Raw genomic sequence first — 115,343 nt, forward strand, 5'->3', positions numbered from 1 at the left:
ACAGAGGCGGATAAAATCGGACTTCAGATTATGGCCATAGCAGGTTACAATCCATATGAAGCGGCAGAACTATGGAAGCGAATGAAAGCAAATAGTGGGGGACAGGCACCACCAGAGTTTTTGAGTACACACCCTTCAAACGATACCAGGATCAATAACCTGACCGTTTGGGCACCGGAGGCAGAGGCCGAAGCAAGAAAATTTGGAGTGACCTCGTTTCAATAGGAATATGAAGGAAACAACATTACATTTGAACTATTAAATTGATAAGCTGCTCTGACAAGGGCAGCTTTAATTTTTTATATGGGAAGCATCACATTGGACAAGGGAAGTAAAAAATTGTTGAATGCATGGGCATTTTATGACTGGGCAAATTCAGTGTACAGCCTGGTGATAGCTTCGGCCATTTTTCCCATATTCTATGGCGCCTTATTTCGCTCGGCCAATATAGAAAGGATTACCCTTTTTGGAGGGGAAATAGCTAGGGGCCCTTTGATCAGTTATGTGACTTCGGCCGCTTTTCTATTTATTGCCATCATAACCCCCCTCCTTTCGGGCGTGGCCGATTATTTGGGGAACAAAAAATTCTTTCTTAAGTTTTTCTGCTATTTGGGAGGATTGTCCTGTATGGGACTGTACTGGTTTTCCTTGGAAAATATTTATGTTGGACTGTTGTGTTATTTCTTTGGTCTGGTCGGATTTTGGGTCAGTTTTGCCTTTAATAACTCTTATCTCCCGGACATTGCATTTCCTGAGCAACAAGATGGGATCAGTGCCAAGGGGTTTTCCTTGGGATATGTGGGAAGTGTAATTTTACTGCTTTTCAATCTAACTATGGTAATGAAGCCCGATTTTTTTGGGATCACATCCAGTGGAGGGGAAATCGCAGAGATCAAGGCCATGAAATACTCTTTTCTTTCCGTTGGGATTTGGTGGATGGTCTTTAGCCAATATACATTTTATCATTTGCCCAAGGGCAACAAAAAAGAAGGCCCCAAAGAACATGTGTTTCTTAACGGTTTCAAGGAATTGAAAAGTGTTTGGCAACAATTGGGCAGGGAAGTGCGCCTAAAAAGATATTTGGGCGCCTTTTTCGTATACAGTATGGCGGTTCAGACCGTCATGCTCATAGCCACTTATTTTGGAGAGGAGGAAATTGGCTGGGGTTCGGATAATGAGCGTACCATGGGTCTTATCATCAGTATACTATTGATACAGATCGTTGCTATTTTGGGGGCTACCTTAACGGCAAGGGCATCTAGGGCCTTTGGGAATATAAAGACCTTGATCGTGGTCAATATCATGTGGATTGCCATTTGTATCTATGCCTATTTTGTGATAACGCCGACAGATTTTTACATTGCTGCCGGATGTGTGGGTATTGTCATGGGCGGAATACAGGCCCTTTCCCGATCTACCTATTCCAAGTTTATACCCCAAACAAAGGATACGACCTCCTTTTTTAGTTTTTACGATGTATCCGAAAAAATAGGAATTGTCATAGGAACCTTTATGTATGGCTTTATAGCCCAATTGACGGGCAGCATGAGAAATGCAACGATATTTCTGGGCCTTTTTTTTATCATCGGGGCATTTTTATTGACCAGAGTGCCCAGAAAATAAAAGGAGTCCCATGATCATGGGACTCCTTTTATTATTTTGAAATAACAGATTATACCTTGCTGATATCGCCTGATCCAGAGGATTTGGTGTCAATCTTCTTGGGATTGCCACGGTAAGAGATATCTCCGGAGCCAGAAACACGTGCCTTGATCATTTCGGTAGCAGTAACCTCAATATCTGCCGATCCGGAAATATTCGCGGTAACGTTTTTGGTAGCAAGGTCATAGGCCTTCACGTCACCGGATCCGGAAACCTTGACATCAAAATCGGTGGTTGCCCCTCGGAGGCTTATCTCCCCGGAACCAGAAATAATAGACGTTACGGATTTGGCATTTATCGTTAGGTTTATGTCCCCTGAACCTGAAATATCTGCACTAAAGTTTTCTGATTCTATGGTCTTTTTGCCTGCAATGTCCCCAGAGCCGGACAAGGTGACGGCGTTGATGACGTCTATAGGCACCGTAATTAAAACCCCCTGTTTCCAAGAAGACGGACTTAAGTTTAGGCCTTTTTCAACCTTTATGACCAATTTGCCATCCTTGACCTCCGTGATGATGTGTTTCAAAAGATTTTCCTCTCCTTTAAGGGTTAGTTTGCCTTCCTTGCCATCAATGAGCTCTACATCAAAGAACCCTGCTACATGAATGGCGTCGTAAGATCCTGTATCCCTATTTTCGGTAATTACGTTCCCGTTTCCTTTAATTTTTTTGCCCCATTGTGCAGAGGTGAATGTCATGCACAACATGGAAATCCCGAGAATTAAAATATTTTTCATGGTTGTAATGGGTTTATTTTAGTTTTTCTTGAAGGATATGCTACCGTATTCGGTGCTAACGGAAACCATATTTCCGCTGTTGCTCTTGCCATAATAGCCCTTGTAGTATTTTTGGTTAGACTTTTCTGTGCTCTTATTGACCTCAAAATTGTCCTTTCCACTGACTCCGGCATATTCAGCAGTAATCTCAAAATCAAAATAGTACTGGGGGTGGTAACCAATAGTTATTCCCATATAGTCCGATCTGATCTGTACATTCCCGGCATCTGCGGCCAATTCATTGATCTTGAGGGACCCGTAATCCGCAGAAATATCCACATTCCCATGGATCGTACCCAACTTCACATTGATATAGTCCCCATTTCCCTGTACATTGTTTGCCTCGGAGATATCTATGGAACCATAATCACTGGAATATTGTAGGTTGTCCATTTTTAAGACGGTAGAATTTGTATAATCTGCCTTGATGACCAAATCCCCTGCCTTGTCAATAGTAAAACCAGAATAGTCTGCGGTAATTCTACCACTGTTGATATAGTCTATGCTGCTCTTGGAAGTGTAGTCAAAATTGAGTTCGTTGTTCCTTCCTCTCAATTCCCCGATCTCCAATCTACCATAATCGCAACTGATCTTCGCATGGCCGTCAATACGGTCCAAAATAATACTGCCATAGTCATTGTTCAGGTGAACGTTGTTCTTTACCGGTACTTTGATGAAATAGTCGATCTGCATGTTCACGTTATTGCTCCCGCCCCAGTTCCAATTCCAATTGTTGTTGTTCTTGTTAAAAAGGGTCTTGGCGGAAACCATGCTCCTGTCATATTCAAAATCTACCGAGATTTCATCCAATTTCTTTTGTACTTTCTCTTCATTGTTGCCATTGGTCTTTATGCGTATCTCAATGAGGATTCTATTTTCGTTCCAAGAGGTGATGTTGAGGTTGCCGTAACTGTTGTCTATGGACATGAGTGCGTTGGCATTGACCTCAAATTCTTTTTTTATCATTTTTTCCTTGGTATACTTTCCTTTTAACTGGCCTCCATGGGCTTGTGATATCAGAGGGAGTGCTAGGAATAGGATAGTAGCGATGATTGGGATGAACTTTTTCATTTTGTTTTATTTAAATTAATGTTTGTGTTTTTTCTTTTTCATTAATGGATTTGATCTCTTCAATCTGTCTTAGGACCTCTTGTAGCAGGGATATCCTTGTTTGGAAATTGGTGACCATGGCGCTTAAAATAAACTTACTGTTACCACCATTTAAAAGGTCTTGCTCCATTTTTTTATAGTCCGTTTCCAATTTTTTTAATTGCAGCATGGTGTCTTCTACAATTTTTTTGGTCTCCGGTGAGCTCTCACTTTTCAGTACCTTTGTCTGCTCATTGATCAGGTTGGCAAAATAAAATTCCGTTTTGGATGCCTCAGGGGATATTTGTGCAATTTGCTGTTCTGTATTGGTCTGATCAATATAGAGTCCTATTCCCATGCAGATTATCAGGGCTATGGAGGCTGCCATGAGCAAGGGTTTCCAGGCCGCATGGCCCCAACCTTTTTTGGCGCGATCCTTATGGCGGTTTAATTTGTTGATAAACCTGGCCTCATGACCATTGGCCGGTTCTTCCCTGTCAAATGATCCTTTTAATTCGTTGAATATGGTATCTAAATTATCCATTGCTATTGTATTACGGGGGTTAACTTTTTTCTAAGGCTTTCCTTTGCCCTGGATATGGTAGTTCTGCAATTGGCATAACTAATTTTCATGATCTCACTTATCTCTTCATAATCATAACCTTCGATTAAAAATAAGGTCAAAGCAATTCTGTAATTGTCCTGTAATAGATTCATGGTTTGCATCACCCTTTGAGCCATCAATTCAGTGACTCCATGATCCGGATCAATGCCATCATCCTCTTTGACCTTGTACAGAATATTGTCCAACGCAACCTCATTTTTTTTCAGTTGTTTACGATAGTGGTGAATGCTATTGTTTACCACTATTCGCTTCAACCAGGATCCGAAAGTTACCTCTGCTTTAAAGGTGTGCAATTTGGTAAAGGCACTTAAAAATGATTCCTGCATGATATCCTCTGCCTCTGCACTATCTTTAACAATCCTAAGGGAGGTATTGTACATGCTTCTATAATAGCGGTTGTACACTTCCAATTGCGCGCCTTGGTTACCTTCTTTACATAACAGCAACAGATCGTTAATATGTGCTTCTTTGTGGCTCAAAAAGTGAATCGTTTGTTTAATAGATGACTCAATTTAACGATTGTTACAGTTTTTTAGAAAAATTATCAGGTTGTTGGCATAACAATTGATTTTAGTTAGATGGAAATGGTTCTAACATTGCTCTTATGATAAGGTTTTCAGGGTTTTACGGACCAATGAAATATAATTTTAAATAAGATTTCTGTTTATAAATGACAGAATGACCGAAATAACGCTATGAGTAAATCAAAATTTTTAAATATTGACAGTATGTCACTGCAGGGAATAGATGAAGATTCTGAATTAATTCCTTTAATGACGCCTGAAGATGAGGAGGAAATCAATAACGAAGCTTTGCCGGAAACGTTGCCTATTTTGCCTTTGCGAAATACGGTATTGTTTCCAGGCGTGGTAATTCCCATCACTGCAGGGAGGGATAAATCCATTAATCTGATAAAGGATGCCAACAACGGTTCCAAAGTCATCGGAGTGGTTTCCCAAAAGGATGAGGAGACAGAAAATCCAGGGATAAAAGATATCAATACCGTAGGTACGGTGGCCCGTATTTTAAGGGTGTTGCAAATGCCAGATGGTAATACCACGGTTATCATCCAAGGAAAAAAACGTTTCGAAATAGCCGAGATCCTTACAGAGAAGCCCTATATGACAGCAACTGTCAGGGAGACCAAGGAGGAAAGGCCATTGGGTGACAGCCAGGAATTTTTGGCGATCATAGATTCTATCAAAGAATTGGCGCTTAAGATCATCAAGGATAATCCGAATATACCAAGTGAGGCCTCGTTTGCCATCAAGAACATCCAGAGCAATTCGTTTTTGATCAATTTTGTTTCTTCCAATCTCAATCTAGGGGTCAAGGAAAAGCAGGAGCTTTTAGAAATTCCAAATCTCCAGGATAGGGCATTGGCTACCCTGAAGTACATGAATGTGGAACTTCAAAAATTGGAGCTGAAGAACGATATTCAGAGCAAAGTTCGAAGTGATCTGGACCAGCAGCAAAGGGAATACTTCCTGCACCAACAAATGAAGACCATCCAAGAGGAATTGGGCGGAATTTCATATGAAGAGGAAATAGATGAGATGGCCCAAAAGGCCAAGGAAAAGAAATGGGGCAAAAAAGTATCGGAGCATTTTCACAAGGAACTTGCCAAGATGCAGCGCATGAACCCCCAGGTTGCTGAATATTCCATCCAAAGAAATTACTTGGAACTGTTTTTGGAACTGCCATGGAATGAATTTTCCAAGGATAAATTTGATCTAAAAAGAGCTCAAAAAATATTGGACAGGGATCATTATGGTCTGGAGGATGTAAAAAGAAGGATTATAGAGTACCTGGCGGTGCTTAAGTTGAGAAACGATATGAAGTCTCCTATTTTATGTCTTTATGGACCTCCGGGGGTCGGTAAAACCTCTTTGGGCAAGTCCATTGCCAAAGCCATTGGGCGGGAGTATGTACGTATGTCCCTGGGTGGACTTCGGGACGAGGCGGAGATTAGGGGTCATAGAAAAACCTATATTGGTGCCATGCCCGGACGAATCATCCAAAGTCTTAAAAAAGCAGGGAAATCCAATCCTGTGTTCATCTTGGATGAGATAGATAAACTATCCAATAGCCACCAAGGAGATCCATCCTCTGCCATGTTGGAGGTTTTGGATCCAGAGCAGAACAACGATTTCCACGATAACTTTTTGGAAATGGGCTATGACCTTTCCAAGGTAATGTTTATCGCAACGGCCAATAACTTGTCGAGCATTCAGCCAGCCCTTTTGGATCGTATGGAAATTATCAATGTGACGGGATATACCATTGAGGAGAAAGTAGAGATCGCCAAAAGGCATTTGTTGCCGAAACAATTGGAAGAGCATGGACTTACCGATAAGGATTTGAAAATAGCCAAACCACAGTTGGAAAAAATAGTGGAAGGGTATACTCGCGAATCCGGAGTGCGTTCATTGGAAAAGCAAGTGGCAAAAATGGTTAGGCATGCGGCCAAATCCATAGCCATGGAGGACGAGTACAATCTTAAGGTCACCAATGAGGATATCGAAACCGTATTGGGGCCTGCCAGAATGGAAAGGGACAAATATGAAAGCAATGATGTTGCAGGGGTAGTCACCGGATTGGCATGGACCAGTGTTGGAGGGGATATCCTATTTATCGAATCTATTTTGTCCAAGGGAAAAGGGGCTATGAATATTACCGGTAATTTAGGAAAGGTGATGAAAGAATCCGCCACCATTGCCATGGAGTATATCAAGTCCAACGCTGATACTTTTGGTATAGACTCTGAAGTATTCGATAAGTATAATGTTCATATCCACGTTCCAGAAGGTGCAACACCCAAAGATGGTCCAAGTGCCGGTATTACCATGTTGACCTCTCTGGTTTCATTGTTTACCCAGAAAAAGGTAAGAAAGAGCGTGGCCATGACGGGGGAGATTACCTTAAGGGGCAAAGTGTTGCCCGTAGGTGGTATCAAGGAGAAGATTTTAGCTGCGAAAAGGGCTAGAATTAAGGATATCATTCTATGTGAGGACAATAGAAAGGATATATTGGAAATAAAGGCCGAGTATCTAAAAGGACTTCAGTTCCACTATGTCACGGATATGAGTGAAGTGATCAACTTGGCCATTACAGATGAAAAGGTAAAGAATGCCAAAAGTCTTTAAGAAAAAGCTGTATTAAAATTGGAAATTATAGGGACAATGGTTCTGGGTTACCGGAGCCATTGTCCTTTTTTTCTACATATTAGGCAAAGAAATTATTGAATTCTGAGTATTTTTGGCCAATGCAAAAAATAACCATAGCCATAGATGGCTTTTCATCAACCGGAAAGAGCACCCTAGCCAAACAGCTTGCCAAAGCGTTGGGGTATATATATGTGGATACCGGGGCCATGTATAGGGCCATTACCTTATTTGCCATGCGCAATAAATTTGTTGGGGTGGAGCAGGAAAATATCAATGCACTGATTAAATTGTTGCCCAAGGCGAAACTAAAGTTCGTTTTTAACGAGGAACTTGGTTTTGCAGAAATGTACCTGAATGGGGAAAATGTGGAAAAGGAAATCAGGAGCATTGAGGTATCCAACCAGGTAAGTAGGGTAGCTACCATTGAGGAGGTGCGCCACAAGCTGGTGGATATGCAAAAGGAAATGGGCAAAGAGAAGGGAATAGTGATGGATGGCCGTGATATTGGTACTGTTGTATTTCCGGATGCTGAATTAAAGATTTTTATGACAGCATCCCCTGAAACCAGAGCCTATAGAAGGTATAAGGAATTACTGGATAAAGGTGACAAGGTTACCTATGAAGAGGTGTTGAAAAATATACAAAACAGGGATTATGTGGATTCCCATAGGGAGTTTTCTCCTCTGAAAAGGGCGGAGGATGCCATAGAGTTCGATAACAGCGATATGGGGATGGAAGAGCAATTTGAACGTATTTATAACCACTCCTTGCGAGTTATAGAGAAGCAATAAAAAAGGGCCCGTTCAACGGCCCTTTTTCAATATGATCTATAACCATTTATTTCGGAATGACCAATACCTGATCTGGATGGATCATGTCCGGATTTTTAAGGATATTGGTATTTGCTTCAAAAATCTTTTTATATTTCATGGCGTCGCCATAGTAGTGTTTGGCAATTTTACTGAGCGATTCACCACTTTTAACAACATGTCTATGGTAAACGGAATCATCTGCCACGGTAATATTGGCTTTGATGTCCGTTGGGTTTTGCCCTCCCAATTCTTTGATCTTGTCCCAGAGAAGGTCCTTTTCAAAGGGTGTATTTGCCATTCCTTTTACTTTCAGGATACCGTTTTCTTCGGAAACCTCACCGTCTTTAATGCCCAGTTTCTCCCCTAGGGTCAGTACCCCTTGATATTTATCTTTTACACTCATGTTCTAAATTTTTAATTGTTAAAAATGTACTAGTTAAGGTACGGATTTTCAGGGATTTTGGAAAAATTCACCTCAATTTTTTCTTTGTGGGGCAACCTTCTTAAAATAAGGTTTGTAAAACCATTTTTTAGTTGTATTTTTGCACACCTTTTTTACAGAGAGTCAAGAGGAAAGGGATTTGAGAGAAAATTTATAAATAACACCTTCTGCAGTAATTGTTTAGCTCTTGGATGGCTGCGGAATACAAATTAATGATCAGCAAATGGCTGAAGACAAAACAACGGCGCAAGTAGATGAAACTACGCAAGACGCCAAAGAAACAAAAGTAGAAACCCAAGTACAGGATCCAAAAGAATTTTTGGAGAACTTCAACTGGGAAAAGTACGAACAAGGTATTGAGCGTGTTGACGATTCCAAATTACAGGAATTCGAAACATTGGTAGCTAAAAACTTTGTGGATACTGCAGATGAGGAAGTAGTTGAAGGAACTGTAGTTTACCTTACAGATCGTGAAGCTATCATCGACATCAACGCAAAATCTGAAGGAGTTATCTCCCTAAATGAATTTCGTTACAACCCTGATTTGAAGGTTGGTGACAAAGTTGAGGTGTTGATAGATATCCGTGAGGATAAAAGTGGACAATTGGTATTATCTCACAGAAAAGCCAGAACTATCATGGCTTGGGATAGAGTTAATGCTGCCCACGACAAAGAAGAAATCGTTAATGGTTTTGTAAAATGTAGAACTAAAGGTGGTATGATCGTTGATGTTTTTGGCATCGAAGCGTTCTTGCCAGGTTCTCAAATAGATGTGAAGCCTATCCGTGACTACGATCAGTACGTAGGAAAGACTATGGAGTTCAAAGTTGTGAAAATCAACCATGAGTTCAAAAACGTAGTTGTATCCCACAAAGCGTTGATCGAAGCGGATATCGAAGAGCAGAAAAAAGAGATTATCGGTCAATTGGAAAAAGGACAGGTATTGGAAGGTGTTGTTAAAAACATTACTTCTTACGGTGTCTTTATTGACCTTGGAGGTGTTGATGGTCTTATCCATATCACAGATCTTTCTTGGAGCAGAATCAACCACCCGAACGAGGTTGTTGAACTAGACCAGAAACTGAACGTGGTTATCTTGGATTTCGATGACAACAAATCTAGAATCCAACTAGGATTGAAGCAATTGGAGAAACATCCATGGGATGCCTTGAGCGATGAGATCAAAGTTGGTGATAAGGTAAAAGGTAAAGTAGTTGTTATTGCTGATTACGGTGCATTTATTGAAGTAGCTGAAGGAGTTGAAGGACTTATCCACGTTTCTGAAATGTCATGGTCTACACACTTGAGATCTGCACAGGATTTCGTTAATGTTGGAGACGAAGTAGAAGCAGTAGTATTGACTTTGGATAGAGAGGACAGAAAAATGTCCCTTGGTATCAAGCAATTGACTCCAGATCCATGGACCGATATCACAACTAAATATCCAGTAGGTTCCAAGCACAAAGGAATCGTTCGTAACTTCACAAACTTCGGTGTATTCGTTGAAATGGAAGAAGGTATCGACGGTTTGATCTACATTTCAGATCTTTCTTGGACTAAGAAAATCAAGCATCCATCAGAATTTGTTACCGTTGGTGACACTTTGGAAGTGGAAGTATTGGAATTGGATGTTGATGGACGTAAATTGAGCTTGGGTCACAAACAGACTACTGTTAACCCATGGGATAAATACGAAACCGAATTTGCATTGGATACCGTACATAAAGGTGCTATCGCAGAGATCGTTGACAAAGGAGCTACCGTTAACTTTAACGAGGACATCGTTGCATTTGTACCGACACGTCACTTGGAGAAAGAAGATGGTAAGAAACTTGCCAAAGGTGAAGAGGCAGAATTCAAGATCATTGAGTTCAACAAAGAATTCAAAAGAGTTGTCGCTAGCCATACAGCAATCTTCAGGGAAGAAGAGCAACGTAATGTAAAGGCTGCAGTTAAGAAAGCTGCTGCAAGTGCAGACGAAGCTAAACCAACCTTAGGTGATGCCAACGAAGCGTTACAAGCGTTGAAAGATAAAATGGAAGCTGCTGCCAAGAAAAAGTAAGCATCTGTTTATTCATAATTGAAAAGCCCGGACAAATTGTCCGGGCTTTTTTTTTTGTATCCGTTTTTAAAGGATTCGGATACCTCATAATTTACGTCTAGGATATTGAAGAGAAATCCCTATTTTTGTTCTTCAATAGAATCGGTCTCCCAACGTATGAGTCAAAAAGTACTACTTTCCTCAAAAGAAATACATATCATCCTTCACCGATTGGCTTGCCAGCTGCTAGAGCATCATTTGGATTTTAGCAATACGGTACTTATCGGAATACAGCCCAGAGGAACTTTTTTGGCCGAACGCCTGGCCAAAATTTTGAAAGAGGAGTACGGGATAAAAAAAATAGAACTCGGTTTTTTGGATATCACCTTTTACAGGGATGATTTTAGAAGGGGCAATAAACCCTTGGAAGCCAATGAGACCAAGATGGATTTTCTTGTTGATGATAAAAAGGTAGTGCTCATAGACGATGTATTGTACACTGGTCGCAGTATCAGGGCCGCTTTAACCGCCATTCAGTCTTTTGGTAGACCCTTGGAGATAGAATTGTTGACCTTGATTGATAGGAGGTTCAGTCGTCACTTGCCCATTCAGCCTAATTATAGAGGGCGGCAGGTAGATGCCATAAATGAGGAAAAAGTGAAGGTCATGTGGAAAGAGAATGATGGAGAAGACATCATATATTTGATCAATAAATAAAAGATATATTGCGCTATAAACCCTTGCAAAGGTGATTATGATGCAGTAGCACAAATAGAAAATTAGGAGTATGAGCGAATTAAGTGTAAAGCACTTGCTAGGGATTAAGTATCTAAATGAAAAGGATATTCAGCTCATTTTTGAAACCGCCGATCACTTTAAGGAAGTAATTAACCGTTCCATTAAAAAGGTGCCGTCTCTCCGAGATATCACCATTGCCAATATTTTTTTTGAGAACAGTACCAGAACGCGACTTTCTTTTGAATTGGCAGAAAAACGATTGTCTGCCGATGTCGTAAATTTTTCTGCGGCACAATCCTCGGTTAAAAAGGGTGAAACCCTGATAGATACCGTTAACAATATCCTTTCCATGAAAGTGGATATGGTGGTCATGAGACATCCCAATCCCGGAGCGGGAATTTTCCTTTCCAAACATGTAAAGGCCTCCATAGTAAATGCGGGAGACGGCGCGCACGAACACCCAACCCAAGCTTTGTTGGATTCCTATTCCATTAGGGAAAAATTGGGCAGTGTGGCTGGAAAGAACGTGGTCATTGTTGGGGATATTCTTCATTCAAGAGTGGCGCTGTCCAATATATTTGCACTTAAATTGCAAGGGGCAAATGTGAAGGTCTGTGGACCCAAGACCTTGATACCTAAATACATAGAATCTTTGGGGGTCACGGTGGAAACCGACCTCAGAAAGGCGCTGAATTGGTGCGATGTTGCTAATATGCTGCGCATACAGAACGAACGCATGGATATTAGTTATTTTCCGACCACAAGGGAATATACCCAACAATTTGGGGTGAACAAGAACCTCTTGGACAGCCTGGACAAAGAAATTGTAATCATGCACCCGGGTCCTATTAACAGAGGCGTGGAGATAACCAGCGATGTTGCCGATTCTAACCAGTCCATCATTTTGAACCAGGTAGAAAATGGCGTGGCAATCCGCATGGCGGTAATATATTTATTGGCTTCAAAAATTAAATAATATCCTATGATTTTCAACAGAGAAGACGCAACTACCATTGTATTACAGGAAAATACCTCTTTAAAAGTATTTTTGGAAAATTTAAAATCAGGATATCCAAAAATCAAGAACGATCATATTATCGTGAACCTATTTTCATTTTCAAAATTAACGGCCAATGATGTTCTGGAGTTTCATGAGCTATCCGTTGCCCATAGGAAATTAAAGAAATCTTTTGTGTTGGTTACCGATAAAGTAACCTACGAAGAAGTGCCGGATCATATCATTGTGGTGCCCACCATTCAGGAAGCAAGGGATGTTATTGAAATGGAGGAAATAGAGCGCGATTTGGATTTGGAGGAATAGATGATATACTGCCATAGGTCCGTAGACTGAAATTGGAGGGGAGTTTCCTTTGTGATATTGGCGGAAACCAAAATAAGTACATGAAATTACACATCTTAGGTTGTTATGCCGCAACGCCCAGAACCCTTACCAATCCCACATCACAGGTTCTGGAAATTAAAAACCATCTTTTCTTGATCGATTGTGGGGAGGGTACACAGGTGGAATTAAGGAGACACAAAATAAAATTTTCCCGTATCCAGCATATTTTTATTTCCCATTTGCACGGAGACCACTTCTTTGGATTGCCGGGATTAATATCTACTTTTCGTTTACTGGGTCGTAAAACTGCATTGCATATCTATGGACCCAAGGGAATAAAGGAGGCAGTGACCCTACTATTGAAACTAGGGGATTCATGGACCAATTATCCTTTGATATTTCATGAGCTCAATACAAAAGTACCCCAGGCCATTTTTGAGGATGAAAAGGTCAGTGTGGACACCATTCCTTTGGATCACAGAGTGTATACCAACGGATTTTTGTTTCGGGAGAAGCCAAGCGAACGAAAACTCAATATCGAGGTCGTAAAAAAATACAATATAGATATTTGTTACTATCAGAATATTAAAAATGGAAAGGATATTGTTTTGGATGATGGCACCATAGTGCCCAATCGTATCCTTACCATGGATCCTCCCAAACCCAAAAGTTATGCCTTCTGTAGTGATACAGCTTATATGCCTGCCATAGTGCCTCAGATTCACGAGGTTGATGTCCTGTACCATGAATCTACGTTCTTGGAGACAGAACAGCATATGGCCCCCAAAACAAAACACGCCACAGCCAAGGAAGCGGCAAATATTGCAAAGGCTGCCAATGTAGGTGTCCTTATCCTGGGCCATTATTCCACGCGCTATGCGTCTATTGAATTGTTCAAAGAAGAGGCTATGGAAGTTTTCGGGCGAGTAGAATTGGCAGATGATGGCAAGTCCTTTGAATTTTGATAGGCTCGGATATCCTGGAATGAAAATAGAATTTAATGTGCCTTAAGGCTCCGCTTATGTGTTTTTGTGGGCTACAGCCAAAATTTTGATAAAAAGCGTTTAGACTTTTCGTGTTTTGCGTTCTTTTCCCCATTTTTGTTAAGAAGTGCGGGGTCATAAATTATTCAATTTTAAATGCAAAAGGATTTAGGCAATTATAGGAAAAGCTACGAAAAAAGTGCCTTGGAAGAGGGTACTATCTCGGACAATCCCATAGAATTATTCCAAAAGTGGTTTTATGAGGTGGAAGCTTCTGATGGAGTGGATGAACCCAATGCCATGACCGTTTCTACAATTGGATTGGACGGTTTTCCAAAAAGCAGGGTGGTGCTCCTTAAAAAGTATACCTATGAAGGATTTATCTTTTACACCAATTATACCAGTGAAAAAGGCAAGGCCATAGCGAACAATCCGAATGTTTGCCTTTCTTTTTTTTGGCCCAATATGGAGCGACAGATCATCATTAAGGGAAGGGCAGAGAAGTTGGCCGAAAACCTTTCCGATGGATATTTCGAATCTAGGCCTGAAGGTAGTAAGCTTGGGGCGATTGTTTCTGACCAAAGCAGTGTAATCCCTTCGCGCCAAGTATTGGAAGAAAAATTGAAAGCACTTGAAAGAGAGTTCGAGGGAAAAGAAATAAAGCGACCTGATTTTTGGGGTGGATTTATGGTGAGACCAGTATCGATGGAATTTTGGCAGGGTAGGCCCAATAGATTGCACGATAGGGTGAGGTACTCCTTGCAGGATGATTACCATTGGAAAATTGAACGTTTGGCACCTTAAAATCGAAGAACATGAAAACATTGATCCTTATACGTCATGGAAAATCATCTTGGGATTATCAAGTGAACGACCAGGATAGGCCGTTGAAAGAGCGTGGAATAAATGATGGCCACCTGGTGGGCGCCGAATTAAAATCCAAGCATATTCAAATAGATGCGGTATTTTCAAGTCCCGCCAATAGGGCCTTACATACCTGTATGATCGTATTGCGAAAACTGGGATTTCCCTTAAAGAGGCTAGAGATCACCTCGGAATTATATGATTTCTCCGGTGAAGACGTATTGCGCTTTGTTAGAAATTTGGATAACAAGTATCAAACCGTACTAATTTTTGGGCATAACTACGCCTTTACCAATATAGCCAATACCCTTGGGAACAAATCCATTGACAATGTTCCTACGACGGGCATGGTACAGATAAATTTTAAAGAAGATCGTTGGGAGGCCATATCAAAAGGGATTACCGAGCGGACAATATTCCCCAAACAACTTAAAAAATGATCAAACCCAAATACCAATATATCAACCGTGAAATAAGCTGGTTGCAATTTAATGAGCGCGTTTTACAGGAAAGCGCAGACAAGAATGTCCCATTGATAGAGCGACTAAGGTTTGTTGGGATATTCTCCAATAATTTGGATGAATTTTTTAAAGTGCGCTATGCTACGGTAAAACGGATTGTTGAGGCCGGGAGATCTGGAAAAAGTGTTCTAGGGGGCGAAATAGCCAAAGATTTGTTGGAGGAAATCACGGAAATTGTTATTCGTCAACAGACCAAGAGTTTAAAAATATTGGGTGACATCGAAAAGGAATTGGAGACCAAGAATATTTTTTTGATCAATGAGACGGAGATTACCGAAGATCAGTCAGATTTTATCAAGAGTTATTTTGCCCAAAAGGTGAGTCCTGTTTTAATGACGATTATCCTGAATGATCTGGCGGAATTCCCAACCCTTAAGGACACAGCGGCATATCTGGCCGTGAAAATTATCCTGAAAAAGGACGACAAATACCCTACAGATGACGGGAAGAAGGAAAAGCGCTATGCCCTTATCGAGATCCCAAAGGGAATAGACCGTTTTGTAGTAATACCGACAGAAGGGGAGAGGAGTTATATTATCATGTTGGATGACCTCATTCGGTACTCGTTGGGGAATATTTTTAACATGTTCAATTATGAGTCCATAACCGCTCATATGATCAAGATTACGCGTGATGCAGAACTGGATATCGACAATGATCTGAGCAAGAGTTTTATAGAAAAGATATCTTCCAGTGTGGAGCACCGAAAGATCAGTGACCCTGTCCGCTTTGTCTACGACAAGAATATAGGCAGGGACACCTTGGAGTTCTTAAAGGAAAAAATGAACATAGAGGATACGGATAGTGTTATCCCTGGAGGTAGGTACCACAATAGAAGGGACTATATGGGCTTTCCAAGTTTGGGTAGGGAAGACTTGATGTATGAAAAAATAAAACCCCTACCGGTAAAAGGATTTGCTTTGGAAGGGAGTTTGTTCAATCAGATTGCGGAGAAGGACTACCTACAATATACCCCATACCATACCTTTTCATACGTGATAAGGTTCTTGAGGGAGGCCGCCTTGGATCCCAAGGTAAAAAGCATTAAGATCACGGTCTATCGTCTGGCCGACAATTCACAGGTGACCGCCTCTTTGATCAATGCTGTGAAAAATGGCAAACAGGTAACCGTTCAAATAGAACTCCAGGCTAGGTTTGATGAACAGGCCAATATCCAATACGCGGAACAGCTTCAGGCAGAAGGGGTCAAACTCATTTTTGGGGTTCCGGGATTAAAGGTCCATAGTAAAATATGTCTCATTGAAAGGGAGGAAGATGGTGTTCTTAAACGTTACGGATTCATAAGCACAGGAAACTTTAACGAAGCGACAGCTAGGATATATACAGACTACACCCTGTTTACCGCCCATGACCCTATTTTGAAGGAATTGAACATGGTTTTTGATTTTTTTGAAACCACTTATAAGATCAATAAGTACAAACATCTAATTGTTTCGCCCCACTATACCAAGAATACATTCAAAAAACTGATAGATAAGGAGATTGAAAATGCCAAAGCCGGCAAGGAAGCCTATATCAAAATAAAAATGAACAGTTTCACCTCCTACAAAATGGTCGACAAGCTCTATGAGGCCAGTAGGGCCGGGGTGAAAATTCAATTGATCATCAGAGGGATCTGTTGCTTGGTGCCAGGAGTAAAAGGTCTAAGTGAGAATATAGAAGCCATTAGTGTGGTCGATAAATTTTTGGAGCATCCCCGGGTCTTTATATTCTCCAATAATGGTGACCCCAAGATATATATATCCTCTGCAGATTGGATGACAAGGAACCTGGATTATAGGGTAGAGGTCGGATGTCCAATTTATGACACCGATCTAAAACAGGAGTTGCTGGATACCTTTGAAATTTCTTGGCGGGATAATGTCAAGGCTAGGGTCTTTTGTGCCAATCAGGATAATGCCTACAGAAAGAACAATAAGGTCAAGGTCCGTTCCCAATTTGCTATTTATGATTACTACCTCAATAAATTAAACACTTAACCCCTCGGATATTTTGAAGATAAGAAAGTTTGCAGCTATAGATATTGGTTCCAATGCAATCCGCTTGTTGATTCACAACGTGATAGAGGAGAAAGACAAGAAGACCCAATTCAGAAAAAGCTCCTTGATCAGGGTTCCCGTCCGTTTGGGGGAGGATTCTTTTACGGTTGGAGAAATTTCGGAACGCAATGAGGAACGCATGTTGAATGCCATGAAAGCGTTTAAATTGATCATGGATGTGAATGGCGTGGAGAAGTACATGGCATGTGCCACTTCCGCAATTAGAGAGGCAAATAATGGTTATGAGATCGTAGAACGGATCTATGAGGATTCTGGAGTAAAAATAGAAGTGATAGACGGGAAAAAGGAGGCGGCTATCATTGCTTCCACGGATTTAAAGCAATTGATCCAAAACGATCAATCCTACCTTTATATAGATGTTGGTGGGGGCAGCACAGAATTTACCCTATTTACCGATGGCAAAATAAAAATTTCCAAATCATTTAAAATAGGAACGGTTCGTATTCTCAATAATTTGGTAGGAGAAGGAATTTGGAAAAAAATAGAATTGTGGATCAAGGAAAACATTAATGGTCTAAGTAAAATTACCATTATAGGTTCTGGGGGAAATATCAATAAACTCCACAAAATGTCCGGTAGAAAAGAGGGGGAACCATTATCGTATATCTGGCTCAATGCCCAATACCACTTTTTGGAAAGTATGAGTTATGAAGATAGGGTGTCAGAATTGGGACTCAATCCTGATAGGGCCGATGTTATTATTCCAGCCTCCCGTATCTATTTATCGGCAGCCAAGTGGTGCGGGGCCAAGAAAATTTATGTGCCCAAAATTGGATTGTCCGATGGTATTATCAAGACGCTGTATTATTCCGAACAATAAGGGGGTAAAGGAGAAAGAAATTTTTTAGAATGGATTTCCTAGCCGTGGATAGATTCCTTGGTACCAAGATCCTTCATGATCTGCGCCTCATAGGTCAATAAATCCTGCCATTTTTGATCTACTTCCTCCCGCTCGCCATATTGGCGGGCAAACTTTAAAAACATGGTATAATGTCCGGCCTCGCTGACCATTAGTTTATGGTAGAATTCTGCCAACTCTTTGTCCTTCAGTTGTTCGGAAAGTAATCTAAAACGCTCACAACTTCTGGCTTCGATCAAAGCTGCATAGAGCAGCCTATGTACCAATTGTGTGGTGCGGCTGCCGCCTTTGGGGAAAAACTTGATCAGTTCCAGTACATACGCATCTTTCCGGTCTCTTCCAAGTACTTGTCCTCTGGCAATAATCCTATCGTGGACCATCTTAAAATGGCCCATTTCTTCCCTGGTTAGGGCTACCATTTCCTGTACAAGATCTGTATACTCCGGGAAACCTACAATAAGTGAAATTGCCGTGGCAGCGGCTTTTTGTTCACAATAGGCATGATCGGTCAAAATTTCGTCTATATTTTTTTCTACAATATTTACCCAACGTGGGTCTGTAGGTAGTTTAAGGCCTAGCATTTTATTATATTTGAAAACAAAATTAAGTAGAATTTTATAAAGTGAATTTTTCTCTGGCGATTTTTTGATTTGGGGAGAATTTAACCTTTTGAAGATACTTTTCTTTTTCGATTCCAGTTATCATTGTCAACATGTCTGGATTCGGCAAAAAGATAAACCTTGAATACTAAAATTTATATCGGAAATTAGTATTAGTATATGTCATTAGAAAATGTAAGTCAAGAACTGCGAAAGGTCCTTTATCTTAATATGGATGCTGATCTATTGCAATGGTTGGAAGAAAAGAAAGATGTTGTTATTGGTAACAGGTCCCCTAAAGACCTGTATATGACCTATAGTTTAATGGCTTCCAAAATCAACTCTGGAGGAAATGTAAAAATGCCTTCAGACCAGAATAGTGTAATGCAATATTTGGAGACCCAAAAGGCAGATCTTTTGCAGATCAGCAGGGTGTACCTTTTGATCAATGTTCTGGAAGCTGATGAGGATTTCTTTTTTGACAAGGTGGCCAACATAATTCAGGTTTCGGACACCGGAGAGTTGGAAACTTTTTTAAAGTTTCTGGTATTGATGCCCAATTCGGGCAGCTACAAGAATGTTGCTGTGGAGGCTCTTAGGACCAATATTGCGACCATTTTTGATGCCATTTCACTAAATAATCCATATCCTGCCGCCTTTTTCAATGATCAGCAATGGAACCAGATGTATTTGAAAGCGGCATTTATGGGAAGGAATCTAAGCGCTATAATGGATATTGATGCCAGGGCCAACAAGGATCTGACCAGAATAATTTCAGATTATGCCCATGAGAGATGGGCGGCTTCCCGAAGTGTAGATCCTTATTTTTGGAGACCCGTCGGCAATTTCATCAACGACTCCATATTGGATGATATGAGAAGGTTATTCCAAAGTGATAACGAAAAGGAAAATTTGGCTGCGGCCCTTTCCTGTTCCATATCAGATCATTCAGAGGCCAAAGAATTACTTAACAATTACCCTCAAATAAAGAAGAAGATAGACCAAGGTTTAATTACCTGGAATAATATAAATTGATATGAAAGATAATTTAATGTTTATAGACCCCCACGTACACATGACCTCTAGGACAACAGATGACTATGAGGCCATGGCGGCGGCGGGCATAGTAGCTATAATAGAACCTTCCTTTTGGTTGGGCCAACCTAGGACACAAGTGGGGTCTTTTCAGGATTATTACAGTAGTCTTGTGGGATGGGAACCCTTTAGGGCAAGTCAGTTTGGGATCAAACACTATTGCACCATAGGTTTGAATTCCAAGGAAGCCAACAATGAGGCATTGGCGGAACAGGTCATCGAATTATTGCCCTTGTATTTTCATAAAGAGAATGTGGTTGCCATTGGTGAAATTGGTTATGATGATCAAACTCCTGCAGAGGATAAGTATTTTAGGATGCAACTCGATATGGCAAGAGAATTGAATATGACCGTTCAGGTGCACACGCCTCATAGGGATAAAAAAGCCGGAACAATTAAAAGTATGGAAGTTTGTTTGGAGCATGGCCTGGACCCTTCCAATGTGATCATAGATCACAATAATGAGGAAACGGTAAAGGAAGTTTTGGATAGAGGTTTTATAGCAGCTTTTACGATTTATCCCAAAACCAAGATGGGGAACGAAAGAATGGTAGAGGTGGTGCGAAAGTTTGGAAGTACCAACATCATTGTGGACAGTTCAGCAGATTGGGGGGTGAGTGATCCGCTCGCCGTGCCAAAGACAGCTGCCTTAATGCTCCATAACGGTATAGCGCGCGAAGATGTCATAAAGACCTGCTATCAGAATGCTTTGGAGGCCTTTGGCAAGAATGGAAAGATGAAGGAAGAACATTGGTTGGGAAGCAATAATATAGACCAGCGGGAATTGTTCAATGACAACAGTGTATTAAGGGGGCAAGAACCAAAAATAGAAGGGAACAAAATTGTCTGATAGATATTCTTTTGCCAAGGGGTGCCTTATTTTAATGCGCCCTCCAAATTTACCGACAGCTGCGGCCGATATATTAACGGGTGGCGCTATTATTGGGGTGTTTGTACAAGACGGAATTTTGTGGTCCTATAATTTTTTGGCTCTCATACTCGCCTCCATACTGCTGTATGCTGGGGGGGTGGTGCTAAATGATGTTTTTGATGCCAAGATTGATGCTCTGGAAAGACCGGAGCGGCCAATCCCTCAAGGCGTGGTATCCTTGCGGACCGCGGCTATTTTAGGAGGTGCGTTATTGATGATAGGTGTTCTTCTATCATTTTTATGCCATAAGGAAGCAGGGATTGTGGCTGTGGTATTGGCCGGATTCATTCTTCTGTATGATGCCTTGGCCAAGAACCATTCTTTTTTTGGTCCTTTGGTCATGGGAAGTTGTAGAGGCCTTAATCTTTTGTTGGGAATGAGCCTTCTTGGATTTCCGGAGTGGTCCAAATGGTATTTTATAATGCTGCCAATTATTTATATAGGTGCAGTTACGTTAATTAGTAGGGGGGAGGTCCATGGAAACAACAAACGTAATATTGTACTATCGGGTCTCCTATATGCATTGGTGGCGTCCTCTATCTTTTTAATAATGTTACGGGATAGGTCTAGTTTTTTTACGGTCATCCCTTTTTTGATTTTATTTGTTGTGTCCATTTTTCGGCCGCTGATAAAAGCCTATAGAGTCAATACTCCGGAGCATATAAAAAAGGCCGTCAAGATGGGTGTATTGTCCCTTGTTTTGATGGATGCTGCATTGGCATCGGCCAATTCAACGTGGTGGGTAGGGGTCATGATTGTCCTCTTGTTGCCTTTATCTTTATTATTATCCAAACGTTTTTCAGTAACGTAATCTATGCATTCATGAGTATCCCAAAATCTATAGAGCAATCTTTCAAAGTAGAGTATAATTATCAATTACACTTTACGCAGCACCTGTTCCATAAAGAAAATGCCCTGTTCAATAACATATTTAAGGATTACGCCAATGAGGGAGGTGTCAAAATCTTATTTGTCATTGATGACGGGGTGGTTGCAGCACATCAGAATTTATTGGATCAGATTAAGGACTATTGCGCAAGTTTTGCACCACAAATTCAATACCGTGATACCATAGTACTGCCAGGAGGAGAACAGGTCAAGCATTCGGTGACCTCTTTGAATCAGGTGCTACAAGGTATCAATGATGCCAAAATCTGTAGACACTCCTTTGTGGTTGTCATTGGTGGGGGTGCTATAATTGATATGGTGGGCTATGCTTCGGCAATTGCACATAGAGGCGTTAAATTATTACGGATTCCAACTACCGTACTATCCCAAAACGATTCGGCTGTGGGTGTGAAGAATAGTATTAACCACTTTGGAAAGAAGAATTTCTTGGGAACTTTTGCCCCACCCTATGCCATTATTAACGACAGTGATTTTCTAAAAACCTTGGAAAAAAGGGACTGGATCTCTGGAATTGCTGAAGCAATAAAAGTAGCCTTGATCAAGGACAAAAAATTTTACGGGGAAATAGAAAAATCGGCCGAAAAGCTTGCAACCAGGGATATGGCAAGTATGGAGTACCTCATATACAAATGTGCGGAGCTTCACATGCAACACATAGCCCAAGGAGGTGATCCTTTCGAGGCAGGTTCTTCGAGACCACTGGATTTTGGCCATTGGGCTGCGCATAAGCTAGAGCACATGACCAACTATAAAATAAGGCACGGAGAGGCTGTAGCGGTTGGTATGGCTATAGACCTTACCTATGCCCAATTGATCGGTCTTATATCCAAAGAAACCTTAATAGCTATTCTTGATGTGATGGGGAAGGTTGGTTTTGATCTCAAGTTGCCCATAAAACCTGAAAGAATTGAGGAGCTTTTGTCAGGGATAGAGGAATTTAGGGAGCATCTGGGAGGAAAGCTTACCATTACTTTGATATCCGAAATTGGCAAAAAGCACGATGTCCACCAAATAGATATGCAAAAAATGAAGGAGGCCATATCCTATTTGGTTTAATTTTTTGAAAGCGATTGTATGTTGATTCAAGATAAATTTCATGTAACCTATTGTTCCAACATCCATCCCGGTGAGGATTGGGAAACTACATTTCTCAATTTAAAGCAATATATTCCAAGAATAAAAAGGGAAGTATCCAAGGGTGCCTCTTTTGGTATTGGGTTGCGACTTTCCAATGCGGCAAGTCTGCAACTTGACGAAGGACATAATTTGGAGGATTTTAAGTTTTGGCTGGCCCAAAATGATTGTTATGTCTTTACCATGAATGGTTTTCCCTATGGAGATTTCCACAACACTGAAGTCAAGGATAAAGTACACGCCCCGGATTGGACTACCAAAGAAAGGTTGGAATATACCAAACGATTATTTCGGCAGTTGGCTTTTTTGTTGCCCAAGGGCGTATCCGGAGGTATTTCTACCTCTCCCATCAGTTATAAACACTGGTATGCCAGTGAGGAAGAATTGACCTCTGCGCTACACCTAGGGTCAGAGCATCTTGCTGAAGTTGTGTTGTACCTTCAGGAATTGGAAACTATCACTGGAAAGTATTTGCATCTGGATATTGAGCCAGAACCAGACGGACTGTTGGAGAATACAGCGGAATTTGTAGATTTTTATAAAAACTATCTCATGCCCACGGCTGTTAAAGAGATAAATTCCAAAAAAGGACTTCATGAAAGGGATGCCGAGCAATTGATCAAAAGGCATATTACCCTATGTTATGATATTTGCCATTATTCACTCGCATATGAAGCTCCATCCTATACTTTTGGGGAAATGAAAATGCATGGTATCGCCATTGGCAAGATCCAAGTAAGTGCTGCTCTAAAAATCCTTTTTGAAAAAGGAAATGAAGAACAAATATGGAATTCCCTGGCACGTTTTAATGAACCTACCTATTTACACCAGGTGACCGAGCAGCAAGATGGTCATGTTAGGGTTTATAATGATCTGCCTATGGTATTAAAAAATCGAAAAGCACATAAAGAGCTTAGGGCCCATTTTCATGTTCCCATATTTTTGGAAAAGTTCGACGATCTCTATGCTACCCAAGACCAAATTTTGAGCACTTTAGCTTATCTGAAGGAATATCCGGTGACCGAGCATATGGAGGTTGAGACCTATACTTGGGATGTATTGCCGGAAACATTGAAGGTAGATTTGGGACGATCAATCATAAGGGAATTGCAATGGTTAAAGAAACAGATGGCATGAAGAAAACCGTAGTAATAAATATCGTCGGTCTGACCAAGAGATTGATTGGTGAGCACACCCCGTTTATAAAGAATTTTCTGGATGCGGGGGTTCATGCCACCATTGAGCCAGTTTTGCCTGCAGTTACCTGTACCGCACAGTCTACCTATCTCACTGGAAAATGGCCATCGGAACATGGAATTGTTGGCAATGGGTGGTATTTCAAAGAGGAGCATGAGGTTAAATTTTGGCGGCAGTCCAACAGCTTGGTGCAATCCGATAAAATATGGGATGCTTTAAAATCCGAATTTGAGGACTTCACATGTGCCAATCACTTTTGGTGGTACAATATGTATTCCAATGTGGATTACAGCCTTACGCCGCGTCCAAATTATCTTGCAGATGGGCGTAAAATCCCTGATGTATATTCTTTTCCTGCGGATCTTAGGGATAAGCTTCAAAATGAATTGGGAACTTTTCCGCTATTTAATTTTTGGGGCCCAAAGACCTCTATTAAGTCCAGTCAATGGATAGCCAATGGCGCCGTTTCCACAGATAAAATGTACGATCCTACATTGACCTTGATCTACATCCCCCATTTGGATTATAACATCCAGAGATATGGTCTCGATTTCAATAAATTTGGAAAGGATCTCAATGATGTGGATGCTTTGGTGGAAAAATTGGTTGCCTACTATCAAGAAAAGGATGCCAATATTGTATTGTTGTCAGAATATGGTATTACCAATGTGCAACGGTCCATTCATCCCAATAGAATTTTACGAATGAAGGGCTATTTAAATATAAGGGAAGAAAGAGGATTGGAACTGTTGGATGCCGGAGCCAGTAGTGCATTTGCAGTGTCGGACCATCAAATATCCCATATCTATGTTAAGGATAAAACGAACATCGATACCATAAAAAAGATGTTTGAATCTGAGCCTGGTATAGAAAAAGTCCTTGTGGGCAAAGAAATAGAACAAGCCCGCTTAAATCATGAGCGGAGTGGAGATCTGGTATTGGTAGCAGATACCGATTCGTGGTTTACCTACTACTTTTGGCTGGATGATGCCAAGGCACCTGATTTTGCCCGAATGGTGGATATCCATAAGAAACCGGGCTACGATCCTGTAGAAATGTTTACAGATCCCAAAGACCCTTTTGTGGTTCCGAAAATACTGTGGAAGTTGCTAAAGAAAAAGCTCGGTTTTAGAACGCTGATGGACGTAATCCCGTTGGATTCAACTTTGGTCAAGGGTTCACATGGCAGGATTCCTGAAAGTGCAGAGGATCATCCAATATTTATATCCAATTCAAAAAGCGGACCGCTGGAACAATCTATCAAGGCTACGGACGTTTATCATTTATTGTACAAACATGTTTCTAATACCTAAGGTCTATGAAATCATTTTTTAAAGCAATATCCATAGTTTTTACCGTGCTCTTCCTCTGGGCGGCGTATGTACAGTATAACGATCCCGATGCCCTTTTGTGGTATGCTATTTATGGGAGTGCGGCCGCAGCTTCCGTGATGTTTTTTTTGGAAAAGCTGTCCTTTAAGGTGGCATTGTTATTGTTCGCCTTGTATTTTATAGGAGTATTCATTTTTTGGCCCAATGAGTTTGAGGGAGTTGGTATTGATGACGGAGAAATTGGGAATATTGAGCATGCAAGAGAATCCTTTGGGCTTCTGATCAATGCACTGGTAATGCTGATGTACAGTTTGAGGATTAGGGCTTTGGCTAAAAAAGCCTAAAAATCAAGGTCAAACTCTTTCCGCAAAATGTCAATAGCCGGGTTCTTTTCCCGTAATTTTTCATATTTCTCCAGTGGGGTAAATGCAAATTTTTTGGCAGTTTCCTCGTTAACGGTAATGGTAAGACTGATAAAATAATTGTTCAGCTTTTGCCTTAAATATTCCATGAGGTCATATTGCTCGCGCTCCACCTCTTTTTTCATGGTACCATTGGGAAGTTCGATCCAGATGGTAGTTTGGTTTTTGAGTTTTGGGATATCGGTATTTAGATTGGAAGCCAGGATTTTTCTACCATCCTTATCGATTATCTCCACGAACGCTGCCCAGTGAGCCTGCATTTCCTCTTCTGTAAATGCATCCTTGGGCAATTTGTTCTCATCAACCGTCTCATCTTTTCTATTGAGCTCATGCTCTTTTTTAGCCTTTAGGCTGGATAAGGAAAGTCCCGATACCCTTTTTGATGGAATGTTAATGCTGGGTTTTACGGTCTCCTTGCTTTCTAAAGGTTCTTTTTTGGAAGTGCTGTTTTCAATTGGGGGTTCCGCTACCAATACCGTAGTTTCCAATTGTTCCAGGGCTTCGCTATTGGTCTTCGTTTGGGTAGTGCCATCAGTTGCCTTTAGGATTGTATTGGGGCTGTTGTCTTGTGGTGCGGCCGGCTGTTTTGCGACCGTAATGGCGTTTCCTTGCCCTTTGAAAAATGAGGCAGGTATTAAAAAGTCACTGTTTCCTAAATGTTCAGATTTTTTTTTTTGGCCATCGAAGTCGATGGAAGCCAGTTTCATGAGAGCCAATTCTACCAGAAGCCGCTGGTTTTTGCTGGACTTGTATTTGAGATCACAATCATTTGCAATATCGATCCCCTGCATTAGAAAGGCGTTGGATACCTTTTTGGACTGCTCCAAATAATTTTTCTTGGCCTCGTCTCCAACTTCCAATAACGCTATGGTATCCTGATGTTGGCATACCATAAGGTCCCTGAAGTGGGAGGCCAGACCAGATATGAAATGGTGCCCGTCAAAGCCTTTGGATAAGGTTTCGTTGAACAATACCAATAAGGCCGGGATATTATGAGCCAAGATTAGGTCTGTAGCTGAAAAGTAGGTATCGTAATCCAATACGTTCAGGTTTTCAGTGACTGCTTTTCGGGTCAATTTTTTTCCGGAAAAACTTACTACCCTATCAAATATGGAAAGGGCGTCCCTCATAGCCCCATCTGCCTTTTGGGCAATGATATGCAAGGCGTCGTCCTCAGCTTCTATTTCCTGGTTTTCTGCAATATATTTTAAGTACTCCGCAGCATCCTTAACGGTAATACGTTTAAAATCAAAAATTTGGCAACGGGACAGGATGGTGGGTATGATCTTGTGCTTTTCCGTCGTGGCCAAAATAAAGATGGCGTGCTTTGGAGGCTCTTCAAGTGTCTTTAAGAAAGCATTGAAGGCCGATTGGGACAACATGTGTACCTCATCAATGATATAGACCTTGTATTTCCCGGTTTGGGGAGGAATCCTTACCTGATCGGTAAGATTTCTAATGTCGTCTACAGAATTGTTTGAGGCCGCATCCAGTTCAAAGATGTTAAATGCAAAATCTTCATCTGTGTGTTCGGTACCGTCCTGATTTATTTTTTTTGCCAAAATTCTGGCACATGTGGTTTTTCCTACCCCTCTAGGTCCGCAAAAAAGTAGGGCCTGAGCCAAATGATTGTTTTCAATAGCATTGAGCAGGGTATTTGTAATAGCCTGTTGTCCCACAACATCCTTGAATGTCTGGGGCCTGTATTTTCTGGCTGATACTACAAATGGTTCCACGAATCTTATCTTTAGCGCAGATGGGCATCCGCCCTTTGCTGCGAGCTACAAATATAAAAATAGCATTGCATAAAGCGGTTACTTTAGCATAGTTTAAAGACTTTTTTATTAACAATTGAAGTATCTTTGCATGTAGCAGGTCGCTCTATCGCTCCCAATAACAATTGGGGGAGGAAAGTCCGGACACCATAGTGCAGTATAGCGGGTAACGCCCGTCCATCGAGAGGTGAGGACAAGTGCAACAGAAAGCAAGTACAGGTAATGCTGTAGTGAAACCAGGTAAACTCTATGCGGTGCAACGTCATGTAAATCAGTGTTTGAGGGTGCACGCCCGAGCTGAAGGGTAGGCGGTTTGAGCCTTTGGGTAACCAAGGGTCTAGATAAATGATAGAGGGTTCCTGATTATTCAGGATGAACAGAATCCGGCTTATGACCTGCTTTTTTTATTAAAATGGTAGTTTTCCTAGATCTACATTTCCTCCCGATAGGATTATCCCAATTTTTTTTCCTTTAAAGAATTCCTTTTCTCTCAATAATGCGGCAAATGGCACGGCACATGAAGGTTCAATAATAATTTTCATACGTTCCCACAACAGATGCATGGCATCGATGATTTCTTTTTCTTCCACTCTGATGATCATTTCCACATAATCCATGATGATGGGGAAGTTGATATCTCCCAGTTCTGTTCTTAGTCCGTCTGCAATGGTATCGGTAGACTCATTACGAACAATTTGACCTGTTTTCAAAGAATGGTAGGCGTCGTCAACGTTGAAAGGTTCTCCTCCTATGGTATTGCATTTGTGGCCGAAAAAATGTGCTGCCAATGACGTTCCCGCAATGAGTCCGCCTCCACCCACAGGAGTCATGATATAATTTAAATCCGGATGGTCTTCCAGCAATTCCATGGCCGCAGTTCCTTGTCCCAGAATAACATTAAAGTTGTTTGAGGGGTGCAGAAAGGTAGCGCCGTATTTCTTTACAATCTCGGCCGCAGCCTTTTCTCTGGCCCCTAGATTGGGCTCGCACTCGATAACCTCACCTCCATAACTCCGAACCGCATTTTTCTTTACCTGCGGGGCATTGTTCGGCATTACGATATATGCTTTGACGCCTATGGACCTTGCGGCCAAGGAAAGGGCCTGTGCAAAGTTCCCCGAGGAGTGTGTTACAACACCTTTTGCCTTCTGTTCTTTGGTGAGTTTGCTTATAGAATGAACGGCTCCCCTCATTTTAAATGAGCCCGAGCGCTGAAAATTTTCACATTTAAAAAACAATTCCACCCCGGAGAGTTCATTTAGTAAAGTGGAAGTCAAAACAGGGGTTCGGTGGATATGTTCCGATACAATAGCTTTGCAATCAAGTAAGAGGTTCCTGGTTATTCGTGTCATATACTTTAAGAAGATGGTTCAAAAAAACTAAAAACGCTTACGCCATACCTTCTTTGATTGGAAAAATAGGGCAGCTGTGATAGATCGGTGTATTTGGAATGTTCAATGATCAAGACCCCATTTTCCAAGAGCAGTTCATTTTTAAAAACCAATTCCGGAATTTTGGAAAACTCTTCCAAGGACATGTCATAAGGGGGGTCGGCAAAGATAATATCGGACTTTACATGGACCTTTTCCAAGTAGGTGAACACATCACTTTTAATGGTAGTAATGTTGAAGTCCAATTCTTTTGCAATTTGGTTGATGAACTTTATGCAACCAAAATCGGCATCCACACTTACAATGCGTTCCGTTCCCCGAGAGGCAAATTCATAACTGATATTTCCTGTTCCGGCGAACAAGTCAAGGACACTGATTTCGTTAAAATAATATTGATTGTTCAAGATGTTGAACAAGGCCTCTTTTGCCATATCCGTTGTAGGTCTAACGGGGAGCTTTTTAGGGGCGATGATTCTTTTGCCTTTGTAGTTTCCTGATATAATTCGCATTAAAGGGTTTTTAGTACCGTAAAATCTATGGCGTCCTCTTTTTCATTGCCTACTATATGGGCAATGTTGGAGGGTACAAAAATGGAAATGTTTTTGATGTAATTATAGCAGATACCATAATTTTCATCATCCTCGTCAATAGCTCCAAAGAGCATTAACTTTACTGTGTTCGTATCTAATTTCAGTTGTTCCAAGGTGAAGAGCAAGTAATAGATGAAATCCTCCTTGGTGGTGTAGTTAAAACTGTTGTGCAAGAGCAATTTTTTATTGGATACCACGGTGATTTCCAATTGCTTTTCCCCAACATGTACATAGCACACAGGATCGCTTCCTTGTTGTGGGTTGTTCAATAACGATTCCACCATTACCGTACTGCTATGCTTAAATTCAAACTCTCCAAAAAGCTCATAGATATAATTGTTCACATTCATGAAGGGAACGTAAACATTCATTAGGTCATTGGTTTCCAGTTCATCGTATACAATGACATCGTTGGTGAGGATTTTGGCATTGAATTTTAGGTAATTGGCCATTTCGTCCTCATCGAAAAGAGGTTTGGGAACCAAGCTGAATAGTTGGTTTTTGTGAATGGCGATCACTTCGGAAAAGGATACTTTGGCAACCTTGTACTTCTCAAAGATCTCCTTTACCTTTTTTAACAATTCCAAAGGATTTACTTCCTGCTCGAAAACGACGTTCTCGGAAGCCAGAATTGTATTGTCCACTGTGTCAAGGACACAAAAAGAAAGTCCATTCAAACTAATTTGAATGGACAACTTATGGTAATCCGATTTAGATTGCTCTAAATTATTTATTGTTTTCTTTTTTGTCATAGATTGGAGGCCAGTTACCGTTGGTGCTAACTTCCGTTAAGGAGCCAACTTTGATTTCACTGCCGTTTACTTCTTCAACACTTACCTGTACATTCTCCCTCGCTAAAAGTTCTTTTGGCTGGTCTCCCAAAATAACACTTTTCTTTACTTTAGCTTCAAAAACAGGAGCCTTGTAGCCGCTTTTTTCAATGATGTCAGCTTTCATTTCAAACTTCTCTCCGCTTGTGGCATAAGGAACATTCATCATAGTCTTGTAACGGTTGTCCTGTTTGAACAAAGAATCCTTAACAGAAACAAATCCTAATGTATCTACAATTTTGACTTCTTTAAGCATGTCAATACCGTAGGTTTTGTTGAACTCCATATAAGAAGAATCTCTCTGCTGAAGAATGGTATATTTTCCTGTATCTACAAAGCTGATAAGGGAATTGAAATCATTGGCGTATTTTCCATTGGCAGATTTGTACGCTTCTTGAGAATTCCTAATATCCTTGAGTACGGAAACTACTTTTGCAAAACGCTGCTCTTTTACTTTTTTGAATTCTATAGGACCATTTACGGATTGATAAATCAAATATCCTAAACCGATACATGCTATCCAAAGTAAAATTTGTATTATGCTCTTCATTTTCTAAGTGTTAATTTAATTTTAGTGGTTATCACAAATCTACAATTTTTTTTTAATCACAAAAGTATTTGCCCTTAAAAATCCTGATTATCTTTGAAGTCCTATGAACGCACTCACAGCCTCATCTTTCACCAAAATATTACGAGATAAATTCCCCCACGATCCAACCTTAAAACAAAACGTTGTCCTGGAAAAATTGGCAGATTTTGTTTTGTCCAAAGAAAAGGAGGTGGTTTTTATGCTCAAAGGATTTGCGGGAACTGGAAAAACTACCATGATCGGGGTTTTGGTCACCAATCTGTGGAGAACCGGTATGAAAGCCGTTCTTATGGCCCCCACGGGAAGAGCTGCCAAGGTTATGGCCAATTATGCCAATACCCAATCGTATACCATTCATAGAAAGATATATTTCCCCAAAAAGCAGAGTGGCGGCGGAGTACAGTTTGTACTGTCTCCCAATAAACACCGCAATACCATATTTATAGTGGATGAAGCTTCCATGATACCCGATACTGCGGCCGACTCCAAGTTGTTTGAAAATGGGTCCTTATTGGATGACCTTATTATGTATGTCTATTCTGGCCACAATTGTAAATTGATCTTGATTGGGGATACTGCCCAATTGCCACCGGTGCATTTGGACTTGAGTCCCGCATTGGAAGAAAACCAACTGGCCTTGAATTATAATAAGGAAGTGATTTCCTTGGAGATGGATGAAGTGGTCAGACAGGCTGAGGATTCTGGGATATTGATCAATGCCACCAATTTGAGGGAACAGCTGCAGAATGAGTTTTTTGAGGATTTTAAATTTGATGTCAATCCGTATAAGGATATTGTCCGTTTGATAGACGGCAATGAGATCCAAGAGGCTATAGATAGCTCTTATTCACAAAACGGTAAGGAGGAGACGGCCATTATTGTCCGTTCCAATAAAAGGGCCAACCTATATAATGAGAATATCAGAAATAGGATCCTATATCTGGAAAATGAAATTGCGGTTGGGGACTTTATGATGGTGGTTAAGAACAATTACTTTTGGTTGGAACCCCAATCCGAAGCCGGTTTTATTGCCAATGGGGATATCATAGAAGTTTTGGAAATCTTTGCCATTAAGGAATTATATTCCTTTAAATTCGCCGAGGTAAAGGTGAAAATGGTGGATTATCCCAACCAAAAACCTTTTGAAACCGTGTTGCTGCTGGATACCATTCAGGCCGTAACCCCATCATTGTCCTATGAAGATGGCAATAGGTTGTACCAAGAGGTGATGAAGGATTATGCCCATGAAACTTCAAAATACAAGAAGTTTCTCGGGGTAAAAAACAATAAATTCTTCAATGCACTGCAGGTCAAGTTTTCTTATGCCATTACCTGCCATAAATCGCAAGGGGGACAATGGGACACGGTATTTGTAGAGCAGCCCTATCTTCCCAATGGGATGGACAAGGAATACCTGCGTTGGCTATATACTGCCGTTACAAGGGCTAAGCGTCAATTGTACCTGATAGGCTTTAAGAACGATTTTTTTGTTGATTGAGAATAGCCTATTTTTAGTGCTAGAACACCAAAAATGACGACAGAAACTATCATAAGTATTTTTTTGGGGATTGGACTTGCTGCCTCTGTAGGGTTTAGGGTTTTTTTGCCTTTGTTCGCCTTGAGTTTGGCTTCCTTTTTAGGAGCATGGGATCTCAATGCCCATTGGGAGTGGATGTCAAGCCTTTCAGCTTTGGTTGTTTTTGGGGTTGCCACCATCCTTGAAATTTTTGCATATTTTATACCTTGGGTCGATAATCTTTTGGATAGTTTTGCCATTCCGTTGGCGGGCATTGCCGGGACCGCTGTTATGGTCTCTACCATGGCCGATTTGGAACCGTTGGTCACTTGGACCTTGGCCATTATCGCAGGTGGGGGGACGGCTACCGCCATAAAAGGGGCATCTGCCACCAGTAGATTGGCGTCTACGGCAACCACAGGTGGGTTGGCAAACCCTATTGTGTCCTTTATAGAAACGGGAACTGCAATGGTGGTGACCATACTGTCCTTGTTGGCTCCCATTGCAGCGGTGGTTTTGGTCATTGTAATATTGGGAGTCATCTTCAATATCTATAGGAAGCTGAGACCTAGGAAGTAATTTTTAATTGAAAAGTAAATGAAAATAATAGCAATGATTCCGGCCCGTTATGCCGCATCTAGATTTCCGGGCAAATTGATGCAGGATCTGGCTGGTAAACCGGTTATCTTAAGGACCTATGAAGCTGCCGTAAATACGAAGCTATTTGACGAGGTCTATATTGTAACGGATAGTGATATCATATACGATACTATTGTAAAAGCAGGTGGCAAGGCTATTATGAGCCTCAAAGAACACGAGTGTGGTAGTGATCGGATAGCCGAGGCCGTTGCTGATATGGATGTGGACATTATTGTGAATGTTCAGGGCGATGAGCCTTTTACGGAAAAAGAGAGTTTGGACAGCGTATTGGAGGTATTCCAACATGACCCCAAGAAGGAAATAGATTTGGCTTCCCTGATGACCAAAATTACCGATTGGGAAGAAATCAGTAATCCCAATACGGTGAAGGTGATAGTGGACCAAAACAATTTTGCCCTGTATTTTTCCAGATCTCCCATCCCATACCCAAGGGCAAAAGAGGTGAACGCACCCTATTTTAAACACAAGGGAATCTATGCGTTCAGAAAGAGTGCCCTAATGGATTTTCAGCGTTTGCCCATGCTGACCTTGGAGGCTACTGAAAAAATTGAAGCTATTAGATATCTGGAATATGGCAAGAAAATAAAAATGGTAGAAACCCATGTAACGGGTATAGAAATTGATACCCCTGAGGATTTGGAAAGAGCAAAGAAAGTATGGAAGTAGACTATAAGAATATTACGGTTATAGGTTTTGATGCCGATGATACCCTATGGGTAAACGAAACCTATTTTAGGGAGGCAGAAGACCAATTTTGTAATTTATTGGAGAAGTACGAGACCAAAAATAAAGTAGATCAGGAGCTCTTTAAAATGGAAATAAAGAACTTGGATCTCTATGGTTATGGTGTAAAAGGGTTTATGTTGTCCATGATAGAGTCTGCCATGGAAATTTCAAATAACAAAATTCCCCAGTCAACCATCACCGAAATCTTAAATATCGGAAAGCGCATGTTGTCACATCCAGTGGAGTTATTGGATGGGGTGGAGGAGGTCTTGCAAAAATTGGAAGACCGCTATCGTTTGATTGTCTTGACCAAGGGAGATCTTTTGGACCAGGAACGGAAACTCGAAAAATCTGGGCTGTCAAAGTATTTCCACCATGTAGAGGTACTGAGCGATAAAAAGGAAGATAACTATCAACACTTATTGGACCATTTGGAAATCCCCGTGTCCCAGTTTTTAATGATTGGCAATTCCTTGAAATCTGATGTTCTGCCCTTGATCAATATAGGGGCTCAGGCAGTTCATGTGCCCTTTCATACTACATGGGCACACGAGGAAGTACCCAAGGAACAGCAGGGTAATGGTCACTTGACCTTAAATGATATCACGGATATTTTAAAGTACCTGCCCAACGTTAGGACAGCGACTACTAAATAAATAACATTTCATCTCTAGTATGACGAAATACAGGAATTTTCCCATGGTACCCAGAGTGGTTTTTGGCCAAGGTTGTTTTGAACAACTGGGAGAGATATTGATGCCCAAAAGGAAGAACTCGGAAGCACCTTTTATTTTTCTTGTCGATGACGTTTTTGAAGGACACGAAATTACCAAAAGAATCCCCCTGATCTTTAATGATCAGATTATCTTCATTTCGGCAGATGAAGAGCCCAAAACCCATCAAGTGGATGCCTTGGTTTCCCAAATAAAAAACGGCTATACCGAACTCCCTTCAGGGATCATCGGAATAGGGGGAGGCACCTTGTTGGATCTGGCCAAGGCCTTGGCGCTCATGTTGACCAATCCTGGGAGCTCCTCGGAGTACCAAGGATGGGATTTGGTCAAAAAACCGGCCATTTACCATGTGGGGATACCTACTATTAGTGGTACTGGGGCAGAAGTTTCTAGAACAACGGTATTGTTGGGGCCAGAGAAGAAATTGGGGATCAATTCAGATTTCACCCCTTTTGACCAGGTGGTACTGGATCCTGACCTAACCCATGGAGTTCCCAAGGAACAGTGGTTCTACACCGGGATGGACTGTTATATCCATTGTGTGGAATCTCTGAATGGGACTTTTTTAAATGCTTTCAGCCAGAGTTATGGGGAAAAAGCCTTGGAGTTGTGCAAGGAGGTCTACTTGGATTCTTTGGAGGCCGCTGAATCCCGTGATAAGCTGATGATGGCCTCTTGGCATGGGGGCATGAGCATTGCCTATTCCCAGGTAGGGGTGGCACACGCCATGAGCTATGGGCTCTCCTATTTGTTGGGTGTAAGACATGGGATAGGCAATTGTTTGGTATTTCAATATCTGGAGGAGTTCTATCCCGAGGGGGTGGCCCTTTTTCACGAAATGAAAGAAAAGCATCAAATTGAGCTTCCCAAAGGGATCTGTGCAGGTCTAAGTGATCAGGATTTTGATACCATGATAACGGTTGCCCTAAGTTTGGAACCGCTATGGGAAAATGCCTTGGGCAAGGAATGGCGCAAAACCATCACCCCTCAAAAACTAAGATCCATTTACGAAAAAATATAAATTAGAAAGCTTTGAATGGACGCCATAGATTGATATGGTGGTTTATCGGGCGTTGACCAAAATACTATGCTGCAAACACTTGCGAAATTCATATACTACAAACTATTGGGGTGGAAAACCGTAGGCACCTTTCCAAATGTGGATAAATGTGTCATTATCGTAGTGCCACATACCAGTTGGGTAGATTTCTTTTTGGGCCTGTTGATACGTAAGGTTTGGAATGAAGAGGTCAATTATATTGGAAAAAAAAGCCTTTTTGATTCCCCGTTCGGATGGTTTTTTCGATGGATGGGGGGGGCGCCCATTGACCGCAGTAAAAAAAGTGATACGGTAAAGGCAACGGCCGCCATATTTAAAGAGCGGGAAAAATTTAGGTTGGCCCTAGCTCCAGAGGGAACCCGTAAAAAGGTGACGGAATGGAAGACAGGGTTCTATTTTATAGCTAAAGAAGCACAGGTGCCCATAGTAATGGTGGCTTTTGATTTTGGCAAGAAACAGATCAAGGTCTCCCAGCCCCATTATCCTACTGGGGATATGGAGCAGGACCTTAAGGAATACAAAGCCTTTTACAAAGGGGTTTTAGGGAAAGTTCCCGAGTATAGTTTCTAGGTGCTATTTTAGTTTTTATTTCCTGATAAATTCAAAAGAAACACTGGCTGGTTCTTCATTTCCATCGCCATCAAAATCCCATTCGGCAACATCGGGACCACTGTTCAAAGCAAAAGTATTTGATGTCAATGTAGCTCCAAAGTATTCATAATCATTGGGTTCGTCATCAAATCTGATGGCAAAAAACTCGTTGTTCTCAAAGAACATTTCCCCGGTGACAATAAATTCATCCATATCTACCGTATCTATGGTTAAGGTGAACCTCCCATTGGATTGGACTACCAAGCGTACCGTGCCTCCATCTGCAACTATTCGGACAGGGTCATAAGATGCTCCTGAACCGGAATATGCAAAAACCGCTGAAGTTGCTTCCCATGTCCCCTGCAATTCACTTATGGCAAAATCCGGACCAGCCTTGGTCAGTTCATCCTCATCGGAACTGGAACAGGAAATAAAGAAAAAAGAAAATAAGGTGCCCAGTAGAAGTATGTTTTTAAGTTTTTTCATGATATCATGTTTTAGTGAGCATGTAATGGACTATTATGGTCCATTCACAAGGTAAAGAACATTATACCTGTTTGAAATGATGTATATCATGACCACCCATGACTAATTCTGGTTGTCAAGAATCAATTACCGGGAAGGATAAATATTTTTATATGGAAACCTTCTAATGATGTTTGATGCAGTACGGGATCTAAATAATAAAATCACTTTTTTAAAACCCTTGAGGATTGTTTTCCGTAGGTAAGGAAAAGGAGCTACAAAGTTGGGGCTTTAACTCCTTTTGACAGGTAAACACAATTTGGTTTTATTTTAGGTTGTTTAGTTGAAAAGGGCCATTGCATTTGCAATAGCCCTTTTCTAATTTTTTATGAAGCAGACTGTTTACTCCTTCATGGAATGATAAACATTCTGTACATCGTCATCCTCTTCTATTTTTTCCAATAGTTTTTCCACATCGGCAGCTTGTTCTTCGGTGAGCTCCTTCGTGATTTGCGGGATACGCTCAAATCCTGACGATAGGATTTCTATGCCTCTAGATTCCAATTCTTTCTGGATGGAACCGAAACTCTCGAACGGTCCATAGATAAGGATACCATCCTCATCGGCGAATACTTCTTCCGCCCCAAAGTCGATCATTTCCAATTCCAGTTCTTCTGGGTCTATCCCTTCGGCAGGGATCCTAAAATTAAAGGTATGGTCAAACATAAATTCCACAGAACCCGATGTTCCCAAGCTCCCGTTACATTTATTGAAATAACTTCTGATATTGGCTACGGTCCTGGTATTGTTATCCGTGGCCGTTTCCACCAAAATGGCAATACCATGCGGGGCATAACCCTCAAACAATACTTCTTTATAATCTCCAAGGCTTTTGTCACTGGCCCTTTTAATGGCGCGTTCCACATTGTCCTTGGGCATGTTTACAGCTTTGGCGTTCTGGATGACCGCTCGCAGTCTAGAGTTGGCATCCGGATCCGGACCACCTTCCTTAACGGCCATTACAATATCCTTGCCTATTCTTGTAAATGCCTTGGACATGGCAGACCAACGCTTCATTTTACGTGCCTTTCTAAACTCAAAAGCTCTTCCCATTTCTTTAATCGATTATAATGCTGTTGGCAAATTTAATAATTTTTATATGTGCTGCAAGATGCAAGCTTATTCGCTTTCTATGATATTTTCAATGGTAGCGGCCAGTTTAAAATCTTTTTCTGTAACCCCGCCAGCATCGTGTGTACTTAATCTAATGGTCAAAGTTTTGTAAACATTGCTCCATTCCGGATGATGGTTTTGTGCTTCGCATTCAAAAGCAATTCTCGTCATAATGGAAAAGGTTTCTTTGAAATTGGCAAACTCAAAAGTGGTCTGTATCCCATTGTCAGTATAATCCCATCCGTCCAATTGGTCCAAGCGCTCTTCTATTTCCTGTGTTGTCATTTTTTTCATGATACTTTATTTTTGGTTTACTAAGTTAGGCATTACAAAGGCTAGCCAACAGTATTTGCTATACCTTTTTTGCTCAACTAAATATATGGTGGTCGATGATATCCTGATAACTAATCTGTAGGTTCTTTGGCAGCTTGTTCGTTTTTGGCAAAACGGCCAGGAACCGATCCTCATTGGTCGTATACACCCTTTTAAATATGGGGTTGTACAACCCCAATTTTTTTACCACATCTTTGATGAAATCTTCATGGTGCACTAAATCAATACTTCCCAAATGATAAATACCACTTTTGTTTTGATTGATAAGATAGTGGATCTGTTGGGTCAGTTTATCATCGTTGGTGACATTGATGATAAGGTTAGGGAAAACCTCAATAGGTTCATTGTTGGCTAAGGCATGCTTTATTTCCTTTATTCTTGGGGAATTGTTGCCAAAGACCATAGGTACCCTGATGATGCCCATCTTGTCCTTGGGCAATCGCAACAACATATTCTCAATTTTAATTTTCAATCTTCCGAAAACACTCATGGAGAGTGTTTTGTCATATTCGTAGGATGGATATTTGCTATAGGCGTCAAATACGTTGGCCGAAGAGATAAAATAAATCTTACAATCGTTCTTTTCTATGTATTCCATCATATGCTGATGGGCCTGTATTTGGGAAGCGAAGTCGCCCCGCAATGCAGAAATGATCAATTGTGGCCTTATTTTTTGCAATAGGGAAACGATATCATCCTCCTGCAAATCGTACTTGAAAAATTTCTGGTTATCCTCAAATGACCTCCTGGCGGAATTAAAAGTGGCATAGGTGTCAAAATAGGGGTGCAGTTCTTTATAAAGGGCATTGCCCAAAAAACCACTTCCACCTAATATGAGAATTTTTTTAGTGTTCAATTCTTAAAAGATTGATAGCCCGGTTTGGGTAGTAAACTGCTCCAAGGCAAGCATTCCCAATTTAGAATTCCCCTTGGCATTGAGTCCAGGGGACCATGTGGCTATACAGAATTTATTGGGCAAAAGTGCCACAATACCCCCGCCAACACCACTTTTTCCTGGGAGGCCCACTTCAAAGGCAAATTCTCCTGCTTCGTCATAAAAACCGCAGGTCAACATAATGGCATTGACCCTTTTTACCTGGTTGATATTCAAAAATGCATTCCCTCTACGGCATTTTCCACGGTTCATAAAGATGTAGAACACCTCGGTGAGCTGTCTGCAAGACATTTTAAGGGAACACTGGTGAAAATAGAAATCGAGGACATCATCCACATCATTCTTAATATTGCCGTATGATTTCAAAAGGTTTGCTGCCGCATAGTTGGTATAGCCAGTTTTACTTTCGGATGCGGCCACATCCGTATCGTAATTGATATTTTCATCATTGGCCATGTTGCGCACGTAGGCAAGAAAATCGGCCTTAGGGTTTTTCAAATGTGAAATCAATACATCGGCGATGACCAGGGCACCAGCATTGATCAATGGATTCCTGGGAATTCCATGCTCAAGTTCCAAAAGTGATAAGTGGTTGAAGGGATCGCCTGAAGGTTCCACATCCACCCGTTCCCAAAGTTTATCCCCCATTATGGCAAAGGCTTGGGAAAGGGAGAGTACCTTGGAGATACTCTGTATGGAAAAAGCTTCCTCAGAATCTCCCGTTCCATAATGCATACCGTCTGCATCGATAAGATGCATACCAAATTTACTGGGGTCCACATGGGCCAATTCTGGAATGTAGGAAGCCACAGTGCCCCGGTCTTTCACCGATTTAAAATTGAGGGCAATATGTTCCAATACTTCCTGAAAGTTGCTCATTATACTTTGTAAAAGGGCAGTTTTACCACGGTTGCAGGTACATTGTTTTTTCTAATTTGAATATGGATGGTACTTCCTATTTTGGAAAGTTCCGTTGGTACGTAACCCAAACCAATTCCTTTTCCCATGGAAGGTGACATGGTCCCTGAGGTAACAATGCCTATTTTGGTTCCATTCTCATCCACAATATCATAATCGTGCCTAGGGATTCCCCTTTCGTTCAATTCAAAAGCGATCAGCTTGCGCGTAACGCCTTCTTCCTTCTGTTTAGCCAAGGCCTCACTGTTCACAAAATCCTTGGTGAATTTGGTGATCCAGCCCAAGCCAGCTTCCAAAGGGGAAGTAGTGTCATTTATATCATTTCCGTATAGGCAATATCCCATTTCCAATCGTAAGGTATCCCTTGCTGCCAAGCCTATGGGTTTAATTCCAAAAGCTTCCCCAGCTTCAAAAACGCGGTTCCAAACTTGTTCGGCATCCTCATTTTTGCAATAAATTTCAAAACCTCCAGAGCCGGTATATCCTGTAGCCGAAATAATTACGTGTTCCACACCTGCAAACGGAGCCACTTCAAAAGTGTAAAATTTAATTTTTGCCAAATCCACATCGGTAAGGGATTGCATGGCCTCAATGGCTTTCGGCCCCTGAATGGCCAATAATGAATATCCTTCTGAGATGTTCTTCATAGTAGCGTTGATGGTCGCATTGTATTTTGAAATATGTGCCCAGTCCTTATCAATATTGGATGCATTGACCACCAATAAATACTGATCTTCTTTTATTTTATAAATGATCAAATCATCAACTATACCACCTGTTTCATTGGGCATACAGCTATACTGTGCTTTTCCAATTTCCAATTTGGAGGCATCGTTGGAACTTACTTTTTGAATTAATGCCAGGGCATTAGGTCCTTCGATCAAAAATTCACCCATATGGGAAACGTCAAAAACACCCACACCCTTACGGACAGTTTCGTGTTCAATGTTTACGCCTTCGTAGGATACGGGCATGTTATAACCTGCAAAAGGTACCATTTTGGCTCCCAATGATTCATGTATTTTAGTAAGTGCTGTATTTTTCATGCGTTTGGTTTATTCGTGCAAATTTATTGAAAATTAATCGATGGGGCAGAGGAGATCTTTAATGTTTTATATAAAGTATTGTTAATACGGGTCTTGGCTGTACCACAAGTCTATTTTATGTTCTTTGGAGATAATAAACCGAATAAAATTTTTATTTTCATGCCATCAAAAAAGTATCAAATGAAAGTAACTTCCTTCTTTTTTCTATTTTTCTCCCTTTTCCTAATCACAGCACAAGAAACACCAACCGATTTTTTATCTGCGGATTTTCATAAGGGAAGGAGGGAAGAAGTGCGCAATTTGATGCCTGACAATAGTGTGGCCGTATTTTTCGCCAATGCGGAACGTAACAGGTCCAATGACGTGGATTATATCTACCATCAAGATCCGGATTTTTATTATTTAACGGGATACAAGGAACCCAATGCGGTGCTGGTTATTTTTTCCGAAGACCAAACATCGGTGGATGGTAAAATCTATAATGAAATGATTTTTGTCCAGGAAAGGGATGCAAGAGCAGAACAGTGGAACGGAAAGCGTTTAGGGATCGAAGGAACCCAAATACAATTGGGTTTTCAAATGGCTTTCAATGGGAGCGAATTTGAAAAATCAAATATCGATTTTAAGAATTATGAACATGTTTTGTTCTTCGATTTCAAAACTGATTACCGGGATCTAGGAGGCAAAGCAGACCTCTTCGATCTGATAAAGACATTCAAGGTAAAAACGAATTATCCGTCGGACTACAATGCCACAAAGCAGCAGATCTATAATATGATTACCTCCACGGATGTTGAAAATAGCGCCAATGTGGCCCAAACCTTGGGGAGGTATTTAAACTATGAGGAAGCTCTAAAATCTGATGCATTATTAACGGGTTATGTAAATGCCCAGGACAATGGGAAGCGCAAGGAAATACAGGAAAAGGTTAAGCTGGAACTGAAATCCAATAACCTGAATTCTTATATGTTGGAAGAGATCATGAATACCCTCCGGGAGACCAAAACAAGAGAGGAAATGGTCTTGTTGAAAAAGGCCATTGAAATATCAGCGGTAGGGCAAATAGAGGTCATGAAGGCCATGCACCCCAATATGAGTGAAACCGAAATCCAGGGCATTCATGAGTATGTCTACAAAAAATATGGGGCAGAGTATGAGGGCTATCCTTCTATTGTAGGGGGTGGCAATAACGGTTGTATTTTGCATTACATAGAGAATAACAAGCAAAAAGTGGGCAATGACCTGGTATTGATGGATTTGGGAGCCGAATATCACGGGTATACGGCCGATGTTACAAGGACCATTCCAGCCAATGGAAAATTCACAAAGGAACAAAAGTTGATTTATGACATTGTCTATAACGCACAAGAGGCAGGAATAAAGGCCAGTGTTGTTGGTGCTCCGTTTCAAGCTCCAGGAGCGGCGGCTGCCAAAGTGGTTACCGAAGGGCTGATAGAACTGGGAATCATTGCGTCCCCTGGCGAGGTAAAGACCTATTTTCCTCATGGAACATCCCATTATCTCGGATTGGATGTTCATGACAAGGGTACTTATGGTGCTTTTCAGGAGAACACGGTAATCACCGTGGAGCCAGGTATCTATATCCCGGAAGGCAGTGATTGCGACAAAAAATGGTGGGGGATTGCTGTCCGAATCGAGGACGATATTTTGATCACCAAGGATGGCCCCATAAATTTATCAGAAATGGCGCCGAGGACAACAGAGGCCATAGAGAAGACCATGGCCATGCCCAGTGTTTTGGATAACTTTACCTTACCGAGTCTGGATTAAATAAGGAGGTCTTGGTTGCGGATTAATTTGACAACAAATATTTTTTAAGCTCTTCGTAGCTTGAAATGGAAGTTGCCTTTTTCTTCTTGTCCATGATTTTTGCAATCTTTTCAGGAAGATCAATATTTTCTCTTATGGTATCCTCCACGATATCCAAAAACTTTACCGGATGGGCAGTTTCCAAGAAAATGCCGTAGGTGTTAGGATGGTTTTCCTGATATTTCTTCAGTCCCAAATAACCCACTGCCCCGTGTGGATCTGCTACATATGAACAATCATTATAGATCTCCACCATGGCTTCTTTTGTCTGTTCATCGGTAAAGGAATAGGAGGAAATATTTTTGGACAAGGTCTCAAAGTCGTCTTGGTACAAGTGGCGAATCCTAATAAAATTACTTGGGTCTCCAACGTCCATGGCATTGGAAATGGTTGCTATGGACGGTTTCGGTTCGTATTTGCCCGTTTTCATGAAATTGGGGACAATATTATTGACATTCGTAGCAGCAATAAAATGATGGCATGGCATACCCAATTTTTGGGCCATGATACCTGCACAGATATTTCCAAAATTGCCACTTGGAATGGAAAATACAATTTCCTTTCCTTTAGATTTTACCTGCTTATAGGCAAAGAGGAAGTAAAACAATTGCGGAAGCCATCGTGCCACATTGATGGAATTGGCGGAGGTCAATTGCATTTTATGTAAGAGTTCCTCGTCCAAGAAAGCTGTTTTTACCATGCGTTGGCAATCATCAAAAGTGCCATCAACCTCTAGGGCACCGATATTTTTTCCCAAGGTGGTCAGTTGTTTTTCCTGTATGTCACTGACCTTGCCACTCGGATACAAGATTACTACTTTTACACCTCTCACCCCTAAAAATCCATTTGCCACGGCACCCCCGGTGTCTCCCGAAGTGGCTACCAATACGGTCACCTCATTGGTTTCCTTGGCAGAAAACTCTCCAAGACAACGGGCCATAAAGCGTGCCCCTACATCTTTGAACGCCAAGGTAGGTCCATGGAACAACTCCAAGGTTGCCACATTTTCATCCAATTCCACTACCGGAAAATCAAAGTCGAGCACCTCCGCTATAATCTCTTTTAATTTAGCTTCGGGAATCTCATCTCCGACGAACTGACGTATGGCCAAAAAGGCAATCTCGTGATTGGATAGATCTTCTATATTTTCAAAAAAGGAGGTAGGTAAAGGGGTAATGTGCTCCGGAAAATACAACCCTCTATCGGGTGCTATACCTTGGATTACCGCATCTTTAAAGGAAACAGTTGGGGCTTGTTGGTTAAGACTATAGAAGTTCATTGAATATGGCTATGTGGTTATTGGTGTTTTTTTATTGAAGTATTTTAATACCCTCGGTGTTGATCTTTGAAACATGGATGTCGTAATCAATACCAATTTTTTGATAGACAAGGCGCATGGCTTCGGCTACTTTTTTGGCAGTTTCCTCTCCTTGGCTCAATGCAAAAATAGACGGACCAGAACCTGATATGCCACATCCTAAGGCTCCGGCAGTCAGGGATTCTGATTTCACCTTGTCGAAACCTGGGATTAGAATAGATCTGATGGGTTCTACAATGTAATCTTCCAAGGACCTACCTATGAGTCCGTAATCTTCGGTATAGAGGCCGGCAATCAGGCCGCCCAGATTCCCCCATTGTTTTATGCCGTCTTCCAAAGAAATGGTGGTCTTAAGTATTTTCCTTGAATCTGAGGTCTTTATTTCAATCTGAGGATGTATGACCGTGGCATACAACTGGCTTGGACTATTGATCCTGACAATATCCAAAGGGGTGTAGCTGCGTACCAGGGTAAAGCCCCCATAAATAGCCGGGGCTACATTATCGGCGTGGGCCACCCCACTGGCCAAACGCTCCCCTTCCATGGCAAACTTCACCAATTCCAATGGGCCAAAGGGTTTACCAAGAAGTTGGTTCATGGCCCAAACGGCCCCCGTTGAGCTCGCCGCGCTGCTTCCAATACCACTGCCCGCCTTAATTTTTTTGTAGATCTCAATTTCAAATCCGCCATCATATTCACTCTCGGCCAATAAGGCCAAGCCTGCTACTCCGGCTACATTCTGATGGGTTTCCATGGGCAGGTCCTGCCCCGTTAATTTGGTAATCTTTATACCCTTTTCTGCTGATTTTCGAACAACCATTTCATCGCCTACAGCATCCAACGCCAATCCCAAAACATCAAAACCACAGGAAACATTGGCAATTGTGGCCGGGCAAAATACTTTAATAGCCTCCATAATTAAAAGTTTCCAATTCGTATAATATCTGCAAATATTCCGGAGGCAGTCACATCTGCCCCGGCCCCGGCACCTTTGATGATCATAGGTTGGTTGGGATAGCGTTCTGTAAAAAAGAGTACGATATTGTCACTGCCCTCCAAATTGTAAAAATCATGACCTTTGGGAATATGTTGGAGGCCAACGCTTGCCTTTCCATTTTCAAATTGGGCCACATATTTAAGTTTACAGTCCTTACTATTGGCTTCCTTGAATATTTTTTGAAACGATTCCTCATGCTTCACAAGGGAAGCAAAAAAGTCCTTATTGTTTGAAGTGGCCAAACTTTCTTCTGGCAGGAAGGATTGATTTTCAATATCCTCAATATCCAATTGGTATCCACTTTCCCTTGCCAAGATCAATATCTTTCGCATCACATCGATACCGCTAAGGTCAATCTTTGGATCAGGCTCTGTATATCCTTCCTTTTGTGCTTGTAGCACCACATCGTGGAAAGTAGTTTGGTCATCAAAATTATTGAAGACAAAATTTAAACTACCGGAAAGTACGGCCTGTATCTTTTTTACTTTGTCACCAGAGGCAATCAAGTTCTTAAGTGTATCTATAATAGGCAGTCCGGCACCAACATTGGTCTCAAACAAGAAGGGGGCATTGTATTTGCGTGCCATTTGTTTTAACTCCAAGTACTTGGTATAATCCGAAGAACATGCAATCTTATTACAGGTAACCACAGAAATACTGTTTCTTAGGTAGGTCGCATAACTATCGGAAACCTCGGAACTTGCTGTATTATCCACAAAAATGCTGTTGCGAAGGTTCAGGGAGTTTATGGTTTCAAAAAATTTATTTCGATCCGCCTTTTCGCCATCGGCCAAAACAGCTTCCCAATTTTTAAGGGAGATACCATTTTCATCAAAGGCCATGGTCCTTGAATTACTGATTCCAATGACCCGAATATTGAGCTTTAAGTACTCTTTGAGGTACTTTTTTTGTTGTTGTATCTGTTTTAAGAATTTGGCACCTACATTCCCTACTCCCATGACATAGAGGTTCAATTGCTTGATGTTTTCTTCGAAGAATTCTTCATGCAGTGCATTCAGTGCCTTTTTCACATCGCCCTTACTAATAACGGCAGAGATGTTTCTTTCGGAGGCGCCTTGGGCAATGACCCTGATGTTTACATTGTTTTTTCCGAGGGTGCTGAACATTTTACCGCTAAGGCCTTGGTGACTTTTCATATTATCCCCTACAAGGGCAATAATGGCAAGGTCCTCCTCCAAGATAACCGGCTTTATTTTTCCTAATGAAATTTCATATTCAAAGGCTTCATTGACGATGGCGACAGCTGTTTTTGCATCACTGGAAGCAATACCCACGCAAATGGAATGTTCAGAGGAAGCCTGGGTAATAAGTACCACGCTGATGCCTGCATTGGACAAAACCTCAAAAAAACGTTTTGAGATTCCAGGAATCCCTACCATACCAGGTCCCTCCAATGAGAGTAGCGCAATGCTTTCCACATGGCTTATTCCCCTTACCGTTTTGCCTTTATCATTTTGGCTTTTGGTGATCAGCGTTCCCGGAGCCTCTGGTTCAAAGGTGTTTTTAATGACTATGGAAATCCCCTTCGACAATACGGGCTGTATGGTCGGCGGATAAAGCACCTTGGCTCCAAAATGGGAGAGTTCCATAGCCTCTTCGTATGAAATATGGGGTATGGCCATGGCCTGTTTTACTATTTTGGGGTTCGCAGTGAACATTCCACTGACATCGGTCCATATTTCCAAAACCTCCGCATGCAGGGCACCGGCGATTATTGCGGCAGTGAAGTCGGAACCTCCACGTCCCAATGTGGTCGAATTTCCATTGACAGAAGAGGCAATAAATCCCGCACAAACGGTAATGGCATGGGGTGTTTTGTTTGCAAATGCCTGGCAATTGGCATTGGTCAGCTCAAAATTGACCGCAGCTTTCCCGTGATTATCGTTCGTTTTGATAAGTTCTCTGCTGTCCACGTGGCCCACATCCAATTTTTCAGAAGCAAAATATTCGCTGATGATGTAGGAGGATAGCAATTCTCCAAAACTTACTATTTTATCGGATAATTTGGGGGTGATTTCCCCAATCAGAAATGCTCCTTCCAATAGGGTTTCCAAGGTATTCAGTTCACTTTTCACCTTGCTGAGCACCTTGCTTTGTAATTGGACGGCAATGAGTTCTTTTATGGTCTGCAAATGCCGTTCTTCTATTTCTTTTAAGTAAGTGCGGTACTCCTTGTTTTGATCGGAAGCCAAACTGGCAGTGGTCAATAGTAAGTCGGTTACGCCGCCAAGGGCAGAAACAACAACAAATACTTTAGTGTTCGGGTTAGCAGAAACAATATTTTTTACCTGGGATATATTTTTGGCGTTGGCTACTGAAGTACCACCGAATTTTAGAACCTTCATTATGGTATTATGTTAAAATGAAACTTATTTTATAAAAAAATGGGATAGGACGGACGAATATATAAGTAGTTTACCCCAAAGGGGTGATGGTGGTTGTAGCGATAGTAATTACATTGCTATTGCGATACCATGAAAATGATGATAATATGTCCGTTTTGTATGGATACATTGTTCTATTAAAGTCCCAAATGTAGTATTTTTGAATAGGTAATCAAATGATTGGGAATATTTTTACAATATCGTCAATTTTTGTATAATTTTTTTAGTGAATGAAGATTTTTACCTCCCAACAGATATACGAAGCTGATAAAAACACAATTGCAAATCAGCGTATTACAAGTGATGAACTGATGGAGCGAGCCGCGACACAGCTGTTCAATTGGTTGCATCTAAGGCTTCAGGGTGCCCCGGTTAAGATCCATTTATTTTGTGGCATAGGCAATAATGGGGGTGACGGATTGGTATTGGCCCGGCTCTTACAGGAACACGGATATCTTATCCATGTACATGTGGTCAGCTACAGTGAGAGGCGTTCCCATGATTTTTTATTGAACTTGGACAGGTTAAAGGAACGAAAAATATGGCCCGGTTTTATGGGTCCCAAGGATGCACTTCCCCAAATAAACAAGGAGGATATCGTTGTGGACGCCATTTTTGGCATTGGGCTTAACAGAACCCCTGAACCATGGGTGATCAAAATTATTCAGCACCTGAACAGTTCTGGTGCATTTGTACTATCTGTAGATGTGCCTTCGGGTCTTTTTGTGGATAAGGCACCAGAAAACAAGAACAGCATTGTTCGGGCCAACCATGTATTGAGTTTTCAAGCTCCCAAATTGGTTTTCCTTTTACCGGAAACAGGAATCTATAGCAATCAATGGGAGGTATTGGATATTGGGTTGGACAAGGATTATTTGGATGCGGTTGACAATGAATACGAGCTCATTGGCAAGAATGAGATTTTACCTTGGTATATGCCTCGGGAAAAGTTCTCCCACAAAGGAACCTACGGGCATTCCTTGATTATAGGGGGAAGTTATGGGAAAATAGGAGCTGTAATTTTGGCTGCTGATGCTTGTTTGAATACGGGAAGCGGTTTGGTGACTGCCTTTGTTCCACAATGTGGCTATATTCCCCTGCAGACAGCATTGCCAGAAGCGATGGTGATCACGGATACCGATCATAAAGTGGTTTCCGATATTCAATTTGATGTGGATCCCACTGTGATTGGTTTGGGCATAGGCATTGGTCAGGATGAAATTACGGTTGGGGCATTGAAGAAATTCCTAAAAACCAATAAGACACCTTTGGTCATTGATGCAGATGCAATCAATATAATATCCAAACACAAGGATATGTTGGAGCTGATTCCGGATCAATCTGTACTTACCCCACACCCCAAAGAATTGGAGCGGCTTATTGGCAGTTGGCAGGACGATTTTGAAAAATTGGAAAAAGCAAAGGACTTTTCCAAACAAAACGACCTGATATTGGTCATCAAGGGAGCCCATACAATCACCCTATTCAACGGAAAAGGATATATCAATAGCACGGGAAACCCTGGAATGGCCACGGCCGGTAGTGGTGATGTCCTTACAGGGATGATCACAGGTCTGATAGCCCAAGGATATGATTCCTTGAGAGCTACGGTGTTTGCGATTTATTTACATGGAAGATCGGGGGATCTTGCTGTGGAGCAATGTGGGTATCAGGCTTTGACGGCCTCTGAAATCATAGATTTTATAGGTGATGCTTTTTTGGACCTCTTCAATGTCCATCAGGCATCCGATTCGCAGGATGAAATGGAATAAAATCTATTTGGTTCCTACGCGCTTTTTTACCCAAGCTAGGGCGTTGTCATATTCTATAAAGAATTTCATAGGTTTTTTATAGAACATTTTTTCAATCTTAAAATTGTGCATATCAATTTCCTTTACGGAAACAATGGCGAAAGCTTTAAGATTTTCCATTTCTCTAAGATAATTGTAAACCGTAGGGTCAATGGCATAGGAGTTTTTACGGAGGCTGATATAGCCAAATTCCTTCTCTCTAAAGTGAATTTCAGAAATCCCAATAATTTGAAATGCCCTTTCAAGGGTCATGGTAACGCCTTCTTCAAAAATGGCTACCATATAGTTATCAAATACTTGTACTACTCCTGTTTCTAATTGATATTCCCTTACGATAATAGTCTTCTTGGTGTGCCCGACTTTCATTTCGTATTGTTTATAGTGTTCCTCGAATACGAAAGTAGTTGAAGAGCTAATTTTAGGGAAAAATATTAGATTAAGAGCTCAAATATCGTTTGTTGTGTACTGTAAGCGGATAAGTTGTCCATTTATTCCTACATCCTATGTTTTTTAACAAAAAAAAGGAGTCGATTTATTCGACTCCTTCTTGTTTAAATTCTTACAAAATTTAGGTCTTGGAAGATTCCTCGGCCTTTTTTATTTCTATGGTAAGTTCTTCTTTTTTCTCATCTAGGTCCATAAAGATACTATCGCCTTCATTCAATTTGGAATTGACAATTTCTTCAGCGAGTGCATCCTCAATATATTTCTGAATGGCTCTTTTCAATGGCCTTGCGCCGTACTGTTTGTCGAAACCTTTTTCGGCAATATAATCCTTGGCCTTGTCTGTTAGGTTCAGGATATATCCAATGTCCTTGATTCTGGCGAACAATTTGCGAAGCTCAATATCAATGATCTTATGGATGTCTTCTCTTTCCAGTGGGTTGAACACGACCACATCATCTATCCTATTCAGGAATTCTGGGGCAAACGCCTTCTTTAGGGCATTCTCTATGACCCCTTTTTGATGGGAGTCTGTCTGTGCCTTCATGGCCGCTGTTCCAAATCCAACACCCTGCCCAAAATCTTTCAATTGTCTGGCTCCGATATTGGAGGTCATGATGATGATGGTATTCCTGAAATCAATTTTTCTACCAAGACTGTCTGTCAAGAAGCCATCATCCAAGACTTGTAAAAGCATATTAAAGACATCGGGATGGGCTTTTTCCACTTCGTCAAGAAGTATTACGGAATATGGTTTGCGTCTTACCTTTTCGGTCAACTGTCCACCTTCTTCATAGCCCACATATCCTGGAGGTGCTCCTACCAATCTGGATATCGCGAATTTTTCCATGTACTCACTCATGTCGATACGGATCAACGCATCTTCGGAGTCGAACAGTTCCTTTGCCAATACCTTGGCCAATTGTGTTTTTCCTACCCCAGTTTGACCTAGGAAGATAAAGGAGCCGATAGGTTTGTCCGGATCTTTTAGTCCGGCCCTATTTCGCTGTATGGCTTTAGCTACTTTTGCTACGGCTTCATCCTGTCCAATTACGTTGGATTTGATCAATGCCGGCAATTCTGCGAGCTTATTGCTTTCCGTTTGAGCGATTCTGTTCACTGGAATTCCACTCATCATGGATACCACGTCTGCCACATTGTCCTCGGAAACTGTTTCTCTGTGCAATTTGCTGTCCTCTTCCCATTTTTCTTGGGCTATGGCCAGGTCTTTTTCCAATCGCTTCTCATCGTCCCTGAGTTTTGCGGCCTCTTCGTAACGCTGTTTTTTAACAACGCTGTTTTTCAGGTCGCGCACATCTTCCAATTGTTTTTCCAGCTCCAAGATCTGCTTGGGTACATCCATGTTTATAATGTGTACTCGGGATCCAGCTTCATCAAGGGCATCAATGGCCTTGTCCGGTAAAAACCTATCGGTCATGTAGCGGTTGGTCAGTTTTACGCAGGCAATGATCGCTTCATCGGTATAGATCACATTGTGGTGGTCCTCATATTTTCCCTTGATATTTTTAAGGATTTCTATGGTTTCCTCTACCGAAGTGGGCTCTACGATTACCTTCTGAAAACGACGTTCCAGTGCGCCGTCCTTTTCGATATACTGTCTGTATTCGTCCAAAGTGGTGGCACCTATACATTGGATTTCGCCCCTTGCCAAAGCAGGTTTGAACATATTGGAGGCGTCAAGACTTCCTGTGGCCCCACCGGCACCAACAATGGTATGGATTTCATCGATGAACAAAATAATGTCATCATTTTTTTCCAATTCGTTCATGACCGCTTTCATGCGTTCCTCGAACTGCCCACGATATTTTGTGCCAGCGACCAAAGACGCCAGGTCTAGGGTGACCACCCTTTTGTTGTACAGGATGCGCGATACTTTTTTATTGATGATCCGCAGGGCCAAACCTTCGGCAATGGCACTCTTACCAACGCCTGGTTCTCCTATCAATAGCGGATTGTTCTTTTTTCTTCTGCTTAGGATCTGTGAGACCCTTTCGATTTCTTTTTCTCTTCCAACAACGGGATCCAATTTGTTTTCCTCTGCCATTTGGGTCAAGTCCCTGCCGAAGTTGTCCAATACCGGGGTTTTGGATTTTTTGCTTCCTTTCTGTGCGCTGGAAGATCCTCCGAAAGTACTTTCCTTGCCCTCATTGCTCTCATCGGAGTCATTGGGAAAAGATTCAGCTCTTGGAGTGTCTATATAATCATCATCACTGGTAATCATTGATTTGAATTGTTCTTTGACGCCATCATAATCTACCTTGAGCTTGTGGAGCAACTTTGTTGTAGGGTCGTTCTCATTTCTCAGTATACAAAGTAAGAGATGGGCTGTATTAATAGAAGAGCTCTGGAACAATTTTGCTTCCAGAAACGTAGTTTTTAGGGCGCGCTCAGCTTGCCTAGTCAAATGTAGGTTCTTTTTATCTTTTTGTATGTTGCCCGGGTTGGGATTGGCGGGACTCAATATCTCAACTTTTCTTCTTAAGTGGTCCAAATCTACATCCAATGCATCCAAAATACTGATTGCCTTGCCATTTCCATCGCGCAAAAGCCCTAGCATAAGATGCTCTGTACCAATGAAATCATGGCCCAGCCTCAACGCTTCCTCTTTACTATAGGCAATTACATCTTTTACCCTTGGCGAAAAATTATCATCCATAAATTATTCCTTTCTTCATTAAAAATAGTAAATCTAATACTATCTAAGGCAAATACTGTACCCATATTTTTATAATCTCCGTCTAATTGACGAAAAAAAGGGTTATTTACAAAAAAATTAACATTCAAATTATCAACTAAATCAAGTAGTGAAAGTGTTAATAAAATATTGGATAAAGTGTCATTAATATGCCGTGTACGCTTTGATTTTCCGTATATTGGCATGATTTTTTAACCAATTTAGTATATACGATTTTTTAATATGGCGGAAGGGGAAAAATTAATTCCGATTAACATTGAGGATGAAATGAAATCTGCCTACATTGATTATTCAATGTCGGTCATTGTGTCACGTGCCCTACCTGATGTTAGGGACGGTCTAAAGCCGGTTCACCGCAGGGTTTTGTACGGGATGCACGAGTTAGGTGTTAGATCAAATAGTGCTCACAAGAAATCTGCGAGGATTGTCGGTGAGGTTTTGGGTAAGTATCACCCGCATGGGGATACCTCTGTATATGATTCCATGGTGCGTATGGCGCAGGAATGGAGTTTGCGCTACATGTTGGTAGACGGACAGGGTAACTTTGGTTCCATTGATGGTGATAGTCCGGCAGCGATGCGATATACGGAGGCCCGTATGCGTAAAATTGCCGACGAAATGTTGGCTGATATAGAAAAGGATACGGTAGACCATCAACTAAACTTTGATGACTCCCTTAAAGAGCCTACAGTACTGCCAACCAAAATACCAAACTTATTGGTGAATGGAGCATCGGGTATTGCCGTGGGTATGGCAACCAATATGCCGCCCCACAATTTATCTGAAGTTGTGGATGGGACCGTTGCCTATATTGATGATAACGACATTGAGGTCGATGAGCTGATCAAGCACATTAAAGCTCCAGATTTTCCAACAGGAGGGATTATCTATGGCTATGACGGTGTCGTGGAAGCTTTCAAAACTGGTCGTGGTAGGGTTGTGATGCGAGCCAAGGCCAATATAGAGGAGGTGCAGGGCAAGGAATGTATCATCGTTACCGAAATACCTTACCAGGTAAATAAGGCGGACATGATCAAAAAGACGGCCGATCTTGTCAATGAAAAAAAGATAGAAGGTATATCCAGCATCCGAGATGAATCGGATAGGAACGGTATGCGTATTGTGTACATCCTAAAAAGGGATGCCATACCCAATATCGTTTTGAATACCTTATATAAATACACCGCTCTGCAATCGTCCTTCAGTGTCAACAACATTGCATTGGTCAAGGGCAGGCCACAATTGTTGAATGTGAAGGAAATGATCCATTATTTTGTGGAGCACCGTCACGAGGTAGTGGTGAGAAGAACAGAATTTGACCTGAAAAAGGCAGAGGATAGGGCTCATATCCTAGAGGGGCTTATCATTGCTTCGGACAATATAGACGAGGTAATTGCAATAATCAGGGCGTCTTCAAATGCTGATGAGGCTCGGGATAATTTGATCGAGCGATTTAAATTATCGGAGATTCAGGCCAAGGCCATTGTTGAAATGCGTCTTCGTCAGCTTACCGGTCTGGAGCAGGACAAATTGCGTTCAGAATACGAGGAAGTTTTGGCGACGATTGAAGACTTGAAAGATATCTTGGCAAGGAAAGAGCGCAGAATGGACATCATCAAAGAAGAGCTTTTGGAGATGAAAGAGAAATATGGTGATCCAAGACGTTCCGAGATCAATTTTGCTGGTGGAGATCTAAGTATGGAGGATATGATCCCAGATGAGCAGGTGGTCATTACCATTTCACATGCGGGTTACATCAAAAGAACATCCTTGTCGGAATATAAGACCCAAAATAGGGGTGGTGTTGGTCAAAAGGCATCTTCTACAAGGAATGAAGACTTCTTGGAGTATTTATTTGTAGGAACCAACCATCAGTACATGTTGTTCTTTACCCAGAAAGGTAAGTGTTTCTGGATGAGGGTTTATGAGATTCCAGAAGGCAGTAGGACCTCCAAAGGGCGCGCCATTCAAAACTTGATCAATATTGAGCAAGATGATATGGTAAAGGCCTTTATTTGTACCCAAGACCTGAAAGATGAAGAGTACGTGAACAATCATTATGTCATTATGGCAACCAAGAAAGGGATTGTGAAAAAGACCTCCTTGGAGCAATATTCCAGACCGAGACAGAATGGTATCAATGCCATTGGAGTGAGGGAAGGTGATGAGTTGCTAGAAGCCAAATTGACCACGGGTACCAGTCAGATCTTCCTTGGATTGAAATCCGGAAAGGCGATCCGTTTCGAAGAGAGCAAAACCAGACCTATGGGAAGAAATGCCTCCGGAGTAAGAGGGGTTACTTTGGCAGATGACAACGATGAGGTGATCGGAATGGTTTCAGTCCATGACTTCGACGAAGAAATTCTTGTGGTTTCTGAAAATGGTTATGGCAAGCGTTCCAGTATAGATGACTATAGGATTACCAATAGGGGAGGAAAAGGGGTAAAGACCATATCCATAACCGATAAGACCGGTGGACTGGTTGCCATTAAGAACGTTTCTGATTCAGATGATCTTATGATCATCAATAAATCGGGGATAGCCATCCGAATGAGTGTGGAAGATCTTAGGGTAATGGGAAGGGCCACCCAAGGGGTGAGACTGATCAATATCAAAGGAAACGATTCCATTGCTGCAGTGGCCAAGGTCATGAAAGAAGAAGAGGATGTGGTAGATACCGATATTAAGGATATTGAAGTTGATACGGAGAATGGCACGGCTCTTGATAATACAGATACCCAAACAGAAGAATAATTATTAAACACACAATAACTATTAATACATTGAAAATGAAAACTAAATTTTTAATACTTGCGGCCTTATCGTATTCTTTGGTCGGATTTTCGCAAAAAAATGAAATAAAGTCTGCTGAAAAAGCATTGAAGTCTGGTGACGCCAAAGCGGCAAAAGCGGCTATTGAGAGTGCTGCTTCCTTAATTGGAAATGCAGATGAAAAAATGAAGGCAGAGTATTACCTCCTGAGAGGGGATATCTATAAAGATTTGGCCCAGAAGGGAGATGCTGCCGCATTTGATGTTGCTATCAAGGGATATAACGACCTAATTGCTTTGGAAGCCCAAACAGGAAAACAAAAATACACTGCAGAAGCACAGCAAAAATTAAGCGCTATTTCTGCTGATCTGGTTAATTCTGCCGTAACGGACAATCAAGAAAAGCGTTTTAAGGAAGCTGGTGAAAAGTTGTACATGAGCTATAACTTAAGTAAGAAGGACACCATTTATCTTTATTATGCAGCGAGCAGTGCTGTTAACGGAGGTCACTACGAGCAGGCCCTTACCTACTACAATGAGTTGAAGGACTTGGGTTATAATGGTAGCGAAATGAAATATTCTGCCGTTAATATTGAGACGGGAGAAGTTGAGGAGATGGCCAAAAATCAAAGAGATCTAATGGTAAAATCTGGGACCTATAAGGACCCAAAGGATGAAAAAACACCTTCTAAGAGCTCTGAGATCGTTAAGAACATTGCTTTGATCTATACTCAATTGGGACAGGACGATAAAGCTTTGGAGGCTTACAAAGATGCAAGGGCAAATGATCCTACAGATGTAAATCTAATTTTGAACGAAGCCAATTTGTATTTCAAATTAGGGGATAAGGAAAAGTTCAAGGCATTGATGGCAGAGGCTACTGAGGTGGCTCCGGATAATCCAGATCTTTTTTACAACATTGGAGTAATCAATATGGAGCAAGGAAATATGGAAGAGGCAAGGGCTGCTTATAAGCGTGCTTTGGAAATCAACCCTGGGTATGTAAATGCCCAATTGAACTTGTCCACTACCTATGTGAACGAAGGAAACGGTCTAATCGATGACATGAACAAGTTGGGTAACTCTAAGGCTGATATCGCCAAATACAATGAGTTAAAAGAGAAAAAGGATAGCTTGTTCAAAGAAGGAGCCGCTGTATTGGAGGCTGCTTTGAAAATGAATCCTGATAACCAAGGAATATTGACACAATTGAAAAACATCTACGGTGCCTTGGGTGACAATGAAAACTTTATGAGAATGAAGAAGCTATTGGGAGAATAATCCTGATATCAATAATAAAAGAAAAAGCCTTCGAAAATTCGAAGGCTTTTTTTATTAGATGATTTTTTTGATGACCCGGAGTTGATGGGTGTAACTTCTTGTTTCCGCATTGAAAATCCCGGTGTGATCTATGCGGTCAATTCTTACCTTGCCCTGGGCGTGGATGACATAATTGTTGGGCATGATGATTCCTACATGGTCAATAACTCCCTCATTGTTGTCGAAAAAGGCCAGATCTCCAGCTTCGCTTTCTTCAATAAAACTTAAAGGCTCTCCTTGTGAAGCCTGTTGGGAAGCTGTACGGAGCAGCTGGTAACCGTTAATTTTATAGACCATCTGGGTAAGGCCAGAGGCATCAATTCCAAAAGGGGTTTTACCGCCCCATAAATATGGTGTGTTCAAGTATAAAAGAGCAGTGTCCAATAGGGTGCTTTTGTCGTTGACACCCTCAATATAATTTCCATCGAATTGATGGGCTACCAAATCTATGTTCTGTATGGTGGATCCAATTACTATGGGAATCAGCATATCGCTTTCCGTGCTTACAAAGGAAACGAGATCGGACGTATTTTTTATAGGGCTATTGGTATGGGCCGTTTGGTAATCTTCCTCCGAGATCAAGACCATCTGATTGTTGCTTATCCACCCCTCGGTAGCATCAAACGCAATACGGATTTTACTCCAATATTTTCGTTGCTCCAAAACCTTAAAATGGTCTCCGTACAAAAGTTGCGTGACCATTTCGCTGACATCATCGGCGATAGCTCTTACAGGAACAATACTCAGGTGGCAAATACCGTATTGCATAAATTTGCTTTACAGAAATAAATTATTTTTTCTCCAATACAATTGCTGAAGCACCACCACCACCATTACAAATAGCCGCTGCACCTATCTTACCGTTGTTCTGTTCCATAACGCTTAATAGGGTTATGATAATCCTGGCTCCGGAGCATCCCAATGGGTGACCCAAGGACACAGCGCCTCCATTGACATTTACGTTGGCATCTGTCAATCCAAGGATTTTCATATTGGCCAAACCTACAACGGCAAAGGCTTCATTGAATTCAAAATAATCTACTTGATCTTTGGTAATACCTGCTTTGGCCAAGGCTTTTGGTAGGGCTTTGGATGGTGCCGTGGTGAACCATTTTGGTTCCTGGGCAGCATCTGCATAACTTTTTATGGTGGCCAATGGCGTTAAGTTTAATTCTTTGGCCTTATCGGCACTCATCAATACCAAGGCTGCGGCACCGTCATTTATGGTGGAAGCGTTGGCGGCCGTAACCGTGCCATCTTTTGAGAACGCAGGTCTTAGGGTCGGTATTTTGTCCAAACGAACGTTCTTGTATTCTTCATCTTCATTTACGATTACAGGCTCTCCCCTGCGCTGAGGTACCTCTACGGGGACCACCTCATTATTGAATTTTCCGGCCTTCCAGGCAGCGGCAGATCTTTCATAAGACTGCACGGCATAGGCATCCTGATCTTCCCTTGAGAATTTATATTCCGTAGCGCAGGCATCTGCACAAGTACCCATGGCATTTTGGTCATAGGCATCTACCAGACCATCCTTTTGCATCCCATCTATTAAAGTGGTAGGTCCAAATTTCTGTCCATTTCTCATATGAACATAATGAGGTATGGAGCTCATGTTTTCCATTCCTCCGGCAACAATGATGGAAGCATCCCCAAGAGCAATACTTTGAGCGGCCTGCATAACGGTCTTCATTCCGGAAGCACATACCTTATTTACTGTGGTACATGGAACGGTGTCCGGAATCCCGGCAAAAATAGCTGCTTGTCTGGCGGGAGCTTGTCCCGTTCCAGCCTGCACCACATTGCCCATTAAAACCTCTTCGACCAACTTCGGGTCCAAATTGATTTTATCCAAGGCCCCTTTGATCGCGATGGCGCCCAATTTTGGAGCTGGAATACTGGATAATGCCCCCATAAAACTGCCTATGGGAGTTCTGGCAACAGATACAATAACTACTTCTTTCATGTCTAATTTTATAAATGATATTGCGAAATTAATAAATTAAAGCGCAAAGAACATGGTTCTATTGGTAAAAGCCTTTTTTAAATATATATTTTTCTATTTTTGGTGCAGATACCAAGTTATATGAGGAAATTTTTAGATCGGCTTTACAAGAATCAATCACTCATATACAAGTATATTTTATATGCGATTTCCGTCTTCTTGGTCGTTTTCTTTTTTCCCAAAGGAGGTAAGTTCAAGTATGAGTTCCAAAAAGGAAAACCTTGGCAGTATGATAACCTCTATGCCCCGTTTGATTTTTCCATCAAAAAAACCGATGAGGAAATAGCCAAGGAAAAGCTGGCCATCCAAGCCAATCTTATCGACTACTACGACTATGATGAGGATTTGCAAAAAGAGGTCTATTATGCTTTCGAAAGAAAGTTTGACACCCTTTTTTCCGGGTACAAACTAAAAATGGGCCAATTTACCTCCCTTAAAAAGGCAGGATATGAAATATTGGATGAGATCTATGGCCATGGCGTTCTTAAGTCGAACGGCATCAATACGAAGGACAATCTTTATCTGGTGAAGGGCAATGAGGCCAAAAGGCTCAATTACTCTGATTTTTATAAGTTACAGGAAATTGCCGATCTTGTTGATAGGGAACTGGGCCAAAGAGGTCTCGGCAAATTTTCACCCCAATATCAAGAATTGTTCTTTGAAGTCATTAAGCCAAATGTTTTTTATGATGAGAACCTATCTCAGAAGGAGCTGGAAAATGAATTTTCTGAACTCTCTACTACCCGTGGCAACATTGATGAGGGCAAACTTATCATTGTAAAGGGGGAAGTTGTTGAAGCAGAAAACTTTAAGATTCTCAATTCTTTAAAGGAAGAATATGAATCTGAACTTTGGGCAGCCAACAATTATTATTTTATACTTTTCGGGTATATCGTTTTGGTGGCATTGGTGTTGCTGATGCTTCTTCTGTTCCTCAAAAAATATAGGCCGGTAACCTTTCGGAACAATACCAAGGTTACCTTTATCTTCTTCAACATTCTCCTCATGGTTTTTGTGACTACCTTGGTGGTCAAGTACGATGAAACCTATGTTTTTGTGGTTCCTTTGTGTATTCTTCCTTTGATCGTGAAGACCTTCTTTGATGCTCGTTTGGGCTTGTTTGTCCATGTGCTTACTGTGTTGATATTGGGGTTTGTTGTCCCGAACAGTTTTGAGTATATATTTCTTCAGATCATGGCAGGAATTGTTACCATTTTAACGGTGTCCGAACTTTATAAAAGGGCCAATCTGTTTATTTCGGTCACAGAGATCACCTTGATCTATATGGTGGGATATTTTGCCTTCCATATCATCCATGAGGGCAATTTGGATGATATACAGTGGTTGGTTTTTGGCCTTTTCCTCCTCAATGGTATGATCACCCTCTTTGTACAGCCTTTAATTTACATCTATGAAAAAATCTTCGGATTGGTGTCGGATGTATCACTTTTAGAGCTGTCGGATACCAATAGCAAACTGTTAAAGGAGCTTTCCAATAAAGCCCCGGGTACCTTTCACCATTCCTTACAGGTTGCTAATTTGGCAGAAGCAGCTGCGAACGAAATAGGGGCCAATGCCATGTTGGTCAGGGTGGGGGCATTGTATCATGATATCGGAAAAATGAACAACCCAACGTATTTTACCGAGAATCAGATTACCAATGTAAACCCCCATGACGAACTATTGCCCAAGGACAGTGCAAAGATCATTATTGATCATGTTATAGAAGGAGTGGAGATTGCAAGGAAGAACAATCTTCCAGATCGGGTGATAGATTTTATTAGGGTGCACCATGGGACAACCCTGGTATATTATTTTTACAAGAAGCAAATGGAAATGGAAGAGGGGGCGGATGAAACCGATTTTAGATATCCGGGGCCAATACCCTTTTCCAAGGAAACCGCTATATTAATGATGGCCGACTCCATAGAGGCGGCATCCAAAAGTTTGAAAAACCCTACTTTTTTGATCATTGATGAGTTTGTGAATAGGATCATTTCGGGTCAAATGAATGCAAATCAGTTCTTGAATGCGAATATTACCTTCAAGGAAATTGAGACCATTAAGAAGGTTATGAAGCAGAAACTCACTAATATCTACCATCTTAGGGTAGAGTACCCTGAATAGGATTTTGGTCGCGAAAAATATTCCGATAAAAAAAGTCAAAAAATAGTTGCGTTCTCGGATATGAAAAAGTACATTTGCAACCGCATTTTTATATGCGCGATCTTAAAGATTATTGGAGAGGTGCCGGAGTGGTAACGGAGCAGATTGCTAATCTGTCGACGGGTAACTGTCGCCAGGGTTCGAGTCCCTGTCTCTCCGCTTTTTTTTCTTTTAGATTTGACTTATTGACATATCCACATTGTCGGTTTTCGGGGTGTAGCGTAGCCCGGTTATCGCGCCTGCTTTGGGAGCAGGAGGCCGCAGGTTCGAATCCTGCCACCCCGACAATGGTCGCGTAGCTCAGCTGGATAGAGCATCTGCCTTCTAAGCAGACGGTCCCACGTTCGAATCGTGGCGCGATCACAAGAATATCAAGGCTTTCAGGAAACTGGAAGCCTTTCTTGTTTTTGGGGCTTTTCCTTTGAGCACCATTCCATGGGGGAACATCAAAATATAAATTAGAGACTTTTCTACCTCAAAATGCGTTCATTTCGCAGGATGGTGTGGTTTTGTTTGCATAGTTCGGCATTGGGCCTTTATCTTATCGTGAAATTCTCCAATAGTACTTTAGGTTAGACCTTTCTTATATAAACCAAGTTTTAGGGAACCGGCAATTATTTTGTTTTATTTACATTTACTTAAATAGCTACCAGTTATATTTAGGCCATATGAATTTACGAGTATTATTACTTCTGCTTACCCTGGGAATGTCCAATTTCTTAGGCGGACAGGAATTGTTGCCCCCTATTTATAATTATCCCATTTTTGAATACAATGCCGCTGGACAGAATTGGGGGCTGTCTGTTGACAAGGATGGGGAGTTATTTGTGGCAAATAATAAGGGTTTGCTACATTTCAACGGGGAGCAATGGAACCTTTATAGACTTCCCAACAAGACAGTCGTCCGTTCCGTAGTGATTATTGGGGACAAAATATATACCGGCTCCTATGAGGAATTTGGATACTGGGAAAAAAATGGGAAAGGCTCCTTGGAGTATAGTTCCCTGACCCATTTGATCAGCGGTCACAAGTTCAATAGTGAAGAATTTTGGCAGATAGTTCCAAGTGGCAATGGTATTTACTTCAGATCATTTTCAAGAATCTATAAATATCAAGATGATAGTATCCAAGTAATCAATCCATATACAGTTGTTACCAATTTAATAGATTTTAATGGAGATATAATCGTTGTGGATAATGATAGCGGAATCTATAGATTGTCTCAAAATCAACTACTTCCAATTATCGATAATAGTCAACTTGGCAATGCCCAAATTGTAGATCTGATTCCATTCAATGATGGGCTGCTCCTAGGGACCAAGCAAAAAGGCTGTTTCCTATTGAAAGACGACGAACTTAGCCCGTGGGGCCCTAGTCTGACTTCCATTTTAAATCAACACCAATTGAACAAGATGATACAGCTATCTGATGGTAAGCTTGCATTTGGTACCATAAAAAGGGGAGTGTATATATATGACAGCGATACGGAAAAGGTGGAAAACATCAAAAGGGAGACTGGACTTCAAAACAATACCGTACTCTCCATGATAGCGCATAAGGGGCAATTGTGGTTAGGGCTAGACAATGGCATAGACAGAGTTCAATTGGATGCGCCAATTACCTACTTTACGGACCATACAGGTGTTCTGGGGACTGTATATGACATGGCATTTTACAGAGGGACACTTTTTTTGGGCAGTAACACGGGAGTTTATTATTTCAAGGATGACGAACTTAAATTTGTGAAGGGTTCCCAGGGGCACGTATGGGACTTACAGGTTATTGGTGATGAACTTTTTTGTGGCCACAATTCTGGTACGTTTAAGGTTGATAAAGATAAATTTGAGTCCGTATTTGGGTTATCCGGAGGATATACCATGGTCAAGATTCCGGAAAAGGGCAATTCTTATCTCCAGGGAACTTATAACGGTATTGTTCATTATGAAAAAGATGATAGTGGAAGGTGGAGTTCCTTGCGGGTTGTAGGTTTGAATTTCCCAATAAAACAATTGAATTTCGAAAATCCAAATACCTTATGGGTTGCCCATCCATATAAAGGATTGTACAGGGTTAAGATTGATAAGGACTATAGCTTTATAAAAGAGGATGATATCCAAGTTTTTGATCAGGGAGAAATTCCAAATAACTTTAATGTTAAACTGTATAACATTAAAAACCAAATAGTCATTCGCAGTGACGGACAGTGGTTTAAATACGAGCCCATTGTGGGGAAAATTACAAGGTTTGATGAGTTTGGGCCATTTGCCAACAAAGATCTGGTAAGCTATGATGAGAACCATTTTTGGTTTATTGACAATGAAGGAAACAAGGAAATAATATTTACGGATCTTAACAAGGACAATCTGATGATTGCTGGGAATCAATTGGTAAGAAGGTTGGTTCCTGATTCAGAAAATGTCATGAAACAAAATGACTCCATATATTATTTTACTCTTGGGGATGGCTTTGGAAAGCTTAATCTTAAAAAATTAAAGAGCAATCTTGAAAATGATAAGATCCCGTCCCCCAAACTGAGCTTCTTCAAAGATCAAGATACTTTGCATACATTAACGGGAAAGCCAATTTCTATTGGGTTTGTTCCTGCTCGGGAGCTCACTATTCAAGTGGCATCTCCTTTGATTGCCCAACCCCGTTATTATTACGTACTCAATGGAGCTGAAGAACAGGCTAAATATACTGACAATGGCACACTAAGATTCCAAAATCTGCCCTTTGGAAAATATAGTCTAGAGGTGTATACGGTTAACATCGATAATGAAAAATCCCTTCCCTTGGAAATTTCCTTTGAAATAGCCCCGCCATGGTATTGGTCCGATATCTGTATTGTGGCCTATGTACTGGTCATTGTTTTGTTTTTATTTTCAATCAGGAAATATAACCGCAAAAAATTAGCGAGAGAGCAGGGTAAGCTGTTGGAGCGTATCAATAAAGAGCAAGAAGAGCGGTTGCAGGAACTTGAAAAGGAAAAATTGGCCAAGGAAGTACGGCAGAAACAAAAAGAACTGGCAGGGAGTATTTTGAATGTGACCAAAAAGAATGAGCTGATCCTGGAACTAAAAAGTATCCTTTTGCTGAACAAGGATAAATTTGGTAACCAAAAAAAGTATAGATCATTCATTAAGAAATTGGATGACTCTATTAATAATGATGAGGATTGGAAAAGATTTGAAATAAATTTCAAAGAACTCCACGAGGACTTCTTTGAAAGATTGCTTGAATCCTTCCCAGAGTTAACGCCCAAGGACCTCAAATTATGTGCCTATTTAAAAATGAACCATTCATCAAAGGAAATAGCTCCACTGATGGGCATCTCAACAAGAGGGGTGGAGATACATCGTTATAGGTTGCGGAAAAAATTGGGTCTGGATGCTGACCAAAACATTTCCAACTTTCTAATCACCTTTAAATAAGGGGTATAGGTCCTTAGTTTAATTCGGTTTGTTATCTCAGAATAAGTTAATATCTCACTACATCATTACTACATCAAACCATTAATTATTAACATAATTTTTTATTTTTTACTACAGCAAGTCCAATAAACATGGGCATTTATGGACTTCAAACCATGATGATGTAGTTTTTATGTATGGTATTAATAATTGCAAGGGGGTCATTTTGTTAATTTAGCAGAAAACCAATACAATTATTATAACATCATGAAAATACGGGGTATACTTTTATTATTCACATTTCTTATGTTCCAAGCAGCGGCCTTTGCGCAAAACAACATTACCATTCGTGGAAGTGTTGAAGATACAGAGGGTGTTCCATTGCCTGGAGCGAGTATTGTTGTGAAGGGAACACAACAAGGGACACAAACTGATTTTGATGGGAACTTTATCTTGGATAATGTATCGCCATCGGCATCATTGGTCATTAGTTATATTGGTTTTATAACCAAGGAGATGGCCGTTGCTGGTAAAACTTCACTTAGCATTGTATTGGAGGCAGATGCCCAGGCATTGGACGAAGTGGTCCTTATAGGTTATGGATCCATGAAATCCAAAGATCTTACCTCTGCCATTACTACCATTAAATCTGAGGAGTTGGCGGCAACTCCAACAGGACAGGCCATGCAGGCCCTACAGGGCAAAGTGGCAGGATTGCAGGTCATCAATAGTGGAGGTCCTGGACAGTCCCCTACCATTAGGGTGAGGGGTATTGGGTCTTATGATTCTGGAGCATCAGGTCCTCTTTACGTGGTAGATGGGATGTTCTTTGACAACATAGATTTTTTGAACACAGCTGATATTACATCCATATCCATTTTAAAGGATGCTTCTGCTGCGGCCATTTATGGGGTGCGGGCTGCCAATGGTGTTGTTCTGATTGAAACAAAATCCGGTACATACAACAAGAAAGCTGAAATCACTTATGATGGTTATACAGGTTATCAAGTGGCCCAGAATGTACTGAAGGTCGCCAATGCGGAGCAGTTTACGACCATTGCGCTCGAATCTGGATCTGCACCCGACGCCCAATTTATCTTAAATGCCATGCAGCGTTATGGTCGTAGTAGGGTGAATCCAAATGTTCCTGATGTCAATACAGATTGGTATGATGAGATCATGAGGACGGCGCCCATCCAAAACCACAGTTTTGGGGTGACAGGAGGAAGTGAGGATGCTACCTATGCTATTGGAGCCAACTACTTTAGTCAAGAAGGAATATTGAAAATGCGCAATGAATATGAGCGTTTCAACCTAAGGAGTAAAATCGATTTTAAAGTCAATGATTGGTTGACGGTAGGTGGAAATACGGTTATCAGTAATGCTACTCGGTATGATGCGGAGGACTCCGCTTGGAGACAGGCTTATTTCGCCGTGCCGATTTTACCGGTATTGGACCCATTAAATACAGATGCAACTCCAATTGCTTATGCCAACGCACAGGATTTGGGTTATAGAGGGGGGCAAAACCCTTTCCCAACCTTGGATTTCAGTGAGAACCGTTCTAAAATTAGGAATGTACTGGCTAATTTTTATGCTCAGTTTGAATTGGTTCCTGACAAACTAACTTTTAAAACGGCCTACAATCATAACTTTGAAACTAGGGAAAAAAGGGAAGTCCGATTGCCTTTCTTTATTGGAAATAACTTCCAAAGGGAAGATGCATCCTTGTTCAAGGGCAATGAGACCTATTCCAATCAGATTTGGGACAATACCTTGACCTATACCGATTCTTTTGGCAAACATAATTTGAGTGTCCTATTGGGTGGTTCTTTCAGAGACGAATCGTTTGAACAATTGAGGGCGAGAGGCTTGAATTTTCCGTTATCGGGAGAAGAGGCATACTATCTGGATCTGGCGCAAACCATTGTAAATGAGGATGTAGGTGATGATGGTAGACGTGAATACGGATTGTCGTATTTTAGTAGGGTATCCTATAACTACGACAATAAATATTTGTTGTACGGAACGTTTCGTGCGGACGGCACAAACAAGTATCAAGAGAAGTGGGGGTATTTCCCGACCATTGGTGCAGGATGGGTCCTTTCTGAAGAGTCTTTTATGGAGGACAATGGATTGTTCGACTTTCTAAAGTTAAGGGGAAGTTGGGGTCAGTTGGGGAACGACAATGTGCCGGGAAGTGAGGGTTCCATTACCTCGCAAGTCGTAACGACGGCTCTTGGTGACACCATGTTTAGCGGCGTAAGTACAAGTAGCGATTTTACATCCTTAAAATGGGAGGTGACAGAAGAAATCAATGCTGGGTTGTCTGCTGCCATATTCAATAATCAATTATCCATTGAGGCAGATTATTACGTGAGGGATACCAAAGATGCGATCATTCCGGTCCAGCGACCATTGATTCCGGGAAGTATAAGAAAAAATGTTGGGGAAATTAGAAACTCCGGATTTGAGTTGGCCTTAAATTGGAACAAAAAGGTAAATGACGATTTTACATATAGTATTGGAGGAAATTTCTCAACATTGAAAAATGAAGTTCTTGATTTGGGGGGGCAAGCATTTATAGATGCGGGAACTGCAGAGTTTCGTCAAAGATCTATCATTGGTGAATCTATATTTGCCTTCTATGGTAGAGAAATAGCCGGTGTTTACCAAAATGACGCTGAAATTCAGGCAGATCCTGTAGCCGTGGCCAATAACTTGGCTCCCGGAGATTTTAAGTATAAGGATTTGGATGGAAATGGTGAAATCAATGATGATGACAGAACCGTTTTAGGATCCTTTTTGCCTTCCTATTCTTTTGGTTTCAATATAGGGGTGGCCTATAAAGGTTTTGATCTCTCTGCCAGTGCAATTGGACAAGGCGGCAATAAAATTTTGAACAGAAAACGAGGTGAAGTAATCTTTACCAATGACACCAATATAGATAGGGACTTTGCTATAAATCGTTGGCATGGGGAGGGGACATCCAATAGTTATCCTTCAGCAGCAGGAATCAGAAAAGGATGGAACCAAAGATTAAATGATTATTTTATTGAAGATGGAGACTTTTTTAGGATTCAAAATATCACGTTTGGTTACACCATCAACAAAAAGAAAACAAATCCAAACTTGCCCGATATCAGGCTTTATGTTACTGCGGAAAAACCATTGACCGTGTTTAGCTATAATGGATTCAATCCAGAGGTACCCAACGGAGTAGATAATCAGACTTATCCTATACCATCAGTATACACTTTTGGAGTTAATATTAAAATTTAAAAAAACGACTATGAAACTGTTTACAAAAAAAATCATTTTAACCCTAATGGCATCCGCAGGATTTGCCATGGTTGGGTGTACTGACAAATTGGAAGAACCTGAATTGAACAACAATTTTGCCGGAGGTACAGATTTCACCAAGACGGAGGATATGAAGCTTTCCATAATCGGGGTGTACGAGGCATTTCAATCCAGGGGATGGGAGCAGCCTTTGCTTATTTCCGTGAGAGGTGACGATGTAAATGCCGGTGGTTTGGGGGATCAGCAAGATTTTGCAAATACAGATCTCTTTGATTACAATAAAGATTATTGGATGTACAATTCCCTATGGGAGAATATCTATGTTGATGTTATTTCTGCCCATACTGGCATGGAACAAATAGAAAGATATCAAGAATTCGCAGATGAGGCCGGGGTTGCCCTTGGAGATCAATACATTGCAGAAGCAAAGGTGTTGCGCGCTATGATGCTTTTACAGATCTCTCAGGTATGGGGAGATGTATTCATTACTGAATCTTCGGATACCGGTGCACTTACGTCCCTGACAAGTGTGCCCACCCAACAAGAAGTAATGCAGCATATCTCCGATCAAATGGATGAGGCTATCCTTCATTTGCCAAATATGAGGCCCAACGAGCGAACAGATCTGCCAGGAGGCGTTACGGTTTATACGGCCTATGCTGTTAAGGCTTTGGCAAACCAAGAGTTGAAAAACTATCAGGCTGTGGCCGATGCTGCTGGGAAGATAATCAGCTCCGGGGCATTTAGTCTTTATCCTGATTATTATGAGCTGTTCAAAACACCTGGGAAATTGAGCAATGAAAGCATCCTTGATCTACAATATTCCGATTTTGGACAGGGTGAAGGGGATAGAGAAGCACACCTGTATGCGCCTTATGGTCCTCAAAACTGGACTCCAGCTGTCGAAGGTGCTTCCAGCGGATGGGGATTCTTTGAGCCAAGTATGAAGTTTATCAAATTTATGCTGGACAGGGGAGAGACTACTCGTTTAGAGACCAGTGTGTTATTTACAGACCGCGGTATTGCGGAATTGCAGTCCGATCCGAACTATGCCAACCTTCCAAACTTTGTATCCAATACAACAAGGGATGGTGATAAAATAGAAGATTATGCCAGGGCATTGTTTGCCAGTGGCAAGCACTATTTGCCTTCCAATCAATTAATTCCTGGAAGAACTGAATACGGGAGCAACAAAAATTTCCCAGTTATTAGATATGCAGAAGTTTTATTGATGTATGCCGAAGCTCTTGCACAGGGCGCCAGTGGAACCGGAATGACAGCAACCCAAGCGGTGAACCAAGTAAGGGCCCGAAGCAATATGCCTGCCTTGGCCGGAGTCACTTTGGACCAGGTATTGGAGGAGAAATTTGCAGAGCTCAGTATGGAATGGGGAAAGAGATATTTTGATATGATCCGATTGCAGCGATACAGTGAATTGAGCTATGACGGCAGAACATTCACAGAAGCCAAGACTTTCTTGCCCTATCCTCAGGCGCAAGTGGACCAGTTTCCAATTTTAGGTAATTAATTAAAGATTTAATTTGAACCAAATGAAAAATTTAAAACAACTTATTACATGTGTTGTCGTGCTCTTTCTTGCTTTCTCTTGTGATCAGGGAATTGATGGTATAACAGCAGTAGAGCCGGGTATAGATGAATCTGCACCAGCAATTAAGATTGTATCCCCCACGGAAGGCACCAAGATAAAAGTACCCCAGGTAGTAGCCTCGGTAACCATTGAAGTAGAAGTTACAGACGATATAGAAGTGGCCAATGTGGAGGTGATGATGGACGATATCACTATAGCTAATTTCAATGAATTTAAGGATTACAGACGCGTACTGATCAAGGATCTTGTTTACAATGAGGTCAGGGATGGTAGCCATGTCCTTAAAGTTGCCGCAACCGATATTGAGGGTAAGACTACGGTTGCTACGGTGACATTTGAAAAGGAGCCTGCGTATACCCCGCTGTTTGCCGGAGAAGTGCTGTACATGCCCTTTGATGGGGATTATGTTGATCTAATTGGGTTAAAGGCCGCAACTAAGACTGGAACACCAACTTTTGCTGGGCAGGCGGTCATTGGGGCCAATGCCTATAAAGGTGCAGAAGATTCATATTTAAACTATCCTACGGCAGGGTTGTTGGGTACAGAATTTACTGCCTCATTTTGGTATAAGGTCAATGCCAGTCCGGATAGGGCAGGTCTCTTGGTGATCGGCGACAACCCTGATGATCGCAATCAGGGCTTTAGATTATTCAGAGAAGGAAATGGTGCCTCCCAAACAATTAAATTGAATGTGGGTACAGGAAATGGAGAAAGCTGGAATGATGGGGGTGTATTGGATGTGGCTGCAGGAGAATGGGTGCATATTGCCTTTGCTATATCTGCCACGAAAAGCACCATTTTCTTTAATGGCGTCGAAATGCGTTCAGCGACCTTATCCGCTCCTGTTGATTGGACAGGTTGTGAAAACATGGTTATTGGAGCAGGGGGGGATACCTTTAGTTACTGGAACCATTTATCGGACAGAAGTGCCATGGACGAACTTAGGGTGTTCAATAAGGCCTTAACTGCTGCAGAGATCCAGAACATGATCAATGTGACCAACCCTTACACCGGTAAATATGATGGTGAGATGTTCTATTTGCCTTTTGACGGGAACAACAAAAACTTGTTCAATGGCCAGGAGGCAGCTGTGGTGGGAACGCCGGGCGTTGCCGGAGAGGGAATAAGTGGTTCTGAAGCCTATGCTGGAGCGGCCAATTCATATTTGACCTTTCCCACCGATAACCTTAAAACCGAAGAATTTAGTGCCAGTTTCTGGTACAAGGTAAATGCTTCTCCCGATAGGGCAGGTATTTTGGTCATGGGACCTCCAGATACAGAAAGGGCAGACTATCCGTCCGTTCAGAATTTGAGAACCAATGGGTTTAGATTCTTCAGAGAAGGAAGTACGTCAAATCAGATTTTCAAGTTGAATGTGGGCAATGGTACTGCAGACACTTGGATTGATGGCGGTGCGGCAGCTTCATTGGATCCGGCTAGTGCGGGATGGAAACATATTGCATTCACTATTTCTGGAGCGAAAGCTATTGTCTACATTGACGGGCTGCAGGTTGCCGAAGCCAATATCTCTGGAGTGGATTGGACCGGTTGCGACATTTTGTCCATTGGATCAGGTGCCCCAAGATTTACGGAATGGGGCCACTTGTCCGATCAAAGTTTTATTGATGAGCTCCGCTTGTTCAACAAGGCATTGACACCAGAGGAAGTACTGAACATAAGAAATGACGAATAATACATTTTCTTAAAAAACGAAACACAACTTTTATGAAATTTCAAGTATTGATATTGGCCCTAGCAACATTATTTGTTGGGTGCAAGGGCAATAATACACCCAAAACCGAAAAGGCAAAGACCAAGGAATCTTCCAAATTTGGAAACCTGTCCGATCTTGCCCTTTTGGATACGGTCCAGAAACAGACGTTTGAATATTTTTGGAGTGGCGCCGAGCCAACTTCAGGATTGGCAAGGGAACGCATCCATTTGGATGGTATTTATCCCTCAAATGACCAAGATGTCATCACCATTGGCGGTTCTGGTTTTGGGGTTATGGCCTTGTTGGTTGGGGTAGAACGTGGCTTTATATCCAAGGAGCAACTTACAGAGCGTATGTTGAGAATACTGGATTTCCTTGAAAAGGCAGATCGTTTTCATGGGGCTTGGCCACATTGGTTGCACCCGGACGGGTCTACTGCTCCCTTTTCCAAGATGGACGACGGTGGGGATTTGGTAGAGTCTGCTTTTATGATCCAGGGACTTCTTACCGTCAAAGAGTATTTTGATCAGTACACGGATAACCCACAAGGAAAAAATATAAGCGAAAGAATTCAACGGATCTGGGAGGAAGTAGAATGGGATTGGTATACTAAGGGCGGTGAAAATGTTTTGTATTGGCATTGGTCCCCAAAATTTGGATGGGATATGAATTTTCCTGTAGGCGGTTATAACGAAGCGCTTATCATGTACGTTTTGGCAGCATCGTCTCCCACGCACCCCATTAGTAAGGACGTTTACGAAAAGGGATGGGCCAGAAATGGTGCTATCGCAAAGGATACGGTGTATTATGGGCTTAATACGGAATTGGACCATTACGAGCATGATGCGGCACCCGTAGGTCCTTTGTTTTGGGCTCATTACTCTTATTTGGGCTTGAACCCGAATGGACTAAAGGATCAATATGGGGATTATTGGAAGCTCAACCAGAACCACGCCATGATACATTATAAACATGCCGTCGCAAATCCAAATAATTTTAAAGGTTATGGCAAAGACTGTTGGGGCCTGACATCAAGTTATTCAATGAATGGATACGCCGGACATAGGCCAGATCAAGATCTAGGGGTTATTTCACCAACAGCGGCACTCTCTTCTATGCCGTATACGCCATATCAAAGTTTGAATTTTTTACGCTACATGTACAAAGAACAAGATTCCTTGATTGGAAAATTTGGTCCTTATGATGCCTTTAGTTTGGAAAAAAATTGGTCCTTGCCACGTTATTTGGCCATTGATCAAGGTCCAATTCCTGTGATGATCGAAAATTATAGGACGGGACTATTGTGGGATCTATTTATGAGGAACGAAGAGGTGTTGGAAGGGTTGAAAAAATTAGGATTTACATATACCAACAAGAATGATTAGATATTGTTTTATACTTTCATTCCTATGGTTGGTGGCCTCTTGTAGTTCGCAGGATGATACAACACCTATTGGTGTTTCCGAGCTGCCAAAAAAACCTGAAGAACCTGTTGTGGTGCTGTCAGATACAGAACTTATGGATGTAGTGCAACGGGAAACTTTTAAATATTTTTGGGATTATGCTGATGCTGATTCGGGTGGAGCAAGGGAACGATTCCATCCCAGTGATCCAAACCTTGGAAAGTCCTTGGTTACCTCAGGGGGTACGGGCTTTGGATTGATGAGTATTTTGGTTGGCATAGAAAGAAATTATGTATCCAGGGCAGAGGCGGTAGAAAGGTTGTCAAAAATTCTAAACTTTTTGGAAAATGCTGATAGGTTCCACGGCGCTTGGCCGCACTGGATGAATGGAACTAATGGTAATGTGATACCCTTTAGTAATATGGATAATGGGGGGGATCTGGTAGAAACAGCCTTTTTGGTCCAAGGATTGATCTGTATAAAAGAATATTTTAAAACTGGGTCATCGGAAGAAAAAGTGTTGTCCCAAAAGGCAGATGTACTGTGGAAAGGGGTAGATTGGCAATGGTACACCAAGAATGAAAATACGTTGTATTGGCACTGGAGTCCATCCAACGGGTTTGCTATCAATATGCAGTTACAAGGTTACAATGAAACGTTGATCCCCTATGTTTTGGCTGCTGCCTCTCCAGATTATACAATTTCGCCAGAAGTTTATACCAATGGATGGGCATCCAATGGGGGTATAAAATCCAATAACGTCCAATATGGATATCCCTTGCTGTTAAAACATGCGGGGAGCGAAAATTATGGTGGCCCCCTTTTTTGGGCCCATTATTCATATTTGGGATTGAATCCAAAGGGGTTAACAGACCAATATGTCAATTATTGGGATGTCAATGTGAACCATACCATGATCAACTATAGTTATTGTGTGGCAAATCCAAATGGCTATGTGGACTATGGAAAGGATTGTTGGGGACTGACAGCAAGTTATACTAGGAACAACGATGGGGGAATAGGGTATAATGCCCATAGTCCTTCTAACGATACCGGAATAATCTCTCCTACGGCGGCGCTTAGTTCTATCCCATACGCCCCTGAAGAATCATTGGCTGCGATGCGATTTTTCTATAGCAAAAAAGATAAACTGATGGGGCCGGCTGGGTTTTATGACGCTTTCAGTCCAACTGACAATTATTGGGTGGCTGATGCTTACCTGGCCATAGATCAAGGTCCAATTGTTATCATGATCGAAAATTATAGATCGGGCCTATTGTGGCGTCTTTTTATGCAGAATGAAGAGGTGCAAAATGGTTTGGAAAAATTAGGTTTCAGTAGTACACCCTAAAAGAATAGGGCAATTGGCAATCTGAATTTTATTCAGTTGTTGTTCAAATAGACAATAGCACATAGTTCGCAGCTATTTTACATCTGGTAATAAGCAAGGTCCATATTTTTGGAGGATCTAACTATTTCTGGCTTTTAATGTATTGTTATATAACTTGTCCAATGGGGGTATTATAAAACTTATACCAAGGAATTAAATGAAAAAGAAATATTTTATGTTGAAACATATATCATGTTTATACTTGGCATTTTGTCTCGCAAATACCATAAATGCACAGGACTACAAGCAAAAGACCTATTGTAATCCCATTAATATAGATTACGGATACACCCCTTTTGAAAAGTTTTCCCAAGAGGGTAAGCATCGGGCAACTGCAGATCCGGTAATCGTAAATTTCAGGGAAAAGTATTTCTTGTTTTCCACCAATCAGGAAGGCTATTGGTGGAGTGGGAATATGCTGGATTGGAATTTTGTGTACCGAAAATTTTTATTGGATGATACCTATATCCATGACCTAAATGCTCCTGGAGTCTTTGTTATGAAGGATACCTTGTATGTGCATGGTTCTACCCATGAGAAAGATTTTCCGATCTGGAAAAGTGGTAATCCAACGGTGGACGATTGGAGTATAGCCGTAGACACATTAAATGTTGGCGCTTGGGATCCGGGTTTTTACTTTGATGAGGAACTGGACAGGCTTTTTTTATATTGGGGATCAAGCAATGAATTTCCTCTTCTCGGTACAGAATTGAATACTAAAACACTGCAATCCGATGGTTTTGTAAAGCCCATGATTACACTAAAACCAGAAGATCATGGTTGGGAAAGATTTGGTGAGTATAATGATAATACCTTCTTACAGCCCTTTATGGAAGGGGCCTCAGTCACCAAGCACAAAGGCAAGTATTACCTGCAATACGGTGCGCCTGCAACAGAGTTCAGTGGCTATGCAGATGGCGTTTATGTGAGTGACAACCCGTTGGATGGTTTTAAATATCAGTCGCATAATCCATTCTCGTATAAGCCCGGTGGTTTCGCCAGAGGTTCAGGTCATGGTTCTTCGTACCAAGACAATTTTGGAAATTGGTGGCATACGTCAACTTTGATCTTGGGGGTCAAAAATAATTTTGAACGCAGAATAGGAATTTGGCCCGCTGGTTTTGACAAGGATGATGTTATGTATTCCAATACTGCCTATGGGGATTATCCAACTTTTTTGCCCCATAACAATGCGGACCATATCAATGGCATGTTTGCCGGTTGGATGCTTTTAAATTATAACAAGCCTATTCAAGTTTCCTCGACCTTGGGAGGATACCAACCGAATTACAGTGTAGATGAGGATATGAAAACCTATTGGTCTGCGAAATCAGGCAATAAAGGCGAATGGATTCAATCAGACTTGGGTGAAATGTCAACGATCAATGCAATCCAAATCAATTTTGCCGATCAGGATGCGGAATTTAGGGGCAAGACCATGGGCAAATTTCACCAGTATATAATTTATATTTCAAATGATGGTAAAAATTGGAAGGTTTTAGTGGATAAACGTCAAAATAAAGCTGATGTTCCACACGATTATATAGAGCTGTCAAAACCTATTGAAGCACGTTATCTTAAATTGGAAAACAAGGCAATGCCTACTGGTAAATTTGCTATTAGTGGTTTCCGGATTTTTGGTAAAGGGCATTCTCAGAAACCTGGTGCAGTTGAAAAGTTTATGGTATTGCGTGCAGACCCCAATAAGCACGGTGAGCGTAGGAGTGCCTGGTTGAAATGGCAGCAAAATCCGCAGGCAGACGGCTATGTTATATATTTTGGAAAGGAAAAGGACAAATTATATGGAAGTATTATGGTTTACGGCCAAAACGATTACTTTTTCACAGGGATGGATAGAACAGATTCCTACTATTTTCAGATCGAAGCTTTTAACAATAATGGTATTTCTGAAAGGACAGAAACCATTTTCGTGAAGTGACGGCAGCCCTTATGCCGAAGGTCAATAAATAGTCAGTTTATTCTGGCATTAAAATTAATAGATCAATGAAATACAAAGATAGTTTAGTTGCTTTTTTAATTCTCATGGCTCCAATAATTGCGGTGGCCCAGATGTCTGAATTATATGAAAAGGAAATTTTCATAGATAAACAAGACACCTTACGTTACCGCATTATGTGGCCTGAAAATTTCAATGAGTCCAAAGAATATCCTTTAGTTCTATTTCTTCACGGGGCTGGGGAGCGGGGAAATGACAACACGAGCCAACTCGTTCACGGTAGTTCAATATTTGCTGATGAATACAATAGAAGAAATTATCCGGCTATTGTAATATTTCCTCAATGCCCAAAAGACGATTATTGGTCCAATGTAAAAGTGGATAGGAGTAGGACCGGAATAAAAAAATTCAAGTTTAAGGACCAAGGAACACCCACCAAGGCCATGGGTACATTATTGGAATTTATGGATGGAATGATGGACAAACCCTTTGTAAAAAAAGATCAATTATATGTGGCAGGACTTTCCATGGGGGGAATGGGTACTTTTGAGATACTCTCTAGAAGACCTGATCTTTTTGCTGCAGCCATGCCAATCTGTGGAGGTGGTAATCCCAAAAGTGTATCCGAATATGCCACAAACATACCTATTTGGGCATTTCATGGGGCCAAGGATGATGTTGTATCGCCCCTTTTTACTATAAAAATGATTGAAGAAATTATAGAGCAGGGCGGGACACCAAAATTTTCATTGTACGATACGGCCAACCATAATAGTTGGGATCCAGCTTTTGGTGAGCCTAATTTCTTATCCTGGCTCTTTTCCCATAAAAGAAACTAGTGCTCTAACCGGAAATCTTCTTCGATATAATGACGTTTCAATTTGATGCCGTTGCTCTCTTGTTGAATTTTTCCGCTATAAATGCTACGATCAATAGCTGTGAGATATGATAGATCATCACCGGTAAAATATAGATACTTGCGTTTATACTGTGCCCAAACATAATTTTGGCCATTACGGACCCATGGACCAAGGATTTTTTGGAACCACAGAATAGGGCCGTAACGCGATCTTCCGTGGAAAACCCAAGCTTTTTGGAAACTGTATTGACCACGAACATCACCAGGAGAAAGAGTGCAAGAATTGCCGCAAACAAAAGTAGGAGAACCTCAAGGCGCATACCTGAAAACAAATGGGCATTAAAGGACAAGCAAAAACTGGAATATACGATCAGAACGATGATTGTTTTGTCAAAATAACCAATCAAAGTACTTTTCTTTACTGCAAAATGACCAATCTTATGATGGAGCATGATTCCCAATGTCAGGGGAATGACAATTTGTAAAAGTAATTTGGTGATCACGGTAACAACAGAAACGCCTTGGGCGTCTTCCACCACCAAGCCGAGCCACAATGGAGTGAGGACCACCCCGATCAGCCCTGATAAACTGGCATTGAAAATGGCCGCAGGAATATTTCCCTTTGCAATGGAAACCATTACCACAGAGGACGATACAGTAGAAGGCAAAACAGCCAAAAAGAACATGCCCACCCATAAAAGGTCGGCAGTTTCACCATTCATCATCGGTCTAAAGGGCAGCACCAATAAGGGGAATAGTACAAATGTGCTAAGATGTATCAATAGGTGCAATTTATAATTGCGAACACCACTTCTAAACGTGTCCTTAGATAGCTTTAAACCGTAGAAAAAGAAAATAAGTCCAATCCCAATATCCGTAACTGTATTTAAATGGAGCCAACGAGATCCATTGGGAAAAATATAGGCAATGGGAATAGCGATCAATAAGGCCAGGATAAAGCCATTAAACTTGATTTTTTTAAAAAGCACGAAACTAATTTTTACGAGTTGACAATAGTGGATAAACCAAAGGGTCAAATGTAACGTATTTATGGCAATACAGTTAAAATTTGCAATGGCGGCATCGAGTGTGCCTTTAAAACGAAGAGTCTTAAAATGGCACCTTCATGACGGTTTGCACAATTGCAGTGGTAATATGTTGAATGATAATTCGGTATGAAATAATAGCGATCGTTTTTGCGACATGAAAATAGTTTTTTGAACTATGATTTTTAATTAAAACGGAAGCTTCTATTTTATACTTTTGTCGAAATTTTAGAGAACTAATAATCAATGAGTTTACGCCCAATTTTATTGCTGACCTTGCTACTGGTAATGTCCTTGTTACATGGCTGTAGTGCCCAATCGCAGCTTTTGGAAGACGAGCAGCAAACCATTACCATTGAAAACCTTAAATATTATTTATATTACCCACCAGGATATGAGGAGGCAAGTTCAGAAAAGTTTCCGTTACTTTTGTTTTTGCATGGAGGTGGAGATTCGGGGGATAGCATTGCTCGTGTAAAATCCAGTGGCCCTCCAAAACTTATTGCGGATGGTAAAGATTTTCCATTTTTGATTTTGGCTCCCCAAAACCCACATAAAAAGGAATGGTGGAATACCAAAGCAGTGGTTCAGTTATTGGACACCATTGTGGCCAACAACAATGTGGATACCAAAAGGATATACCTTACTGGATTGAGTAGGGGCGGAGGCGCTGCATGGCAATTGGCGGTTCAATACCCGGAAAAATTTGCGGCCATGGCTGTGGTTTGTGGAATGACTCCCGTACCCTATGCTGCATGGATCGATAAAAAAATGCCTATATGGGTATTTCATGGGGAAGAAGACAAGTCCATTCCGTTTTCGGAGTCCGTGCAAATGGTGGAAAGGCTCAGGGAAATGGGATATGATGTTAAGTTTACCAGATACAAAGGGGTTGGTCACAACTCTTGGACAAGAGCATATAACACCCCAGAACTTTACGATTGGTTTGTAGAGCAGAGTCGTAAGTAGTTTAAGCTTTCTCCTATTATTTTTCTAGCCTATAACGGGGAAGTCCTCCTTATGCTTTGTTTCTTCTCTAAAAGGTATGTGGTTTTCCTTCTTGTTCTCAAGACACAGGAGGCTTTACTATTCAATTTTTTGCCGGTACTTTTCCCATAATCTTTGTATTATAATTGAATTCATGTCTAATTGATTTTGTTTTAGTTGGGGCTTCTTACAATAAAAAAGAGTAACTTATTGGTGTTATTCCAGTAATCAACCAACTAAACTTTTCTAATGCAAATTAAAGAATCTACAACCGTATACGATGTGATCATTGTAGGCTCCGGCGCCGGAGGGGGCATGGCTACCAAAGTATTATCTGAAGCCGGACTAAAAGTTGCCGTGGTGGAAGCCGGACCATATTTTGACCCGGCAGCACCAGAGCAACAGACCCAATTGAAATGGCCCTATGAATCTCCTCGAAGGGGTGCGAATACCGTAAGACCATTCGGAGATTTTGATTCCGCCTATGGGGGATGGGAGATAGAGGGGGAGCCCTATACCCGTAAAGATGGAACTAAATTCGATTGGTTCCGGTCACATATGCTGGGAGGGCGTACCAACCACTGGGGAAGGATTTCCTTACGTTTTGGAGAACGGGATTTTAAACATAAAAGTTATGATGGCCTAGGGGATGATTGGCCTATTGGCTATGAGGATGTAAAGCCCTATTACGATAGAGTAGACAAGTTGATAGGTGTTTTTGGCACCAAAGAAAATATCCCCAATGAACCGGACGGATTTTTTCTGCCTCCACCGAAGCCCAGATTGCACGAGCTGTTTTATATCAATGGTGCGAAAAAATCGAACATTCCTGTAATTCCATCTAGGATGTCCATGCTCACAAAAAAAATCAATAAAGAAAGAGGGGTCTGCTTTTATTGCGGACAATGTTCAAGAGGATGCTCCGTGTATGCCGATTTTTCTGCGGGTACCTGTTTGATTTTTCCGGCCCAAAAAAATGGAGGGCAAATTGATCTGTTTGTAAATAGTATGGTCCGGGAAGTGACCACCAATGAAGAAGGAAAGGCAACGGGAGTTTCCTATATCAATAAGGAAGACCGAAAAGAATATAAGTTAAAAGGTAAAATCGTAGTACTTGCCGCTTCTGCATGCAGCAGTGCCAGGATTCTATTAAACTCCAAAAGCAGCCAACATCCCAATGGTTTGGGGAATAGCGGGGATATCGTCGGCAAATACCTCCACGATTCTACTGGCGCCAGTAGGTCGGCATTTGTTCCCGGCCTTATGAACCGAAAACAATACAACGAAGACGGCGTAGGTGGGATGCATGTGTATACTCCTTGGTGGCTCGATAATAAGAAGCTCGATTTCCCTCGAGGGTACCACATAGAAGTATGGGGTGGAATGGGAATGCCAAGCTATGGATTTGGGTTTAATCCGAATGATTTTAACAGGTTCTTTAATCAAAGTGTAGGGGGATATGGAAATAGCCTTCGTGCAGATGTTCAAAAATATTACGGGTCTGTAGTAGGTTTCGGAGGCCGAGGTGAATCGATACCAATGAAGGACAATTACTGCGAAATTGACCCTACCACAGTTGATGAATTTGGGATTCCCGTTCTAAGATTCCATTATAAATGGTCCGATTTTGAGCGCAAACAGACGAAACATATGAACGAAACTTTTGAAGAGTTGTTTCATAACATGGGAGCTGAGCCTTTACAGCCCAGACCTTCAAAAGAACAAGATTATGGATTGTTGACACCAGGGAGGATTATCCATGAAGTGGGTACCACCCGTATGGGGAATGATCCAAAAACATCAGTAGTGAATAGTTTCCAACAATTGCATGATACGGACAATGTATTTATTGTGGATGGCGGACCTTTTGTTTCCCAGGCCGATAAAAATCCTACTTGGACCATTTTGGCGTTATCATGGCGAACGTCGGATTTTATTGTAGAACAATTGAAAAAGCAAAATATCTAAGATTATGGATAGGAGAAAAAGCATAAAATCAATCATTCTTGGTTCGGTCGCTGGAGGTTTGGCGCTCACAGGATGCCAGCCAGGCAGCGAAGGGGAAGCGGAAGAGGCTATTGCACAATCTGCAGAAAAATATTTTGGACGTACGCCGGAAGAGAAGGAGCTAATTGACGAATTGAATGCCGAGCAATTTTTAAATGAGCATGAAATGGCAACCATTAAAGTGCTCTGTGCAGTGATTTTGCCGGCCAATGACAAGTTTGGAAGTGCCACAGATGCCGGTGCACCGGAATTTATCGAGTTCATGTGCAAAGATTATCCCCCATTCCAATTGCCAATAAGGGGTGGGCTCATGTGGCTCGATCATAAGTGCAATACGGAATTCAACAAAGAATTCGTCGCCTGCGCACCTGCCCAACAAAACCAAATATTGGATACCATAGCCTATCCGGACATTACTATTCCCGACATTCAGCAGCCATTGGAAATACAGTTCTTTATACTGATGCGCAATTTAAGCCTTACAGCCTATTACACCTCAAAAATGGGTATCGAAGATTTGGGATATCAAGGTAACATGCCCAATGTTTGGGATGGGGTACCCGCCCATGTGCTGGAACAACATGGGGTTGCCTATGATGAAGCCTGGTTGGCAAAGTGTGTGGATCAGAGCAAAAGGGGGGAAATTGCCGAATGGGATGAAAATGGTAATTTATTGACCTGACCAAATTTACATCATCAAATTATGAAGAAGGCAGTGACTTTCCTTTCCACATTTCTTTATGCTGCAATTATATTTCTACATACCTCACTATTGGAGGCACAAGAGATAGGATTGCAGTTATATAGTCTTAGGGAGCAATTCAAGACAGATGTTCCCGGAACCCTAAAGTTAATCAGCGACTGGGGGATTACATTTGTTGAGGGAGGTGATTCCTACGGTTTGCCAGTTGAAGAATTTAAAGAATTGTTGAACAAACATAAGATTCAGGTGGTGAGTGTTGGGGCTACCTTTGAAGAATTGAAGGATAATCCTCGAAAAGTCGTAGAGCGTGCCAAAACCTATGGGGCTTCCTATGTCATGTGCGCCTGGATTCCCCATACCGGCAATACTTTTGGGATAAAGGAAACCCAAATGGCCCTGTCCGTTTTTAACCGTGCTGGGAAAATATTTAGGGAGTATGGATTGGAATTGGCCTATCATGCCCATGGTTATGAATTTCGCCCCTATAGAAATGGAATCCTTTTTGATCATTTGGCCGATAAAGCCCAATATTTTAGTTTTGAGATGGATGTATTCTGGGTACAACATGCAGGAGAAGACCCTCTGCAATTACTAAAGAAGTATCCTGAGAAATTTGTGTTGATGCATTTAAAGGATATGGCAAAAGGCACACCCAAGGATAATACAGGCCATGCCGATGTAGAGGCGAATGTTGTTTTGGGCACAGGGGAAGTAAATATTGGGGCCCTGGTTGCCGAAGCCAAAAAAATAGGCATAAAGTATTTGTTTATTGAGGACGAATCTTCGCGGGTTACGGATCAAGTACCCCAAAGTTTGACATATCTTAAATCGCTTTAACACAGCACGGTATAAAAAAAGGGCTTCCACGGAAGCCCTTTTTTACTGATATAACTTAATCTTATTTAGGTTATTCCTCTTTGATGGCCAGACCAACCATAGAATCAGCAGTTCCATAATAAAGGAACCATTTCCCTTTATAATAGACCAACCCTTCAATAAAGGTGGTTCCAGCCGCATATTGACCTGAAACTTCATGAGGAAGGTCTGGACAGATAAAAGGCGTTTCCAAACGATCGATCATTTTACGCGGGTCATTCTTGTCAAATAAGACCTGTCCGCCACAGTACGTGCTTGGTGCCACCTTGGTGCTAGCTCCTTCTCCCTGTAGGTTTTTGCCATTGTACAACAATAGGATGCCATTCTCGGTATATAGGGCTGGAGGTCCTGGTTCGGTAAGGTGACTGTCAAATTCGCCAAGGGTGGGTTCAAAAACCTTGATAAGTTCTCCTTGGTCATCCACCATCGGTTCCCAATCTACTAGATTGTCAGATTGGGCCAGGTTTACAAAAAGCTCACCCCAGTACATCAAATATTTTCCGTTTACTTTTTTGGCAATGATCCTTCCATCCTTTAATTCAGTGACTATAGATCCGGATTTGCTCCATACATTGAGAAATTTACCCTCATGGGCATCTTCAAAGGCCGGCCCATGTTTGGTCCATGTTTTTAGATCTTTTGAGGAAGCACTGGAGAGCCTCGCAACATCCTTGTTCCAGCTGGTGTAAAGAATTACGTAGGTTCCGTCTTCCTTTTCAACTATTCTAGGATCTTCGCAACCTCCGGGAAATTCATATTTTAAATTATCGTCATTGGAGGGATACAGCACAGGCTCGGGGTATTTGGTGAATTCAATCCCGTCAGTGCTGTAGGCCAAACCAACTCTGGAGGTTCTACCTCCCAAAGCTGCAGCAGGATTGTCCTCCGCCCTAAATAGGACAAAAACAGTGTCGTTTCTCACTATCGCTGCGGGATTGAATACGTCCGCCTTTTGCCACAGCACCATTTTCTTTTCCATGGGGCAATCGAATACAAAACTGGAATCGGCCTTCATGATCGGATTTTGTGCTGGTTTCTCAAATCCCAACATCCACTTATCTTGGGCATTTGCCGATGTGAGAAAAAGTGTTGTACAGATCAGCAGGATAAAGGAAGTTCTTTTTAGGTGTTTCATAATTATAGTATGGTTAAATATGTTAGGTAAACAAATGATTGCGTATTTTGTCTACTGATTGTTTTACTAAGAATGCTATGGACAAGTTAAGTTATTTCAGAATAATCTGGGTGTTGGGAGTGCTATTTTTAATAGGATGTAAGGGTGAAAATCCCAAAAAAGATGAAGTTGTAGAGCCAAAGCAGGAAATTGAAGTGGTAGACACCGTAGAGGTGTCAAAATTCATTGAGAAGGTAACTCCCTTAGAACACTTGGCAGATACCTCTTTTGTGCGTTTGGCCGACTATAGTGAAAATTTCATATATGATCTGCGGTATGCCACTACAAACAATTTTTTGAAGTCCAAGGTCTATGATTGTCCGGAATGTTATACCAGGGTCAAGACTGCGAAGGCGTTACTTAAGGCCAATGCAGAACTCATGGAAAAAGGCTATAAAATTAAATTTTTTGATTGCTACCGGCCAAATTCTGTTCAGTACAAGATGTGGGAGATTGTTCCCAATCCCCAATACGTGGCCAATCCCGTCAAAGGGTCTATCCACAATAAAGGAGGTGCCGTGGATATTACACTAGCTACGTTGGCTGGTGAAGAACTGGATATGGGCACAGATTTTGACTTCTTTGGTAAAAGGGCCTATCACGATAATTTTGATCTTCCAAAGGAGGTATTGGAAAATAGAAAATTACTGAAAGAAACAATGGAGGCCCATGGGTTTTGGTCCATAAGAACAGAATGGTGGCATTATAATCTTACAGCCGCATCCAATGATAAAGTAGCCAATTTTGAATGGGATTGCACAGAATAGTTCAAGTGGTTTTTGAACATTGGAGTACCATATAATTTCCGTCATGGATGGTTGTGAAGAATAGGTAAATATCCCCGCCGTCCTGAAGCTTATGCTTCTTGCGAATACGTTCCACACTTTCTGGAAAGTTCCTTGTGGTAACATTGGCCTTCCGAATGCCAAGCTGTTGAAGGGCTTTTTTGTTGTAGGGCACTGCATTGATGATTTGAAATAACCTCCCTGGGAAATCCACCAGGGTTTCGGAGGTGTACAAGTGGGAGTGTTCGTGGAGTTTCTTTAGTCCGAAAGTGTTTCCGATAGATCGGAATGCGCCCGATTTCAATATCGCGGCATTCGGCTCATAAAGATAGGATTGGGGCATCCCGAATTGTGAGATATTTCTTTTTTCATCTGCCCATGCAAATTCAAAGGTCTCCTCAATTTCCGTATTAAAATTGATGGTTTTTATATCGATATCCCCTTGATGGTCCTTTTTTAAAACCCAAAGCAATTCCTTGACTTCGTTTTTAACGGCAACCACATGGATTTCTTTTACAAATTGTAGCTCGTTTATTCCTATGGTGAAATCTAAAAGGGGAGAGGTCTTGATTAAGATCTGTGGTGCTTTTTCGAAAAGAAGGGATAAATTATTTGGAACATCGGGTAGGCAATCCGAAAGCATAAAAACTTTTCCCTTGGCATCATTTCTTCTGGATGGGTCTATGTAGATCCAATCAAACAACTGGTCTGTACCAGCTAAAAATTCTAGTCCATCGTAGGGTAAGCATTCAATATTTGTTACCCCTAAAACCTCATAATTGTAAGCGGCAATTTCAGAGAGATCATTATTGATTTCGCAGTGGTAAACCTGACCGACTTTCATGCTGAAAAAGTAGCTGTCCACTCCATACCCTCCGGTCAGGTCTACCAGTGATTTACCATTTACTAAATTAGCCTTATATTGAGCCGTGGTTTCAGAGGAGGTCTGTTCTATATTCAGCTTGTCCGGATAAAAAATACCTTCGGTTTCGAACCATGTAGGCAACTTTGAACTGCATTTTTTTTTAGCTTCCATCTGTTGCACCAGTTCTTTGGTGCCCACCCCCTCAAAAGTGATCTTTTTGAGCAATACTGACACGATGTCAGTATTCAGATTATTATTTATAAAATGCTGTACACCAGTATTTAATATGTTTTTATTCAAAGTGATACTATAAATTTTTTGTCAATGATTTTACAATCTTATTGTCGGCTAAAAATTCCTTTAATATGACCTTTAGGGCGGTATATCCGGGAACGGCAATGATCATTCCAACTACCCCAAACAGTAGTCCGGCTATGATGATGACCAAGAAAATTTCTAGGGGGTGCGACTTCACACTATTGGAAAAAATAAAGGGCTGGGAAAAGAAATTATCTACCAGCTGACCTATGGCAAGACCTAGTAAGACCCATCCTGTTTTGGGTAAAATAACATCGCTAAAATCGGCTCCCAAATTGCTCGTCATGGTCAATAGGACCATAATGGTTCCTCCTATGATCGGACCTAAATATGGGATGATGTTGAACAGGGCGCAAAGGAAGGCGATTACCACTGCGTTTTCAATTCCGACTAGAAGTAATACGGTGGTGTAAATGACAAAGAGAATGAAGATTTGAAGCAGTAGTCCAACAAAGTATCTGGACAGAAGTCCCTTTATTTTTTCTATGGAATTGATCATGCCCGCTTCTTTGTTGTTCGGAACAAAGACCAATAATCCTTTTTGGAATAATTTGCTGTCTTTTAAAAAGAAGAACGAAATGAACAGTACGGAAAATAGGCCTATGCTCACTGTACTCAATACATCAACAAATGAGTTTAAGAAGTTGGGAATGAATCCCATGTTCAAATCTTTCAGAATATTTTTTTCGAGATCTGCTTCCTGGATCATTTCATTGACCACTGATGGCGAGGCACCAAAATAGTCCACGGCCTCCAAATAAAGGGAATCAAGGGTTTTCTGTAGGTTGTCAATATCCAATAGCGAAAGGTTTTTGCTCTGCTCGGTGATCAATGGTACAAAAAGTGCTACCACCCCCGCAAACATGGAAACCATGAACACCATGGTCACGATGACCGCAATGGTATTGGGCAGTTTCAATCTCCTTCTTAGAAAAATGACAATGGGCCGGCCAATAAGGGCCACCACCGCTGCAATGGCTAGATAGGCGATGACAGATTGAATGGTGTACAGAAAGTAGAGTAGCAGTAGTATGCCCACTATGATTCCTACAGCCCTTAGGATACCAAAGGCGATTGTTTTTGAAGTCATGCTTTTAACTTTTAAAGACGTATGTTATTATGTTAGCTCCCATTTGCAGTGCTTTTAGCCTAACTTCTTTTGGGTCATTATGGACCGCCTCATCCTCCCAGCCATCACTAAGGTCGCTTTCAAAAGTGAACAAGAGCACCAAGCGGCCTTCATGGAATATTCCTAAGGCTTGCGGGCGTTTACCATTGTGTTCATGGATCTTGGGCAATCCTTCCTGAAACTTGAACTGATTTTGAAAAATGGGATGATCTTTTCCCAGTTCTTCCAATTCCTTATCTGGAAATACTTTGATCAGCTCTTTTCGTAAATAGGGCTCCATTCCAAAATTATCATCAATGTGCAAAAACCCACCAGAAAGTAAATAGGTTCTCAAGTTGTCTGCCTCTTCCGGTGAGAAAAACACATTCCCATGTCCGGTCATGTGCAAAAAAGGGTATTGAAAAATATTGACATCTCCCACTTCCACGGTTTGCGCTTTGGAATTGATCTGCGTTCCTATGTTTGCGTTACAAAAATTTATCAGATTGGGTAAGGCCGTAGGGTTTGCGTACCAATCTCCCCCACCATTGTATTTTAAAACTGCAATTTCCTGAGCCTCAACGTTAAAACTCACAAAAAAAGTTAAAATAACGGTCAAAAAACCAAGTTCTTTCATCAAGTTATGTACCTTTGTCTACTTCAAATTTACTAATAAAGAGTGTCTAATAAATCATTATTTCCCAATACTTTTAAAGTAGGGGGTGATTCATAAAGTTGACAAGGTAAAAAGTAGTTGATGGCCATTATTGATAAGGATAATGTACTTCAATCCACATAGTATAAGTGAAATGCCAATTATGGCTTTTGTTTGAAAGTATTATTCAGTGTTTATCGCACCGGATAATTTAGTAAGTGTTTATTGTGATTCCGCATTTCTAATTATTTATAATTGGAAGTGCGGAATTTTTTTATTGATTTTTTAAAGCCAGGGTGGTGCAGGCCACGATGGCCGCGGTTTCTGTTCGTAATCTGGTTTGACCCAGGGCAACCGGTAAAAACCCTTTTTCTAGGGCCATTGCAATTTCATTGGTAGAAAAGTCGCCCTCAGGGCCTATCAGTATAGTGGTGTTCGACTTTGGTCTTGCCCTCATATTGAGTTCTGTCTTCTCCTTTTCCTCACAATGTGCTATAAAAAGATCGCCTTCCATGGAATTGCTCAGGAATTCTTTAAGGGTAATAGCCTCATTCAATAGGGGCAAATAGGCTTGTAGGGATTGTTTCATTGCGGACTGTATCACCTTATCCATCCGATCCTTTTTGATGACTTTTCTTTCCGAATGGTCGCAAATTATCGGGGTGATTTCTGTGATCCCAATTTCTGTAGCCTTTTCCAAGAACCATTCAAAACGGTCGTTGAGCTTAGTGGGCGCAACCGCCATATGCAATGTATATGGTTTTGGATCGTAATGGGTCTTTTCGATGACCTTAGCGGTACATTTCTTATGATCTGGGAATAGTATTTCCGCTACGAACATATCTCCTTGACCGTTGGATATCTGAAGGGTGTCGCCCGTTTTTTTACGCAATACTTTAACAATATGCTTGCTTTCATCTGTTGGAAAGGTAAACTGTTGGGTTTCTAAATTGATCTCAGGATTGTAAAAGAGTTGCATGAATTATCTTAAATATTATAAAGCGGGCCAATTAATTGTGATATCAGAAGTACCCTCAAAAAGAGCTAAATATAATTTTTTTTTGACTAACAAAGTCAAACTTCAGCATATGAAGTCCTAAAATAGTCATGTTTTCTAATTTTAAGTCGCATGTTGTGGTCATGTATAGGTGAAATAATTGTGAGAAATAAATTGTAGGGCTATTTTGTAAGAGATTAACAATTTAACCACCAAATTATGATGAATTTTACAATTAAAAGGCTTAGGAATTATCTATTTCTCATAGGTCTTCTTTCGAATCTACCGTTGGTTTTTTCACAATGTCCAACAGTAGTCTGGGCCGATGAGTTTTCTGGAACTACCTTGGATGTTACCAAATGGAATTATCAGACCGGGGATGGGTGCGCAGAAGGTATATGTGGATGGGGAAATTCTGAACTCCAATCCTACCAAGAAGGTAATGTTGCCGTGAGCAACGGTACTTTAAAGATCACTGCCAAAAAGGAAAGGACCCGTGGATCCAAGTATACCTCCGGAAGGATCAATTCCAAAGCAAAGGGAGATTTTACCTATGGGAGATTCGAGGCGTCAATTAAGTTGCCGTTGGGAGATGGACTTTGGCCGGCCTTTTGGATGTTGTCAACCAATGAGGTATATGGAGGATGGCCTCAGAGTGGGGAAATAGATATCATGGAGTTTGTGGCCTCAGATCCCTCCAGAATATTGGGGTATATACATTATGGCGATCTATATCCCAACAATCAATCCCAGGGCAATACGTATACCCTTCAAAATGGAGTTTTTCCAGATGCATTTCACGAATTTGCAATTGAATGGGAACCAGGTGAAATAAGATGGTTTATGGACGGAACGTTGTATTCGGTAAAAAAGACCTCAGATGTTGATCCATTTTTTTGGCCTTTTGACCAGGATTTTCATTTTCTGCTGAATGTGGCTGTTGGAGGTAATCTTGGGGGAGCTGTGAATGAAAATATGCTGCCGGCCACCATGGAGGTGGACTATGTTCGGGTTTATGATGGTTTCAAACCCTTTGTGAATGGAGAAAGGGTTGTTGTGAATCAGGCTCAAGGGGTTGCCTACAGTTTGGCCAATGTTCCGGCTAACACAAATGTGTCATGGTCAGTGCCTCAAGGGGCTACCATCGTTTCGGGCCAAGGCACAAGTTCTGTTATCGTGGATTTCGGAGCTGAAAGTGGGGCGGTATCAGCATCGTTCAACGATGGATGTGGAGCCCAACTTTTGAACCTTTATGTAGAAGTGGAGCAACCCTATATGAAAGCTTTTTCTTTTGAAAATTTTGATGAACCCTCTTCTGCGAGCTATTCTTCAGCTACAGGAATATTGTCAGAGGTTGCCAATCCTGCGCCCAATGCCCTTAATGGAAGTGCTCTTAGCGGAAAATATGATCGTAATGCCCAAGAGCAATATGATATTTTGGTATATGATGTGAACAACATTACAGATGCGTCCCAGTATGTATCCAAGGAAAAGAAATTTTATATGGATGTATATACATCTGCTCCCATAGGAACGGATATTATCTTACAATTGGAAACTTCAGCAGCAACACCTTCCAATTACCCCAGTGGACGTCATAGTCGCTATATAGCCACCATTGAAGAGACCAATACCTGGCAACGTTTGGTTTTTACATTGTTGGACAAACCAGACGGCACTGCCTCATCAACAGATGTAGGTAAGATGATCGTGTTGTTCGCTTCAAATAGCTTTACCTCCGACACCTATTATTTTGATAATTTGGATAGTTATAATGTGGATAACGGTGGAGGTGGCAATCTAGCTCCAGTAATAAGCGTTACTAACCCAACTGATGGAGCAATGTTATCACAGGGTGAGACTATTTCCATAACTGCCGATGCTTCAGATGCAGATGGTTCCATTGCTCAGGTTGAATTTTATATAAATGGAAATTCCATTGGAGTCGATGCAACACAACCTTATAGTATCAACTGGCAGGTAGTTGCGGGTAATTCAACAATTACTGCAGTAGCTACAGATAACGAGCAGGCCACCACTACCTCTTTGAGTGTTGGTGTAACCGGGCAAAGTACGGGTGATCCTGTTAGCGTTCATGTTGCCTCGATTACAACGGGAACCGTGGATATGGGAAAAGGCAGTAAGTCCGGATCAGCTACGATCACTATTTTGGACGATCAAGGAGGTGCTATTTTAAATGCCAACGTAACAGGAACTTTTTCCGGTACGTTCAATGAACAGGTAAGTGCGGTAACCAATAATGAAGGTATAGCTGTACTAAAGACTGAAGCCAGTTCTAAAGGGGGTGTTGTGGTCAACCTTTGTGTAGATAATGTGGTTTATGCACCTTTACCCTATGATGCTGCCAAAAATGTTGTTACCTGTTCAGGTGCTTCTGCCAAGTCAGTGACTGCTTCCACCCTTCCTGGTGAAGGTGATATTAGTATTGTGCAGGACACGAATATCAATTTCATGATCTATCCCAATCCGGCCAAAGATGTTGTTAAGGTTACTTTTGGAGATTTAAAAAATGCAAAAATAGCGCAAATCTATAATTTAAGTGGTAAAGTGTTGATGACCAAGAAAATGGATGGAGTTGAAGGTGAAATGGATATATCCTCATTGCCAAAAGGATTATACATTGTTAAAATTATAGATAGTTCCAATACGATTAAAACGATCAGATTGGTTAAGTAATGATTTATTTAGATAGGCCGTTGGATTTTAGAATCTAACGGCTTATTTTTTTTGGCAAATCTGGATAATAGGTAGTTGCGCCTTTTGGTAATATAACTTACCACGGAATTAGTTTTACCCTCTCTGAATTCTGTGCTTTGCATGCTCCAACCCCAATTCTATCCAGCTAAAAAGCTCTTCTTCAGTCTGAACAGCCTCCTTTTTGACGAATACAAATTCTTTCATGGGCCGGTTTGTGAAATCCATGGGTCGGGCATGTCGATTTTCTAAAATCATTTTCATTTTATCATCCATGACCCTTACAGCTAGCTCGTCCTTTACAACACCAATCGTCATTTTTCCCTGGTAGAGAAAGGAAAGTCCCCCGAACATTTTCTTTTCGGTAAACTCTTCCGGAAACAATTTTAAAGTTTCCCTTATTCTATTTGCCAAGTCATCATTAAAGGCCATGCCGAGGTTTTTATATTACATACCGTGCCTTGGCGGTAATACTTTGGTCACTAAAGTTGCCTTCCAGATATTTTAAGTATCCCACTATGCCTATCATCGCGGCATTGTCCGTACAATATTCAAATTTGGGAACATAGGTGTTCCAGCCATACTTGGTTTCCGCATCTTTTAATGCCTTCCTGATCCCAGAATTTGCCGATACACCCCCGCCAATGGCAATTTGTTTTATGCCTGTTTGCTTGGCCGCCTTCTTAAGTTTGCTCATGAGTATATCTATGATGGTATATTGGATGGAGGCGCAGATATCGTTGAGGTTCTCTTCAATAAAATTGGGATTTTCCTTTACTTGGTTCTGAATAAAGTATAGGATACTGGTTTTTAGGCCACTAAAGCTAAAATTGAGATCTTTCACCTTAGGTTTGGGAAAAGGAAAGGCCTTTGGGTTGCCCAATTGTGCGTATTTGTCTACCAAGGGTCCGCCGGGGTAAGGTAAACCTAAAATTTTTGCACTTTTGTCAAAAGCTTCGCCCACAGCATCGTCTAGCGTTTCTCCCAAAATTTCCAGGTCAAAATAATCTTTGACCAAAACAATCTGGGTATGCCCGCCACTAATGGTCAATGCCAAGAAAGGGAACTCTGGTTTTTGATTATTTTCCTCATCAATGAAATGTGCCAAAATATGCGCTTGCATGTGATTTACCTCTATTAATGGGATGTCCAGACCTAAGGCAAGGGACTTCGCAAAAGAGGTGCCTACCAATAAAGATCCCATAAGTCCAGGACCTCTTGTAAAAGCTATGGCGGATAACTGTTTTTTATCGATATTTGCTTTGGCCAATGCTTGATGGACCACCGGAACAATATTTTGTTGGTGTGCCCTGGAGGCAAGTTCAGGGACGACACCCCCGTACTCCTCGTGAATTTTCTGTGTTGCCACAATATTGCTCAGTTTCTTATTGTTCTGTAAAACAGCAGCGGACGTGTCATCGCACGAAGACTCTATGGCAAGAATATATATATTTTTATGTTCCACTTGGTTTGGAATAAAATTTGAAAGCAACAAAGGTAAAACAATATAGCCCTATCAAAAAATTAAGAAAAATACTTCTTAGGATCCTTTTGGTGATCTTGCTCATATCTGTTCTGGGTACGGCTATATTATCATTGCCCATTGTCCAGACTCGTTTTGCCAAATTTGCCACCGATACCATTAACTCCGAATTTGGCACCAATATCCATATAGACCGTCTTAAGCTTTCCCTGATCTCTTGGGATACCTCCATGAGGGGGGTCTTTGTCCAGGATTATCAAAAGGATACCTTGTTTTATATTGATAGGCTTTCAACCTCAATTCTGAACGTTAGGAACCTGGTTAATGGCAAGCTGGAATTTGGGGACATCGAGGTAGAACAACTCAATTTTAAACTGCGGACGTACAAAGGTGAGAGTGCTAGCAATCTGGAGGTTTTTATTGATAAATTGGATGACAAGAAACCAAGGGATCCCGGAACTCCCCCCTTTTATTTTTCTTCCAATGATATAAGCATATCCAACGGTAAGTTCAAGCTTATTGATGAGAATAGGGAAACTGCCGATGTCCTCGATTTTAAAAATCTGAATATCAATGCAAATGATTTTTTGATTTTGGGGCCGGAAGTAACCGCAGAAATAAACAACTTGTCGTTTTCCAGCCAGAGGGGACTAAAAGTGGAGAATATGCAGACCTCTTTCAAGTACTCTAAGCAGCAGATGCGTTTTGATGCCCTTCGTATTAAAACACAAAAATCAGATATCAAGGGCAATTTGGTTTTTAATTATAACAGGGAAGATTTTGCAGACTTTTTGAACAAGGTAAATATAGCTGCGGTCTTTCAGGAATCTACGGTATCCTTTGATGAGGTGAACTTATTGTACAGTGAGTTCGGTAGGGGCAAGGAAGCCTATTTTTCGGCTTCGGTAAATGGGGTTCTGAACGATTTAAATACAACCGACCTTTTTTTGCAATCGGACAATACCGGCGTTCGTGGCGATTTTAATTTTAAAAATCTATTTACCAAATCAGAGCCTTTTGTGATCAATGCGCAAATGAGGAACCTTACCACCAGCTATTATGAGCTCAGGTCCTTGATGCCCAACATCCTAGGGGAAAACATCCCTTCTGTATTTGAAAAACTGGGGCAGTTTACCATTAGGGGGACCACGGGAATTACTCAAAAGGTAATTGAGGCCAAGGTGAACATCAATACCCTAATTGGAAGCAGTTATGCCGATCTTACCCTGACGGATATAGATGATATAGACAATGCTTCTTATAAGGGGTTTATTTCCTTGATTGATTTTGATCTCGGGGAAATAGTGAACGACGAAAAATTGGGACTGACCAATTTGGATGTCAATGTGGAGGGCAAAGGCTTTGTGCAGGAAACTTTGGACACCAAGGTCACCGGAGAAGTGTATGCCTTGGAGTTCAATAATTATAATTACCAGAACATCAATGTTTCCGGGGTACTTAAAGATCAATTGTTCGACGGTTTGTTGGTATCCGCCGATGAAAATTTTAAGTTCGAGTTCAAAGGATTGGCCGATCTAAAAGAGGAGCGTAACAATTTCAATTTTGTGGCTTCCGTGGCCTATGCAGACTTTAAGAAATTGAATATCATAAAGGATAGTGTCTCCATATTCAAAGGCGATATTACCATGGATGTCTCAGGGAACAATCTGGACAATTTCATAGGGGATATCAATTTCTCCAAGACGAGCTATGAGAACAAGAATGAGATTTATTATTTTGATGATTTTAAGGTGTCCTCTACGTTTGAGCAGGATACGGTTAGAGTAATTGATATAAATTCTCCAGATATTATTACGGGTCATCTCCGAGGGAATTTCAGAGTGAACGAATTGGGCAAACTGGTGCAAAATGCCATTGGTAGTATCTACACCAACTATAAGCCATTTAAGATTTCGGATGGACAGCGCCTGGCCTTTAATTTTAAAATCTACAATAAGATCGTGGAGGTCTTTTTTCCTGAGGTGGAGTTTGGCCCCAATACCTTTATCAAGGGTAGTGTGGTGGCCGATGAGGGCGACTTTAAGCTTACTTTTAAATCACCAAACATTACCGCTTTTGGAAATGTATTTGATAATATAGATGTAAAGGTGGATAATAAAAATCCCCTCTTTAACACCTTCGTATCCGTTGCCGATGTTTCCACCAAGTATTATGATGTAAAAGATTTCAACCTGATCAATACCACCATCAATGATACCTTGTTTTTTAGAACGGAGTTTAAGGGCGGTAGTGAATACAACGACAGCTATAACCTAAATTTTTACCACACCTTCAACAACCAAAAGAAATCCGTTATTGGGCTGAAGCGGTCAGACCTTAGTTTTAAGGGCAATACCTGGGTTCTTAACAATGAGGGCAACAACCAGAACAAGGTCATCCTAAATAGAACCCTGGACAGCATCACGATAGAAGAAATCGTGATGAATAATGAAGAGAACGAGCAAATCAAACTAAGGGGGCAATTGGCCGACTCTACCTATAAAGATCTGGAACTTCAGTTTAAGATAGTATCCTTGGATAAAATCACACCGAACATAGACAGTTTAAATTTGAAAGGAGTGGTGAATGGTGTTTTGAATGTACGTCAAAAAGACGGTATTTATTTGCCTTCTTCCAATTTGGATATCACAGATTTTGCGGTAAATGATATCCGACAAGGAGATCTTTCCATAGGAATCGTAGGAAATCAAGATTTGACCGATTTTGTGGTGAATGCACAATTGTCGGACAATGGTGTGGATAAAATGAGTGTGTTTGGGAAGATATCCAATAGAATGGAAATTCCACAGGCAGATCTCATGGCCAATTTCAATAATTTCAGTTTGGAACCCTTCAGTCCCTTGGGGGAAGGAGTCATAGATCGCATTCGGGGAGACATATCGGGGAATGCAAGAATAACAGGAGATCTGGACAATTTAAATATCAACGGGCAGTTATTGCTGAACAATGCTGGGATGGCCATACCTTATTTGAACGTGGATTATGCTTTTGCGCCCAATTCCCAAGTCCGACTTTATGACCAAACCTTTTACTTCGATAATATAGGATTGACCGATGTGTCCCAAAATACCCAGGCGACCATCGATGGCAAGATTACCCATCAATTTTTTAAGGAATGGAACCTGGACCTTAAAGTGAATACCAACCAAGATCGTTTTATGATCATGGACAAGCCTTACAATGAGGATGAGTTGTATTACGGAACGGGATTCTTAAACGGAACTGGAGAGATTTTCGGGTCCACAAAAGCCTTGACCATTAAGGTAGATGGATCTACGGCTAGGGGTACGTCTCTAAAAATACCATTGAGCGATGTGGCCAGTGTAGGGGATTTTTCGTTCATTACATTTATAGAAAAGAACAGTAAAAAAACCATTGAGGCGCAACGTACCCTTAAAACAACGGAAGGCCTGGAGTTGGAGTTCGACCTGTTGGTTACCCCCGAGGCGGAAGTAGAAATCGTGACGGACCAAAAAACAGGAAGCTCTTTAAAAGGTACGGGAGAAGGGATCTTGTTTATTGAGATCAATACGTTGGGGAAATTTAATATGTATGGCGATTTTGTGGTGGTTACAGGGGAATATCACCATAAGTTTGGTGGGGTTATCGATAAACGATTTACGGTAAGGCCTGGGGGCAGTGTTGTTTGGGATGGAGAGCCTTTGGCGGCCACCTTGAACATGGAGGCCGTATATAAATTAAATGCCAATCCAGCTCCCCTTTTGGATGATCCTGGATACGCCAGGAGGATACCCACAGAGGTTGTGGTAAGGTTGGATGGGGAATTGCAAAGTCCGGAAATCAATTTTAATATTGAATTTCCAGGAACCAATTCTGTGGTAAAATCAGAATTGCAATATCGTCTTCAGGACCCAACGGTAATGGAGCGCAATGCCTTTTTCCTACTTGCGCAGGGAACTTTCGTAAATGACGTATCCGGTATCAATCAGCAAGCTGTGACAGGAAACTTGATCCAGACAGCGTCCGGATTGTTGAACCAGGTTTTTGATGGCAATAGTGATAAGTTTGATTTTGGACTTTCCTATGAACAGGGGCAATTGGCCAAAAGCGCGGATATTCAGACCGAGAACAGGATTGGGGTCACCGTTTCAACTCAGATAAGTGATAAAGTTCTGATCAATGGAAGGCTTGGAGTGCCTGTGGGAGGTGTCAGCGAGACGGTAGTCGCCGGCGATGTTGAAGTACAAGTATTGTTGAACGAGGAAGGGACCTTAAGTCTAAAAATATTCAATAGGCAGAATGAAATTCAACAGTTTTTGACTAACAATCAGGGATATACACAAGGTGTGGGCTTGTCTTATGAGGTCGATTTTGATACCTTTGAACAATTACTGGGCCGCTTGTTTGGTAAGGACAAGAAAAAGAACCGAAAAAAGGCACTTTCGCCAAATTCTGCCGCCATTATGGAAAAGGATACTTTAGTCCGATTTTCCGAAAAAAACGGGGATAATTAATTCCTTAAAATTCTATTTTTCCCGTTGCCGATCAAACCAAAATATTAAAATTTGTTAACGAAAACGTTTGATGTTTAGTCAGTTCGTAAATTAAGACGCCCTAACTTTAGTTTATTGGAATAAGTTTCCTAGTTTTACTTTTTTAAAGATTTTAATGAGTTCAAAAATTAAGAAAATTGGGGTTTTTACCTCTGGTGGAGACTCTCCGGGAATGAACGCCGCCATTAGATCGGTAGTGCGTACCTGTGCCTATATGAATATAGAATGCATGGGTATTTACAGAGGCTATGAAGGAATGATTGAGGGCGATTTCAAAGCCATGGATGCACGTAGTGTGAACAACATCATCAATAAAGGAGGAACCATTCTCAAATCGGCACGTTCCTTGGCATTCAGGACCAAGGAAGGACGCCAGCAGGCATACAATAAGTTAACAGAGGCCGGAATTGATGCTTTGGTTGTTATAGGTGGGGACGGAAGTTTTACGGGAGCCATGATCTTTAACCAAGAATTTGACTTTCCCATCATTGGAATTCCAGGCACTATAGACAACGATATTTTTGGAACTACCTACACTTTGGGCTATGATACTGCACTGAATACAGTGGTAGAGGTAATAGATAAGATCAGGGATACGGCCAGTTCCCATAACCGTTTGTTCTTTGTTGAGGTAATGGGTAGGGACGTAGGTCACATTGCCTTGAACGCAGGTGTTGGAGCAGGTGCAGAGGAAATATTGATCCCAGAGGAAAATTTGGGATTGGAAAGGTTATTGGAATCCCTAAAGAGAAGTAAGGCATCAGGTAAATCGTCCAGTATAGTGGTGGTTGCCGAAGGTGACAAGACCGGTAAGAATGTCTTCGAACTCAAAGAATACGTAGAAACCCATCTTCCTATTTACGATGTACGGGTTTCTGTCTTGGGACACATGCAGAGAGGGGGTTCCCCTTCCTGTTTTGATAGGGTTTTGGCCAGTAGAATGGGTGTAGCGGCTGTGGAGGCGCTATTGGCTGGAAAAACCAATTTAATGGTAGGAATCCAGGACAATAAGATCACAATGACCCCGATTAGCAAGGCTATTAAAGGGCATACGAAAATAGATTTGGAGCTCATGAGAGTATCCGAAATAATGACTACATAAAAATTTAAAATTAGAGAAATGTCAAATTTAAGAATAGGAATTAACGGATTCGGAAGAATAGGAAGATTGGTCTTCAGGGCCACTGTGAAAAGGGATAATGTGGATATAGTTGCCATCAACGATTTGTTGGATGTGGAACATCTTGCATATTTGTTGGAGTACGATTCTGTTCACGGAAGATTCGATGGAACTATCGAAGTAAAGGATGGTAATCTTGTCGTAAACGGTAAAACGATACGCATCACTGCAGAGAGAGATCCAAAAAACCTGAAGTGGGATGAAGTAGGTGCTGATGTTGTTGCAGAATGTACAGGTATCTTTACTACCTTGGAAACAGCACAATACCACATTGACGGAGGTGCCAAGAAAGTAGTAATTTCCGCTCCATCCGCAGATGCTCCTATGTTTGTAATGGGTGTTAACCATAAGGAGGCAAAAGCTTCTGATAAAATTGTATCCAACGCATCTTGTACGACCAACTGTTTGGCTCCATTGGCCAAGGTATTGAACGATAACTTTGGTATCGAAGAAGGATTGATGACTACTGTTCATGCTACAACAGCAACACAAATGACAGTTGACGGTCCTTCCAAAAAAGACTGGAGAGGTGGTAGAAGTGCCTTGTTGAACATTATTCCATCTTCTACAGGTGCTGCCAAAGCAGTAGGGAAGGTTATTCCTGAATTGAACGGTAAATTGACCGGTATGGCATTCAGAGTTCCAACAGCAGATGTTTCCGTAGTTGATTTGACGGTTAGATTGCAAAAAGAAACTTCTTACGAGGAGATCAAAAAGGTAATGAAGGCCGCTTCAGAAGGACCATTGAAAGGTATATTGGGCTATACGGAAGAAGCAGTGGTTTCCCAAGATTTTATTGGTGATACACGAACCAGTATCTTTGATGCTGATGCAGGAATCGCTTTGAGCTCCAAATTTGTGAAGGTAGTTTCTTGGTATGACAACGAAACAGGATATTCCAACAAATTGGTAGACTTGGCAGAGTACGTTTCTAGCCTTTAAGAATAATTTATTATACAAAGAATTCCTGAAGGTGGACTTTTAGTCCGTTTTCAGGTTTCTTTTTAAATATAGGTCTATGATATTAATTGTTGATAGTGGCGCCACAAAATCGGATTGGATAGCCCTTGATGAAAAGGGAGAGCAACTGTTTTTGACCCAAACCTTGGGTTTGAGCCCAGAAGTATTGACCAGGCAGGTCATTGAGGATCGTTTGGCCAACAACTTTGAGATCTCCAAAAATAAGGACAACGTAAGTGCGCTTTATTTTTATGGGGCAGGTTGTGGTACAGACCGTATGAAATTGTTTTTGAGGGGTATATTCAAGGATTTCTTTCCCAATGCAAAAATTGAAGTGAAGGAAGATACCTATGCGGCAATTTATGCAACTACTAAAATAGGACACCAAGGTATCGTGTGTATTTTGGGAACAGGTTCCAACTGTAGTTATTACGACGGTCACCAGCTCATACAAAAAGTAACATCATTGGGGTATATCCTAATGGATGATGGTAGTGGCAACTTCTTCGGAAGAAAGCTGCTCAGGGATTATTATTTTCATAAAATGCCGCAGGCATTGGGCATTAAGTTTGCCAAGGAATATGATTTGGATGCGGATGTGATCAAGGAGAACTTGTATAAGCAGCCCAACCCAAACACCTATTTGGCAAAATTTGCCAGGTTTATCATAGAGAATAAGGATCATCCTTATTGTCGTGGGGTGATAGACAAAGGATTGCAGCAGTTTGTGAACAACTACATCATGCAGTTCGAATTGGCTACCAAGGTCCCGGTAAATTTTGTGGGCAGTATAGCTTATTACCTAAGGGATGAACTGGCAACCATTTTGGATCGCAACGATTTGATTCTCGGGGTCATACGGCAAAGGCCCATTGAAGGCCTCATGGAGTTCCATAGGGATACTATTTAATGGCGATCATGGAAATTTCCACATTTACGAATTTCGGTAAATTGGCAACTTCCACGGTTTCTCTTGCAGGTGCTGTATCTGCATTGAAGTAAGCGCCATAAACCTCGTTGATGGCAGCAAATTGATGCATGTCTTTCACGAAAATGGAAGATTTAACTACGTTTTCAAAGGTCATTCCTGCTTCGGTAAGAATGGCCTTTAAATTTTCCATGGATTGCTTGGTCTCTGCTTTAATGTCCCCTTCTATCAGTTCTCCCGTAGCTGGATCCATTGGGATTTGTCCAGAGATATAAAGTGTATTCCCAGTTAAAATAGCTTGGTTGTAGGGACCTATGGGAGCTGGTGCATTAGCGGTTGTGATTACTTTTTTCATCTCGGGTTGTATTTTTTGTTAGTTTTCTTTTTTATCTTCTCTGACTTCTATTTTCCCATTTGATATCCTTGAGTAGGGAGCTCTTTATCCCAATAAAGAAGTACCAACGCTCATAGGTTCCAAATGGCGTCCAGTTGAAATTCAATCTAAAACTCTCTAAATCCCTTTCAAATCTAAAAGAGGTTAAGGTGAAGCCCTTGTTTGCAAAGTCGTATCCCGAGGATACCCCAACGTTCCACATAGGGGTTAGGGAGATGTCCCCCGAAAACATTAGGGAGTTGTTGGTAATTTCACTCTGCCTGTTGTTATTGTTGTATGTTACGGCATAGGCGAGATTCAGGCTCCATGGAAGTTTGTTGCCATAGCTCGTCGTTTCCTCAGGCTCTTTATTGTCATCTTCTCTAAAACTTCGTTGATTGCCAAAGTCATCTGCCCTTCCAAAAAGATCATCTGTCCGTCCACCACTGGCAGCAACATAGTCGTCCGTAGGCTCCTCTTCATCGTCCTTTTTGTTCTTCCCAAAACTAGTGCTGCTGATTCTATAGCTTACATTGGCATTGGCTCTGGTCAATCTAAAAAGGCTACCTCCATTATCCTTGTTCCAGGTATCTATTCGGGTTCCGTTATTGTCAATGGCGTATGGGTCCAAGCTGGATGAAAAGTTGATGGACATCTTATTGTTTAGAAGGGTGGTTCCTCCGGTTATACTCAGGGGGCTCAGTTTTAAGGAATCCGCTTCAAAATTATAGGCCGTTGATAAGTTAAAGCTGTTGAGCAGTGAAACTTTTTTGGGTTCTGTGGCCGTGGAATCCCTGTCCCTCACTTTGGCCTCCAAGGTGTTGGCCAAATTGAAGCTCATGGCGCTCGTTTTGTTCAGTCCGGGAGCTCCGTTCAAGGTGTTTTCAAATTTACTATACCGTTGGATGTCTCCATTGGCATTGAGAATCTGATCCCCATTTTCATCCAAATAGTCTTGGTAATATTGATCAAAGGCTGGGGTGTAGCCATAGCTCATGGAGGGTCTCATGGTGTGTCTAAGGGCTTGAATCTTTTTGTCCTCCCCAAAGTTAAAGGTCCCGTAGAGGGTGGTTCCAAGGCTGGCGGTCAAGTTGTATTCACCATATCTCGCAAACTCGGAGACTGTATCAGTGACCACGCCACGTCTAGCATCTTCATCATATTCCCTATCATAGGTTTGCAGGGTCCATACGTCATTGTAGTTCGCTCCCACGGTGACGCTAAAATGCTTGGCTACCTTAAAGTTGGTACTGATGGGGATGGTATGTATTGCTCCCACCTTGGCGCCTTCGAACATTTTGGAAGTGAAGAACAGGGAATCTGTGGTGGCAATTCTATTTTCTGCCCTTAGGTTATACTGTAAGTTGATATTTTGGATAAGCCCTTTCTTGATCCCATCACGTTTGGCAAAAGGAAAAATTCGCTCCATACTGGTAGTCAGCGTGGGCAAGGTCAGATTTACCGCTTCGGTATTGGTGTTCTGATTGTGCGTGGCCGTTATACTCATGTTTACCGAAGGATATTCGGGAAACGTCTTGGAATAGGAGATAGACGACGACAGGTTGTTGTTCTGTGTGTTGGGAACGTTAAACTGATTTAAAGAGTTTCTATAGTATTGGCTACTACCAAAGTTTACCGAGGCCGAAAACCTGGAATTGGGACTTGCTTTGGTGTCTTGTGTATGGGACCATTGAATGTTGTAATTGGAAGATCTGGAATAATCATCGAAGCCTTTTTGGCTGTTGATGATGTTTTCATACCTGACATTCACATTGCCTCTGAATTTATAACGCTGTATGTATTGCGACTCCCCTCTAAAACCATAACTGCCATTGGTATAAACATCTCCGGTTACACTCAGATCCACATAGTCATTGATGGGAAGGTAATACCCACCATTCTGTAAAAAATATCCCCTCGTAGGATCGTTTCCTATGGTTGGAAACAACAATCCTGCAACTCGACCGGTTGTCAATGGAAAATAAGCAAAGGGCAATGCAATGGGAGTAGGGACATCGGCAATATACATATTGCTATAGCCGGCAATAATTTTCTTCTTCGGTACAAACTTGGCCTTTCTCACCCTAATGTAATAATCCGGATCTACCGTATCCTTGGAGGTGGTAAGTTTACCTTCGTATAGGAAATAAACAGAATCGTTCTCTTTTTTGGTGATCTGTGCATATACTTTCATGGCATCGCTTCCCAGTGCCCCTACATCTGCCTGTTGCTCGGATCGGGAATTGTAGATCAGTGCTTTTTGGGTGTCAAAATTAAAGCGGATGGAGTCGGGCCTCACCTCATTGGTCCCTTGTTTAAAATAGGGGATTTGGGAATAGGTACCCGTAGAGTCTTTGATTCTTCCGGCATAGACCTCATTTTTCTCGTAATCCATGATAATGACACCGGCCTTTAGTTCGGTATCCTGGTAGTAGATTTCAGCCTCATTGTACAGATAGATCTTATGGTCTTTCTGACTGAGTTTTGCGTAGTCCTTGGCCTTGTATTTTATTTTGTCCAATAAAAGAGGTGCTTTTTTGGGCACGGTATCCTTTATAAGGGTGTCTTGTTTAATGGTGTCCTGTACGATGAATTTGGGTATGGGAGAGATGGTGACAGTATCCTGCTCGGCTTTTATGGGAACTGGGGAAACAGGAATATCCTGTGCAAACAAAGAGGATGCCGTCAGCAATAACAGGAAATATAAAAGTAAATGATGTTTGTTTGATTGCAAGACTTTAAATCCTATTTTTGTAACAGTTTGGCTTAATTTTTGGAAACCAAACTTACATATATTTTTTGTTCCGCCTGTACCTGATAGCAAAAATTTAACCATATGAATAGCGTATTTGCACAATGGGTTATTTGCATCAGGAGTGGCCAAAAATACCACCTAATTCTGGAGGAAAGAGAAAAATAATGTATAAAAATTCAAAATTTGTATAATAGCATTATGGTTAAATATATTGTGGGTAAGCGTTTTTGTGCAGTAGCTTTTATAGTCTTGGCTTTTTTATTGTCTTCCTTCAGTGTTCCTGGAGACAAAAAGCCCAAGGAAAAAACGTTTGTGGTTGTTTTGGATGCAGGTCATGGAGGCCATGACCCGGGCAATTTGGGGAACGGATACCTCGAAAAGAATATAGCTTTAAATATCGTGCTGAATGTGGGCAAGATGTTGGAGAAGAACCCAAATGTCAAAGTTGTTTATACCAGAAAGGACGACACTTTTGTGGATTTATACGTAAGGGGACAAATAGCCAATAAGGCTGATGCCGATCTCTTTGTATCTGTTCATTGCGATTCACATAATTCTGATGCCCATGGGGCAGGAACTTTTGTGCTGGGACTCCATGCCAACAAACAGAACTTCGAAATAGCCAAAAAGGAGAACTCGGCAATTTATTTGGAGGATGATTATGAGACGAGGTATGCGGGTTACGATATCAATTCACCGGAATCCATCATCGGAATGACCATTATGCAAGAAGAATTCCTCGATCAAAGCATTGCCCTGGCAAAATTGATTCAGGACAACTTTACGGGCAAATTAAAGCGGGTGGACAGAAAAGTGAAACAAGCGGGTTTTATTGTGCTTCACCAGACCTTTATGCCCAGTGTTTTGGTAGAGACCGGATTTCTGACCAATAAGTCGGAAGGGGCTTATTTAAATTCCAGCAGGGGTCAAACCGAAATGGGAACTGCCATTGCTTCGGCCATCTTGGATTATAAGAACTCCAGGAACGGCAATATGACGTTGGATTATGTTAAAAAGGAATCGCCAAGTGCGGCCTCAGTAGCCAAGGAGGCAGTTAAAAAAGAGTCGCCCAAGGAGGAAATGGTACGGGTAAAACAGGTGGTGACACCAACTGCAAAGGAAAAGGAAACTCCCAAGGAGACCGTGGTAAAAACCAAGGAATCCAAACCAGAGTCGAAAGAGGAAGGTGTTGATCCCATAGAATTCAAGAAGAAAAGCAATTTGGTGTTTAAAGTGCAACTTTTTGCCAGTTCCAAGGTTGTTCCCTTGGAATCGGAAAACTTTAAGGGCCTCAACAAACTTTCCAAGGAGCCGGTGGGCAATCTTTTCCGATATATGTACGGTAATGCCGAGAACTATTTTGATGCCAAACTGTTGAAGTCCAATGCAGATGCCAAAGGATATACAACTTCCTACGTTGTGGCATATAAGGATGGAAAGCGCATTTCCTTGGAGGACGCAATGAAATACGTATCTGAATAATAGCCCCTCTTCTAAAAATTATTTCTAATTTTGTTAAGAACAGTAAATCGATCTCTTTGAAAATATCTAGGGAAATTAAGACAGGAATTATCGTATTGGGCGGTATCCTGTTGTTTGTTTTAGGTTTTAGTTATTTAAAATCTTCACCAATTTTTGACAACAGTAAGACCTTTTATGCGGTATACAAACATGTTGGTGGACTCCAGCCTGGGACCCAGGTATCCATCAACGGTTTTGCAGTGGGCAAGGTGAACGATATAAGGTTTAAAGATCAATCTGGATTGTTGTTGGTTACTTTTTCGGTGGACAACAAATTTCAGTTTTCTAAAAACAGTACAGCGGAACTTTATGATACAGGTATCATTGGGGGCAAGGGAATTCAAATAAAACCGGTCTTCGATAACGCGCCTATGGCCAAATCTGGAGATACTTTGAAAACGGAGACCAGACCTGGACTTACAGAATTGGTACAACAAAAACTGACCCCTTTGCAGTTAAAAGTAGAGGATGCCGTTTCCAATGCGGATTCTCTTTTGGTAAACTTTAATGAGATCCTGGACGACAAGACCAAAAAGGATTTAAGGGAAAGCATAAGCGGGTTAAATACATTGGTCCAAAGTTTTCAGGGAAGTGCCAAGGCCATGAATGAATTATTGGTAGGCAACAAGGATAAATTGGACGGGTCTATTGATGACCTAAGTAACATCACAGGAAATTTTTCCAAATTATCAGATTCCATATCCAATTCGGGAATTGCGGAAACCATGGAAAGCTTGCAGTCTACCATTAAAAATTTGGATGGACTATTGGCTAAAATGGAACAGGGTGAAGGTACCTTGGGCAAATTGATGGAAAACGAGGAACTCTATAACAATATGTCCAGTGCTACAAGAGAGCTAGATCTTCTGTTGCAGGATTTCAGGTTAAATCCAAAACGTTATGTAAACGTGTCTGTCTTTGGTAAAAAACAAAAGGAATACACATTGCCAGAAAACGATCCGGCAGATAACAACAACAATTAGGATATGGAGTACCTTCCCAATATTTTATTTGCGATTATATTAATTGGTGCAATTACCTTTTTTGCGAAGAATGTAAAAAGGCTTTCCCGAAATATCAAATTGGGAAAGGATGTGGATGTTAGTGATAACAAACCACAGCGATGGCGCAATATGGCCAAAATTGCCCTAGGGCAGACCAAAATGGTGGTGAGGCCCATTGCCGGTATCATGCATATTATTGTTTATGTTGGATTCATCATAATCAACATTGAGGTCCTCGAAATTATCATCGATGGGCTATTGGGCACACATCGTATTTTTGCGCCTCTGGGGAGTATTTATAATTTTTTGATCGCTTCCTTTGAGATCTTGGCGTTTTTGGTCATTGTGGCGGTGGTTGTTTTTTGGTTGAGGCGAAATGTGGTGCGAATCCAACGATTTTTCAAACCTGAAATGAAAGGTTGGCCCAAAAAAGATGCCGATCTGATCCTGTATATAGAATTGGTTTTGATGTTCTTGTTCCTGACCATGAACGGTGCCGATTATCAATTACAGCAATTGGGAGCCGAGCATTATACCCAAGCTGGAGCCTTTCCCGTTAGTCAGTACTTGGCGCCAATTTTTGATGGGATGAGTATCCCGTCATTGGTACTAGTGGAAAGAAGTGCTTGGTGGCTTCATATTGTTGGGATTTTGTTCTTTTTAAATTATCTCTACTACTCCAAACATCTACATATCCTTTTGGCTTTTCCGAATACGTATTTCGGTAAACTAAGGCCAAAAGGGCAATTCGACAATTTGGAAGCAGTAACCAAAGAGGTAAAATTGATGATGGATCCCACAGCAGATCCGTTTGCTGCCCCTGTGGAAGGAGCGGAGCCTCCTGCAAAATTTGGAGCTTCCGATGTTATGGATCTCAATTGGGTCCAGCTATTGAATGCATATACCTGTACAGAATGTGGAAGGTGTACCAGTGAATGTCCGGCAAATCAAACGGGAAAGAAGCTTTCCCCTAGAAAGATCATGATGGACACCAGGGACCGTTTGGAAGAAGTGGGGAAAAACATGGATGCCAATAACGGCGAGTTCAAGATGGATGGGAAAGAGTTGTTGGGTGATTATATTTCCCATGAGGAATTGTGGGCCTGTACCTCTTGTAATGCCTGCGTGGAGGCATGTCCTGTGAGTATAGATCCGTTGTCCATTATCATGGACATGAGACGTTATCTGGTTATGGAGCAATCCGCAGCCCCCTCAGATTTGAACAATATGATGGGTAATATTGAAAATAATGGTGCCCCTTGGCCGTTCAATCAAATGGACAGGCTCAATTGGGCAAAGGAATCATAAAAATACAGCTTAAAATATGGGCAATGAACTAAAGGTGCCAACCATGGCAGAACTGTTTGCAGCTGGTCAGCAGCCAGAAGTATTGTTTTGGGTGGGATGCGCAGGAAGTTTTGATGATAGGGCAAAAAAAATTACCAAGGCATTCGTAAAAATCCTGAACAAAGCAAAGGTGAGCTTTGCTGTTCTGGGAACAGAGGAAAGCTGTACCGGTGATCCGGCCAAAAGGGCTGGGAACGAATTTTTGTTCCAAATGCAGGCCGTAACCAATATTGAGGTGCTCAATGGTTATGGCGTAAAGAAAGTGGTTACCGCATGTCCACATTGCTTTAATACCATAAAAAATGAATACCCGGGATTGGGTGGGGATTACGAAGTAGTGCACCATACCCAATTTCTAAAACAGTTATTGGAAGAGGGAAGGATCACCATGGAAGGGGGGCAGTTCAAAGGAAAGCGGATCACTTTTCACGATCCCTGCTATTTGGGACGTGCAAACAATGTATACGAGGCTCCCAGGGACCTGATCAAAAAACTCGATGCAGAACTGGTAGAAATGAAGAACTGCAAAAAGAAGGGCTTGTGCTGTGGTGCAGGAGGGGCCCAGATGTTCAAGGAGCCGGAAAAAGGGGATAAGGATGTCAATATAGAAAGGACCGAGCAAGCTTTGGAAACCCAACCCGAAATCATTGCAGCAGGTTGTCCATTTTGTAACACCATGATGACGGATGGGGTTAAGAACAAGGAAAAAGAAGGTGCTGTGGCAGTAATGGATATTGCAGAACTGATTGCCACTGCCGAAGATTTATAAAAAAGAACACATGTTAGTAGAATTCAATTCGTTATCAGATACTTCAAGGGTATGGATCTATCAAGCCAGTAGAAGCTTCAGTGCAGAGGAGTTGGAAGAAGTGCGGACTGGTTTGGAACAATTTATCAAGGCATGGACAGCCCATGGCAGTCAGCTGGCAGCTGGCTATGAGATTCGCTATAATCGGTTTATTGTAATTGCCCTGGACCAGACCAATGCCTCGGCTTCAGGTTGTTCCATTGATGCTTCAGTACGTTTCATACAGGACTTGGAAAAGAAGTACGACATTGATCTTTTGGATAAAATGAACGTTTCCTATAAGCAAGGGGAGTTTGTGGCCTATAAATCCTTGATCGATTTTAAAAAGATGGCCAAGAATAAATCGGTCTCCAAAAACACCATCGTCTTCAATAATTTGGTAACCAATAAATTGGAGTACGAAAACCATTGGGAGGTGCCTGCCGAAGAAAGCTGGCATGCTCGTTTTATGTAATCCTTTCTGCTGGATTTCAAATCATAAATGTCTCTTAAGTTTATGATGACCAGTGTGTTTAATATTTTCTTTTTACTTAAGTTAGTACCTTAGAATACATGTTTTTATGAGGCTTAAATCGGTATTCCACATTCTCATTATTATGCTGTTGGCAAGCAGGGCATCCTGGGCACAACAAGACCCTTTGGTTTCCAAGGATAGCCTGGAACAGGCTGTTTGGGTCAACGATGTTTACCAATCCATGACCTTGGAAGAAAAGATGGGACAACTCTTTATGATGAGTGTTGCCTCAGACCAGGCTAAATCGGGTACGGATAAAATAAAAAGACTGATCGAGGAACATAAGATAGGAGGTGTTATTTTCTCTACGGGAGGTCCGGTAAGACAGGCAAAACTTACCAATGAATTCCAAGCTACTTCCAAAATTCCTTTGCTAATAGGAATGGATGCCGAGTGGGGTTTGGCCATGCGACTTGATTCAACCTACGCGTTTCCTTGGAATATGACCCTAGGGGCCATCAAAGATACAGGGGTAGTTGCCAAGGTCGGACATCAGATAGGGTCACACGCCAAGCGCATGGGCGTACATATCAATTTTGCTCCGGATATAGATATTAATATCAATCCCAATAACCCTATCATAGGAAACCGATCCTTTGGTGAGGATAGGGACAATGTTGCCGCAAAGGGAATAGCCTTTATGAAAGGTATGGAGCGGGCAGGAGTGCTGGCCAGCGGCAAGCATTTTCCGGGACATGGGGATACAGCTACGGATTCCCATAAAGCACTACCGATCATTGAGTTTACTGCAGATCGTTTGGATAGTATAGAGTTGTACCCATTCAAAAAATTGATCAAGAATGGCCTCAGTAGTGTGATGGTGGCTCATTTGAGCATACCCAGTTTGGAGAAGAGGAAAGAATACCCTTCTTCACTTTCCAATAGGATCATAACCAATCTATTGAAGGAGGAGTTGGAGTTCAAAGGTCTGATCTTGACAGATGCCCTTAATATGAAAGGTGTTGCGGATATAAAGGGGCGAACCAACTTCAAGGAGGCAGGGGATGTGGAGCTGACCGCATTTTTGGCGGGAAATGATATTTTGTTGATGCCCAAGGAGGTGGAACCGGCAAAGAAAAAGTTGATCCAAGCGTATGAATATGGTATCATTTCCGAAAGGCGCTTGGCCTCCTCTGTCAAAAAAATCCTGAGAGCCAAATATAAGGTGGGGCTGAACAATTATAAGCCTATTCCCTTGGACAACCTGTACAAGGATTTGAATAGCGTGGAGAATGACCTTGTTTATGAAGAAGCTATTGAAAATGCGCTGACCGTTGCCAAAAATGATGTCAATATCCTACCTATAAAAAATTTGGAAAACAAAAAGATTGCCTATGTCAAGCTAGGGGATGCTGATGGAAGTGCCTTTTTGGAGGAGTTGAAAAAATACACCACCGTTACAGAAGTTAATGGTACCGATCTTAGTAGTTTGAAAAAGAGTTTGGAGGCCTATAATGTAGTTATTGTGGGTTTTCATAAAAGTGATGAAAGTCCATGGAAACCCTATAAATTTTCCTCAAAGGAAATCACATGGCTGCAAGAAATTGGGTCCCTGAGAACCTCAAATCTAATTCTGGCAACCTTTGCCAAACCTTATTCCCTTTTGGAAATACCATCCGTGGATGATATAGACGCCATCATGGTAGGTTATCAAAATAGTGTTTTGGCCCAGCAGAGAGCAGCCCAATTGATCTTTGGGGCAATTCCGGCCAAAGGTATATTGCCCGTTTCGGCCCATCCAAAATTACCGGTAAATACAGGGGTGCTATTGGGGGATATTTCAAGACTGGGATATAGTTTCCCTGAGAGGGTAGGGATGAGCAGTACCAAATTGGGCTTGGTGGATAAATTGGTAAACAACGGTTTGGATTCCCTGATGTTCCCAGGAGCCCAAGTCTTGGTGGCCAGGAAAGGAAAAGTAATCTACAATAAAGGATTTGGTAAACCTACGTACGACTCGGACCAGCAAATTACGACCGACAATATTTATGATCTGGCGTCCTTGACCAAGATATTGGCCACCTTACCGGTCCTGATGAAAATGGAGGAGGACGGCAAGATGGATCTGATAGATACTTTTGATAAATTGGTACCATCCTATGCAGACACGGAACTCAAGGATGTTACCGTTTTGAAGGCGCTATCCCATTATGGAAGGTTGCCGGCATGGATCGCCTTTTATTTGGATACCTTGGATAAGGAAAGAAAACCTTCACCCCAGTTTTACAGAAATTCACCCGTTCCCGGTTACACCACCCAGGTGACGGATAATTTATATTTGATGGACATGTATCAAGATTCTATTTACAGTAGGATTGGTCGTCAAAGTTTAAAATCCAACCGGTATCGATACAGTGATCTATCCTACTATGTTTTTAAAAAGTATATAGAGGACAGTTACCAAGATCAACTGGATAAGATTGCCAATAGCTTTTTATATAGCTCTTTGGGGGCAGATCATACCAGTTACAATCCCTTGGAAAAATTTTCAAAAAACAACATCGTCCCTAGTGAAGAAGATGATTATTACAGATATGGTACCGTTCAGGGATACGTGCACGATATGGGTGCCGCGATGCAGGGTGGAGTAGGTGGCCATGCGGGATTGTTCAGTAACTCCAACGATGTGGCCAAAATTATGCAGATGTACCTTCAAGGCGGCTATTATGGGGGGGAGCGATTTATGGAGGCAAGAACGGTGAGGAAATTTAATACCTGCTATTTCTGCGACCAAAATGTCCGTAGGGGAGTGGGTTTTGATAAACCTGAACCTAAAAATGGAGGTGCAACTTTTAAGGGTATTTCCCGTAAAAGTTTCGGCCATAGTGGATTTACTGGAACTTTGGCCTGGGCAGATCCAGATGAAGATCTGGTCTATGTCTTTTTATCCAATCGTACCTTCCCTTCAGCGTCAAATACATTACTTATTAAATCTGGATTGAGGACTAGGATCCAAAAGGCCATTTACGATGCCATTTTGAATTAAAATGTAGCTTTGTAGGTAATATAATAACTTAAAAATCAATATATTATAAGTTGAATGATATGATGATCTTGATAATTTCAACAAAATAGAGGTTGTTTTGAAATGTTATTGAGGTTAAACCGACTTATATTAGATACACAGGGAAGATTTTTCAATTTGAAAAGTTTCCTCAAAAATGCGAGATAATAAAATGAAGATAGCGATTGTTTGTTACCCGACGTTTGGAGGTAGTGGTGTAGTTGCCACGGAATTGGGCATTGCCCTAGCCAATAGAGGTCATGAAATTCATTTTATTACCTATAAACAACCGGTACGGTTGGAATTATTGAACAATAGGATTCATTTTCATGAGGTTCACGTTCCGGAATATGCCCTATTTCATTACCAGCCCTATGAATTGGCTCTTTCCAGCAAGTTGGTGGATACCGTGAAATTGTATGGAATAGAACTTTTGCATGTGCACTATGCTATCCCACATGCATATGCCGGTTATATGGCAAAGAAAATGTTGGAAGAGGATGGCATATACTTGCCCATGATCACCACACTCCACGGCACGGACATTACCTTGGTAGGGAAACATCCTTTTTACAAACCGGCCGTAACCTTTAGTATCAATAAATCGGATGTAGTGACCTCGGTATCTGCCAGTTTAAAGAAGAACACCTTGGATTTATTTGATATCAAACAGGATATTGAGGTAATTCCCAATTTCATCGATAAGAAAAAATACAGCACCAAATTTACAGATTGTCAACGTTCATTAATGGCCAAGGACAACGAGCGTATAGTAACCCATATCAGTAATTTCAGGAAGGTAAAAAGGATTCCGGATATCATCCACATTTTTGATAAGATCCAAAAGGAAATCCCAGCCAAGTTGATTATGGTAGGGGAGGGCCCCGAGAAGGAAGGTGCGGAACTATTGGTAGAGCGTTTGGGCCTTTCGGATAGGGTGGTATTTTTGGGCAACAGTAACCAGGTCGACAAGATTCTTTGTTTCTCGGACCTATTTTTATTGCCCTCGGAATCAGAAAGTTTTGGTCTTGCGGCTTTGGAGGCCATGATCAATAGAGTTCCGGTCATTTCAAGTAATGCAGGAGGTATAGCAGAGGTGAACAGGCATGGGGTGACAGGTTTCTTGAGCGATATCGGAAACGTTGATGAGATGGCGGAAAATGCACTTCGTATTCTTAGGGACGATAATGAACTGGAAAAATTTAAGATGAACGCAGTTCGTGTGGCAGAGACTTTTGATATAGCCAATGTACTTCCTTTATATGAAGCGGTCTATGAGAAGGCCTATAGGGCCCGTTTTAATACTTCATATTAATATGAGAGTTTTGCTTTTAAGTTTATTGTTTGTTTGCTTGTCTTGCAAAAGTCAAAAGAAAACCTTTGTTGAAATGGAGAACTCGGTTTCCTTGGACAGTACTACATTGGTATTAAAGGACAGTCATTCCAATATGGATAGTACACAAGTCCAGATCATAAAAGAGGAGAAGACATTAAAGCGTTTTCTAATGGAGGTGAACAAAACTAGAAAGCCTGGAATTCCTGTACCGGAAATTGATTTTTCAAAGGACATGTTGATACTGGTCTGTGTAGGTGAACAGCATGGTGATCTTGAACCTAGTTTGTCCGTTTTGAAGAAAAGTGACAGCGAAATGGTAATTGAAATAACAAAAAATGAAGGGGTCGATTCCTCTAATATGGCAATATCCACGCCCTTTTTCCTGTATAGGGTCCCTGTTTCCGAAAAGAAAATTACCCTTAAGAAAAGAGACAATTAATTGAAGGAAATTTCTTAGACTGTACTACATCGAGTTTTATTACGTTTCATAGCAGTTTATTTGAACCACATCCATTTAGCACTAATTTCACCCTCTAATTATCCCAAATTTTAAGGTAATGAAAAATTTTCGAACACATTTATTTATCGCTCTTTCCCTTGTTGCATCTCTAACGTCCGCTCAGGAAAGTATGGAACTGACAGCAAAGGACAGTATAATCAAAAGTTCTTGGGTTTTAGGACTTGGAATCAATATTGTAGAGGATACAGCAACACCTTTTGGAGAAACATTCTTAAGAATTGAAGAAACATGGAATGCTGTTCCTTATCCATCAGCTTTGAGTATTCAAAGAAATTTCAGTAATGGAATGGGTATAAAAGCCGTCGGGACATACAATAGGTACAAGGTAGGTAAACTGATAGATGGTGCAATTAATATGGCCGAAAGGGAGTATTACGCCATTGACGGTATGCTTAGCTATGATTTAAATAAAATATTTGGTGAAACCGGTTGGTTCGATCCTTTTTTACAAGGCGGTGCTGGTTATAGTTCTATAGGGAATGTTGGTAGAACAACAGGTAATGTTGGTTTTGGTTTTAATACTTGGTTCAACGATACATGGGGTCTAAATTTCAATACCATGGGAAAATGGGGAATCGAAGAAGGCTCAACAAAGCAGATCCAACATGCAGCAAGTGTAGTATATCGCTTTGGAGTTGAAAAGGAATTGTCCAAAAAAGGAATGGAGCACCTGGCTTTGATAGAAGCTATGAAAAAAGAGCAACAGCGTGTTCAAGATTCTACAGATGCGGCTGATAGGGCTGCGGAATTGGCAAAACGCCTTGCAGAAGAACAAGAGGCTGCCAGACTTGCCGCTGCTGAAAAAGCAAGGATAGATGCTGAAAATAAAAGAAAGGCCCAGATTGAAAATGATATCAAAAACCTTGGTAAGGTATACTTTGCATTGAATTCTTCCACTTTAAACAGTGAATCCAAAGCTACATTGACGCAGTTGGTCAACCTTATGCAGGAAACTCCCTCAATTACATTGGAAGTATCTTCCTATACGGATAGTAGGGGTACTGCAAAGTACAATCTATGGTTATCTGAGCAGCGGGTGAAAAATACTATTGATTATTTGTTAGGTCAAGGTCTATCTTCCGACAGATTGGTGCCCAAAGCGTACGGAGAAACCAATTTGGTGAACGAGTGTGATGATAATACCCGTTGTTCTGAAGCTCAGCACAGGTTGAACAGAAGATCTGAATTTTTGGTAATCCGTTTTTAAAAAGAAATATTTGGAAAACCCCTTAGAAAACTTGAAATAAGAATTTTTAGCGGTATATAGACTTTAACCCCCCTATCTGTTTTAGCCATGGTCATATTAGGACTTAATTATTATTTCCACGATTCAACCGCTTGCATAATTAAGGATGGTAAGCTCTTGGCGGCCATCGAAGAAGAACGTTTGAACCGTGACAAGCACACTCAGGCTTTTCCTGAACTAGCCATTCAAAGGTGTTTAAAATTGGCCGGATTGACTTTCGCTGATGTTGACCACGTTGCGGTATCTATCAAACCAACGACGCACTGGTTCAGAAAATCTATTTATGCCTTAAGAAATATTAAGAGTATACTACCCTTTGCAGGGCATCATGTCGTAAATGCCTATGCAAAGCAAAGGCGATTTTGGATATGGTATAATAACAATTATGACCATAAGCAAGGTCCAAAAGTTCATTTTATTGAACATCATTTGACCCATGTGGCCGGTACTTTTTTTGTTTCTCCTTACAAAGAGGCGGCCTTATTGGGAATAGATGGTTCTGGCGAATGGGCGACTACCTGGATCGGACATGGAAGGGATAATAACATTAAGAAATTTGGGGAAAGTTTCTTTCCACATTCATTGGGTTCCTTCTATGAAGCTGTCACAGAATTCTGTGGATTCAAACCAAATTACGATGAAGGTAAGACCATGGGTCTGGCCCCTATGGGAAATTCAGAGACTTTTATAGATCAGGTCCGAAAAATAGTTGAGATAAAAGAAGATGGTCAGGTAAGAATTGATCTGAGTTATTTTAACTATCAGAAAATCGTGGGAAAAAGGTGCTCTAAAAAGTTTTATGAGACGTTTGGGGAACCAAGGATGCCCAATGGGGAATTTCAGCAATACCATATGGATGTGGCAGCTGCCTTTCAACGTGTATTGGAAGAGAAGGTTTTGGAAATCTGTGATATCCTGTATAAAAAAACCAAAGCAGATTATTTGGTGATTGCAGGTGGGGTTGCCTTGAATAGTGTTATGAACGGAAGAATCATCAGGGAAAGTTCCTTCAAGGATGTATATGTAATGCCTGCAGCTGGCGATAACGGTACAGCGATAGGTGCTGCCTATTATTTATACAATGGGATTTTGAAGAACGAGAGGAACTACGTCCATGACAATCCTTATTTAAGTACAAGCTATTCCAATGAGGAAATAAAGGCGGCCATTGATAAGGCAAAATTAAAAGCTGAATTTGTAGAGGATATTGGAGAAAGAGCTGCCTTGCTTCTGGAAGAGGGAAAGATAATTGGT

At 41.4% G+C, this 115,343-nt stretch carries 93 protein-coding genes, 3 tRNA genes and 1 other RNA gene (2 of these 97 cut by a window edge); 63 read left to right on the forward strand and 34 right to left on the reverse strand.

Annotated elements, in window-relative coordinates:
• Together WAA86_RS05705 and WAA86_RS05710 are read left to right on the forward strand one after the other, a co-directional pair.
• Nucleotides 1-225, forward strand: the 3' portion of a protein-coding gene (locus WAA86_RS05705; protein ID WP_337300029.1) for a M48 family metallopeptidase. 585 nt of this gene lie to the left of the window's left edge; only the last 225 of its 810 coding nucleotides appear in the window; the start codon falls outside the window, past its left edge; it ends in the stop codon at nucleotides 223-225.
• Between the two features lie 78 nt (nucleotides 226-303).
• A complete protein-coding gene (locus tag WAA86_RS05710; protein ID WP_337300030.1) occupies nucleotides 304-1,623 on the forward strand; it encodes an MFS transporter in 1,320 nt (439 codons plus the stop codon).
• Nucleotides 1,624-1,672: 49 nt separating this feature from the next.
• On the opposite strand, the gene WAA86_RS05715 is transcribed toward WAA86_RS05710, so the two are convergent.
• The 4 genes from WAA86_RS05715 to WAA86_RS05730 are packed head-to-tail and all read right to left on the reverse strand — an operon-like array spanning nucleotide 1,673 to nucleotide 4,630.
• Complete coding sequence (locus WAA86_RS05715; protein ID WP_337300031.1) at nucleotides 1,673-2,398, reverse strand: head GIN domain-containing protein; 726 nt, start codon at nucleotides 2,396-2,398, stop codon at nucleotides 1,673-1,675.
• A gap of 18 nt (nucleotides 2,399-2,416) precedes the next feature.
• Nucleotides 2,417-3,508 carry a hypothetical protein gene (locus tag WAA86_RS05720; protein ID WP_337300032.1) on the reverse strand — a complete coding sequence of 364 codons (1,092 nt, stop codon included), beginning with the start codon at nucleotides 3,506-3,508 and terminating at the stop codon, nucleotides 2,417-2,419.
• 10 nt (nucleotides 3,509-3,518) lie between these two features.
• Complete coding sequence (locus WAA86_RS05725) at nucleotides 3,519-4,070, reverse strand: hypothetical protein (RefSeq protein WP_337300033.1); 552 nt, start codon at nucleotides 4,068-4,070, stop codon at nucleotides 3,519-3,521.
• Between the two features lie 2 nt (nucleotides 4,071-4,072).
• The gene (locus WAA86_RS05730) at nucleotides 4,073-4,630 is read right to left on the reverse strand and encodes an RNA polymerase sigma factor (protein WP_337300034.1); all 558 of its coding nucleotides are present in this window, start codon (nucleotides 4,628-4,630) and stop codon (nucleotides 4,073-4,075) included.
• Nucleotides 4,631-4,846: 216 nt separating this feature from the next.
• Here WAA86_RS05730 and lon point away from each other — a divergent pair, with 216 nt between their 5' ends.
• On the forward strand, nucleotides 4,847-7,297 hold the full coding sequence (lon, locus tag WAA86_RS05735; protein ID WP_337300035.1) for an endopeptidase La: 2,451 nt from the start codon (nucleotides 4,847-4,849) through the stop codon (nucleotides 7,295-7,297).
• Nucleotides 7,298-7,416: 119 nt separating this feature from the next.
• Nucleotides 7,417-8,109: a (d)CMP kinase gene (gene cmk / locus WAA86_RS05740; RefSeq protein ID WP_337300036.1), complete on the forward strand. Its 693-nt coding sequence runs from the start codon at nucleotides 7,417-7,419 to the stop codon at nucleotides 8,107-8,109.
• 46 nt (nucleotides 8,110-8,155) lie between these two features.
• Here cmk and WAA86_RS05745 read toward each other — a convergent pair whose 3' ends face one another.
• Nucleotides 8,156-8,533 (reverse strand): LysM peptidoglycan-binding domain-containing protein, encoded by a 378-nt coding sequence (locus WAA86_RS05745; protein WP_337300037.1) that lies wholly within the window; start codon nucleotides 8,531-8,533, stop codon nucleotides 8,156-8,158.
• A 262-nt stretch (nucleotides 8,534-8,795) separates the two neighbouring features.
• Between WAA86_RS05745 and rpsA the strand changes: the two genes are divergently transcribed.
• The 9 genes from rpsA to WAA86_RS05790 all read left to right on the forward strand — a co-directional run bounded on the left by rpsA (nucleotide 8,796) and on the right by WAA86_RS05790 (nucleotide 17,962).
• A complete protein-coding gene (gene rpsA / locus WAA86_RS05750; RefSeq protein ID WP_337300038.1) occupies nucleotides 8,796-10,634 on the forward strand; it encodes a 30S ribosomal protein S1 in 1,839 nt (612 codons plus the stop codon).
• Nucleotides 10,635-10,790: 156 nt separating this feature from the next.
• Nucleotides 10,791-11,330, forward strand: a complete 540-nt coding sequence (pyrR, locus tag WAA86_RS05755; protein ID WP_337300039.1) for a bifunctional pyr operon transcriptional regulator/uracil phosphoribosyltransferase PyrR — start codon at nucleotides 10,791-10,793, stop codon at nucleotides 11,328-11,330.
• Nucleotides 11,331-11,400: 70 nt separating this feature from the next.
• A complete protein-coding gene (locus tag WAA86_RS05760) occupies nucleotides 11,401-12,327 on the forward strand; it encodes an aspartate carbamoyltransferase catalytic subunit (protein ID WP_337300040.1) in 927 nt (308 codons plus the stop codon).
• A 6-nt stretch (nucleotides 12,328-12,333) separates the two neighbouring features.
• The gene (locus WAA86_RS05765) at nucleotides 12,334-12,672 is read left to right on the forward strand and encodes a ribonuclease Z (RefSeq protein WP_337300041.1); all 339 of its coding nucleotides are present in this window, start codon (nucleotides 12,334-12,336) and stop codon (nucleotides 12,670-12,672) included.
• A gap of 80 nt (nucleotides 12,673-12,752) precedes the next feature.
• A complete protein-coding gene (locus WAA86_RS05770) occupies nucleotides 12,753-13,658 on the forward strand; it encodes a ribonuclease Z (RefSeq protein ID WP_337300042.1) in 906 nt (301 codons plus the stop codon).
• Nucleotides 13,659-13,832: 174 nt separating this feature from the next.
• Nucleotides 13,833-14,480 carry a pyridoxamine 5'-phosphate oxidase gene (gene pdxH / locus WAA86_RS05775; protein ID WP_337300043.1) on the forward strand — a complete coding sequence of 216 codons (648 nt, stop codon included), beginning with the start codon at nucleotides 13,833-13,835 and terminating at the stop codon, nucleotides 14,478-14,480.
• Nucleotides 14,481-14,491: 11 nt separating this feature from the next.
• Complete coding sequence (locus WAA86_RS05780; protein ID WP_337300044.1) at nucleotides 14,492-14,980, forward strand: SixA phosphatase family protein; 489 nt, start codon at nucleotides 14,492-14,494, stop codon at nucleotides 14,978-14,980.
• Nucleotides 14,977-17,061 (forward strand): polyphosphate kinase 1, encoded by a 2,085-nt coding sequence (gene ppk1 / locus WAA86_RS05785; RefSeq protein WP_337300045.1) that lies wholly within the window; start codon nucleotides 14,977-14,979, stop codon nucleotides 17,059-17,061. Before WAA86_RS05780 ends, ppk1 begins: the two co-directional genes overlap by 4 nt.
• Before the next feature lie 13 nt (nucleotides 17,062-17,074).
• Nucleotides 17,075-17,962, forward strand: coding sequence for a Ppx/GppA phosphatase family protein (locus tag WAA86_RS05790; RefSeq protein ID WP_337300046.1), 888 nt, complete (start codon nucleotides 17,075-17,077; stop codon nucleotides 17,960-17,962).
• Nucleotides 17,963-18,000: 38 nt separating this feature from the next.
• On the opposite strand, the gene WAA86_RS05795 is transcribed toward WAA86_RS05790, so the two are convergent.
• Entirely contained in the window at nucleotides 18,001-18,582 is a 582-nt protein-coding gene (locus tag WAA86_RS05795) for a tRNA-(ms[2]io[6]A)-hydroxylase (protein WP_337300047.1), read from the reverse strand.
• 198 nt (nucleotides 18,583-18,780) lie between these two features.
• On the opposite strand from WAA86_RS05795, the gene WAA86_RS05800 reads away from it, so the two are divergent.
• From WAA86_RS05800 to WAA86_RS05830, 7 genes are read left to right on the forward strand one after another with little or no spacing between them, the layout of a single operon-like run.
• A complete protein-coding gene (locus tag WAA86_RS05800; RefSeq protein ID WP_337300048.1) occupies nucleotides 18,781-19,635 on the forward strand; it encodes an EboA domain-containing protein in 855 nt (284 codons plus the stop codon).
• A 1-nt stretch (nucleotide 19,636) separates the two neighbouring features.
• On the forward strand, nucleotides 19,637-20,545 hold the full coding sequence (locus WAA86_RS05805; protein WP_337300049.1) for a TatD family hydrolase: 909 nt from the start codon (nucleotides 19,637-19,639) through the stop codon (nucleotides 20,543-20,545).
• On the forward strand, nucleotides 20,538-21,437 hold the full coding sequence (gene eboC / locus WAA86_RS05810; RefSeq protein WP_337300050.1) for a UbiA-like protein EboC: 900 nt from the start codon (nucleotides 20,538-20,540) through the stop codon (nucleotides 21,435-21,437). Before WAA86_RS05805 ends, eboC begins: the two co-directional genes overlap by 8 nt.
• Before the next feature lie 11 nt (nucleotides 21,438-21,448).
• A complete protein-coding gene (locus WAA86_RS05815) occupies nucleotides 21,449-22,591 on the forward strand; it encodes a 3-dehydroquinate synthase (RefSeq protein WP_337300051.1) in 1,143 nt (380 codons plus the stop codon).
• 18 nt (nucleotides 22,592-22,609) lie between these two features.
• Nucleotides 22,610-23,806 (forward strand): metabolite traffic protein EboE, encoded by a 1,197-nt coding sequence (gene eboE, locus WAA86_RS05820; RefSeq protein ID WP_337300052.1) that lies wholly within the window; start codon nucleotides 22,610-22,612, stop codon nucleotides 23,804-23,806.
• Nucleotides 23,803-25,179: an alkaline phosphatase family protein gene (locus tag WAA86_RS05825; RefSeq protein WP_337300053.1), complete on the forward strand. Its 1,377-nt coding sequence runs from the start codon at nucleotides 23,803-23,805 to the stop codon at nucleotides 25,177-25,179. Before eboE ends, WAA86_RS05825 begins: the two co-directional genes overlap by 4 nt.
• 5 nt (nucleotides 25,180-25,184) lie before the next feature.
• Entirely contained in the window at nucleotides 25,185-25,541 is a 357-nt protein-coding gene (locus WAA86_RS05830; RefSeq protein ID WP_337300054.1) for a transmembrane 220 family protein, read from the forward strand.
• Here WAA86_RS05830 and WAA86_RS05835 read toward each other — a convergent pair.
• Entirely contained in the window at nucleotides 25,538-27,355 is a 1,818-nt protein-coding gene (locus tag WAA86_RS05835; protein WP_337300055.1) for a DNA polymerase III subunit gamma/tau, read from the reverse strand. The two genes, WAA86_RS05830 and WAA86_RS05835, sit on opposite strands and share 4 nt — an antisense overlap.
• A gap of 132 nt (nucleotides 27,356-27,487) precedes the next feature.
• On the opposite strand from WAA86_RS05835, the gene rnpB reads away from it, so the two are divergent.
• Nucleotides 27,488-27,800, forward strand: an RNA gene (gene rnpB / locus WAA86_RS05840) — RNase P RNA component class A.
• 1 nt (nucleotide 27,801) lies between these two features.
• Here rnpB and WAA86_RS05845 read toward each other — a convergent pair.
• From WAA86_RS05845 to WAA86_RS05860, 4 genes are read right to left on the reverse strand one after another with little or no spacing between them, the layout of a single operon-like run.
• Nucleotides 27,802-28,746, reverse strand: a complete 945-nt coding sequence (locus tag WAA86_RS05845) for a threonine ammonia-lyase (RefSeq protein WP_337300056.1) — start codon at nucleotides 28,744-28,746, stop codon at nucleotides 27,802-27,804.
• 5 nt (nucleotides 28,747-28,751) lie between these two features.
• Nucleotides 28,752-29,294, reverse strand: a complete 543-nt coding sequence (locus WAA86_RS05850; protein WP_337300057.1) for an RsmD family RNA methyltransferase — start codon at nucleotides 29,292-29,294, stop codon at nucleotides 28,752-28,754.
• On the reverse strand, nucleotides 29,294-30,127 hold the full coding sequence (locus tag WAA86_RS05855; protein ID WP_337300058.1) for a DUF3822 family protein: 834 nt from the start codon (nucleotides 30,125-30,127) through the stop codon (nucleotides 29,294-29,296). Before WAA86_RS05855 ends, WAA86_RS05850 begins: the two co-directional genes overlap by 1 nt.
• Complete coding sequence (locus WAA86_RS05860) at nucleotides 30,102-30,755, reverse strand: hypothetical protein (RefSeq protein WP_337300059.1); 654 nt, start codon at nucleotides 30,753-30,755, stop codon at nucleotides 30,102-30,104. The genes WAA86_RS05855 and WAA86_RS05860 overlap by 26 nt, the downstream gene beginning before the upstream one ends.
• A gap of 103 nt (nucleotides 30,756-30,858) precedes the next feature.
• Here WAA86_RS05860 and WAA86_RS05865 point away from each other — a divergent pair, with 103 nt between their 5' ends.
• The 6 genes from WAA86_RS05865 to WAA86_RS05890 all read left to right on the forward strand — a co-directional run bounded on the left by WAA86_RS05865 (nucleotide 30,859) and on the right by WAA86_RS05890 (nucleotide 36,060).
• Nucleotides 30,859-32,292, forward strand: a complete 1,434-nt coding sequence (locus WAA86_RS05865; RefSeq protein WP_337300060.1) for an ATP-dependent DNA helicase — start codon at nucleotides 30,859-30,861, stop codon at nucleotides 32,290-32,292.
• A gap of 33 nt (nucleotides 32,293-32,325) precedes the next feature.
• The gene (locus tag WAA86_RS05870; protein ID WP_337300061.1) at nucleotides 32,326-32,889 is read left to right on the forward strand and encodes a DUF4126 domain-containing protein; all 564 of its coding nucleotides are present in this window, start codon (nucleotides 32,326-32,328) and stop codon (nucleotides 32,887-32,889) included.
• 18 nt (nucleotides 32,890-32,907) lie between these two features.
• Entirely contained in the window at nucleotides 32,908-33,636 is a 729-nt protein-coding gene (gene kdsB, locus WAA86_RS05875; RefSeq protein ID WP_337300062.1) for a 3-deoxy-manno-octulosonate cytidylyltransferase, read from the forward strand.
• Nucleotides 33,627-34,352: an HAD family hydrolase gene (locus WAA86_RS05880; protein ID WP_337300063.1), complete on the forward strand. Its 726-nt coding sequence runs from the start codon at nucleotides 33,627-33,629 to the stop codon at nucleotides 34,350-34,352. The genes kdsB and WAA86_RS05880 overlap by 10 nt, the downstream gene beginning before the upstream one ends.
• Before the next feature lie 19 nt (nucleotides 34,353-34,371).
• A complete protein-coding gene (locus WAA86_RS05885; protein ID WP_337300064.1) occupies nucleotides 34,372-35,451 on the forward strand; it encodes an iron-containing alcohol dehydrogenase family protein in 1,080 nt (359 codons plus the stop codon).
• 69 nt (nucleotides 35,452-35,520) lie between these two features.
• Nucleotides 35,521-36,060, forward strand: coding sequence for a 1-acyl-sn-glycerol-3-phosphate acyltransferase (locus WAA86_RS05890; protein ID WP_337300316.1), 540 nt, complete (start codon nucleotides 35,521-35,523; stop codon nucleotides 36,058-36,060).
• A 15-nt stretch (nucleotides 36,061-36,075) separates the two neighbouring features.
• On the opposite strand, the gene WAA86_RS05895 is transcribed toward WAA86_RS05890, so the two are convergent.
• The 6 genes from WAA86_RS05895 to gcvT all read right to left on the reverse strand — a co-directional run bounded on the left by WAA86_RS05895 (nucleotide 36,076) and on the right by gcvT (nucleotide 40,911).
• On the reverse strand, nucleotides 36,076-36,567 hold the full coding sequence (locus tag WAA86_RS05895) for a hypothetical protein (protein ID WP_337300065.1): 492 nt from the start codon (nucleotides 36,565-36,567) through the stop codon (nucleotides 36,076-36,078).
• Nucleotides 36,568-36,948: 381 nt separating this feature from the next.
• Complete coding sequence (locus WAA86_RS05900) at nucleotides 36,949-37,659, reverse strand: YebC/PmpR family DNA-binding transcriptional regulator (RefSeq protein WP_337300066.1); 711 nt, start codon at nucleotides 37,657-37,659, stop codon at nucleotides 36,949-36,951.
• 66 nt (nucleotides 37,660-37,725) lie between these two features.
• Nucleotides 37,726-38,013 carry a 4a-hydroxytetrahydrobiopterin dehydratase gene (locus WAA86_RS05905; RefSeq protein WP_337300067.1) on the reverse strand — a complete coding sequence of 96 codons (288 nt, stop codon included), beginning with the start codon at nucleotides 38,011-38,013 and terminating at the stop codon, nucleotides 37,726-37,728.
• Nucleotides 38,014-38,086: 73 nt separating this feature from the next.
• Nucleotides 38,087-38,908 (reverse strand): sugar nucleotide-binding protein, encoded by an 822-nt coding sequence (locus WAA86_RS05910; RefSeq protein WP_337300068.1) that lies wholly within the window; start codon nucleotides 38,906-38,908, stop codon nucleotides 38,087-38,089.
• A gap of 3 nt (nucleotides 38,909-38,911) precedes the next feature.
• Nucleotides 38,912-39,826, reverse strand: coding sequence for a glutaminase (locus WAA86_RS05915; protein ID WP_337300069.1), 915 nt, complete (start codon nucleotides 39,824-39,826; stop codon nucleotides 38,912-38,914).
• Nucleotides 39,826-40,911 (reverse strand): glycine cleavage system aminomethyltransferase GcvT, encoded by a 1,086-nt coding sequence (gene gcvT, locus WAA86_RS05920; RefSeq protein ID WP_337300070.1) that lies wholly within the window; start codon nucleotides 40,909-40,911, stop codon nucleotides 39,826-39,828. The genes WAA86_RS05915 and gcvT overlap by 1 nt, the downstream gene beginning before the upstream one ends.
• A gap of 180 nt (nucleotides 40,912-41,091) precedes the next feature.
• Between gcvT and WAA86_RS05925 the strand changes: the two genes are divergently transcribed.
• Entirely contained in the window at nucleotides 41,092-42,702 is a 1,611-nt protein-coding gene (locus WAA86_RS05925) for an aminopeptidase P family protein (protein ID WP_337300071.1), read from the forward strand.
• Nucleotides 42,703-42,724: 22 nt separating this feature from the next.
• Here the strand turns inward: WAA86_RS05925 and thrC are convergent, their stop codons facing one another.
• From thrC to thrA, 3 genes are read right to left on the reverse strand one after another with little or no spacing between them, the layout of a single operon-like run.
• On the reverse strand, nucleotides 42,725-44,020 hold the full coding sequence (thrC, locus tag WAA86_RS05930) for a threonine synthase (RefSeq protein ID WP_337300072.1): 1,296 nt from the start codon (nucleotides 44,018-44,020) through the stop codon (nucleotides 42,725-42,727).
• A 31-nt stretch (nucleotides 44,021-44,051) separates the two neighbouring features.
• Nucleotides 44,052-44,975, reverse strand: coding sequence for a homoserine kinase (locus WAA86_RS05935; protein ID WP_337300073.1), 924 nt, complete (start codon nucleotides 44,973-44,975; stop codon nucleotides 44,052-44,054).
• A gap of 2 nt (nucleotides 44,976-44,977) precedes the next feature.
• Nucleotides 44,978-47,422, reverse strand: coding sequence for a bifunctional aspartate kinase/homoserine dehydrogenase I (gene thrA, locus WAA86_RS05940; protein WP_337300074.1), 2,445 nt, complete (start codon nucleotides 47,420-47,422; stop codon nucleotides 44,978-44,980).
• A 269-nt stretch (nucleotides 47,423-47,691) separates the two neighbouring features.
• Here thrA and WAA86_RS05945 point away from each other — a divergent pair, with 269 nt between their 5' ends.
• On the forward strand, nucleotides 47,692-49,233 hold the full coding sequence (locus WAA86_RS05945) for an NAD(P)H-hydrate dehydratase (protein WP_337300075.1): 1,542 nt from the start codon (nucleotides 47,692-47,694) through the stop codon (nucleotides 49,231-49,233).
• A gap of 3 nt (nucleotides 49,234-49,236) precedes the next feature.
• Here the strand turns inward: WAA86_RS05945 and WAA86_RS05950 are convergent, their stop codons facing one another.
• Together WAA86_RS05950 and WAA86_RS05955 are read right to left on the reverse strand one after the other, a co-directional pair.
• On the reverse strand, nucleotides 49,237-49,638 hold the full coding sequence (locus tag WAA86_RS05950; RefSeq protein ID WP_337300076.1) for an STAS/SEC14 domain-containing protein: 402 nt from the start codon (nucleotides 49,636-49,638) through the stop codon (nucleotides 49,237-49,239).
• 202 nt (nucleotides 49,639-49,840) lie between these two features.
• The gene (locus WAA86_RS05955; RefSeq protein WP_337300077.1) at nucleotides 49,841-52,393 is read right to left on the reverse strand and encodes an ATP-dependent Clp protease ATP-binding subunit; all 2,553 of its coding nucleotides are present in this window, start codon (nucleotides 52,391-52,393) and stop codon (nucleotides 49,841-49,843) included.
• A gap of 261 nt (nucleotides 52,394-52,654) precedes the next feature.
• Between WAA86_RS05955 and gyrA the strand changes: the two genes are divergently transcribed.
• Both gyrA and WAA86_RS05965 read left to right on the forward strand, forming a co-directional pair.
• Nucleotides 52,655-55,186, forward strand: a complete 2,532-nt coding sequence (gyrA, locus tag WAA86_RS05960; RefSeq protein ID WP_337300078.1) for a DNA gyrase subunit A — start codon at nucleotides 52,655-52,657, stop codon at nucleotides 55,184-55,186.
• Between the two features lie 35 nt (nucleotides 55,187-55,221).
• Nucleotides 55,222-56,484, forward strand: coding sequence for a tetratricopeptide repeat protein (locus WAA86_RS05965; protein ID WP_337300079.1), 1,263 nt, complete (start codon nucleotides 55,222-55,224; stop codon nucleotides 56,482-56,484).
• Nucleotides 56,485-56,538: 54 nt separating this feature from the next.
• Here the strand turns inward: WAA86_RS05965 and WAA86_RS05970 are convergent, their stop codons facing one another.
• Both WAA86_RS05970 and WAA86_RS05975 read right to left on the reverse strand, forming a co-directional pair.
• Entirely contained in the window at nucleotides 56,539-57,291 is a 753-nt protein-coding gene (locus tag WAA86_RS05970) for a C40 family peptidase (RefSeq protein WP_337300080.1), read from the reverse strand.
• A 22-nt stretch (nucleotides 57,292-57,313) separates the two neighbouring features.
• Nucleotides 57,314-58,489 carry an acetyl-CoA C-acyltransferase gene (locus tag WAA86_RS05975; RefSeq protein WP_337300081.1) on the reverse strand — a complete coding sequence of 392 codons (1,176 nt, stop codon included), beginning with the start codon at nucleotides 58,487-58,489 and terminating at the stop codon, nucleotides 57,314-57,316.
• Between the two features lie 120 nt (nucleotides 58,490-58,609).
• Between WAA86_RS05975 and WAA86_RS05980 the strand changes: the two genes are divergently transcribed.
• From WAA86_RS05980 to WAA86_RS06035, 12 genes are all read left to right on the forward strand, one after another.
• Nucleotides 58,610-60,655, forward strand: a complete 2,046-nt coding sequence (locus tag WAA86_RS05980; protein WP_337300082.1) for an HD family phosphohydrolase — start codon at nucleotides 58,610-58,612, stop codon at nucleotides 60,653-60,655.
• 114 nt (nucleotides 60,656-60,769) lie between these two features.
• Nucleotides 60,770-60,853, forward strand: a tRNA-Ser gene (locus tag WAA86_RS05985).
• Between the two features lie 51 nt (nucleotides 60,854-60,904).
• A tRNA-Pro gene (locus tag WAA86_RS05990) sits at nucleotides 60,905-60,979 on the forward strand.
• A 4-nt stretch (nucleotides 60,980-60,983) separates the two neighbouring features.
• Nucleotides 60,984-61,057: transfer RNA gene (locus WAA86_RS05995), tRNA-Arg, on the forward strand.
• A 305-nt stretch (nucleotides 61,058-61,362) separates the two neighbouring features.
• Nucleotides 61,363-64,125 carry a helix-turn-helix and ligand-binding sensor domain-containing protein gene (locus WAA86_RS06000; RefSeq protein ID WP_337300083.1) on the forward strand — a complete coding sequence of 921 codons (2,763 nt, stop codon included), beginning with the start codon at nucleotides 61,363-61,365 and terminating at the stop codon, nucleotides 64,123-64,125.
• Between the two features lie 246 nt (nucleotides 64,126-64,371).
• Entirely contained in the window at nucleotides 64,372-67,386 is a 3,015-nt protein-coding gene (locus WAA86_RS06005; RefSeq protein WP_337300084.1) for a SusC/RagA family TonB-linked outer membrane protein, read from the forward strand.
• A 10-nt stretch (nucleotides 67,387-67,396) separates the two neighbouring features.
• The gene (locus tag WAA86_RS06010) at nucleotides 67,397-68,935 is read left to right on the forward strand and encodes a RagB/SusD family nutrient uptake outer membrane protein (RefSeq protein ID WP_337300085.1); all 1,539 of its coding nucleotides are present in this window, start codon (nucleotides 67,397-67,399) and stop codon (nucleotides 68,933-68,935) included.
• Nucleotides 68,936-68,957: 22 nt separating this feature from the next.
• Nucleotides 68,958-70,709 (forward strand): LamG-like jellyroll fold domain-containing protein, encoded by a 1,752-nt coding sequence (locus WAA86_RS06015; RefSeq protein WP_337300086.1) that lies wholly within the window; start codon nucleotides 68,958-68,960, stop codon nucleotides 70,707-70,709.
• A gap of 32 nt (nucleotides 70,710-70,741) precedes the next feature.
• Nucleotides 70,742-72,115 (forward strand): glucoamylase family protein, encoded by a 1,374-nt coding sequence (locus WAA86_RS06020; RefSeq protein WP_337300087.1) that lies wholly within the window; start codon nucleotides 70,742-70,744, stop codon nucleotides 72,113-72,115.
• Nucleotides 72,108-73,484, forward strand: coding sequence for a glucoamylase family protein (locus WAA86_RS06025; RefSeq protein ID WP_337300088.1), 1,377 nt, complete (start codon nucleotides 72,108-72,110; stop codon nucleotides 73,482-73,484). Before WAA86_RS06020 ends, WAA86_RS06025 begins: the two co-directional genes overlap by 8 nt.
• Nucleotides 73,485-73,698: 214 nt before the next feature.
• A complete protein-coding gene (locus WAA86_RS06030; protein WP_337300089.1) occupies nucleotides 73,699-75,462 on the forward strand; it encodes a discoidin domain-containing protein in 1,764 nt (587 codons plus the stop codon).
• Between the two features lie 65 nt (nucleotides 75,463-75,527).
• The gene (locus WAA86_RS06035; RefSeq protein WP_337300090.1) at nucleotides 75,528-76,319 is read left to right on the forward strand and encodes a prolyl oligopeptidase family serine peptidase; all 792 of its coding nucleotides are present in this window, start codon (nucleotides 75,528-75,530) and stop codon (nucleotides 76,317-76,319) included.
• A gap of 37 nt (nucleotides 76,320-76,356) precedes the next feature.
• Here the strand turns inward: WAA86_RS06035 and WAA86_RS06040 are convergent, their stop codons facing one another.
• On the reverse strand, nucleotides 76,357-77,328 hold the full coding sequence (locus WAA86_RS06040; RefSeq protein ID WP_337300091.1) for a bile acid:sodium symporter family protein: 972 nt from the start codon (nucleotides 77,326-77,328) through the stop codon (nucleotides 76,357-76,359).
• 303 nt (nucleotides 77,329-77,631) lie between these two features.
• On the opposite strand from WAA86_RS06040, the gene WAA86_RS06045 reads away from it, so the two are divergent.
• The 4 genes from WAA86_RS06045 (at nucleotide 77,632) to WAA86_RS06060 (ending at nucleotide 81,919) form a co-directional block, all read left to right on the forward strand.
• On the forward strand, nucleotides 77,632-78,354 hold the full coding sequence (locus tag WAA86_RS06045) for a dienelactone hydrolase family protein (protein ID WP_337300092.1): 723 nt from the start codon (nucleotides 77,632-77,634) through the stop codon (nucleotides 78,352-78,354).
• Between the two features lie 267 nt (nucleotides 78,355-78,621).
• Entirely contained in the window at nucleotides 78,622-80,340 is a 1,719-nt protein-coding gene (locus WAA86_RS06050; RefSeq protein WP_337300093.1) for a GMC family oxidoreductase, read from the forward strand.
• A gap of 4 nt (nucleotides 80,341-80,344) precedes the next feature.
• Nucleotides 80,345-81,061: a gluconate 2-dehydrogenase subunit 3 family protein gene (locus WAA86_RS06055; RefSeq protein WP_337300094.1), complete on the forward strand. Its 717-nt coding sequence runs from the start codon at nucleotides 80,345-80,347 to the stop codon at nucleotides 81,059-81,061.
• 21 nt (nucleotides 81,062-81,082) lie between these two features.
• The gene (locus WAA86_RS06060; RefSeq protein WP_337300095.1) at nucleotides 81,083-81,919 is read left to right on the forward strand and encodes a sugar phosphate isomerase/epimerase family protein; all 837 of its coding nucleotides are present in this window, start codon (nucleotides 81,083-81,085) and stop codon (nucleotides 81,917-81,919) included.
• Between the two features lie 70 nt (nucleotides 81,920-81,989).
• Here WAA86_RS06060 and WAA86_RS06065 read toward each other — a convergent pair whose 3' ends face one another.
• Nucleotides 81,990-83,093: a glycoside hydrolase family 130 protein gene (locus tag WAA86_RS06065; protein ID WP_337300096.1), complete on the reverse strand. Its 1,104-nt coding sequence runs from the start codon at nucleotides 83,091-83,093 to the stop codon at nucleotides 81,990-81,992.
• A gap of 77 nt (nucleotides 83,094-83,170) precedes the next feature.
• Here WAA86_RS06065 and WAA86_RS06070 point away from each other — a divergent pair, with 77 nt between their 5' ends.
• Nucleotides 83,171-83,899, forward strand: coding sequence for a M15 family metallopeptidase (locus WAA86_RS06070; protein ID WP_337300097.1), 729 nt, complete (start codon nucleotides 83,171-83,173; stop codon nucleotides 83,897-83,899).
• Between the two features lies 1 nt (nucleotide 83,900).
• Here the strand turns inward: WAA86_RS06070 and WAA86_RS06075 are convergent, their stop codons facing one another.
• The 4 genes from WAA86_RS06075 to WAA86_RS06090 form a co-directional block, all read right to left on the reverse strand.
• Nucleotides 83,901-85,016: a THUMP-like domain-containing protein gene (locus WAA86_RS06075; protein ID WP_337300098.1), complete on the reverse strand. Its 1,116-nt coding sequence runs from the start codon at nucleotides 85,014-85,016 to the stop codon at nucleotides 83,901-83,903.
• Nucleotides 85,017-85,089: 73 nt separating this feature from the next.
• On the reverse strand, nucleotides 85,090-86,190 hold the full coding sequence (locus WAA86_RS06080; RefSeq protein ID WP_337300099.1) for an AI-2E family transporter: 1,101 nt from the start codon (nucleotides 86,188-86,190) through the stop codon (nucleotides 85,090-85,092).
• A 4-nt stretch (nucleotides 86,191-86,194) separates the two neighbouring features.
• Nucleotides 86,195-86,845: a DUF4159 domain-containing protein gene (locus WAA86_RS06085; protein ID WP_337300317.1), complete on the reverse strand. Its 651-nt coding sequence runs from the start codon at nucleotides 86,843-86,845 to the stop codon at nucleotides 86,195-86,197.
• A gap of 292 nt (nucleotides 86,846-87,137) precedes the next feature.
• On the reverse strand, nucleotides 87,138-87,842 hold the full coding sequence (locus tag WAA86_RS06090) for a 16S rRNA (uracil(1498)-N(3))-methyltransferase (protein WP_337300100.1): 705 nt from the start codon (nucleotides 87,840-87,842) through the stop codon (nucleotides 87,138-87,140).
• 237 nt (nucleotides 87,843-88,079) lie between these two features.
• On the opposite strand from WAA86_RS06090, the gene WAA86_RS06095 reads away from it, so the two are divergent.
• Nucleotides 88,080-90,557 carry a family 16 glycosylhydrolase gene (locus WAA86_RS06095; RefSeq protein WP_337300101.1) on the forward strand — a complete coding sequence of 826 codons (2,478 nt, stop codon included), beginning with the start codon at nucleotides 88,080-88,082 and terminating at the stop codon, nucleotides 90,555-90,557.
• A 114-nt stretch (nucleotides 90,558-90,671) separates the two neighbouring features.
• Here WAA86_RS06095 and WAA86_RS06100 read toward each other — a convergent pair whose 3' ends face one another.
• Complete coding sequence (locus WAA86_RS06100; protein WP_337300102.1) at nucleotides 90,672-91,007, reverse strand: TfoX/Sxy family protein; 336 nt, start codon at nucleotides 91,005-91,007, stop codon at nucleotides 90,672-90,674.
• 10 nt (nucleotides 91,008-91,017) lie between these two features.
• Nucleotides 91,018-92,040 (reverse strand): tRNA (adenosine(37)-N6)-threonylcarbamoyltransferase complex transferase subunit TsaD, encoded by a 1,023-nt coding sequence (gene tsaD / locus WAA86_RS06105; protein WP_337300103.1) that lies wholly within the window; start codon nucleotides 92,038-92,040, stop codon nucleotides 91,018-91,020.
• A 17-nt stretch (nucleotides 92,041-92,057) separates the two neighbouring features.
• On the opposite strand from tsaD, the gene WAA86_RS06110 reads away from it, so the two are divergent.
• The 4 genes from WAA86_RS06110 to WAA86_RS06125 all read left to right on the forward strand — a co-directional run bounded on the left by WAA86_RS06110 (nucleotide 92,058) and on the right by WAA86_RS06125 (nucleotide 99,643).
• On the forward strand, nucleotides 92,058-96,554 hold the full coding sequence (locus WAA86_RS06110) for a translocation/assembly module TamB domain-containing protein (RefSeq protein WP_337300104.1): 4,497 nt from the start codon (nucleotides 92,058-92,060) through the stop codon (nucleotides 96,552-96,554).
• Between the two features lie 154 nt (nucleotides 96,555-96,708).
• A complete protein-coding gene (gene pfkA, locus WAA86_RS06115) occupies nucleotides 96,709-97,695 on the forward strand; it encodes a 6-phosphofructokinase (RefSeq protein ID WP_337300105.1) in 987 nt (328 codons plus the stop codon).
• An 18-nt stretch (nucleotides 97,696-97,713) separates the two neighbouring features.
• The gene (gene gap, locus WAA86_RS06120) at nucleotides 97,714-98,715 is read left to right on the forward strand and encodes a type I glyceraldehyde-3-phosphate dehydrogenase (RefSeq protein WP_337300106.1); all 1,002 of its coding nucleotides are present in this window, start codon (nucleotides 97,714-97,716) and stop codon (nucleotides 98,713-98,715) included.
• 76 nt (nucleotides 98,716-98,791) lie between these two features.
• Nucleotides 98,792-99,643, forward strand: a complete 852-nt coding sequence (locus WAA86_RS06125) for an N-acetylglucosamine kinase (RefSeq protein ID WP_337300107.1) — start codon at nucleotides 98,792-98,794, stop codon at nucleotides 99,641-99,643.
• Here WAA86_RS06125 and WAA86_RS06130 read toward each other — a convergent pair.
• Both WAA86_RS06130 and WAA86_RS06135 read right to left on the reverse strand, forming a co-directional pair.
• Complete coding sequence (locus WAA86_RS06130) at nucleotides 99,636-100,016, reverse strand: RidA family protein (RefSeq protein ID WP_337300108.1); 381 nt, start codon at nucleotides 100,014-100,016, stop codon at nucleotides 99,636-99,638. The genes WAA86_RS06125 and WAA86_RS06130 overlap by 8 nt on opposite strands.
• A 31-nt stretch (nucleotides 100,017-100,047) precedes the next feature.
• Nucleotides 100,048-102,870 carry a putative LPS assembly protein LptD gene (locus WAA86_RS06135; protein WP_443217569.1) on the reverse strand — a complete coding sequence of 941 codons (2,823 nt, stop codon included), beginning with the start codon at nucleotides 102,868-102,870 and terminating at the stop codon, nucleotides 100,048-100,050.
• 117 nt (nucleotides 102,871-102,987) lie between these two features.
• On the opposite strand from WAA86_RS06135, the gene WAA86_RS06140 reads away from it, so the two are divergent.
• From WAA86_RS06140 to WAA86_RS06185, 10 genes are all read left to right on the forward strand, one after another.
• A complete protein-coding gene (locus WAA86_RS06140) occupies nucleotides 102,988-104,271 on the forward strand; it encodes an N-acetylmuramoyl-L-alanine amidase family protein (RefSeq protein ID WP_337300110.1) in 1,284 nt (427 codons plus the stop codon).
• 56 nt (nucleotides 104,272-104,327) lie between these two features.
• Complete coding sequence (locus WAA86_RS06145) at nucleotides 104,328-105,293, forward strand: MlaD family protein (RefSeq protein ID WP_337300111.1); 966 nt, start codon at nucleotides 104,328-104,330, stop codon at nucleotides 105,291-105,293.
• Between the two features lie 3 nt (nucleotides 105,294-105,296).
• A complete protein-coding gene (locus WAA86_RS06150; protein ID WP_337300112.1) occupies nucleotides 105,297-106,622 on the forward strand; it encodes a (Fe-S)-binding protein in 1,326 nt (441 codons plus the stop codon).
• Nucleotides 106,623-106,638: 16 nt separating this feature from the next.
• Nucleotides 106,639-107,430 (forward strand): (Fe-S)-binding protein, encoded by a 792-nt coding sequence (locus tag WAA86_RS06155; RefSeq protein ID WP_337300113.1) that lies wholly within the window; start codon nucleotides 106,639-106,641, stop codon nucleotides 107,428-107,430.
• A 10-nt stretch (nucleotides 107,431-107,440) separates the two neighbouring features.
• Nucleotides 107,441-107,923: an ABC transporter ATPase gene (locus tag WAA86_RS06160; protein ID WP_337300114.1), complete on the forward strand. Its 483-nt coding sequence runs from the start codon at nucleotides 107,441-107,443 to the stop codon at nucleotides 107,921-107,923.
• A 106-nt stretch (nucleotides 107,924-108,029) separates the two neighbouring features.
• Complete coding sequence (locus WAA86_RS06165) at nucleotides 108,030-110,969, forward strand: glycoside hydrolase family 3 N-terminal domain-containing protein (protein ID WP_337300115.1); 2,940 nt, start codon at nucleotides 108,030-108,032, stop codon at nucleotides 110,967-110,969.
• Nucleotides 110,970-111,159: 190 nt separating this feature from the next.
• Nucleotides 111,160-112,302, forward strand: a complete 1,143-nt coding sequence (bshA, locus tag WAA86_RS06170) for an N-acetyl-alpha-D-glucosaminyl L-malate synthase BshA (RefSeq protein ID WP_337300318.1) — start codon at nucleotides 111,160-111,162, stop codon at nucleotides 112,300-112,302.
• Between the two features lie 73 nt (nucleotides 112,303-112,375).
• The gene (locus WAA86_RS06175) at nucleotides 112,376-112,762 is read left to right on the forward strand and encodes a hypothetical protein (protein ID WP_337300116.1); all 387 of its coding nucleotides are present in this window, start codon (nucleotides 112,376-112,378) and stop codon (nucleotides 112,760-112,762) included.
• A gap of 118 nt (nucleotides 112,763-112,880) precedes the next feature.
• Nucleotides 112,881-114,050, forward strand: coding sequence for an OmpA family protein (locus tag WAA86_RS06180; RefSeq protein ID WP_337300117.1), 1,170 nt, complete (start codon nucleotides 112,881-112,883; stop codon nucleotides 114,048-114,050).
• Between the two features lie 87 nt (nucleotides 114,051-114,137).
• A protein-coding gene (locus WAA86_RS06185) for a carbamoyltransferase family protein (RefSeq protein ID WP_337300118.1) crosses the window boundary here: on the forward strand, nucleotides 114,138-115,343 show its 5' portion. 480 nt of this gene lie beyond the right edge of the window; 1,206 of the gene's 1,686 nt are visible here — the first part of the coding sequence; its start codon is at nucleotides 114,138-114,140; its stop codon lies off the right edge, out of view.

This window comes from Sediminicola sp. 1XM1-17, assembly GCF_037203765.1.
GTDB lineage: Bacteria > Bacteroidota > Bacteroidia > Flavobacteriales > Flavobacteriaceae > Sediminicola.

What these genes read in the sequence shown, in the direction of transcription:
- WAA86_RS05710 (WP_337300030.1), top strand. Translation starts at nt 304, where the DNA reads ATGGGAAGCATCACATTGGACAAGGGAAGTAAAAAATTGTTGAATGCA.
- WAA86_RS05715 (WP_337300031.1), bottom strand. Translation starts at nt 2,398, where the DNA reads ATGAAAAATATTTTAATTCTCGGGATTTCCATGTTGTGCATGACATTC.
- WAA86_RS05720 (WP_337300032.1), bottom strand. Translation starts at nt 3,508, where the DNA reads ATGAAAAAGTTCATCCCAATCATCGCTACTATCCTATTCCTAGCACTC.
- WAA86_RS05725 (WP_337300033.1), bottom strand. Translation starts at nt 4,070, where the DNA reads ATGGATAATTTAGATACCATATTCAACGAATTAAAAGGATCATTTGAC.
- lon (WP_337300035.1), top strand. Translation starts at nt 4,847, where the DNA reads ATGAGTAAATCAAAATTTTTAAATATTGACAGTATGTCACTGCAGGGA.
- cmk (WP_337300036.1), top strand. Translation starts at nt 7,417, where the DNA reads ATGCAAAAAATAACCATAGCCATAGATGGCTTTTCATCAACCGGAAAG.
- WAA86_RS05745 (WP_337300037.1), bottom strand. Translation starts at nt 8,533, where the DNA reads ATGAGTGTAAAAGATAAATATCAAGGGGTACTGACCCTAGGGGAGAAA.
- rpsA (WP_337300038.1), top strand. Translation starts at nt 8,796, where the DNA reads ATGGCTGAAGACAAAACAACGGCGCAAGTAGATGAAACTACGCAAGAC.
- pyrR (WP_337300039.1), top strand. Translation starts at nt 10,791, where the DNA reads ATGAGTCAAAAAGTACTACTTTCCTCAAAAGAAATACATATCATCCTT.
- WAA86_RS05760 (WP_337300040.1), top strand. Translation starts at nt 11,401, where the DNA reads ATGAGCGAATTAAGTGTAAAGCACTTGCTAGGGATTAAGTATCTAAAT.
- WAA86_RS05765 (WP_337300041.1), top strand. Translation starts at nt 12,334, where the DNA reads ATGATTTTCAACAGAGAAGACGCAACTACCATTGTATTACAGGAAAAT.
- WAA86_RS05770 (WP_337300042.1), top strand. Translation starts at nt 12,753, where the DNA reads ATGAAATTACACATCTTAGGTTGTTATGCCGCAACGCCCAGAACCCTT.
- pdxH (WP_337300043.1), top strand. Translation starts at nt 13,833, where the DNA reads ATGCAAAAGGATTTAGGCAATTATAGGAAAAGCTACGAAAAAAGTGCC.
- WAA86_RS05780 (WP_337300044.1), top strand. Translation starts at nt 14,492, where the DNA reads ATGAAAACATTGATCCTTATACGTCATGGAAAATCATCTTGGGATTAT.
- ppk1 (WP_337300045.1), top strand. Translation starts at nt 14,977, where the DNA reads ATGATCAAACCCAAATACCAATATATCAACCGTGAAATAAGCTGGTTG.
- WAA86_RS05795 (WP_337300047.1), bottom strand. Translation starts at nt 18,582, where the DNA reads ATGCTAGGCCTTAAACTACCTACAGACCCACGTTGGGTAAATATTGTA.
- WAA86_RS05800 (WP_337300048.1), top strand. Translation starts at nt 18,781, where the DNA reads ATGTCATTAGAAAATGTAAGTCAAGAACTGCGAAAGGTCCTTTATCTT.
- WAA86_RS05805 (WP_337300049.1), top strand. Translation starts at nt 19,637, where the DNA reads ATGAAAGATAATTTAATGTTTATAGACCCCCACGTACACATGACCTCT.
- WAA86_RS05815 (WP_337300051.1), top strand. Translation starts at nt 21,449, where the DNA reads ATGAGTATCCCAAAATCTATAGAGCAATCTTTCAAAGTAGAGTATAAT.
- eboE (WP_337300052.1), top strand. Translation starts at nt 22,610, where the DNA reads ATGTTGATTCAAGATAAATTTCATGTAACCTATTGTTCCAACATCCAT.
- WAA86_RS05825 (WP_337300053.1), top strand. Translation starts at nt 23,803, where the DNA reads ATGAAGAAAACCGTAGTAATAAATATCGTCGGTCTGACCAAGAGATTG.
- WAA86_RS05830 (WP_337300054.1), top strand. Translation starts at nt 25,185, where the DNA reads ATGAAATCATTTTTTAAAGCAATATCCATAGTTTTTACCGTGCTCTTC.
- WAA86_RS05845 (WP_337300056.1), bottom strand. Translation starts at nt 28,746, where the DNA reads ATGACACGAATAACCAGGAACCTCTTACTTGATTGCAAAGCTATTGTA.
- WAA86_RS05850 (WP_337300057.1), bottom strand. Translation starts at nt 29,294, where the DNA reads ATGCGAATTATATCAGGAAACTACAAAGGCAAAAGAATCATCGCCCCT.
- WAA86_RS05855 (WP_337300058.1), bottom strand. Translation starts at nt 30,127, where the DNA reads ATGACAAAAAAGAAAACAATAAATAATTTAGAGCAATCTAAATCGGAT.
- WAA86_RS05860 (WP_337300059.1), bottom strand. Translation starts at nt 30,755, where the DNA reads ATGAAGAGCATAATACAAATTTTACTTTGGATAGCATGTATCGGTTTA.
- WAA86_RS05865 (WP_337300060.1), top strand. Translation starts at nt 30,859, where the DNA reads ATGAACGCACTCACAGCCTCATCTTTCACCAAAATATTACGAGATAAA.
- WAA86_RS05870 (WP_337300061.1), top strand. Translation starts at nt 32,326, where the DNA reads ATGACGACAGAAACTATCATAAGTATTTTTTTGGGGATTGGACTTGCT.
- kdsB (WP_337300062.1), top strand. Translation starts at nt 32,908, where the DNA reads ATGAAAATAATAGCAATGATTCCGGCCCGTTATGCCGCATCTAGATTT.
- WAA86_RS05880 (WP_337300063.1), top strand. Translation starts at nt 33,627, where the DNA reads ATGGAAGTAGACTATAAGAATATTACGGTTATAGGTTTTGATGCCGAT.
- WAA86_RS05885 (WP_337300064.1), top strand. Translation starts at nt 34,372, where the DNA reads ATGACGAAATACAGGAATTTTCCCATGGTACCCAGAGTGGTTTTTGGC.
- WAA86_RS05895 (WP_337300065.1), bottom strand. Translation starts at nt 36,567, where the DNA reads ATGAAAAAACTTAAAAACATACTTCTACTGGGCACCTTATTTTCTTTT.
- WAA86_RS05900 (WP_337300066.1), bottom strand. Translation starts at nt 37,659, where the DNA reads ATGGGAAGAGCTTTTGAGTTTAGAAAGGCACGTAAAATGAAGCGTTGG.
- WAA86_RS05905 (WP_337300067.1), bottom strand. Translation starts at nt 38,013, where the DNA reads ATGAAAAAAATGACAACACAGGAAATAGAAGAGCGCTTGGACCAATTG.
- WAA86_RS05915 (WP_337300069.1), bottom strand. Translation starts at nt 39,826, where the DNA reads ATGAGCAACTTTCAGGAAGTATTGGAACATATTGCCCTCAATTTTAAA.
- gcvT (WP_337300070.1), bottom strand. Translation starts at nt 40,911, where the DNA reads ATGAAAAATACAGCACTTACTAAAATACATGAATCATTGGGAGCCAAA.
- WAA86_RS05925 (WP_337300071.1), top strand. Translation starts at nt 41,092, where the DNA reads ATGAAAGTAACTTCCTTCTTTTTTCTATTTTTCTCCCTTTTCCTAATC.
- thrC (WP_337300072.1), bottom strand. Translation starts at nt 44,020, where the DNA reads ATGAACTTCTATAGTCTTAACCAACAAGCCCCAACTGTTTCCTTTAAA.
- WAA86_RS05935 (WP_337300073.1), bottom strand. Translation starts at nt 44,975, where the DNA reads ATGGAGGCTATTAAAGTATTTTGCCCGGCCACAATTGCCAATGTTTCC.
- thrA (WP_337300074.1), bottom strand. Translation starts at nt 47,422, where the DNA reads ATGAAGGTTCTAAAATTCGGTGGTACTTCAGTAGCCAACGCCAAAAAT.
- WAA86_RS05945 (WP_337300075.1), top strand. Translation starts at nt 47,692, where the DNA reads ATGAAGATTTTTACCTCCCAACAGATATACGAAGCTGATAAAAACACA.
- WAA86_RS05950 (WP_337300076.1), bottom strand. Translation starts at nt 49,638, where the DNA reads ATGAAAGTCGGGCACACCAAGAAGACTATTATCGTAAGGGAATATCAA.
- WAA86_RS05955 (WP_337300077.1), bottom strand. Translation starts at nt 52,393, where the DNA reads ATGGATGATAATTTTTCGCCAAGGGTAAAAGATGTAATTGCCTATAGT.
- gyrA (WP_337300078.1), top strand. Translation starts at nt 52,655, where the DNA reads ATGGCGGAAGGGGAAAAATTAATTCCGATTAACATTGAGGATGAAATG.
- WAA86_RS05965 (WP_337300079.1), top strand. Translation starts at nt 55,222, where the DNA reads ATGAAAACTAAATTTTTAATACTTGCGGCCTTATCGTATTCTTTGGTC.
- WAA86_RS05970 (WP_337300080.1), bottom strand. Translation starts at nt 57,291, where the DNA reads ATGCAATACGGTATTTGCCACCTGAGTATTGTTCCTGTAAGAGCTATC.
- WAA86_RS05975 (WP_337300081.1), bottom strand. Translation starts at nt 58,489, where the DNA reads ATGAAAGAAGTAGTTATTGTATCTGTTGCCAGAACTCCCATAGGCAGT.
- WAA86_RS05980 (WP_337300082.1), top strand. Translation starts at nt 58,610, where the DNA reads ATGAGGAAATTTTTAGATCGGCTTTACAAGAATCAATCACTCATATAC.
- WAA86_RS06000 (WP_337300083.1), top strand. Translation starts at nt 61,363, where the DNA reads ATGAATTTACGAGTATTATTACTTCTGCTTACCCTGGGAATGTCCAAT.
- WAA86_RS06005 (WP_337300084.1), top strand. Translation starts at nt 64,372, where the DNA reads ATGAAAATACGGGGTATACTTTTATTATTCACATTTCTTATGTTCCAA.
- WAA86_RS06010 (WP_337300085.1), top strand. Translation starts at nt 67,397, where the DNA reads ATGAAACTGTTTACAAAAAAAATCATTTTAACCCTAATGGCATCCGCA.
- WAA86_RS06015 (WP_337300086.1), top strand. Translation starts at nt 68,958, where the DNA reads ATGAAAAATTTAAAACAACTTATTACATGTGTTGTCGTGCTCTTTCTT.
- WAA86_RS06020 (WP_337300087.1), top strand. Translation starts at nt 70,742, where the DNA reads ATGAAATTTCAAGTATTGATATTGGCCCTAGCAACATTATTTGTTGGG.
- WAA86_RS06025 (WP_337300088.1), top strand. Translation starts at nt 72,108, where the DNA reads ATGATTAGATATTGTTTTATACTTTCATTCCTATGGTTGGTGGCCTCT.
- WAA86_RS06030 (WP_337300089.1), top strand. Translation starts at nt 73,699, where the DNA reads ATGTTGAAACATATATCATGTTTATACTTGGCATTTTGTCTCGCAAAT.
- WAA86_RS06035 (WP_337300090.1), top strand. Translation starts at nt 75,528, where the DNA reads ATGAAATACAAAGATAGTTTAGTTGCTTTTTTAATTCTCATGGCTCCA.
- WAA86_RS06045 (WP_337300092.1), top strand. Translation starts at nt 77,632, where the DNA reads ATGAGTTTACGCCCAATTTTATTGCTGACCTTGCTACTGGTAATGTCC.
- WAA86_RS06050 (WP_337300093.1), top strand. Translation starts at nt 78,622, where the DNA reads ATGCAAATTAAAGAATCTACAACCGTATACGATGTGATCATTGTAGGC.
- WAA86_RS06055 (WP_337300094.1), top strand. Translation starts at nt 80,345, where the DNA reads ATGGATAGGAGAAAAAGCATAAAATCAATCATTCTTGGTTCGGTCGCT.
- WAA86_RS06060 (WP_337300095.1), top strand. Translation starts at nt 81,083, where the DNA reads ATGAAGAAGGCAGTGACTTTCCTTTCCACATTTCTTTATGCTGCAATT.
- WAA86_RS06065 (WP_337300096.1), bottom strand. Translation starts at nt 83,093, where the DNA reads ATGAAACACCTAAAAAGAACTTCCTTTATCCTGCTGATCTGTACAACA.
- WAA86_RS06070 (WP_337300097.1), top strand. Translation starts at nt 83,171, where the DNA reads ATGGACAAGTTAAGTTATTTCAGAATAATCTGGGTGTTGGGAGTGCTA.
- WAA86_RS06080 (WP_337300099.1), bottom strand. Translation starts at nt 86,190, where the DNA reads ATGACTTCAAAAACAATCGCCTTTGGTATCCTAAGGGCTGTAGGAATC.
- WAA86_RS06085 (WP_337300317.1), bottom strand. Translation starts at nt 86,845, where the DNA reads ATGAAAGAACTTGGTTTTTTGACCGTTATTTTAACTTTTTTTGTGAGT.
- WAA86_RS06090 (WP_337300100.1), bottom strand. Translation starts at nt 87,842, where the DNA reads ATGCAACTCTTTTACAATCCTGAGATCAATTTAGAAACCCAACAGTTT.
- WAA86_RS06095 (WP_337300101.1), top strand. Translation starts at nt 88,080, where the DNA reads ATGATGAATTTTACAATTAAAAGGCTTAGGAATTATCTATTTCTCATA.
- WAA86_RS06100 (WP_337300102.1), bottom strand. Translation starts at nt 91,007, where the DNA reads ATGGCCTTTAATGATGACTTGGCAAATAGAATAAGGGAAACTTTAAAA.
- pfkA (WP_337300105.1), top strand. Translation starts at nt 96,709, where the DNA reads ATGAGTTCAAAAATTAAGAAAATTGGGGTTTTTACCTCTGGTGGAGAC.
- gap (WP_337300106.1), top strand. Translation starts at nt 97,714, where the DNA reads ATGTCAAATTTAAGAATAGGAATTAACGGATTCGGAAGAATAGGAAGA.
- WAA86_RS06125 (WP_337300107.1), top strand. Translation starts at nt 98,792, where the DNA reads ATGATATTAATTGTTGATAGTGGCGCCACAAAATCGGATTGGATAGCC.
- WAA86_RS06130 (WP_337300108.1), bottom strand. Translation starts at nt 100,016, where the DNA reads ATGAAAAAAGTAATCACAACCGCTAATGCACCAGCTCCCATAGGTCCC.
- WAA86_RS06135 (WP_443217569.1), bottom strand. Translation starts at nt 102,870, where the DNA reads ATGGTTAAATTTTTGCTATCAGGTACAGGCGGAACAAAAAATATATGT.
- WAA86_RS06140 (WP_337300110.1), top strand. Translation starts at nt 102,988, where the DNA reads ATGGTTAAATATATTGTGGGTAAGCGTTTTTGTGCAGTAGCTTTTATA.
- WAA86_RS06150 (WP_337300112.1), top strand. Translation starts at nt 105,297, where the DNA reads ATGGAGTACCTTCCCAATATTTTATTTGCGATTATATTAATTGGTGCA.
- WAA86_RS06155 (WP_337300113.1), top strand. Translation starts at nt 106,639, where the DNA reads ATGGGCAATGAACTAAAGGTGCCAACCATGGCAGAACTGTTTGCAGCT.
- WAA86_RS06160 (WP_337300114.1), top strand. Translation starts at nt 107,441, where the DNA reads ATGTTAGTAGAATTCAATTCGTTATCAGATACTTCAAGGGTATGGATC.
- WAA86_RS06165 (WP_337300115.1), top strand. Translation starts at nt 108,030, where the DNA reads ATGAGGCTTAAATCGGTATTCCACATTCTCATTATTATGCTGTTGGCA.
- bshA (WP_337300318.1), top strand. Translation starts at nt 111,160, where the DNA reads ATGAAGATAGCGATTGTTTGTTACCCGACGTTTGGAGGTAGTGGTGTA.
- WAA86_RS06175 (WP_337300116.1), top strand. Translation starts at nt 112,376, where the DNA reads ATGGAGAACTCGGTTTCCTTGGACAGTACTACATTGGTATTAAAGGAC.
- WAA86_RS06180 (WP_337300117.1), top strand. Translation starts at nt 112,881, where the DNA reads ATGAAAAATTTTCGAACACATTTATTTATCGCTCTTTCCCTTGTTGCA.